This window comes from Paraburkholderia sp. 22098 (assembly GCF_052045935.1).
GTDB lineage: Bacteria > Pseudomonadota > Gammaproteobacteria > Burkholderiales > Burkholderiaceae > Paraburkholderia > Paraburkholderia caledonica.
In genome coordinates, this window is sequence record NZ_JBQEPV010000022.1 from 1 (window position 1) to 88,431 (window position 88,431).

At 62.7% G+C, this 88,431-nt stretch carries 81 protein-coding genes and 1 riboswitch; of the genes, 46 read left to right on the forward strand and 35 right to left on the reverse strand.

Annotated features, from left to right (window positions below):
* Positions 1-93 precede the first annotated feature (93 nt).
* Complete coding sequence (locus ACTJLB_RS30445) at positions 94-834, reverse strand: LrgB family protein (RefSeq protein WP_440785459.1); 741 nt, start codon at positions 832-834, stop codon at positions 94-96.
* Entirely contained in the window at positions 831-1,202 is a 372-nt protein-coding gene (locus tag ACTJLB_RS30450) for a CidA/LrgA family protein (protein ID WP_310351982.1), read from the reverse strand. The genes ACTJLB_RS30445 and ACTJLB_RS30450 overlap by 4 nt, the downstream gene beginning before the upstream one ends.
* Positions 1,203-1,336: 134 nt before the next feature.
* Here ACTJLB_RS30450 and ACTJLB_RS30455 point away from each other — a divergent pair, with 134 nt between their 5' ends.
* Positions 1,337-2,491 (forward strand): epoxide hydrolase family protein, encoded by a 1,155-nt coding sequence (locus tag ACTJLB_RS30455; protein WP_310350568.1) that lies wholly within the window; start codon positions 1,337-1,339, stop codon positions 2,489-2,491.
* 195 nt (positions 2,492-2,686) lie between these two features.
* On the opposite strand, the gene ACTJLB_RS30460 is transcribed toward ACTJLB_RS30455, so the two are convergent.
* Positions 2,687-3,460, reverse strand: coding sequence for a YkgJ family cysteine cluster protein (locus ACTJLB_RS30460; RefSeq protein ID WP_440785461.1), 774 nt, complete (start codon positions 3,458-3,460; stop codon positions 2,687-2,689).
* Between the two features lie 129 nt (positions 3,461-3,589).
* Here ACTJLB_RS30460 and ACTJLB_RS30465 point away from each other — a divergent pair, with 129 nt between their 5' ends.
* From ACTJLB_RS30465 to ACTJLB_RS30490, 6 genes are all read left to right on the forward strand, one after another.
* Positions 3,590-3,922: an ArsR/SmtB family transcription factor gene (locus tag ACTJLB_RS30465; protein ID WP_020067880.1), complete on the forward strand. Its 333-nt coding sequence runs from the start codon at positions 3,590-3,592 to the stop codon at positions 3,920-3,922.
* A gap of 3 nt (positions 3,923-3,925) precedes the next feature.
* The gene (locus ACTJLB_RS30470; protein WP_440785462.1) at positions 3,926-4,372 is read left to right on the forward strand and encodes an SRPBCC family protein; all 447 of its coding nucleotides are present in this window, start codon (positions 3,926-3,928) and stop codon (positions 4,370-4,372) included.
* Between the two features lie 42 nt (positions 4,373-4,414).
* Positions 4,415-5,050 carry a glutathione S-transferase family protein gene (locus ACTJLB_RS30475; protein ID WP_440785463.1) on the forward strand — a complete coding sequence of 212 codons (636 nt, stop codon included), beginning with the start codon at positions 4,415-4,417 and terminating at the stop codon, positions 5,048-5,050.
* 665 nt (positions 5,051-5,715) lie between these two features.
* Complete coding sequence (locus ACTJLB_RS30480) at positions 5,716-7,884, forward strand: M1 family metallopeptidase (protein WP_110403414.1); 2,169 nt, start codon at positions 5,716-5,718, stop codon at positions 7,882-7,884.
* 727 nt (positions 7,885-8,611) lie between these two features.
* Positions 8,612-9,466: a hypothetical protein gene (locus tag ACTJLB_RS30485; protein ID WP_440785464.1), complete on the forward strand. Its 855-nt coding sequence runs from the start codon at positions 8,612-8,614 to the stop codon at positions 9,464-9,466.
* On the forward strand, positions 9,426-10,586 hold the full coding sequence (locus ACTJLB_RS30490; protein WP_020067875.1) for a GGDEF domain-containing protein: 1,161 nt from the start codon (positions 9,426-9,428) through the stop codon (positions 10,584-10,586). Before ACTJLB_RS30485 ends, ACTJLB_RS30490 begins: the two co-directional genes overlap by 41 nt.
* Positions 10,587-10,696: 110 nt before the next feature.
* Here the strand turns inward: ACTJLB_RS30490 and glgA are convergent, their stop codons facing one another.
* The 3 genes from glgA to ACTJLB_RS30505 form a co-directional block, all read right to left on the reverse strand.
* Positions 10,697-12,298 carry a glycogen synthase GlgA gene (gene glgA / locus ACTJLB_RS30495; protein WP_440785466.1) on the reverse strand — a complete coding sequence of 534 codons (1,602 nt, stop codon included), beginning with the start codon at positions 12,296-12,298 and terminating at the stop codon, positions 10,697-10,699.
* A gap of 274 nt (positions 12,299-12,572) precedes the next feature.
* Positions 12,573-14,045, reverse strand: a complete 1,473-nt coding sequence (locus tag ACTJLB_RS30500) for a sodium:solute symporter family protein (protein WP_440785467.1) — start codon at positions 14,043-14,045, stop codon at positions 12,573-12,575.
* On the reverse strand, positions 14,042-14,257 hold the full coding sequence (locus ACTJLB_RS30505) for a DUF3311 domain-containing protein (protein ID WP_020067872.1): 216 nt from the start codon (positions 14,255-14,257) through the stop codon (positions 14,042-14,044). The genes ACTJLB_RS30500 and ACTJLB_RS30505 overlap by 4 nt, the downstream gene beginning before the upstream one ends.
* 384 nt (positions 14,258-14,641) lie before the next feature.
* Between ACTJLB_RS30505 and ACTJLB_RS30510 the strand changes: the two genes are divergently transcribed.
* From ACTJLB_RS30510 to ACTJLB_RS30530, 5 genes are all read left to right on the forward strand, one after another.
* Complete coding sequence (locus tag ACTJLB_RS30510) at positions 14,642-15,322, forward strand: MarC family protein (RefSeq protein WP_440785468.1); 681 nt, start codon at positions 14,642-14,644, stop codon at positions 15,320-15,322.
* Positions 15,323-15,597: 275 nt separating this feature from the next.
* Positions 15,598-16,704 carry a porin gene (locus ACTJLB_RS30515; RefSeq protein ID WP_440785469.1) on the forward strand — a complete coding sequence of 369 codons (1,107 nt, stop codon included), beginning with the start codon at positions 15,598-15,600 and terminating at the stop codon, positions 16,702-16,704.
* Positions 16,705-16,877: 173 nt separating this feature from the next.
* Positions 16,878-17,327: a sugar dehydrogenase complex small subunit gene (locus tag ACTJLB_RS30520; RefSeq protein WP_440785502.1), complete on the forward strand. Its 450-nt coding sequence runs from the start codon at positions 16,878-16,880 to the stop codon at positions 17,325-17,327.
* Positions 17,328-17,330: 3 nt separating this feature from the next.
* Entirely contained in the window at positions 17,331-18,953 is a 1,623-nt protein-coding gene (locus tag ACTJLB_RS30525; RefSeq protein ID WP_020067867.1) for a GMC family oxidoreductase, read from the forward strand.
* Positions 18,954-18,955: 2 nt separating this feature from the next.
* The gene (locus ACTJLB_RS30530) at positions 18,956-20,272 is read left to right on the forward strand and encodes a c-type cytochrome (protein ID WP_440785470.1); all 1,317 of its coding nucleotides are present in this window, start codon (positions 18,956-18,958) and stop codon (positions 20,270-20,272) included.
* Between the two features lie 22 nt (positions 20,273-20,294).
* On the opposite strand, the gene ACTJLB_RS30535 is transcribed toward ACTJLB_RS30530, so the two are convergent.
* Positions 20,295-20,507: a hypothetical protein gene (locus ACTJLB_RS30535; RefSeq protein WP_214880448.1), complete on the reverse strand. Its 213-nt coding sequence runs from the start codon at positions 20,505-20,507 to the stop codon at positions 20,295-20,297.
* A gap of 188 nt (positions 20,508-20,695) precedes the next feature.
* On the opposite strand from ACTJLB_RS30535, the gene ACTJLB_RS30540 reads away from it, so the two are divergent.
* Positions 20,696-20,941: a DUF6723 family protein gene (locus tag ACTJLB_RS30540; protein ID WP_020067864.1), complete on the forward strand. Its 246-nt coding sequence runs from the start codon at positions 20,696-20,698 to the stop codon at positions 20,939-20,941.
* 20 nt (positions 20,942-20,961) lie between these two features.
* Here the strand turns inward: ACTJLB_RS30540 and ACTJLB_RS30545 are convergent, their stop codons facing one another.
* Positions 20,962-21,198 carry a hypothetical protein gene (locus ACTJLB_RS30545; protein WP_020067863.1) on the reverse strand — a complete coding sequence of 79 codons (237 nt, stop codon included), beginning with the start codon at positions 21,196-21,198 and terminating at the stop codon, positions 20,962-20,964.
* 187 nt (positions 21,199-21,385) lie between these two features.
* Here ACTJLB_RS30545 and ACTJLB_RS30550 point away from each other — a divergent pair, with 187 nt between their 5' ends.
* The 4 genes from ACTJLB_RS30550 to tkt all read left to right on the forward strand — a co-directional run bounded on the left by ACTJLB_RS30550 (position 21,386) and on the right by tkt (position 24,883).
* Positions 21,386-21,646 carry a hypothetical protein gene (locus ACTJLB_RS30550; protein ID WP_020067862.1) on the forward strand — a complete coding sequence of 87 codons (261 nt, stop codon included), beginning with the start codon at positions 21,386-21,388 and terminating at the stop codon, positions 21,644-21,646.
* 27 nt (positions 21,647-21,673) lie between these two features.
* Positions 21,674-21,844: a hypothetical protein gene (locus ACTJLB_RS30555; protein ID WP_288824273.1), complete on the forward strand. Its 171-nt coding sequence runs from the start codon at positions 21,674-21,676 to the stop codon at positions 21,842-21,844.
* Between the two features lie 211 nt (positions 21,845-22,055).
* A complete protein-coding gene (locus tag ACTJLB_RS30560; protein WP_020067860.1) occupies positions 22,056-22,601 on the forward strand; it encodes a cupin domain-containing protein in 546 nt (181 codons plus the stop codon).
* A gap of 197 nt (positions 22,602-22,798) precedes the next feature.
* Positions 22,799-24,883, forward strand: a complete 2,085-nt coding sequence (tkt, locus tag ACTJLB_RS30565) for a transketolase (RefSeq protein ID WP_440785471.1) — start codon at positions 22,799-22,801, stop codon at positions 24,881-24,883.
* 138 nt (positions 24,884-25,021) lie between these two features.
* Here the strand turns inward: tkt and ACTJLB_RS30570 are convergent, their stop codons facing one another.
* The 5 genes from ACTJLB_RS30570 to ACTJLB_RS30590 all read right to left on the reverse strand — a co-directional run bounded on the left by ACTJLB_RS30570 (position 25,022) and on the right by ACTJLB_RS30590 (position 31,612).
* Positions 25,022-26,107, reverse strand: a complete 1,086-nt coding sequence (locus tag ACTJLB_RS30570) for a hypothetical protein (protein WP_088173996.1) — start codon at positions 26,105-26,107, stop codon at positions 25,022-25,024.
* Between the two features lie 239 nt (positions 26,108-26,346).
* Positions 26,347-27,423 (reverse strand): cell division protein ZapE, encoded by a 1,077-nt coding sequence (gene zapE / locus ACTJLB_RS30575; protein WP_440785503.1) that lies wholly within the window; start codon positions 27,421-27,423, stop codon positions 26,347-26,349.
* A gap of 8 nt (positions 27,424-27,431) precedes the next feature.
* On the reverse strand, positions 27,432-29,765 hold the full coding sequence (locus tag ACTJLB_RS30580) for a PAS domain S-box protein (protein ID WP_440785472.1): 2,334 nt from the start codon (positions 29,763-29,765) through the stop codon (positions 27,432-27,434).
* Positions 29,766-29,769: 4 nt separating this feature from the next.
* Positions 29,770-30,573, reverse strand: a complete 804-nt coding sequence (locus ACTJLB_RS30585; RefSeq protein WP_088173696.1) for an alpha/beta fold hydrolase — start codon at positions 30,571-30,573, stop codon at positions 29,770-29,772.
* A 136-nt stretch (positions 30,574-30,709) separates the two neighbouring features.
* Positions 30,710-31,612: a YihY/virulence factor BrkB family protein gene (locus ACTJLB_RS30590; RefSeq protein ID WP_020067854.1), complete on the reverse strand. Its 903-nt coding sequence runs from the start codon at positions 31,610-31,612 to the stop codon at positions 30,710-30,712.
* 141 nt (positions 31,613-31,753) lie between these two features.
* On the opposite strand from ACTJLB_RS30590, the gene ACTJLB_RS30595 reads away from it, so the two are divergent.
* The 7 genes from ACTJLB_RS30595 (at position 31,754) to ACTJLB_RS30625 (ending at position 40,445) form a co-directional block, all read left to right on the forward strand.
* Complete coding sequence (locus ACTJLB_RS30595; RefSeq protein ID WP_440785473.1) at positions 31,754-32,917, forward strand: ligase-associated DNA damage response exonuclease; 1,164 nt, start codon at positions 31,754-31,756, stop codon at positions 32,915-32,917.
* Positions 32,914-34,599 (forward strand): ATP-dependent DNA ligase, encoded by a 1,686-nt coding sequence (locus ACTJLB_RS30600; RefSeq protein WP_020067852.1) that lies wholly within the window; start codon positions 32,914-32,916, stop codon positions 34,597-34,599. The genes ACTJLB_RS30595 and ACTJLB_RS30600 overlap by 4 nt, the downstream gene beginning before the upstream one ends.
* A gap of 220 nt (positions 34,600-34,819) precedes the next feature.
* Positions 34,820-35,299, forward strand: a complete 480-nt coding sequence (locus ACTJLB_RS30605; RefSeq protein ID WP_204521492.1) for a response regulator — start codon at positions 34,820-34,822, stop codon at positions 35,297-35,299.
* 283 nt (positions 35,300-35,582) lie between these two features.
* The gene (locus ACTJLB_RS30610) at positions 35,583-36,449 is read left to right on the forward strand and encodes an SDR family oxidoreductase (RefSeq protein WP_087754821.1); all 867 of its coding nucleotides are present in this window, start codon (positions 35,583-35,585) and stop codon (positions 36,447-36,449) included.
* 206 nt (positions 36,450-36,655) lie between these two features.
* Positions 36,656-37,198: a (2Fe-2S)-binding protein gene (locus tag ACTJLB_RS30615; RefSeq protein WP_440785474.1), complete on the forward strand. Its 543-nt coding sequence runs from the start codon at positions 36,656-36,658 to the stop codon at positions 37,196-37,198.
* The gene (locus tag ACTJLB_RS30620) at positions 37,195-38,199 is read left to right on the forward strand and encodes an FAD binding domain-containing protein (protein ID WP_408486845.1); all 1,005 of its coding nucleotides are present in this window, start codon (positions 37,195-37,197) and stop codon (positions 38,197-38,199) included. Before ACTJLB_RS30615 ends, ACTJLB_RS30620 begins: the two co-directional genes overlap by 4 nt.
* Positions 38,196-40,445, forward strand: coding sequence for a xanthine dehydrogenase family protein molybdopterin-binding subunit (locus ACTJLB_RS30625; RefSeq protein WP_440785475.1), 2,250 nt, complete (start codon positions 38,196-38,198; stop codon positions 40,443-40,445). Before ACTJLB_RS30620 ends, ACTJLB_RS30625 begins: the two co-directional genes overlap by 4 nt.
* Before the next feature lie 193 nt (positions 40,446-40,638).
* Here ACTJLB_RS30625 and ACTJLB_RS30630 read toward each other — a convergent pair whose 3' ends face one another.
* Positions 40,639-41,040, reverse strand: coding sequence for a PRC-barrel domain-containing protein (locus ACTJLB_RS30630; RefSeq protein WP_440785476.1), 402 nt, complete (start codon positions 41,038-41,040; stop codon positions 40,639-40,641).
* A gap of 196 nt (positions 41,041-41,236) precedes the next feature.
* On the opposite strand from ACTJLB_RS30630, the gene glgX reads away from it, so the two are divergent.
* From glgX to ACTJLB_RS30645, 3 genes are all read left to right on the forward strand, one after another.
* Complete coding sequence (gene glgX / locus ACTJLB_RS30635; protein WP_020067844.1) at positions 41,237-43,453, forward strand: glycogen debranching protein GlgX; 2,217 nt, start codon at positions 41,237-41,239, stop codon at positions 43,451-43,453.
* Between the two features lie 123 nt (positions 43,454-43,576).
* Complete coding sequence (locus ACTJLB_RS30640) at positions 43,577-43,756, forward strand: DUF2934 domain-containing protein (RefSeq protein WP_440785477.1); 180 nt, start codon at positions 43,577-43,579, stop codon at positions 43,754-43,756.
* A gap of 51 nt (positions 43,757-43,807) precedes the next feature.
* The gene (locus ACTJLB_RS30645; protein WP_440785478.1) at positions 43,808-45,856 is read left to right on the forward strand and encodes an AI-2E family transporter; all 2,049 of its coding nucleotides are present in this window, start codon (positions 43,808-43,810) and stop codon (positions 45,854-45,856) included.
* Between the two features lie 71 nt (positions 45,857-45,927).
* On the opposite strand, the gene ACTJLB_RS30650 is transcribed toward ACTJLB_RS30645, so the two are convergent.
* The gene (locus ACTJLB_RS30650; protein WP_020067841.1) at positions 45,928-46,098 is read right to left on the reverse strand and encodes a hypothetical protein; all 171 of its coding nucleotides are present in this window, start codon (positions 46,096-46,098) and stop codon (positions 45,928-45,930) included.
* Between the two features lie 136 nt (positions 46,099-46,234).
* Positions 46,235-47,845 (reverse strand): FAD-dependent oxidoreductase, encoded by a 1,611-nt coding sequence (locus ACTJLB_RS30655; protein WP_440785479.1) that lies wholly within the window; start codon positions 47,843-47,845, stop codon positions 46,235-46,237.
* A 282-nt stretch (positions 47,846-48,127) separates the two neighbouring features.
* On the opposite strand from ACTJLB_RS30655, the gene ACTJLB_RS30660 reads away from it, so the two are divergent.
* Together ACTJLB_RS30660 and ACTJLB_RS30665 are read left to right on the forward strand one after the other, a co-directional pair.
* Positions 48,128-50,281, forward strand: coding sequence for a hybrid sensor histidine kinase/response regulator (locus ACTJLB_RS30660; protein WP_408473337.1), 2,154 nt, complete (start codon positions 48,128-48,130; stop codon positions 50,279-50,281).
* Between the two features lie 116 nt (positions 50,282-50,397).
* Positions 50,398-50,691 (forward strand): hypothetical protein, encoded by a 294-nt coding sequence (locus ACTJLB_RS30665; protein ID WP_020067838.1) that lies wholly within the window; start codon positions 50,398-50,400, stop codon positions 50,689-50,691.
* 87 nt (positions 50,692-50,778) lie between these two features.
* Here the strand turns inward: ACTJLB_RS30665 and ACTJLB_RS30670 are convergent, their stop codons facing one another.
* The 3 genes from ACTJLB_RS30670 to ACTJLB_RS30680 all read right to left on the reverse strand — a co-directional run bounded on the left by ACTJLB_RS30670 (position 50,779) and on the right by ACTJLB_RS30680 (position 52,638).
* Complete coding sequence (locus tag ACTJLB_RS30670; RefSeq protein WP_440785480.1) at positions 50,779-51,798, reverse strand: class I fructose-bisphosphate aldolase; 1,020 nt, start codon at positions 51,796-51,798, stop codon at positions 50,779-50,781.
* Between the two features lie 77 nt (positions 51,799-51,875).
* Positions 51,876-52,295 carry a secondary thiamine-phosphate synthase enzyme YjbQ gene (locus tag ACTJLB_RS30675; RefSeq protein WP_440785481.1) on the reverse strand — a complete coding sequence of 140 codons (420 nt, stop codon included), beginning with the start codon at positions 52,293-52,295 and terminating at the stop codon, positions 51,876-51,878.
* A gap of 22 nt (positions 52,296-52,317) precedes the next feature.
* The gene (locus ACTJLB_RS30680) at positions 52,318-52,638 is read right to left on the reverse strand and encodes a thioredoxin family protein (RefSeq protein ID WP_020067835.1); all 321 of its coding nucleotides are present in this window, start codon (positions 52,636-52,638) and stop codon (positions 52,318-52,320) included.
* Positions 52,639-52,947: 309 nt separating this feature from the next.
* On the opposite strand from ACTJLB_RS30680, the gene ACTJLB_RS30685 reads away from it, so the two are divergent.
* The 4 genes from ACTJLB_RS30685 (at position 52,948) to ACTJLB_RS30700 (ending at position 56,997) form a co-directional block, all read left to right on the forward strand.
* Entirely contained in the window at positions 52,948-53,448 is a 501-nt protein-coding gene (locus tag ACTJLB_RS30685; protein ID WP_310350520.1) for a hypothetical protein, read from the forward strand.
* Between the two features lie 183 nt (positions 53,449-53,631).
* Complete coding sequence (locus ACTJLB_RS30690; RefSeq protein WP_440785482.1) at positions 53,632-54,975, forward strand: sugar efflux transporter; 1,344 nt, start codon at positions 53,632-53,634, stop codon at positions 54,973-54,975.
* Between the two features lie 233 nt (positions 54,976-55,208).
* Positions 55,209-56,246: a phosphogluconate dehydrogenase (NAD(+)-dependent, decarboxylating) gene (gene gnd, locus ACTJLB_RS30695; RefSeq protein ID WP_087754809.1), complete on the forward strand. Its 1,038-nt coding sequence runs from the start codon at positions 55,209-55,211 to the stop codon at positions 56,244-56,246.
* A gap of 49 nt (positions 56,247-56,295) precedes the next feature.
* Entirely contained in the window at positions 56,296-56,997 is a 702-nt protein-coding gene (locus ACTJLB_RS30700) for an HAD family hydrolase (RefSeq protein ID WP_440785483.1), read from the forward strand.
* A 92-nt stretch (positions 56,998-57,089) separates the two neighbouring features.
* Here the strand turns inward: ACTJLB_RS30700 and ACTJLB_RS30705 are convergent, their stop codons facing one another.
* On the reverse strand, positions 57,090-57,626 hold the full coding sequence (locus tag ACTJLB_RS30705) for an ankyrin repeat domain-containing protein (protein ID WP_027804599.1): 537 nt from the start codon (positions 57,624-57,626) through the stop codon (positions 57,090-57,092).
* Positions 57,627-58,202: 576 nt separating this feature from the next.
* On the opposite strand from ACTJLB_RS30705, the gene ACTJLB_RS30710 reads away from it, so the two are divergent.
* Both ACTJLB_RS30710 and ACTJLB_RS30715 read left to right on the forward strand, forming a co-directional pair.
* Positions 58,203-60,596, forward strand: a complete 2,394-nt coding sequence (locus ACTJLB_RS30710) for a phosphoketolase family protein (RefSeq protein WP_440785484.1) — start codon at positions 58,203-58,205, stop codon at positions 60,594-60,596.
* Positions 60,597-60,608: 12 nt separating this feature from the next.
* Entirely contained in the window at positions 60,609-61,766 is a 1,158-nt protein-coding gene (locus tag ACTJLB_RS30715) for an acetate/propionate family kinase (protein ID WP_440785485.1), read from the forward strand.
* A 21-nt stretch (positions 61,767-61,787) separates the two neighbouring features.
* On the opposite strand, the gene ACTJLB_RS30720 is transcribed toward ACTJLB_RS30715, so the two are convergent.
* The 3 genes from ACTJLB_RS30720 to ACTJLB_RS30730 form a co-directional block, all read right to left on the reverse strand.
* Positions 61,788-62,066: a BON domain-containing protein gene (locus ACTJLB_RS30720; protein WP_408165971.1), complete on the reverse strand. Its 279-nt coding sequence runs from the start codon at positions 62,064-62,066 to the stop codon at positions 61,788-61,790.
* Positions 62,067-62,130: 64 nt separating this feature from the next.
* Positions 62,131-63,342 carry a D-amino acid dehydrogenase gene (locus ACTJLB_RS30725; RefSeq protein WP_204521479.1) on the reverse strand — a complete coding sequence of 404 codons (1,212 nt, stop codon included), beginning with the start codon at positions 63,340-63,342 and terminating at the stop codon, positions 62,131-62,133.
* 168 nt (positions 63,343-63,510) lie between these two features.
* Positions 63,511-63,603: riboswitch (glycine riboswitch) on the reverse strand.
* 56 nt (positions 63,604-63,659) lie between these two features.
* Positions 63,660-64,232, reverse strand: coding sequence for a lipocalin family protein (locus tag ACTJLB_RS30730; protein ID WP_310066837.1), 573 nt, complete (start codon positions 64,230-64,232; stop codon positions 63,660-63,662).
* 204 nt (positions 64,233-64,436) lie between these two features.
* Here ACTJLB_RS30730 and ACTJLB_RS30735 point away from each other — a divergent pair, with 204 nt between their 5' ends.
* A complete protein-coding gene (locus tag ACTJLB_RS30735; RefSeq protein ID WP_440785486.1) occupies positions 64,437-65,138 on the forward strand; it encodes a YceH family protein in 702 nt (233 codons plus the stop codon).
* 10 nt (positions 65,139-65,148) lie between these two features.
* Here the strand turns inward: ACTJLB_RS30735 and ACTJLB_RS30740 are convergent, their stop codons facing one another.
* Positions 65,149-65,667, reverse strand: coding sequence for an SLATT domain-containing protein (locus tag ACTJLB_RS30740; protein WP_440785487.1), 519 nt, complete (start codon positions 65,665-65,667; stop codon positions 65,149-65,151).
* Between the two features lie 90 nt (positions 65,668-65,757).
* Positions 65,758-67,023: an acyl-CoA dehydrogenase family protein gene (locus ACTJLB_RS30745; RefSeq protein WP_440785488.1), complete on the reverse strand. Its 1,266-nt coding sequence runs from the start codon at positions 67,021-67,023 to the stop codon at positions 65,758-65,760.
* Positions 67,024-67,405: 382 nt separating this feature from the next.
* Here ACTJLB_RS30745 and ACTJLB_RS30750 point away from each other — a divergent pair, with 382 nt between their 5' ends.
* Positions 67,406-68,560 (forward strand): GNAT family N-acetyltransferase, encoded by a 1,155-nt coding sequence (locus ACTJLB_RS30750; protein ID WP_440785489.1) that lies wholly within the window; start codon positions 67,406-67,408, stop codon positions 68,558-68,560.
* Here the strand turns inward: ACTJLB_RS30750 and ACTJLB_RS30755 are convergent.
* Entirely contained in the window at positions 68,520-68,690 is a 171-nt protein-coding gene (locus ACTJLB_RS30755) for a hypothetical protein (protein WP_193610918.1), read from the reverse strand. The two genes, ACTJLB_RS30750 and ACTJLB_RS30755, sit on opposite strands and share 41 nt — an antisense overlap.
* 265 nt (positions 68,691-68,955) lie before the next feature.
* Here ACTJLB_RS30755 and ACTJLB_RS30760 point away from each other — a divergent pair, with 265 nt between their 5' ends.
* Positions 68,956-69,618: a UdgX family uracil-DNA binding protein gene (locus tag ACTJLB_RS30760; protein ID WP_088173673.1), complete on the forward strand. Its 663-nt coding sequence runs from the start codon at positions 68,956-68,958 to the stop codon at positions 69,616-69,618.
* A 52-nt stretch (positions 69,619-69,670) separates the two neighbouring features.
* Here ACTJLB_RS30760 and ACTJLB_RS30765 read toward each other — a convergent pair whose 3' ends face one another.
* Positions 69,671-70,591, reverse strand: a complete 921-nt coding sequence (locus tag ACTJLB_RS30765; RefSeq protein ID WP_440785490.1) for a DUF72 domain-containing protein — start codon at positions 70,589-70,591, stop codon at positions 69,671-69,673.
* Positions 70,592-70,757: 166 nt separating this feature from the next.
* Here ACTJLB_RS30765 and ACTJLB_RS30770 point away from each other — a divergent pair, with 166 nt between their 5' ends.
* On the forward strand, positions 70,758-71,066 hold the full coding sequence (locus ACTJLB_RS30770) for a DUF6566 family protein (protein ID WP_088173672.1): 309 nt from the start codon (positions 70,758-70,760) through the stop codon (positions 71,064-71,066).
* Complete coding sequence (locus ACTJLB_RS30775; RefSeq protein ID WP_440785491.1) at positions 71,066-71,551, forward strand: hypothetical protein; 486 nt, start codon at positions 71,066-71,068, stop codon at positions 71,549-71,551. The genes ACTJLB_RS30770 and ACTJLB_RS30775 overlap by 1 nt, the downstream gene beginning before the upstream one ends.
* Positions 71,552-71,587: 36 nt before the next feature.
* On the opposite strand, the gene ACTJLB_RS30780 is transcribed toward ACTJLB_RS30775, so the two are convergent.
* From ACTJLB_RS30780 to ACTJLB_RS30800, 5 genes are all read right to left on the reverse strand, one after another.
* A complete protein-coding gene (locus ACTJLB_RS30780; RefSeq protein ID WP_440785492.1) occupies positions 71,588-72,979 on the reverse strand; it encodes an HD domain-containing phosphohydrolase in 1,392 nt (463 codons plus the stop codon).
* A gap of 56 nt (positions 72,980-73,035) precedes the next feature.
* Entirely contained in the window at positions 73,036-73,638 is a 603-nt protein-coding gene (locus ACTJLB_RS30785) for a chemotaxis protein CheC (RefSeq protein ID WP_440785493.1), read from the reverse strand.
* Entirely contained in the window at positions 73,631-73,999 is a 369-nt protein-coding gene (locus ACTJLB_RS30790; RefSeq protein WP_020067811.1) for a response regulator, read from the reverse strand. Before ACTJLB_RS30790 ends, ACTJLB_RS30785 begins: the two co-directional genes overlap by 8 nt.
* Positions 74,000-74,008: 9 nt before the next feature.
* Entirely contained in the window at positions 74,009-75,427 is a 1,419-nt protein-coding gene (locus ACTJLB_RS30795; protein ID WP_440785494.1) for an ATP-binding protein, read from the reverse strand.
* Positions 75,428-75,690: 263 nt separating this feature from the next.
* On the reverse strand, positions 75,691-77,265 hold the full coding sequence (locus ACTJLB_RS30800) for an alpha-amylase family glycosyl hydrolase (protein WP_440785495.1): 1,575 nt from the start codon (positions 77,263-77,265) through the stop codon (positions 75,691-75,693).
* A gap of 48 nt (positions 77,266-77,313) precedes the next feature.
* On the opposite strand from ACTJLB_RS30800, the gene ACTJLB_RS30805 reads away from it, so the two are divergent.
* The 3 genes from ACTJLB_RS30805 (at position 77,314) to ACTJLB_RS30815 (ending at position 82,750) form a co-directional block, all read left to right on the forward strand.
* Complete coding sequence (locus tag ACTJLB_RS30805) at positions 77,314-78,978, forward strand: alpha-amylase family protein (RefSeq protein WP_020067808.1); 1,665 nt, start codon at positions 77,314-77,316, stop codon at positions 78,976-78,978.
* 38 nt (positions 78,979-79,016) lie between these two features.
* Positions 79,017-80,387: a PQQ-dependent sugar dehydrogenase gene (locus tag ACTJLB_RS30810; RefSeq protein ID WP_440785496.1), complete on the forward strand. Its 1,371-nt coding sequence runs from the start codon at positions 79,017-79,019 to the stop codon at positions 80,385-80,387.
* Between the two features lie 131 nt (positions 80,388-80,518).
* Positions 80,519-82,750 (forward strand): DNA-binding protein, encoded by a 2,232-nt coding sequence (locus ACTJLB_RS30815; RefSeq protein WP_440785497.1) that lies wholly within the window; start codon positions 80,519-80,521, stop codon positions 82,748-82,750.
* 54 nt (positions 82,751-82,804) lie between these two features.
* Here ACTJLB_RS30815 and ACTJLB_RS30820 read toward each other — a convergent pair whose 3' ends face one another.
* The 3 genes from ACTJLB_RS30820 to ACTJLB_RS30830 all read right to left on the reverse strand — a co-directional run bounded on the left by ACTJLB_RS30820 (position 82,805) and on the right by ACTJLB_RS30830 (position 86,227).
* On the reverse strand, positions 82,805-83,113 hold the full coding sequence (locus ACTJLB_RS30820) for a hypothetical protein (protein WP_204521469.1): 309 nt from the start codon (positions 83,111-83,113) through the stop codon (positions 82,805-82,807).
* A 130-nt stretch (positions 83,114-83,243) separates the two neighbouring features.
* The gene (locus ACTJLB_RS30825; protein WP_020067804.1) at positions 83,244-84,020 is read right to left on the reverse strand and encodes an endonuclease/exonuclease/phosphatase family protein; all 777 of its coding nucleotides are present in this window, start codon (positions 84,018-84,020) and stop codon (positions 83,244-83,246) included.
* On the reverse strand, positions 84,017-86,227 hold the full coding sequence (locus ACTJLB_RS30830; RefSeq protein WP_440785498.1) for a VTT domain-containing protein: 2,211 nt from the start codon (positions 86,225-86,227) through the stop codon (positions 84,017-84,019). Before ACTJLB_RS30830 ends, ACTJLB_RS30825 begins: the two co-directional genes overlap by 4 nt.
* Positions 86,228-86,918: 691 nt before the next feature.
* On the opposite strand from ACTJLB_RS30830, the gene ACTJLB_RS30835 reads away from it, so the two are divergent.
* From ACTJLB_RS30835 to ACTJLB_RS30845, 3 genes are read left to right on the forward strand one after another with little or no spacing between them, the layout of a single operon-like run.
* Positions 86,919-87,326, forward strand: coding sequence for a hypothetical protein (locus tag ACTJLB_RS30835; RefSeq protein ID WP_440785499.1), 408 nt, complete (start codon positions 86,919-86,921; stop codon positions 87,324-87,326).
* A complete protein-coding gene (locus ACTJLB_RS30840; protein ID WP_440785500.1) occupies positions 87,301-87,597 on the forward strand; it encodes a lysozyme in 297 nt (98 codons plus the stop codon). Before ACTJLB_RS30835 ends, ACTJLB_RS30840 begins: the two co-directional genes overlap by 26 nt.
* A gap of 22 nt (positions 87,598-87,619) precedes the next feature.
* Entirely contained in the window at positions 87,620-88,342 is a 723-nt protein-coding gene (locus ACTJLB_RS30845; protein ID WP_440785501.1) for a lysozyme inhibitor LprI family protein, read from the forward strand.
* The last annotated feature ends 89 nt before the right edge of the window (positions 88,343-88,431 follow it).

Sequence of the window (88,431 nt, forward strand, 5' to 3'; positions counted from 1 at the left end):
CAGTGGCGTCGAGTGCCGCATTAGCGGCACTTTGAAAAAAAGCCCGCAATTTGCGGGCTTTTCTGCGTCGTCGAGACAATGAACATCTTGCGGTCAGCCGCCGATCCAGCGCGCAATGAGCGGCATCAGCACGGGAACCACGAACGCGGTGAACACACCATTGAGACCCATGCCGAGCCCCGCGAACGCACCCATTTGCTCGCTGACCTGAAAAGCGCGCGCCGTGCCGATGCCATGCGAAGCAACGCCGAGTGCGAACCCGCGCACTTCAGGCTCGGCGATTTTCAGCGCGTTGAGAATAGCCCGGGCGAACACTGCACCGAATACTCCCGTCGAGATAACGAGTACAGCCGTCAACGAAGGAATCCCGCCGATTTCGGAAGCGACGGCCATTGCAATCGGCGTTGTCGCGGATTTCGGCGCGAGCGACGCAACCGTCTGATGCGAGGCGCCGAAGAGCGCAGCCACGGCGACCGCGGACAGTATCGCCGTCAACGAGCCGGCGACGAGTCCGCCGATCAGCGGAAACGCAAAGCGGCGCAGCTTCGGCCATTGACGATAAAGCGGCAACGCAAGCGCGACCGTCGCGGGGCCGAGCAGGAAGTGCACGAACTGCGCGCCCTCGAAGTAGGTGGCGTACGGAGTGCCCGTGATTTCGAGCAGCGCGACCAGCAACGCGACCGCAATCAACACCGGATTAGCCAGCGGATTGAAGCGCGCCTTCGCATACAGCGTCTGGGCGATCAGGTACGCGATCAGCGTGATGGTCAGGCCGAGCAATGGGCTCGCTGCGAGATAGACCCAGAGTGCGCCGAGCTTCGGTAAGGCGGTCATTGTGCGGCCTCGCGGTTGGCGTCATTGTGCAACTGCCGGCGCATCAACGCGCGCGTGACGAGCGCGGCCACCGCAATCGCGAGAGTCGTGCTGACGGCAATCGACACGATCACCGCAATGGCGTCGCCGCGAATGCGGCTTGCCGAGACCATGATGCCGACGCCTGCCGGCACGAACAGCAGCGACAGGTGCCGCAACAGTTCGAGCGCGGTGGGTTCGATCGCATCGGCTGTCTGCGGACGCATCATGACAAAGCCGAACAGCAGCAGCATGCCGATCACGGGACCCGGCACCGGCAAATGAAACACGTAAGACACACCTTCTCCGAGGCATTGAAAAGTAAGCAGGGCAGCCAGCGCGGCAAGCATGTAGATCTCCAGCAGGAAACGGAAATGCGGCCATTGTGTACCATGCAGATAGTTCCGTGGACCCCGCGAGCAGATTGCGGCGAGCCTTGCGTACAGAAAGTTCTCCATCAATGACTTGTTGCAGGACGACAGCCATGCAAATCGAGCCGTTTCAAATCGCCGTACCGGACGAGGACATCGACGATCTGCGTCGACGCATTCGCGCGACACGTTGGGCGCCCGCTACGCCGTCTGCCGCGTGGCAGCAGGGTGTCGATTCAAACTGGTTGCGTGAGCTCGCCGACTATTGGGCCGGTCAGTTCGACTGGCGCGCGTCGGAACAGCGCCTGAACCGGCAGCCGCAATTCGTGGCCGACGTTCAGGGGCAGCGCGTGCACTTCCTGCATCGGCGCGGTACGGGACCGGCACCTTATCCGCTCGTCGTTACACATGGCTGGCCGGGCTCGTTCGTGGAGTTCGAGGCGTTGATCGAGCGGCTCTGCGAACCGGCGGCGTTCGGCGGCGATCCCGCTGATTCGTTCGATGTGGTCGTGCCTTCTCTGCCGGGCTTTGCTTTTTCGCCGCCGCCCGCGCAGTCCGGCATGTCCGCGTTTCAGGTCGCGGATCTCTGGACATCGCTGATGCGCGGCCTCGGTTATCAGCACTTCGGCGCGCAAGGGGGCGACCTCGGCGCCGGTGTGTCGGTTGCGCTCGCGGCACGGCATCCGCAGATGGTCGACGGTATTCACCTCAATTTTCTGCCTGGGTCGTACGAGCCCGCAATCGGGGCGGCCCAACAACCGTTGACGCCGGAAGAAGAGCGCTTTCTGCGTGAGAGAAACGAGTGGGTAGCGCTCGAAGGCGGCTACGCGCACATGCATGCAACGAAGCCATTGACGGTCGCAGCTTCGCTGAACGATTCGCCGGTAGGGCTCGCCGCTTGGATCGGCGAAAAATTCCGCGCATGGAGCGATTGCGAAGGCGACGTCGAACGGGTGTTTTCAAAAGACGATTTGCTGACCAACATATCGCTCTACTGGTACACGCAAAGCATTGGCCCGGCGATGCAGATGTATTGGGAGAACCGCCTCGCGCCGATGCGATTTGCCGATGGGCAACGTGTCGTGCCGCCCGTCGGCTTCGCGCGTTTCCCGAAGGAGATCAGTCGTCCGCCGCGCAGTTGGCTCGAACGAACCTTCAACGTGGTGCAATGGACCGACATGCCGAGCGGCGGGCATTTCGCAGCCATGGAGAAGCCGGACCTGCTCGCCGCCGAAATCCGCGCATTCTTCCGGCCGCTGCGGACGTAACGCATTGAATGATGCGCGAAGAGCCGCGCGTGGCTGTCGTGGCAGTTCATCGGATGGCCGCGCTGAATGTTCGACGAAGCATGCGTCGCGTGCTTGTGGATAAACATTGTGCGAGGTTCGGCAAAGCGATGAAACCGCCGGAGGCCTGCGGGCGGCGTCTAGACGCCGAACCGGTGCGAGCAGACATGCACGGTCCTACGCAGACGATGCCTCATGAAAGCCGTGATAGCGGAAGTCGCGCGCGTCCACCGGTTCGTCAAGGCGGACGGCGGCGCCCACCGACAGCAGCGTCTCCACCGTAACACTGCGGTTCGATACAAACGTCCATTCCGCCGATGCGGGTGGCACATCCGGAGTCGCGCGCACTCGTTCGAGAGCCGCAAGTAGTTCGCTGCTTCGCGGCGCATGAATAACAAAGCCTTCGTTTGCAAGCGACGCATGAGTAATCGCCAACTCGTGACATAAACGCATACGAAGCGGCGCTTCATTTTCCGCTGTGCGGCGCGATAGTTCGATCAGCCGCCGCGTCGTCTCGTCCACCAACACACCGTGCCGCTGCAACGGTTTCGTATTCCATGCCTCGGGCGGACACGCCTTGTTTGCAGGCGTCAGCGAGACGAAAGGATTGATCTCCGCCGGATAGATGCGGCACACGAGTGGCCGCTCTTCATAGATGCCACACAGCATGTCGGCGCGAAGATTCGGACATGGACCCGCGAACGCGGCCGCGAGAATGATCGACACGCGCACGGGCAGCGAACCGCTCGCCGCGGGTGTCGAGCGCGCTTTTCTATAGTCCGCTTGCGCATTGGGCGGCTCGGGATCGGCCGGCCACGGAATCGCCTCGCAAATCAATTCCATCTGTCCGCCTCGCGCGAGCCAGTCGCTCGCCTCGGTCAATGTCAGCGGCAAGCGCAAGTCGTGGCAGCACTTGCCGCACGCGGTGCATTCGAAGTCGATGTCGTCCACGCGAAAGTCCTTTTTTAATTCGACGTTCGGCTTGGTCGCGCGAACGGCGAACTTCTGACAGCAGACTGCAGAAAAAAGTATCGCGCAAAAATCCTTGACACTGCCCGCCGAATCTCTATAGTTCACCACATGGTGAAGTGTCCAGTCAGTCAACTCGATCGTACTTTTTCCGCGCTGGTAGATCCGACCCGGCGGGCCATCCTCGCTCGTCTGGAGCGAGAGCCGGGCCTTTCCGTCACGGAAATCGCGCGCCCGTTGCCGCTCAAGCTGCCGGCCGTCATGAAGCATCTCGACGTGCTGAGCGACGCCGGCCTCATCACGCGCGCCAAGCATGGCCGCACCGTGTCAGTCGATCTGGTTGCCGGCCCAATGGAAGAGGCCATGGCGTGGCTTAAACGCTATGAACGCTTCTGGTCCGCGAGCCTCGACCGGCTTGCCGATTTTGTCGAAGGAGGAGAGTGAGCGATGCAGAAGCCCAGTTTAACTATCGTGCGCCGCCTCAAGGCGCCGCCGCAAAAAGTGTACGCAGCGTGGACGAGGCCGGAGTTGATGGCGCGCTGGTGGGGACCTGACGCCGGCCCGGTGTTGAGCGCCGAAGCCGATCCGCGTGTGGGTGGCCGGTTTCGCGTGGTATTCCAGACGCTCGACGGCGAAACGCATGACTGCCGCGGCGAATATCAGGAAGTCGAGCCGGACCGTAAGCTCGTCTTTACGTGGGAATGGGTAACGTTGCCCGAGCGGCGCTCACTTGTCAGCATTACGTTCCGGCCGATCGACGATGGCACGGAAATGAACTTCACCCACTCGCAGTTCTTCGACGAAGCCGCACGCGACGGTCACGATGCCGGGTGGAAGGGCGCGTTTGAGAAACTGGATGCATTGATTGCGGAACTCGGCAATACGGAACGTTGAAGGGGCAGCATCGAATGAAGTGAACCATCACGGAGACGTAAAATGAAGCTTTACTATGCGGAGTCGCTAGCGCCGCGCAAGGCATGCGCAGTGGCTAAATATTTAGGGTTGCCAATTGAATACGTCTATGTCGATCTGGGCAAAGGCGAGCACACTGCGCCCGCTTATCTGGCGCTCAATCCGAACGGGAAGGTGCCGTGCCTTGTCGATGGGCAAAGAAGCATCTGGGAAGCGGACGCGATCATTTGCCATCTCGCGCAACGAGAGCAATCGCCATTGTGGCCGCAGAACGCCGAGCAGCAGACCGACGTGCTGCGTTGGCTAAGCTGGAATAGCCAGCACTTTTACCGCCACGGCGGTTTGCTTTACTTCGAACACCTGATAAAACCGGCAATTGGTCTGGGCGCGCCTGACAGTGCGAAAGTCGCGGAAGCACAAGGGTGGTTCCGCAAACATGCGGGCGTTCTCGACCGGCATCTGAAAGGGCGTAAATGGTTGCTTGGCGATCAGATGAGCATCGCTGACTTCTCGGTCGGCGTCACGCTGCCTTATGCGGCAAGCGCGAACATGCCGCTAGACGAGTTTCCCGAGGTAATGCGCTGGCACGATCGGCTGAGCGAGCTTGAGGCGTGGCGCGATCCGTTTCCTTTGAGGCAGGCCCAGGCGGTTGCGGCCTGAGACGTTCAGCTGCGGTGCGATCGTTGCATCGACGGTGACGTGCACCACGTCACCGGTCTTAGCGCGGGTCGGCAATGCGCCGACTCGCGGCCATGTGCCCCACGACCCATTCACACACCGGTCTTTTTGTGCGCTGCGCTGAACTCAATAGCTAGTACAAAAATCGATTCGCAATTCGTTATTTGCGTCCTGCTCGCCTTAGCACATCCGGCATTGAAAAATAAAAGAGTTTTTCGTAGTCCAATCCGGAAAAACCGCTATTTAGAGTATTAACTCGGATCGATTACGCCCGGCAACCAACTCGCATACATCGCGTGGCAATTCAGGAAAGATTGTGAAAGGAAGTTGACACGATAACGTTTGCCAAACTAGGCTACGCACTGTCGTCGAAAACTGATCCTGGTTTCCGGTTCTGCCTGTAAGGTCCGGTGGGCGGCGCTTTGCCCGGCGATCATCAGAGCGTAGCCATTACGTTTCTGAAAGCTTTGTAATAAACAAGCATTTCAATCTTAAAATCAGCCAATTAGTGCTGAGGACGTAACACGTCCATATTCTGGCTAGCAATTCGGTGCTAGTGCGGGAGACCTTTGTCGCTGAAAAACAGAAACACGGCTCAAGTGGCTCAACGCACTTCTTTATACCGATATTGTCAGTCGAGGATTAAAATGCGTATAAATTTCCGATCGCAGGTGCAGTGCCTGGCGTTAGCCGGAATAATGGTAACGGCCGGGTGCGGTGGAGGAGACGGCTCTTCGTCATTGACGAGTAAATCCGCACAGGGGCCGGCGGGCGCGTCCGAAGTCGCTCAGGTGCCGCCCGCAAGTGCAGTGCTCGCGGATACGTCGATCGACAAGACCGTGCAGCCGGTCGAATTGCCGAACACTGTCATGCCGGTCAACTACAAACTGTGGTTCCGGCCCAACCCGGCGCTGTCGTCGTTCGACGGTCGCGCAGACGTGCAGATCAAGGTGCTTAAAGCCGTCAATGCGATCACGATCGCAGGCCATCGCGTCAAGTTCACCAACGGCACCATTACGCTTCAACCGGGCAACATCGCGTTGATCGCCACGCCGCAAGACGACGGCGACTTCTATCAGCTTCGGCCCGTGAGCGGTCAGATCGCCGCCGGCAACTACTCGCTCCACATGGAGTGGAGCGGCATCATCAACTTCAAGAGTTATGACGATCCGGTCGCGAAGACGGGCGGCAGTTGCGGCGACGATCATTACCCCGGCTGCTCTGCAGCGGAGGGCGTATTCCGCGTCGATCTGAAGGCGACCGACGGCACCACGAGCGGCGCGATCCTCACGCAAGGCGAGTCGAATCTGGCCCGGCAATGGTTCCCGGGCTGGGACGAGCCGGCTTTCCGGCCCACCTATGAGGTGAGTGCGGAGGTGCCGCAGAACTGGAACGTCGTGTCGAACGCGGCGGAAAAACCCGCGGTGAATGTGGATAGCGGCTACAAGCTGGTGTCGTTCGAAAAGACGCCGCCGATGCCTTCGTATCTGCTCTTCTTCGGCGGCGGACAGTTCGACATTCTCGAAGACGACTTCACGAGTCCGCTGCCTGACGGCAAGGGGCTGCATCTGCGCATTTTCACGCCGCCGGGCATGCGGGACTGGGCCAAGCCCGCGATGCAGCAGACCAAGCAGGCGCTGGATTACTACTATCGCTACACCGGCATCCCGTTGCCGCTCACGAAGTTCGACACGGTGGCCGCCAATGACGCGTTCAAGGAAGAGAAGGACCTGAACTTCGGCGGTATGGAGAACTGGGGCGCCATTCTCGAATTCGCCGACGACATCCTGCCCGCGCCGGGCACGACCATGTCCGACTATGGCGTAACTGTGCTCACGCACGAAGCGGCGCACCAATGGTTCGGCGATCTGGTCACGCTCGACTGGTGGGACGATGTGTGGCTGAACGAATCGTTCGCAACGTTCTTCGAAAACAAGACGAAGGTGCGTTTCTTCCCGGACCGGTTCAGCTGGGTCGACGACGTGAAGAACAAGTATGCGGTGATCAACGCGGACCTGAAGTCGACCTCGTTCCCGGTGCAGCCGAACTTCAACGGCTGGGCGTCCAACGACTTCGTGCTGAGCGCGAGCGCGTTCACGTACGACAAGGGCGGCCATGTGCTGAAGATGATCGAAAACTATCTCGGCGAGGAAACCATGCGCCGCGGTCTGCAGCAATATCTCGCCGACTATTCGCTTGGCAACGTCACGCCGAAGCGTCTGTGGGATGAGCTGGCAAAGGCGAGCGGCGAGCCGATGGTCGCGATCGGCGACAGCTTCGTGCGGCAAACCGGCGTGCCGTTGATTTCGCTCGACACGCAATGCGATCTGACGACGAACCAGACCATCGTGACGCTGAAACAGTCGCCGTTCCCGAATCAGAACCAGTATCCGGGGACGCAGTGGACCGTTCCGCTGACGCTCGCGTATGGCGACGGACTGACCTCGCGCAAAACGCTCGCGCTGAAGGACCCGCAAACGCAGGTGCGGCTCAACGGCTGCTCAGCGGTGCTCGCGGACCCGAGCGGTCTCGACTACTACGTGACGAACTACAGCAACAACGCGTGGAGTCAGTTGCTCGCACAGGGCAATGCGCTGAAGGATCCTGTCCTGCTGACGAGCTTGCAACTCGAAGCAAAACTGCTCGTGGCACACGGTCTTGCGGACCCGTCGCGTGAAACGAGCATCGGCTCGTTCAGTTCCGCTAACGCCATGGTTGCCCGTCAGTTGCTGAAGACGCCGGCGCCGACGACGCAGTCGCTGCGTCCGACGATCCGCTATCAAGGCAAATTGCGGCAAAAGGCGCAAGGGGAGTAACGCGCCAAGCCGGCGGCGAACACCAGTCTGTTAGCCGCCAACAGTACAGTGGCCCGCATCGTTCACGCGATGCGGGCCACTGCGCTTTTGCAAGCGAGGTCAGCGTTACCGCATTACCGGGCAAATCCGCTTAACGTATGGGCAAGCGGCCCCACTAAGCGATAGCACAATGGCGCCGAAATCTCGTCGATGTACGCCACTCGCGCCTGCGCGTGTCAGCAAAAGGCGCGCAGCCGCGCCCGAGCGCTCCGGTGAGAATGTGTGACTCCTGTGCGCGCCGGACGTGGCGTTAAACATTCCTCGTTTAGTGGATGGCGCAACCATTTCTGGCGCCGCTCGGCGCAGCTATTCGGCGCGAGGCGTAAACGGCAAGCGCGGCAAGCGCGCCGCGCATTCAGTTAACCGGCCTGCAGGCGCGAAATTTGCATAGTACTGAGCCCCTGGCGCATTCTGCCGACCGATCATCAAGGCTGGCGGCGCTTTGCGCCCGCTCCTACGTCAGTTGAAAGGCCACTGCGTTGTTGTATATGCATGGGCGTTGAACGTTTTACCCGGGTTTCAGACGCGAATGCGCGCTGCCGAACAGACGTCGGCAGCCGCGCCGCGTGTTGTTGTCGCTACCGGACGAGCGAGTTACATTCTTCCAGCAGCGTTTGCATCGACCGTGCGAAATAGTGAGACCCAGCCTGATGGAGCGTCAGACGGAAGAATTCCGGAGCGTATTGCGATGTATAACGATCCCGACTTGCCTCCAGTCCGCGGACATGGAGACGATGCGCGCTTCGATAGCGGCGATGTGGAAGACCCAGGCGTGACGCCCCGCTTCGGACGCCTCGCGCTATGCGTAGCGGCGGCGAGCGCGCTCGCGTTCGGCGTGGTGGGCACCGTAGCCTACGGCGTCTGGTTCAATAGCGACCAGCAGACGTATGCCGAGGCCATCGCCCGCGCGCGCCAGGCGTTGCGCATGCCCACGCCCAACAACATGGCGTCGGCGCTCGCGAAAGCGTCCGCGCAGGCAGACACTGCGCTCGCGACCAGCGCGCAGGCTGCACCGCCTGCAGCCGCTATCGTGGGAGCACCGCTCGTGACATCCGCGATCAGCGCCCCGGCACCGGCACCGGCACCGATGCAGGCACCGACACAGAGTCCCGGGCCCGTCACCAGCACGCCCGCAGACGCGATTGCACTGCTCGACCTGCCGGCGGTTCCCGCGAAGTCGCCGGTGTCTAGCACGGAGAGCCGGAAGCCGTCGGTGTGGTCCGGACAGATCAGCCGTCCGGAGGACGAAGAGGAAGTGCTCGCGGATAATGCCGAGGCTATGCCGTCGGGCACGGAAACCGGCGCGGCCGTTTCGCCTCGCTCAATGCAACGTACTGCCGCCGCGGCAGATCCGGCCTCGCCGCAGCTGGCATCAACACGTCCCTCGCGAGCGGCGAAATACGCGCAGCAGGAGCGCCGCGCTTCAGGGACCAGCGCACGACGTAAGCCCAATCTGTTTGCAAGAATGAGCTCCTTCTTTCGACGCGTAAGCTACCGACAACATGGCAGCGGAAGTCAGCAAGACCCCTACTCGCATCCCTGAAACGCTTTTTGCGTTGCCCCGGGAATCCGGCCGCGCCAACGGATGGCGTCTCACGCCCGGTCCCGCAACCGTCGCCGTGGCGTCGCTGCTGTGCCTGCTGATCGGCCTGCTGTATCTGGCGTTGCAGATCAGAACGGTATTCGCTGATCAGGTCAAACAGGAATATGCGGGTCTCGTGCTCGAAGCCGTCGAGCGAGCCGAGACCGCGCGTGCGCGCGTGGGCGTATGGGACCAGGTGCCGCACGCTCACGATGCCGCAGCGGAAGGCTACGGGCAGGCGCGCGCCGAATTGACGCGGCGTCTCGCGTCGCTAGCCGCGCTCGTGAACGCGAGTCCTGCGAATGCGCCGCGTATTCCGTCGTCGGTGTTATTGCCCGACGCGACGTTCGGCGAAATGGACAGGTTGCTCGGCGACGCGTCGTCCTACTGGCACACACAACGCGATACCTATAGCGCGGACATGCGCAAGCGAATCACGGGGATCGCGCACATGCTCATCGCGGTGGCGGCGCTGCTTTTCTGCCTGCTGATTACGGCGCTGGGCATGTATGCCAAACGCAACCGGCAGTTGGCCGGCCAGTCGCACGAATTCAAGCACGCAGCGCTGCACGATCCGATGACCGGGCTCGCGAACCGGCGCAAGCTTTTCGCCGCGCTGGAAGAGGCCGCTGCCCAGGCGTCGATGTCGGTCAGCCCGCGCAAGATGGCCGTGCTGTATGTGGATCTCGACGGCTTCAAGAAGGTCAACGATTCACGCGGTCACCGTGTGGGCGACGAGTTTCTGGTCGCAGTGTCGCGGCGTTTTCGCGAATCGGTGCGCAAAGAAGACGTTGTCGCGCGCATTGGCGGAGACGAATTCGCGGTGCTGGTTCAGGAGTTCGCCGAGCAGGAGGAGTTGCGGCAGATCGCGCAGCGTCTGATCGCCTGCGTGGCCCGCACCGACGAACAAATGGGCATGGGCATGGTTCGCGCGAGCATCGGTATAGCGAGCTACCCCGATCTCGTCGACGACTATTGCCGCCTCGTCGCTGCCGCCGACGAAGCAATGTATCGTGTCAAGCGAAGCGGCAAGAACGGCTTCGCGTTTGCCTCGCGCGCATCTGAGGCGCGCGTCGGGTAGCTCGGGCGTTGCGCCTTTAAGCGAAGCGGCTGCACTTTTAATGAACCGTCTGCGCCTTCGCGGCGCAGGCCATTCATTACCGCCATTCCAGCCATCACGCCGTCAATCCATCACGCGGTTCGCGCCAACTCGCCCACACCCGCATTGAACGTATCTTCGCTGCGAACTCGCCGTGAGTTCGCCGGGGCTGCAGTTCTTGCGCGGACAGGCGCCTTGCGAACACGCGTATCGGGCACCGCAAGGTGAGCGTCGACGAGACCCGCATATAACGCAAGATAGTTCGCTGTCGACACGTCCCAGCCCGAGTCGCGGTTCATCGCATTGCGCTGCAACGCATGCCACGACGCGGGCCGCACGAACGCGGCCAACGCACGGCCGAGCGCATGCACGACGTCGTGCGGATGCTCGCCATCGAACAGGAAGCCGGTCGCGCAATCTTCGTCTCGCGCTTCGTGCGGCGCGTAATCGACGATCGTATCCGCGAGGCCGCCCACGCGCGAGGCCACCGGGATCGTGCCGTAACGCATCGCATAGAGTTGCGTGAGTCCGCACGGCTCGAAGCGGCTGCCGTGCAGCAGAATGTCCGCGCCCGCGTGCAGCATGTGCGCGCGCGGCTCGTCATAACCGATCTGCACACCCACACGCGCCGGCCACGCGGCGGCGAGTTCCTGCATCGCATGTTCGAGTCCGCGTTCGCCTTGTCCGAGAATTGCGAACTGCAGACGCGGATGCTCTTCGAGCAGTCGGGGCAGCGCGTGCACCACCACGTCGGCCAGTTTCTGTTCGGTGAGACGGCTGCCTATCGCAACGAGCGGGGCGAACGGGTCGCGCGTCAGACCAAATGCCTGTTGCAATTCGCGCTTGCATGCCTGCTTGCCGGCGGTGTCGTCGACGGAATAGGGGCGGGCGATGTATTCGTCAGTGGCCGGATTCCACACGGACATGTCGATGCCATTCACGATGCCGCTCAGTTTTCCTATCTGTGCCTGCAGCACGCCTTCCATTCCGTGGCCGAAGTGCGGTGTGAGAATTTCGCGTGCATAGCGCTGACTGACGGTCGTCACGCGATCCGCATGGACGATCCCCGCCTTCATCATGCTGAGCGAACCGTAGAACTCGATGCTGCGCTCGTCGCTCAGTGCAGGCGCGAGCAACTCCGGCGGCACACCGATCCAGCCGCCCATCGCGAGCGGATGATTGCCCTGGAACGCGAGGTTGTGAATCGTATAGACGCTTTTCGCGGCGACGCCTGCGAGCCGCATGTAAAGCGGCGTGAGCCCTGCATGCCAATCGTGCGCGTGCACGATGTGAGGGCGTTTCAGGTTGCGAACGCCGCGCGCGACACGCGTGGCCGCCGCCGCCAGCGACGCAAATCGCGTGAGGTTGTCGAGATAATCGTGCCCTTGCGGGTCACGGTACAAGCCTTCGCGCGCAAAGAGGTGATCCATTTGAAGCAGCAGCACCGTTACGCCGCTATCGGGCATGCGGGCGCGCAGCAAACGCGCGTCGCCGCCCGGCAGACCGGTCATCCGCGCAACGTAAGTGACATCGATGGCACGCTCGAGGGCGTCCGGATAAGCAGGCATCAGAATCGAGACGTCGACGCCGGCATCGCGCAAAGCTGCGGCATAGGCGCTGACCATGTCGCCGAGTCCACCCGACTTGGCGAGCGGTAGGGCTTCGGAAGCGACAAGTAGTACGTTAAGCGGCAAGGTGGCCCCCAGAGGACGCGTTTTTGCACTTGTGCAGTGCGGCGGATTCACAGGGCCAACTAACAGCAAGCCGTGTGCCCGGCGCCTGCATTGGGTTTGCGGCTGGCTCACGGCCATGCTGCAGTGCGTGGCGTTCGCTCTCCGACGCACCCGGTCCGTTCGGGCCAGGCTTTTCTTCATGCAAATGTAGTTTTGACCTCCTGAATTGCCTGTCGAAAACAAAAAAGCCGTCGCGTGAGGCGACGGCTTTCAGTAGGCGCAAGGTGCGCTCGATTCAATGCGCCGATGCGTGCGTATGCTCGACGCGTCCGCTCTGCGTCATCGCACTGACAATGATGAATACGACGATGTTGACCGCCAGCGCCCCGAAGCCGATGTTCACGTCTTTCAGCGCGTCGGGCAGGAACGGCATTAATTGCCCGATCGTCAGATGCATGGTCGTGGTAATCGCCACCACGGCGACGCCCGCAACGATGCCGCAAAACGCGCCCTGTTTGGTCGCGCGATTGCGCGGGAAAAGGCTGCAGATAACCGCTGGGAAAAGCTGCGTGACGAAGCTGTAGCCCATCAGCAGCAAGGCGACGATGGTTTCGCCGCCGTGCAGCGTGAAGGCGACCGCCACGAGCGCGACGACCGGCACCAGGATTCGCGCGAGATTGGCAACCGTGGCGTCCGTCGCGTTGCGGTTCACCATGCCGCGATAGACGTCGTTGGCGAGCAGCGTGGATGCCGAGGTGAGGATCATCGAGCCCGGCACGAGCGCCGTCAGAATGCCGGCCGCGCCGATCACGCCGACGAACCAGGGGTCGAAGGTCTGCAGCGACAGGCGGAACAGCGACAGGTCGATGTCGCCGCCCTTCAGACCCGGCACCTTCAGCGTCGCGGCAAAGCCCACGAAGAACACGAACAGCAGGATCAGCTGGTAGAGCGGCAGCACCATCGCATTGCGGCGGAAAATGCGCTCGTCCCTGGCGGTGAATATCGAGCCAAAGGTGTGAGGCCACATGAAGAAGCCAAGCGCCGTCAGCAGCACGGTGGACTGGAACCAGGTGACGCTCGAACCCTTGGCGGGGAAGGTCAGAAAGCCGGGACGGGCGGCGTCGATTGCATGGAACATTTCGCCGAGGCCGCCGTAGTAGTGCAGCGGCAGATAAATGCCGAGGAACAGCACGATTGCCAGAATCAGCAGATCCTTCACGACCGAGTTCCATGCGGAGCCGCGCACGCCGGACACGATCACATACACCGTGACCACCGCCGCGCCGATCCAGATCGCAGCGGTCGACGAGATCGCGCCATAGGAAGCGGTTGCGACGATGATGCCCAAGCCCTTTAACTGCAGCACGAGGTAGGGGATCAACGCGGCCACGCCGACCAGCGCGACGAGTGTGCCGAGCGCGGGGCTATCGTATTTGCGGCTGAAAAAGTGCGGCTGCGAAACGAGATGGTGCTGTTTTGCGTAGCGCCAGATCGGCGGCAGCATCCAGTAGGAAAGGATGTACGCGAGCGTGCCGTAGGCGAGAATGTAATAGACAGGCGCGCCCTTGCCATAGGCAAAACCGCTGCCGCCGAGGAACGTGAAGGTCGTATAGATTTCGCCGGCCATCAGCAGGAACACGAAGGCGGTGCCGAAGCTGCGGCCGCCCACAGTCCACTGTTCGAGGCTCATGTCATGGCCATGCTTCGCACGCACGCCGAGAAAGAGCGCAAAGAGCGTAATGGCTGCAATGATAACGAGTGCGCTCATGGCCGGACCTCCTCGCCGTCAGCGGCGACGTGCCGGTTCGAAGCGTCGAGCCGGTACACGATCGCCATGATGATCGAACTCAACACCACCCACGCGACGATCCAGCCCAGCACGAACGGCATGCCGAGCACGAGCGGCTCGACCCGGTTCACAAACGGGACACCGAGCAAAATGCCGATGAACGGCAGCGCGGCGAGTACACGAAGCAACATGGGGCAACTCCTCGAACTGTAAGTACGTCTCGTTGAAAGTGCGGCTTCGCTGGCGACTGTATGCCGGATGCTTCGGTCCCGTAAAGTAAGTCAAAAAAGTGTAGGCTTTTCGAAAGTTGCGGACGCATCGATCGGCGCATCGAATGTGAGCTCGTGTTGCGCCGCAATGTGCGACGCGCGCGAGTGGAAGTCGGGATGCATCCAGAACATTCACGCCTTTCTATATAGGTTCGCGTTCTACCGGGTTCATATCGCGCCGCGCTATGATCTCGCCACGCAACGCGCGCAGGTCTGAGGCTTCGGCGCTTCAGTTCAACTACACGGCGCGGCGCACCAGTGTGCAGCAGTCGCAGTGCCTGGGCCGCCGCTCGACACGGATCGCATATGGTCGAAAGTCTGATCTCGGACATTCTGTTCGGCTTTACCGGGCTGATCAGCATCATCAACCCGATCGGCATTGCATTTGTCTTTCTCGACCGGACCGCCTCACTGACCACCGAGGAACGCACCGCACTCGCAAGAAAGATCGCGATCAATGTCGTGTGCGTGCTACTGGTGGCGTTTTTTATCGGCACACCCATTCTGCATTTCTTCGGAATTTCGATGCAGGCGCTGCGGATTGGCGGCGGACTTGCTGTGGCGGTGGGCGGCTGGCAAATGCTGAATGCGCCCGATACACAGCCCGCCGAACAGCCGACCGTCAAGCGCGTGGATGCCGAGAACGCGAAGGCGAGAGCGTTCTTCCCGCTGACCATTCCATTGACCACCGGACCGGGCTCGATTGCCACGGCCGTCGCGCTGACCGCGAACCGCACACATAAGCTGTCGGAGTTCGTGCTGTCGAGCATCGCGTCGGTTGTGATCTCACTCGCGGTCGCGCTCACGGTCTATCTGATCTACAGCCGTGCCGTCATCTTCGCGCGGTACCTAGGCGTTGAAGGTACCAAGGTAGCGATGCGCGTTTCGTCCTTTCTGTTGCTGTGCATCGGCGTGCAGATCATGCTGACCGGTTTCTCGGAGTTCCTCATTCCGATCGCGACGATGCAGTCGGCGGCGAACCGGTAATCGATGCGGTACTCAGACGGCAGCCCCGGAGTCGAGTCCATGCGTCGCAAAAGTCTATTGCGCGAAACGGGTAGTTCGCCGAGCGCGCATCGCCTATAGTTCGGCGGCACTGCGTGTAGTTTTACAACATCGCGCGTGCCATCTCCTCTGGCAGCACCTGGCGTCGAGCCGCATTACTTCGAGCCGCATTACTTCGAGCCGTCCGCAGTTCGCATTGCGTCATGCAGTGCTCATGCTTTGCCCCATACCGCGTCACACGAACTCACGCCAATACAATGAGACTACACACAAAACTGGTGGCCGCTCTTGCGGTGGCAAGTCCGCTTGCATATGGTCAAACAAGCGTAACGCTATATGGCCGTCTGGATGCCGGCGTCGAATATCTGAATCACATTAACAACGGCACGGGCGGAAGCTCGAACCGCTGGCGCGCCGAAGGCGGCGATTGGGGCACCAGCATGCTGGGTCTCAAGGGCAATGAAGAACTGGGCGGCGGACTGAAAGCGATCTTCACACTGGAGACCGGTCTGCAGGTGATGGACGGCACGACGAGCGGCGGACGGCTCTGGTCGCGGCGCGCCTTCGCCGGACTCAGCAGCCAGCAATGGGGCACGTTGCAAGCGGGTCGTAATCTTTTCATCGACAGCGACGGCGTTTGGGAATTCGATCCGTTCGTGCAGCAGGCGTTTTCGTCGGCGTCGCTCGTGCGGGGTCGCAACTGGCAGCAGACCAGCAATAACGTCGAGTACCACAGCCCGGTGTTCTGGGGCTTCGACGTGCAGGCGCAGTACGCGTTCGGCAATCAGCCGGGTGCCTTCAACAGCGGCGCGAGCGGCGAGTTCGGCCGCTCGGACGGCATCATGCTGACCTACCATTCGCAGCTCTTCGACGTGCGCGGCATCTACGACGAACTGCGCGACAGCAACGGCCGCTTTTCGAACATTTTCCAGAGTTCGCGCGAGTACTTCGTGGGCGCGAACGTGCATTTCGACGCGGTCAAGATTCAGGGCGCCTATACGCATTACTCGGCGCCGGACTCGCCGGCGGGCGTCGCCGATACCGCCGACCACTACTGGCTTGGCGCGACATACAACTTTCAGCCGCGCTGGGCCGTCACCGCGGGCGGCTATTACGTGAAGGTCGGCGACGGCGGCGGCGACGCCGCGCATGATCCCTCGGGCCACGCGATGATGTACGTACTCGGCACCACGTACAACCTCTCGAAGCGAACATTCCTTTACGGCACGGTGGGTTACGTGCGCAACAGCAGCAACGCGAACTTCTCGCTCGAAGCCTCGCCGCGCGATTCGACCAGCAACACGAGTCCGCTCGTCGGCGAATCGCAGACAGGCGCCTATGTCGGCATGCTGCATCAGTTCTGACGCGCGGCCTGATTGTCAGGCAGGGGCGTTTCGTTTAATCGCATATCACACGCTTCATTTCATTACCGGCATTACCGCATCAACAAGTTTTGAACCACGCCTCACAAGGGATAAGAACATTGACTCCACAAGACTCTCTCGGCGAGCGCGCCGCGAGCGGTGAGCCGTCGACCATGACGCGCCGCCGCTGGCTGCAGGGCGCGCTCGCGTTGACGGCTGCGGGCCTGACCGGCTCGCTCACGCTCAAGGCACTGGCCGACGACTCGTCGTCCGCTCCCATCGACACCTTCATGACGTTGTCGCAATCGCTGACCGAAAAGTCCGCGCTCGATCGCGACGTCGGCACCCGGCTCTTTGCCGCGCTGCAGAAGTCCACGCCCGAACTCGCGCAGCAATTGCCGAAGCTCGCGGGCGCGCTCGCCGCCGGTTCCGCCGATGCCGCTGAACAGGCGCTTGCGCTGAAGATCATGGAAGCGTGGTATCTCGGCACCGTCGATGACGTCGTCATTACCTATGAGCAGGCGCTCATGTTCGGCGTGGTATCCGACACGCTGATCATCCGCTCGTATTGCCCGAACAAGCCCGGCTTCTGGGCCGCAAAACCCGTCGAGAGGCAAGCATAAGCCATGGCCGATAAACAACAGAGCACTGAGCAAGCCGATATCGTCGTGGTCGGGTCGGGCGTCGCCGGCGCGATCGTCGCGCATCAGCTGGCGCAGGCCGGCAAGTCCGTGATCCTGCTCGAAGCCGGGCCGCGCATGCCGCGCTGGGAGATCGTCGAGCGCTTTCGCAATCAGGCGGACAAGATGGATTTCATGGCGCCGTATCCGCCGAGCAAATGGGCGCCGCATCCTGAGTACTACCCGCCCAACAACTATCTGATCCTCAAGGGCGAGCACAAATTCAACTCGCAGTACATTCGCGCGGTCGGCGGCACGACATGGCACTGGGCCGCATCGGCATGGCGCTTCATGCCGAACGACTTCAGGATGAAGACCGTCTATGGCGTGGGCCGCGACTGGCCGATGCAATACGAGGAACTGGAGCCGTATTACCAGCGTGCCGAAGAAGAACTCGGCGTGTGGGGCCCGACTGACGAAGAACTCGGCTCGCCGCGCAGCCAGCCTTATCCGATGGCGCCGCTGCCGCTGTCGTACAACGAGCAGACCATCAAAAGCAAGCTCAATGCTTTCGACTCGCGCTATCACGTCGTGACGGAACCGGTCGCGCGCAACAGCCGTCCGTACGATGGCCGCCCGACCTGCTGCGGCAATAACAACTGCATGCCGATCTGCCCGATCGGTGCGATGTACAACGGCATCGTGCACGTTGAAAAAGCGGAGCAGGCCGGGGCCAGGCTGATCGCCAATGCGGTGGTTTACAAACTCGAAGTCGGCACGGACAAGCGCATCACGGCGGCCCTGTACAAAGACGCGCAGGGCAACGAGCATCGCGTGGAAGGCAAGTATTTCGTGCTCGCCGCGAACGGCATCGAGACGCCGAAGATCATGCTGATGTCGCAGAGCCACGACTTTCCGAACGGCGTTGGCAACAGCTCCGACATGGTAGGTCGTAACCTGATGGACCATCCGGGCACGGGCGTCACGTTCTACGCTGACGAAAAACTGTGGCCGGGGCGCGGCCCGCAGGAAATGACCTCGCTGATCGGCTTTCGCGACGGCGCGTTCCGCGCGACGGAAGCGGCCAAGAAGATCCACCTGTCGAACATGTCGCGAGTCGATCAGGAAACCCAAAAAATCTTCAAGCAAGGCAAGCTCATCAAGCCCGCCGAGCTCGATGCGCAGATTCGCGACCGCTCGGCGCGCTTCGTCGAGTTCGACTGCTTCCACGAAATTCTGCCGCAACCGGAAAACCGCATCGTGCCGAGCCGCACCGAGACCGACGCGATCGGCATTGCGCGGCCCGAGATCACTTATCGCATCGACGATTATGTGAAGCGCGGCGCCGCGCACACCCGCGAAGTCTATGCGAACGCGGCGAAGGTACTGGGCGGCAGCGACATCCGGTTTGACGACGAATTCGCGCCGAACAACCACATCACGGGCGCGACGATCATGGGCAGCGATCCGCGCGATTCCGTGGTCGACAAGCATTGCCGCACGTTCGACCACCCGAATCTGTTCATTTCGAGCAGCGCGACGATGCCGACCGTCGGCACCGTCAACGTGACGCTGACCATTGCCGCGCTGGCACTGCGCATGGCCGACCAGTTGAAGAAGGAAGTGTGAACGTGTTGAAGAAGACTTTTTTCTGGATGCTGGCCGGCGCCTTCGCGCTGTCTTCGGCGCTGCCCGTTTGCGCATTCGCGCAGGACGCCAAAGCGGTGGACGGCAACGACGCGGCGTTGATCAAACGCGGCGAATATCTCGCCACCGCCGGCGATTGCATGGCGTGTCACACCACCGCGAAAGGCAAGCCGTTCGCGGGCGGCCTGCCGCTCAAGGTGCCGATGCTCGGCACGATCTATTCGAGCAACATCACGCCCGACCCGCAAACGGGTATCGGCACGTGGTCGCTCGGAGACTTCGACCGCGCACTGCGCAAGGGTGTGTCGAAGGACGGCCATAACCTGTACCCGGCGATGCCGTATATCTCCTACGCGAAGGTCAGCGACGGCGACGTGAAGGCGCTATACGCGTATTTCCGCTACGGCGTGGCGCCGGTGCAGCAGGCTACGCGCGCGAGCGACATTGCATGGCCGCTCAACATGCGCTGGCCGCTCACCGTATGGAACTGGGTATTCCTGAAGAGTGGCCCATATCAGGCGAAACCTCAACAGAGCGCCGAGTGGAACCGCGGTGCGTATCTTGTGCAGGGGCTTGCGCATTGCAGCACATGCCACACGCCGCGCGGCTTTGCGATGCAGGAACAGGCGCTCGATGAAACCGGCAGCGGCTTCCTCGGCGGCTCGGTGCTCGCGGATTGGGACGGCTACAACATCACGTCGTCGCCCGATAGCGGCATTGGCGGATGGAGTCATACGCAGCTCGTGCAGTATCTGCAAACGGGCAGCGTGCCCGGACTCGCACAGGCAGCGGGGCCGATGGCCGAGGCGGTCGAGCACAGCTTCTCGAAGATGAGCGACGCCGACATCGGCGCCATCGCGACGTATGTGCGCACGGTGCCGCCGGTCAACGACGGCGGCGCTCAGAGCGGTTCGCGCTCGCGCAGCGCGTGGGGCAAACCGTCGACGGACGTGGCGCGCCTGCGAGGCGTTGCGATGAACGACGGCACGCTCGATCCCGCGCGGCTCTATCTGGGCAACTGCGCGACGTGTCACCAGGCGAGCGGCAAGGGCACACCGGACGGCTACTATCCGCCGTTGCTGCATAACTCGACGGTGGGTGCGTCGAATCCTGGCAACCTGATGCAGGTCATTCTGCACGGCGTGCATCGCAAAGCTGCAGGCAACGACGTCGGCATGCCGGCCTTCGCCGCACAACTGAACGACGCGCAGATTGCCGCGCTCACGAACTACGTGACGACGCAGTTCGGCAACCCCGCAGCCCGGCGCGTGAGCGAGAAGGACGTCGCCCGGCTACGCTGAGCACCGCTCAATGACCGCCTCGTCACGCGAGCCGTGACGAGGCACGCATTGGCGGCGGCTTCGCAGGCGGGTCGCCTTCCGGCGCGGCCGGCGGCAGCCCGCCTGGGTCGTCGTCGGGCGTCGCGGGTGGATCGGGATCGATGTTCGGAGGCGGCGGCGCCTCCGGGTCGACCTCGGGCGGCATCGGCGTGTGCATGACGAACGCCGCCCCATCGTGCGAGTTTGAACCGGCCATCGTTACCTCCAACTTATCTCTCTGATCATGCGTGCAACGCGCATGTCCCTTTGTTCCCAATCGCCCTTTGCGTAGTGCCTTTCGCGCGTGGAACGGCCATTGCTGTGTTTCATCGTGCAATGCACCAGGCATTGCGCAGTTAAGCGTGGGGTGCTCATCGAGCATCGACAGGGATAGGGAATACACAAATGGCGCGACATAAGGCCGACGTTGCTGACGACGAATTCGAGATTTTCGCCAGCTATCACGGAACAGGCGACGGCCGTTACGTAGGTGGACTGAAGGTCGTCCGCAGAGCGGATCGAAGGATACTTTTTCCGTTCGACGGTGCGCCGGAAATCGGACCGTACGAGACGGCCGACCAGGCGCGCCGTGCCGCCATCGAGTATGGCAAGCAGATCGTCGCGGCCGACCGCAAATCGCCGGAACGTTGACTGCGACTCGTGTGCGCTCGTCAAGGCATGCCACCGAGCGACGGCGAGATCGTGCTGCCGCGATTCGGATCGTCCGGATGTTCGTCGGGGACGGTGGGCCGCGCCGACAGCGGCGGATGACTGCGATAGCAGGTGTCGATCGAATCGTTCACTACGCACTGCGCGAACGCGTCGGCATCGCTCTTTTGCGCGAACGTATATAGCGTTCGCTCGACCTGAACTTCGGTGTCGGAGATACGAATTGTCGTCACTGTCATGAAGTGCTCCTTTTTACAAAGATGAATCCGAAGCTTCAGTTCTGACGACGCAATGCACGTGCCCACTTTGCCGATGTCCGCGGCGCTTGCGAGCCGTAACGGGACGCCCTCGGCGTACGGTCCGATGCAGTCCGGCAGGGTCCGTATGTTGCTGCACTCACGAGGTAGCCGATGAAAGGAGAGCGATATGCAGCCTGACACACCCAGCGAGAATTCCGGCGCTCCCGAGGTTTCGCCGGAAGTGAAAGAACGCAACAAGCCGAGCGGCGCGCAGTACGTGGAGCCGAGTCCCCTCGGCATCGAACCGGTCGTGCAGACCGGAGTCGACAAGCAAACCAATCCACCGCGCTCGAACGAACGTCCGGAGCAGACCGCCGAGGTGCCGCTCGGCACCGGCACGCACGGCGAGCCTGCGGGCGGCGGCGGCCGCGCGTCGCACAAGAACTGATGCGGTCAACAGCGAACGGAGAGACATATGCAACAGGACAACCAACCCCTGAACCCCGGCGATGAAGCGCCCCCCGACGCGCCCGGCGTCGGCGAAGATATCTGCCCGGCATGCAAGGGAACCGGCAAGGTAGAGGACGTACAGTGCACCGTGTGTGGCGGCACCGGCAAAGTGCTGCAGGGCATTGGCGGCGGTTGAGCGGTTTGCTTGAGCGTCGCTCGCATGGTGTGATCGCCGGGCCAAGGCGTGGCTGCCGCCCGTCGCGGCAGCTTCGTGCGAGTTGAATACGTCGTGGGCCGACTTGGGCAGCGCTATGCCCCCGGAGCGGGCGCGCTTTATGCGGCGCTGCAATATCGCGCCCTCCGGCACACGCACGCCGGACGCGCCCCGCTACCCACAGGAGCCAACAATGCAGGAACATTCGAAGCACGGATTCGACGCAGCGCAGACCGAGTACGAAGCCTTCATGCTCGAACCCCACGACTGGGTACCGAATAACAGCAAGCTGCCGGTCGTGATCTACAGGCAGGCAGTGGACCCCGCGATCGGCGACCTCGCCAAGGCGTTCGAACTGCTGTTCGCACGCAACGAATGGCCGCCGCAGTGGCGCGACGGCATCTTCGACTACCACCACTTTCACTCGACCGCGCACGAAGTGCTCGGCGTGTCGGACGGCTCCGCGGATGTGATAGTCGGCGGTCCGGGCGGCAAGGTGGTCAGTGTGTCCGCGGGCGACGTCCTGCTGCTGCCCGCCGGCACCGGCCATTGCCTGCAATCGTTCGAAGGCCGCTTCCGCGTGGTGGGGGCCTATCCCGCAGGCCAGCAGTGGGATATCCGCCGCGAAGCGCTGACCCCGCAGGAGCTTGCCGCAATGCATGCGCTGCCGTTCCCGAAGATGGATCCTGTGGACGGCAAGCATGGCCCCCTTTGCGAGCATTGGCTGAACGCGGCCTAGCCGCGCCCGTCGGCCCGTCCGCCAGAGTTCCAGCAACGAGCCCGATGTCACGCAGCGTGCAGATTTGCGCGCATCGGCGCATCATCCATGAGGCTTGCTGAGCTCTTCATGCGTTGTTTCCCCTGAACACCGCTTGCCGGCGACGTCGCGGCAGCGCGCGCCGGCAATGTTTCCAACGGCCGAACAAGGAGTGTCCCATGCAAAACGATCCCGCCCTCGATCAGTTGTGCATCAATACGATCCGCACGCTGTCGATGGACGCTGTCCAGAAGGCCAATTCAGGCCACCCCGGCACGCCAATGGCGCTCGCGCCGGTCGCCTACCATTTGTGGCAGAACCATTTGCGCTACGACCCGGACGAGCCGTTGTGGCCCAACCGCGACCGCTTCGTGCTGTCGGTCGGGCATGCGTCGATGCTGCTGTATTCGCTGCTGCATCTGGCGAACGTGAAGGCAGTGGACGAAGAGGGCAAGCCGACCGGCAAGCCCGCCGTTTCGCTGGAAGACATCGAGCATTTCCGCCAGATCGACAGCAAGACGCCGGGCCACCCTGAATACCGGATGACGACGGGCGTCGAAACCACGACAGGTCCGCTCGGCCAGGGCCTCGGCAATAGCGTCGGCATGGCGATGGCGGCCCGCTGGTACGAGAACCGCTTCAACAAGCCGGACGCGCCGCTTTTCGACTACCGCGTCTACGCGCTATGCGGCGACGGCGACATGATGGAAGGCATCTCGCACGAAGCGGCCTCGCTCGCGGGCCATCTGAAGCTGTCCAATCTGATCTGGATCTATGACAGCAATCGCGTGACGATCGAAGGACATACCGATCTCGCCTATAGCGACGATGTCGAAAGCCGCTTTCGCGGTTACAACTGGCATACGCTGCATGTGAACGATGCGAACGACGCCGCTGCGCTGGAAGCCGCATTCGTCGAAGCAAAAAGCATCACCGACCGGCCGACGCTGATCGTGGTGAACAGCATCATCGGCTGGGGCGCACCCAACAAGCAGGACACGTCAGCGGCGCACGGCGAGGCGCTCGGCGTGGAGGAAGTCGCGCTCACTAAAAAGTTTTACGGTTGGCCGGAAGACAAATTTTTCTACGTGCCCGAAGGTGTGCACGAACGTTTCGCCGCGGGCATCGGCGCGCGCGGCAAGGCGGCGCGCGCCGAATGGCAGGCGAAGTACGACGCCTACAGCAAGCAATATCCGGAACTGTCGCGCGAATTCGCGCTGATCGAGGCGCATGATTTGCCGGTTGGCTGGGACAGCGACATTCCGACTTTCGACGCGGACGCCAAAGGCATGGCGTCACGCGAGTCGTCGGGCCAGGTGCTCAACGCGATTGCCGCGCGCGTTCCGTGGATGCTCGGCGGCGCAGCCGACCTCGCGCCGTCCACGAAAACCAATCTGAAATTCGAGGGCGCGGGCAGCTTCGAGTATGACAATTATGGCGGCAGGAATCTGCATTTCGGCATTCGCGAGCATGGAATGGGCGCGGTGGTCAACGGCCTCGCGTTGTCGAATTTGAGGCCGTTCGGCTCGACATTCCTGATTTTCAGCGACTACATGAAGCCGCCGATCCGCCTGTCGGCGATCATGGAAGTGGAGTCGATCTATGTGTTCACGCACGATTCGATCGGCGTCGGCGAAGATGGTCCGACGCATCAGCCTATCGAGCAATTGGCGTCGCTGCGCGGCGTTCCCGGCCTCACGGTGCTGCGTCCGGGCGATGCAAACGAAGTAGCCGAAGCGTGGCGCGTCGCAGTCACGCAGAAGCGGCGTCCTTCGTGCATCGTCGTGTCGCGGCAGGCGCTGCCGACTCTCGACCGCAGCCGTTATGCCTCGGCTGAGGGCGTGAAGAAGGGCGCCTATGTGCTAGCCGACGCGCCCGACGGACAGAAGCCGCAAGTCATTCTGCTCGCGACGGGCAGCGAGTTGTCGATCTGCGTCGACGCGTACGAGAAACTGAAGAGCGAGGGCATTGCCGCGCGCGTGGTGTCGATGCCGTCATGGGATCTGTTCGAGCGGCAGGACGAAGCCTATCAGGACGCGGTGCTGCCGCCCGACATCGATGCGCGCGTGGCCGTCGAGCAGGCCGCCTCGCTGGGCTGGGACCGATACGTCGGCCGGCTTGGCGCGCAAGTGGTGATGCACACGTTCGGCGCATCCGCGCCGCTTTCTGATCTGAAGAAGAAATTCGGCTTCACGCCCGAGCATGTTTATGAAGCGGCGAAGCAGCAGATTGCGCGGGTACAGGGAAAGCGCAGCCAGGAGTAGTGCGTAAGCGATAACGCAGGCAATAAGCTGAGCAGTAGCGAAAAAGCCGGCGGTATGAAAACCGCCGGCTTTTTATCGAGCGTCAGCGCTGACTGTGAGACGGCGCAAACCGCCGCGTCCAACCCGCTTCAGTTAAATTCAATTCGCCGGAATCGTCACAACGGGCGCTTTGCTGCTCGTATCCGCCTCCGCGAGCGCCATCAGGTTTTGCACGACCGTGAATGCGTATTTCGAGTCGAAGTCGTTGCGATCGACCCAGTATGATGACGTCCCGTACGGAATCATCACGTACGCATTGTCGGGCGCGCTCTCGCCCGAGTGAATGATGATCGTCGGTCTCGTCTCTCCGCCGATCAGGCCCACGGTCGGCTTCGTCGAGCCGTCGGTTATGCGCTCGACGGGCACCTGCACCTGTGCACCGAGATCGGTCAGGATGCCGAGCACCGAGCGCGTCACCATCGGAATCTTGTCCGCTTTCTGCCATGCGGAAGAAGGCCCGTAGACGATTTCATAGCTGCGCGTTTTCGACGACAGATGCAGCAACTTGCGCACGCGGGCCAGATCGGCCGCCGTTTGCGGCGACTCGCCGCTCGTGGTTGCTCCCATCACCAGAAACACGCTCATCTGCTCATTCTTCGTGCCCACGTTGCGCGATTCGACGTTCAACTCGCCGGCGAGTTGCAGGCGGCGCAGCGAACGCAGCAACTCAAAAAAGCCGGGTGCGCCCGCGCTGTTTTCTCCGCCAAGCGCATTGCCGTTCTGCAAGCCTCCGACCGATTGCGCGGTGATGCGCAACAGCAGGTCGATAGGAATGCCGCCTTCGGCGAGCGGCAGCACGAGTGCGGGCGCTAGCGGCCGGATGTAAGCGGACGCGAACGCTTCGCCGGTCGTCGGCGTGAACGTGAAGGTAGGGTGATTCGAATACGACACGCTGCCGGTGGCGAGTGCGTAGTTCGGCTGGCTGCCGGAGCCCGCGTTAGCGGTTGCGCCGCCGCTCGCGTCGAACGTATAGGCGGCAATGATGCTGCTGACGGTCAGAAACGCAGGCGCGTCGCCATAACGAAGACCGACCACGGCCGCAAGAATCTCGCGTTTCTTCGCGTCGCCGAGTGCACGCGCATAGTCGACCTGATCGGCTTTCAGGCGCGAGGGTCCGATATGCACGCAGGCGGAGGAAAGACATGCCGCGCAAAGCGCGGCGGCGACCGAAGCGGTTCTGATCATGTCGGCAAAAGGGCGGAGTGCATATCCGCTGAAGAATGAGTGCGCAACGGCGGTAGCAGGTCGCATTCCCGGACGCGTAGCTTGCGTGCGTGAAGAAGGGTGTCATCAAGGCTGCACGGCGCGATTTGCGGCACTATGCGGTGGAGAACGCTTCGCGAATCGGTCAGGCGAATGACGCGAACGAGCACAGTCTTTGCAAGATTTGCAGCCGCGCTTTGCGCTTAGCCACACCCGCTGATTTAGCGCTCGGGCGCAGTTGCGGCGGACGCGTCCGTCGCTTCTTCGAGCGTGCTGCGATAAGCGCGCGATTGCATCTCCGCGAGCCGGCTCAGCGTTCTCGATAGATCATGTGCGCCTTCGAGTCCTCGCAAGGCCTCATGAATCGGTTCGTCCGATGCGATGAAAAGCGCACGCTTGCGGTCGTAAAGAATGTCGACCAGCCACACGAGCCGCTGCAACGTGTGCGCTTTCGTGAGCCATTCAGTATGTAAATTATCGACTATGAGTCCTTGCCATCGCTCGGCGAGGTCCAGATAGTCGAGATGCGAACGGCTTGCCACACATAGTGATTCGAAGTCGGCCCACAAGAGAGCCGCGCCCACCGCGTGTGCCGCGAGCGGACGTCCCGCGGCACTGATCTTCGTCGATTCGAATGCGCCGCTGCTGTCGTAACGCAGGAAGATTTCACGCAGCGCGTTGTGAGCGGCTGCATCGAGCGGGGCGAAGAAGTGCGGCGTGTCATGCTGTTCGCCGCCGAAGCGATAGTCGCGCGCGCCGTCGAAATGGATCACGCGGAAATGCCGCTTGATCTGCTCGATGGTGGGCAGGAAACGCTCGTGGAACTCGGGGTCGGATAAAAGGCCGTCCGGCGCATAGTTCGACGTCAGCATGATGCGCGTGCCGAGCTTGATCGCCGTGTCGAGAAAGCGGCCCATCAGAAACGCGTCCGCGATATCGTGCACGTGGAATTCGTCGAAGCATAGCAACTCAATGCCGTCGAGCCATTGCATCGATACGGAGCCGAGCCTGTCGTCGCCACGCGGTTCGTTCACGAGGCGTTGATTCATCTCGCGGAGAAACTCGTGAAAATGCAGGCGCCGCTTGCGGCAATCCGCGAGTTCGAACGCGGTATCCACCACGAGACTTTTGCCGCGCCCAGGCAGTCCATGGCAATACACGCCTTGATAACGCGATTCGACGCGGCTGGCTGTGGACCCAGCCAATGCAGAGAGCGCCGCGATTGCATCGCGCTGCCTCGCATCCGGCACGATGCCGCGCGCGGCGAGACTGCTGGTAATGTCCGCTTCCTCGAACATGCGCGCGCTCATTTGACCTGATGTCCGCTGAGCACGCGCTGCAGTTCACTCGGGTCCACCGGCTTCGTAAAGTGATGATCGAAGCCGGCCTCCACCGCCGTCTGCTTGTCCTGTTGCTGGCCCCAGCCCGTTACCGCAATCAGTCGGATGCCGGCGTCCGGATAGTCGTTGCGAACCCGTCGAGCGACTTCATAGCCGTTCAGGAGCGGCAGACCGATGTCGAGAATGACCGCCTGTGGGGCGAATTCGGCGATCACCGCGAGTCCCGCGACTCCGTCGCTTGCCGTGCGCACCTGGTGACCCTCCAGTTCGAGCACCATTGCGAGGCTGTCGGCGGCGTCCGCATTGTCGTCGACAATCACTATCCGCAGTCCGGCGGCCGGCGGCTTGTCGGGTTCCGTGCTGTCAGCGGGTGCATCGGCGGAACTGGACAGCGGCAGCCGGATCACGAATTCGCTGCCGGCGCCGGGCCCGTTGCTGAATGCCGCGACCGTGCCGCCGTGCAATTCCGCAAGACCGCGCACGAGGGCGAGCCCAATGCCGAGTCCGCCTTGGGAGCGATCGAGCGCGGGTGCGAGTTGCGAGAACATTTCGAAGACGCTGTTCAGATGTTCGCGAGGAATGCCGATGCCCGAATCGCGCACCGCAATCACGGCCTGGTTGCCTTCGCGATGTGCGGTGAGCGAAATGCTGCCGCCTGGCGGCGTGTATTTCGCTGCGTTGTTCAGCAGATTGAGGATCATCTGCGAAAGGCGGGTCGGGTCCGCATCGAGAAAAAGCGGCTCGGGAGATAGCGTCACGCTCAGACGATGGTCGGACGCCTGCACGATTGCACGCGCGGCTTCCACCGCGGATTGCATCGCGCGCGCGAGTTCGAGCCGCTGCTTGCGCAGTTCCAGTTTGCCTTGGGTAATACGCGAGACCTCGAGCAGATCGTCGACAAGATGGGTCATGTGCTGCAATTGACGGGAGAACACGTCGCGCGACCAGTTCAGTTGCGGATCGCTGAATTCTTTCGCACGCAGAATTTCGAGGACGTTGCGCATCGGCGCAAGCGGATTGCGTAGCTCATGCGCAAGCGTCGCGAGGAATTCGTCCTTGCGGCGATCCGCGTTGGAAAGCTCCGCGTTAAGCCGCGTGAGTTGCTGCTCGGCATGCCGCCGCTCGGTAATGTCGCGATTGATGCTCACCGCGCCGTAGATGTCGCCGCGCTCGTTCGCGAGCGGTTTGACCACGGTTTCGCAAACGCCGCGCGAACCGTCGCGCCGCACGAACGGCAACTCGCCGCGCCACGTGCCGTACGCGCCGAGACTCGCGAAAACTTCGCGTCGGATGCGCAGCGCATCTTCTGGCGGATGAAAGATAGAGACGTGCTTGCCGAGAATTTCGCGCAGCCGGTAACCGAGCATGCGTTCGCCGCCGACATTGAAGTCGGTGATGTTGCCGCGCAGATCGGTGATCACGATTGCATCGCTCAAGTGCTCGAAGATCGCGGCCTGGCGTAGCAGCACCGTCTGCGCCTGCTTGCGTTCGGTAATGTCGATGCCGAGCCCGTAGACCGTCAGCGGCTCGCCACGCTCGTCGTAAGTGGCGCGGCCGCGGCCTTCCATCCAGCACCAGTCGCCGCTTGCATGCAGGAAGCGGAACTCGGCGACGTAGTCGTCGCGAGTTCGCACCGCATGATCGACGGCTTCGTTGAGCGCGAGCAGATCGCCCGGATGAATCAGTTCGAAAAAACCGCGCGTCGTAATGGCGAGGCGTCCTTCGGCGTAACCCGCGAGCGCTTCCAGTTCGCGGCTCCACCAGAACTTGCCGGTCTTCGGTTCGTGCGACCACGCGCCCATGCGCGCGCCGCGCATGGCCAGACTCAATACGTCGCGGCTTTCCTGCAATTCCCGTTGTGCCCGCTGATGCGCGGCCACCGAAGCCTCCGCATTTCGCCGCGCGAGCACGAGTTCCTGCTCGTACTTATGACGATCGGCGACGATGAGCACTGCGACTTCGATGTAGCTCTGGTCGCCGTGCACGCGGCGCACTGCATTGAGCAATGTCGGCACCGTGTGGCCGTCGCGATGCAGCATGCTCAGCTTGACCTCGGCGACAAAGCCCTGCATTTGCAGCAGCGGCGCCCAATGCGTCTGATAAAAGACCTTGCCGCCCGTTGTGAGCAGGTCCTGAAGGCTGATGCCGCTCGTAAGCCCTGCGGCGCCATAGCCGATCCATTCGCAAAACGTTGCGTTGGCGCGCACGATGCGCCCGTCGGTATCGGTCACGACGAGGCCGCAGGCGGCGTGCTCGAACAACGCATCGGCGAGCGGCAAGTGGCGGTCGGTACTTTGCATTGCGTTAAGTTGGGGTCGTCCGCAGGAAAGCGCTGATGGCCTCCGCAGTGGCGATAGGCGCGCTTACGTGCGGACAGTGTCCATTATTCTCGACGACGCGAAGCGTGCTGTTACGCATCGTGCGATGCATGTACTCGCCGACCGCGCGCGGCGCGACGACGTCTTCGCTTGCTTGCAAAATGAGCGTAGGCGTGACGTTCAAAGGCAGCACACCGCGATGATCGGAGAGAAACGTGACACGTGCAAACTGGGCGGCGATCCGCGGATCGGTCCGGCAAAAGCTGTTAATTAATTCAGCGCCGAGTTCCGGCTGATCTGGCACGCCCATGATAGCGGGTGCCATTGCGCTGGACCAGCCGAGGTAGTTGTGCTCGAGCGTGAGCAGCAGGTCGTCGATGTCCTCGCGCGTGAAGCCGCCGATGTAATCGCCGTCGTTCACATAGCAGGGCGAGGGAGTCACCATCGCCTGAGCGGAAAAAAGCTGCGGTGCTTCGAGCGCGGCGAGCAGGCCGATCATGCAACTCACCGAATGGCCGACGAACACGACCGGCCCGTCGGACACTTCGCGGACGATCTCGATCAGGTCGCGCGCATAGCCGTGCAGCGAATCGTATTTGTCGACGTCGTACGCGGCGAGGTCCGACGAGCCGCTGCCCACGTGATCGAACAGCACGATGCGGTAGTCGTCATGGAATGACGGTGCGAGGCGGCGCCACATGCTCTGGTCGCAGCCGAAGCCGTGCGCGAACACCATGGTGCTCGCGCCGCGCCCGGAAATATTCACGTTGTTGCGCTGGATGATGCTCATTGTCGAGTCCTGGAGCGTGCCGGGATAGAAGCGGCGGATGCGCTCGGTCCGGCCTCCGACAGAATGTTACCGCAGTCTCGCGGCGCCGCCGCCACTGCACGTCTGCACCGATTCGCCGCGCTGCGGCTTGAAGGTTTCATCCGGTCTTTATCGGCTGCTTTGGCGCGTTCTGCGGCTCGATGCCGAAGCGCTCGTATTGTGCAATCACCTGTGCGCCGAAAAGCAGCAACGTGGCGAGCCATTCCAGACTGAAGAGAATGACGATTGCCATGGTGAGCGAACCATACACCACGCTGACCTGTGAAAGCGTCGCGAAGTACCAGACCAGCACATGCCGTGTGATCTCCCACAACAGCGCAGCGACGATGCCGCCGAACAGCGCATGCTTGAGCGATGGCCGTCCAACCGGCATGACCATATAGATCGACGTCAGCAGAAAGACTTCGCCGGCCAGACCCAGCAGATACAGCAGAACGCGCGAAGCGCCCTGCAGCGACACATGCAGCCCGAACAGGTCGATGCCTTCGGCGCCCACGGCCTCCAACCCGCTCGACACGAGCGTGACGATCAACGCGCCGACGCCGAGGAACAGGATGTAACAGTAGGGCAGCAGCGCCGAGAGTAGGAAATGCCGCCGCCGTATGACCACACGGTGTACGAAGATCAGCGACATCGCGTTTTCGAGTACCGTGAATGCGAGCGAACTGAAGAACAGCATCGTCACGAACAGCACCCAACCGATCACCGCACGGTGAGCGAGAAAGTTGGCAAGCTCACGTACGAGTGCTGCGGACTGGCCCGGTACGAGCCATTGCAGCAAGTGTCCGAGCGCCGGAAGCAGAATGTGTTGCGGCACGATGCGGGACAGCGCGATGACAATGAGTATCATCAGCGGCACGATGGAAAGCAACGCGTAGTACGCGACCGCGCCGGCGAGCAGCAAACCCTGATTGGCCCGGAACGCCTTCATCGTTTCGAGGAGGAATCTGCCCGGATGCTTCGCGACATTGAGTGTGCGTTGATCGATGATGGAGTACATGGGGCCTCGCCATGCGCGTGGCGGGCCGCCGACGGACGGCGCATGCCGGTGCGCTTCTGCATAGGTTAAGCAAGAAAGCCGCCACGCACCGCCACCGCGCAGAAAAGTGTGCAGGAATACGCCTTGCTCTCGAGGTGCAACATGGCATCCGAATCGACATCGAACACATCCAATGCATCGAACATCGCAGCGGAAAGTGCAGACTCCGGGGATCTCGTCGTCGCGCGGCCCGAGGGACTGTATTGTCCGCCCGGCGACTTCCATATCGATCCCTGGCGGCCCGTCGAGCGCGCGGTGATCACGCATGCGCACTCCGATCACGCCCGCTTCGGGCATCGGCGTTATCTTGCGTCGCATGCGGGCGCGAACGTGCTGCTTTCGCGCCTGCCTGACATTTCGCTGCAAACGCTTGCGTACGGCGAACGGCTCGATATCAACGGAGTGACCGTGTCCCTGCATCCCGCCGGACATGTGCTGGGGTCCGCGCAATTGCGTATCGAGCACCGCGGGCGCGTGTGGGTCGCATCCGGCGATTACAAACTCGACCCCGATCCGACCTGCGACGCATTCGAGCCCGTGCGCTGCGACACATTCATCACCGAGTCGACTTTCGGTCTGCCGATCTACCGCTGGGACGCACCGCAAACCATATTTGACGGCGTCGATTCATGGTGGCGTCATAACGCGGCGCAAGGGCGCGCGTCCGTGCTGTTCTGTTATTCGTTCGGCAAGGCGCAACGCGTTCTGGCAAGCGTCGACGCGGGCATCGGCCCGATCTTCTGTCATGGCGCGGTCGAACCGCTCAATCGCGCTTATCGCGAGGCGGGCGTGCGGTTGCCGCCGGTACGTCTCGTCAGCGAAATTGCACCAAAGGACAAGGCAGCATTCAGTCAGGCGCTGATCGTTGCGCCGCCGTCCGCGCAAGGCAGCGCATGGCTCAAGCGTTTCGGCGACTATAGCGACGCGTTCGCGTCGGGCTGGATGCGCTTGCGCGGCGCGCGTCGCAGGCGCGGCGTCGATCGCGGGTTCGTGCTGTCGGATCATGCGGACTGGCCGGCGCTGCAAACGGCGATTGGCGCGACCGGCGCGGGCCGCGTGATCGTCACACACGGCTCGGTCGAACCGATGGTGCGCTGGCTGCGCGAGCAGGGACTGGATGCAGGCGCCTTCGTGACCCAATACGGCGACGATACGGTCGAAGCGGATGCATTGGGCGGCGACGAGGCCGTGCCGGGCAATGCGCCGCTCCCGCCGCGTGATTCCGCGCCCGTGCATGAGTTCGACGATGCCGCGAGCCGTTCATGAAGCGCTTCGCTGCTCTTTACACCGCGCTCGACGCGACGACTTCCACGCACGACAAGCTCGAAGCGCTGACGAGTTACTTTGCCGTAGCGGAACCCGAAGACGCCGCGTGGGCGTCGTACTTCCTGGCCGGCGGCAAGCCGCGTCAGTCGGTGCCCACGCGTCTTTTGACCGAATTCGCCCGCGAACGCGCGGGATTGCCCGCTTGGCTTTTCGAAGAGTCGTATCACGCAGTCGGCGATCTCGCGGAGACCATCGCGCACATTCTGCCGCCCGCGCAGCGCAGCTCCGAGCTGGGCCTCACGCAATGGATCGAGCAGCGTGTGCTGACGTTGCGCGGTCTTGCGCCTGAGGAGTTGCGCACGCGTTTGTTCAGCTATTGGGACGAGCTGGACTGGGGCGAGCGCTTTCTTCTCACGAAGCTGATTGGTGGGGGCTTTCGCGTCGGCGTGGCGCGGCAGTTGGTGGTGCGTGCGCTCGCACAGGTCGCCGGAGTCGATCATAAGCGGATTGCGCAACGCATGGTCGGATGGACCGATTCCCGGCAGAAGCCGGACGCCGCGCGTTATCTGCGTCTCATCGCACCCGACGCGCCCGACGCCGGCAACGCTGGCGAGCAGCAATCGGCGGATCGGCACGACAGCGACTTGGGCCTGCCTTATCCGTTCTTTCTCGCGCATCCGTTGCAGACCGATCCCGAGACGCTTGGCGATCCGTCGCGCTGGCTGATCGAATGGAAGTGGGACGGCATACGCGCGCAACTCGTCAAACGCGGCGGCCGTGTGTGGTTGTGGTCCCGCGGCGAGGATCTGATCACCGACCGGTTTCCGGAAGTGGCCGCGCTGGGCGAGGCCTTGCCCGACGGTTTTGTGATAGACGGCGAAATCCTTGCCTGGGAGCCGGGCGCCGCCGCGCCATTGCCGTTCGCGCGCCTTCAACCGCGCATCGCACGAAAGACCCTGACGAAGAAGATCCTCGCCGATTCACCCGCCGCGCTGCTTGCTTACGATCTGCTGGAAGCGCACGGCGAAGACTTGCGAATGACGCCGCTGGCCGAACGGCGCGCGCGTCTTGATGCGTTGGCTGCATCGCTCGACGGCACGCTTTCGGGCGACTTGCTTCGTGTATCGCCGCAGGTGTCCGGAGCCGACTGGCGCGCGTTGGCAGCGCTACGCGAAGAGAGCCGCGCGCGGGGTGTCGAGGGCTTCATGGTGAAGGAGCGCGAGTCGATGTACGGTGTTGGCCGCACGAAAGCTTCGGGCACATGGTGGAAGTGGAAGATCGATCCGTATGCAATCGACGCCGTACTGGTTTACGCGCAGCGCGGACACGGCAGACGTGCGAGCCTATACACTGATTTCACGTTCGCGGTGTGGGACGAAGCCAATGGCGTGCGCACTTTGGTGCCGTTCGCCAAGGCGTATTCGGGTCTTACCGATGAGGAAATGCGCCAGGTTGACGCCATCGTACGCAAGACTACGATCGAGAAGTTCGGGCCGGTGCGCAGCGTGACGCCGACGCTCGTATTCGAAATCGGCTTCGAGGGCATTCAGGCGAGCACGCGTCACAAGTCCGGCGTGGCCGTGCGATTCCCTCGCATGCTGCGCTGGCGCACCGACAAGCATATCGACGACGCGGATACGCTCGCGATGCTCAAGGGTTTCATCGACGATCGCGCGGCCTGACTGCCGCGGTGGCGCATAAGCAACAGACACGCAACGAATCCGTAAGACGCATCGACAACGATGCATTCAAGACACATCGACGGCAAACATCGCCGCTGCGAGATCGCGGCTCATTCAGAAAGCATGTCATCAGTGATGCAGTGCAGCGCGGGAGCGAATCTTGCAACCGGGCGGCGGGTGCCGTGATGCGGCGCGCGCATGCACCAGGGAGAACGTAGTGATGCTCGACAACCAGTTCGACAACCAGCTCGACAACCACTTCGACGACAGCGAAGACGTGGTCGTGTGGCGGCCAATCCAGTACGCAATGGCGTCGCACAGGCGCGTACTCGTCGTGGACGACTATCGAGAGGCGGCGGACGCGCTGCAAATGTTGTTGAACGCGGACGGGTTCGAATGCCGTGCGCTCGAAGATCCGCACGCGGTCTGCGAAATGGCGTCGCAATGGCAACCGTTCGCCGTGGTGCTCGACATCAAGATGCCCGGCCTGGACGGCCTGGAACTGGCGCGGCGCCTGCGCGCGCATCCGTCCACCGCGCATATGCTGCTGATCGCCTGTACGGCGTTTGCATCACGCGACGACCGCGCTCGCGCGCGCGCCGTGGGCTTCGACGCGCACTGCGCGAAGCCGTTGACGCCGGAGCGTCTGCTGCGCGTGCTGGAGTCGGCTGCGGCGCTGCATGCGGTGGGGGCGCCGTAAAGCGTGCGCGCCGTTTGAAAAAACTGCGGTGTGCAAGACGCGGTTCCGACATGCGTTCCGCCGTGTTCTACGTGTTGCCGATCCCTTCCGTCCGCTCGAATTGCCGTCCGGCGCATCGCATTTCCTTACGCGTTTGCTTCGTCGATGCGCGACTCATGTCCCATTGTGCAGCGGCAATGCACCAGAAAACCGCGTCATGCGCGGGCCCGAGGGTTGCTGAATCTGTCGCACCGCCGTGCTTTTTGCACGCCGCGCAGGTTAAACAGCTTTCTGGAGGTTTTATATGAGCGACACAGAACGTCCCACGCCGCCGTTCAAAGGACAGCAGCAGGATCAGACGCCGGGCCGCACTGCGGAGATGAATCCGCAACCCGATCACGGCGAGAAATCGTATAAGGGCTCGGGACGCCTCGCTGGCAAGGCAGCCATCATCACTGGCGGCGACAGTGGCATTGGCCGCGCAGTCGCCATCGCATTCGCGCGTGAAGGCGCAGACGTTTTGATCTCCTATCTGAACGAAGACGACGACGCACGCGAGACCGCGCGCTGGGTCGAAGAGGCCGGCCGGAAAGCGGTGCTGGTGCCAGGCGACATCGCGAATCCGGCGCATTGCAACGCGATTGTCGACAAGGCGATCGAGGCGTTCGGCCGGCTCGACGTGCTCGTGAACAACGCGGCATACCAGATGACCTATCCGTCGCTGGACGAAATCACCGACGAGGAATGGGACAAGACGTTCGATACCAACATCGGCGCGATGTTCCGGATCACACGCGCTGCAGTCAGGCACATGAAGCCGGGCGGCGCCATTGTCAACACCACGTCGATTAATGCGGACCATCCGAATCCCGGGTTGATCGCGTACGCGACGACCAAGGGCGCGATCCAGAACTTCACGGGCGGCCTTGCGCAACTGCTGGCTGAAAAGGGCATTCGCGCGAATTGCGTCGCGCCGGGTCCGATCTGGACGCCGCTGATTCCGTCGACGATGCCGCCCGAAAAAGTCGAAAAATTCGGAGAGCAGGTACCGATGAAGCGTCCGGGCCAACCGGCCGAAGTCGCGCCGGCCTACGTGATGCTGGCGTCCGACGAAGCGAGTTACATCTCTGGCGCGACGATCGCCGTTACGGGCGGTTCGCCGATTATCTAGGTCTGTTCTGCGGGCGCCGACTGGCCGCTGCTTGCGCGACTAAGCGCAAGCAGCGGTTCTCAAAGTCGCGCCTCAAATCCTTATCGACGCAACGCTGCATGAGCGGCGCGCAGCATTGCAACGCTGTGCTGCCGGGCACGCCGCTTGCGCCCGTCATGGGTTCGTCTTGCGCTCGCCGTACGTACTCATCGTCAGGAGAAACCCCCATGAATTCACCCACAGCGGAAACGCTGCTGGACGTTGCACCGAGCGACGTCCAGCGCGTGCCGGTGAGCTTCGACATCAACGGAAAAAAGCACGAGTTGGAAGTGGAAGCCTGGACCTCACTGCTCGACTTGTTGCGCGAGCACTGCCATTTGAGCGGCACGAAGAAAGGCTGCGATCACGGGCAATGCGGCGCGTGCACCGCGATTGTGAACGGTCAGCGTATCAACACATGTCTCGCGCTCGCGGTGGTTCACGACGGCGCGTCGATTACGACAATCGAAGGACTCGCGAACGGCGAAACGCTGCATCCGGTTCAACAGGCGTTCATCGACCATGATGCATTTCAGTGCGGCTACTGCACGCCAGGACAGATCTGCTCGGCCGTGGCGATGCTGCAGGAAGGCCATGCAAAAACCGCGGACGACGTGCGTGAACTGATGAGTGGCAACCTGTGCCGCTGCGGCGCTTACACCAATATCGTCGCCGCGATTCTCGACGCAGCGGAGCTTGCGGATAAGGACCGCCAGGGAGTGAAGCCATGAACCGCTTCTCGTACACGCGCGCGAATGAAGTGTCGCAAGCGATCGAACAGCATCGTGCAAAAGGAGCGGCAGCGTTTATCGCGGGCGGTACCAATCTGGTTGATTTGTGGCGCGTGAACGTCGCGCATCCGCAGGTCGTGATCGACATCAACCGCTTGCCGCTTAAGCAGATCGAGCCGACTGCAGCGGGCGGACTGAAAATCGGCGCTCTCGTGACCAATAGCGCGGCCGCTTACGACCCGCAGATTGCCGCGCGCTATCCGTTGCTCTCCAAAGCGATTCTCGCGGGCGCTTCGCCGCAGATTCGCAATGTGGCGAGCGTGGGCGGCAACCTGCTGCAACGCACGCGTTGTGTCTATTTCTACGATGCGGGCACGCGCTGCAACAAGCGCGACCCCGGCACGGGTTGCCCAGCATTGGAAGGCGTGAACCGGATGCATGCGATTCTCGGCGCAAGCGAACACTGCATTGCGGTGCACCCGTCCGACATGTGCGTGGCATTGGCCGCGCTCGACGCAACGGTGCATCTGTCCGGGCCCGACGGTTCGCGCGTGTTGCCGTTCGCCGACTTTCACCGCTTGCCGGGCGACACGCCGCACATCGACACCAATATCCGCGACGACGAACTGATCACTGCGGTCGAGTTACCGAAGCAGGGCTTCGCGCAGCATCATGCGTACATCAAGGTGCGTGACAGGGCGTCCTATGCGTTTGCGCTTGTCTCCGTGGCATTGGGACTGGAACTCGACGGTGACGTGATCGTGAATGCGCGTTGCGCGCTCGGCGGCGTTGCGCACAAGCCGTGGCGCAATACGGACGCTGAAGCGTCGCTGCAGGGCAAGACGTTGAGCGCGGAGACTGTACGCAACTTCGCTACCGATCTGCTGCGCGACGCGCAGGGCCGCCGCGGCAATGCGTTCAAGGTCGAATTGACGGCGCGTGCGATCGAGCGCGCATTTCTGGGCGCGAGTCAACGTTCGTTCGAGGAGTCTGGGCTATGAACCGTGTTGAATCTTTGCCTGCTCTGCGCGCGAGCGGCGTGCCGCACAAGCGCGTCGACGGCAGACTGAAGGTGACCGGCGCCGCGCAGTACGCGGCCGACTTCACCGCCAATGGACTCACGTATGGCTTCGTCGTGTCGAGCACGATCGCGGCGGGGCGTATCGTGTCGATTGATTCGTCGGCCGCGCTTGCGTTGCCGGGCGTGCTGCATGTGCTGACGTATCAGAATCGCCCTGAGTTGCCTCGCGAGGACAAGCCCTACAAAGACATGGTGGCGCCCGGCGGCAGCCCGCTCAGGCCGCTGTGGGACGACCGTGTGTGGTACAGCGGTCAGCCCGTTGCGCTCGTGCTTGCGGAGTCGCTCGAACTCGCGCGTCATGCGGCGTCGCTCGTGAATGTGCGCTATGAGTCGGCGCCGCATCGAACGGATATGGGCGAGGCGCTCATGGACGCCGAGCCGCCTTCGACGGAGAAGGGCGGCTTCGACCCGCCGCCCCCGCCGCGCGGCGACGCCGACGCTGCGTTGGCCAGCGCCGTGGCGCGTGTCGATGCGTTCTACAGCACGCCGGCGGAATATCACAACCCGATGGAAATGCATGGCTGCACAGTCGTACCCGACGAGCACGGCCACTTGACCGTGTATGAAAAGACACAGGGCGTCGTCAACACGAAGTCGTATCTGACGGCAGTGTTCGGCTTGAGCGACGATCAGGTGCAGGTGGTGTCGCCTTTTGTCGGCGGCGCATTCGGCTCGGGCTTGCGGCCGCAATATCACCTCGCGCTTGCGGTCATGGCGGCGCTCGAATTGAAGCACCCCGTGCGAGTGACGTTGACGCGCCAGCAGATGTTCACGTTCGCGCATCGGCCGCAGTCGATTCAGCGCGTCGCCTTGGGCGCGGGCGCCGACGGCAGGCTGCAGGCGGTGATTCACGAAGCCGTCTCCGAGACATCCCAATACGAAGATTACTGCGACGTGGTGGTGAACTGGGCCGGCCAGCTATATCAATGCGAGAACGTGACGCTCGGCTACAAGGTCGTGAGGCTCGACGTGCCGACGCCCGCCGACATGCGCGCGCCGGGCGCCGCGCAAGGTCTTTTCCCACTCGAAGTGGCAATGGACGAACTGGCCGAATCGTTGCAGATGGACCCGCTCGAAGTGCGCCTCGTCAACTACGCCGAACGCGATGCGAACAAGAATCTGCCGTTCTCCAGCAAGGCGCTGCGCGAATGCTATCGCGAAGGCGCCGCCCGCTTCGGCTGGGACAAGCGGCCGCTTGCGCCGCGCGCGCGACGCGAGGGCACTGAGCTTGTCGGCTGGGGCATGGCGACGGGCGCATGGGACGCGATGCAAAACGAAGCGTCCGCGCGCGCGGTGCTCACGCGCGACGGCCAGGTGACTGTGTCGAGTTCGACTGCGGATATCGGCACCGGCACCTACACCGCAATGACGCAGATCGCGGCGGACGCGCTCGGTGTGCCGCTTCACGACGTGGTGTTCGAGCTCGGCGATACGCGCTTGCCAAAAGCGCCGCTCGAAGGCGGGTCGTGGACGGTGTCGTCGGTGGGAAGCGCGGTCGATGTCGCGTGCAAGCGGCTACACAACCGTCTCGTTGAACTTGCGCGGCAACATGGCGGCGCGCGTTTCGCGAGTGTCGCGCGCGAGGACATCAGGCGTGCGGGCAAGCAGATGGTGTGCGGATCAGGTACCGAAGACGCAATCGCAATCGACACCTTACTGGAGCGCGCCGGCCTGGAATCGCTCGAAGAGCAAGCCAGCGTGAAGCCGCACGAGAAGCAGCAGGCGTATTCGATGGGCACACACTCCGCGGTGTTTGTCGAAGCGCGCGTGGACGAGGCGCTGGGCACCGTGCGCGTGACCCGCGTGGTGAGTGCGGTGGCCGCGGGTCACATCGTCAATCCGAAGACTGCGGCGAACCAGGTGGCGGGCGGCGTGGTGTGGGGCATCAGCATGGCGCTGCACGAGGAAGGGCAGTTCGACCACGATATCGGCCGGCAGATGAACCACAACCTTGCCGACTATCACGTGCCGGTCAACGCGGACATTCATGACATCGACGTGCTGTTCGTCGAGGAGCACGACGATATCGTCAATCCGCTTGGCGTGAAGGGCGTAGGTGAAATCGGCGTGGTGGGTGTGGCGGCTGCGGTTTGCAATGCGATCTGGCATGCGACCGGCAAACGCGTGCGGGAATTGCCGATTACGTTGGACAAACTGTTCGCGTGAGTGCCGGTTGCCGCGCAAGTCCAAGCGGTCAATGCAGGTCAACGCGCAGGAAGTGTAGAAACGCCGGGAGAGGCAGAGCGGGGCTCGTTAGCGCGCTCTGCTTCGTCCTTTGCGCTGCGGATCAATCTTCGCGCTGTGCGTATTCGCGCAGCGCGAGGCACGCCGAAACGTGCCCAAACATCAAGACACAGTGTTAGTCGGCGTATTTGAATTCCGGCAGCGCTTCGAGCGACTTTTTGGTCGCCTCCGGCAGTACCACGCGACGATTGGTGATCAGCAGATCGTTGAACGGAACCGCCACGAGATGCTTGCCCAACCCTAGAAAACCGCCCACCGACAGAATGGCGTAGGTGCCGCGGTCGCCGCCTGGCGAGACGATCAGATCGTCGACAGTTCCAATGGTGTCCTTGTTCTTGTTGAAGACGTCGGCCCCGGCCAGCTTCGACGCGCGATAGCCGCTCGCAAGCTGAACCACGTCGGTGCGCCTTTCGGTAATGGATTGCGGAGCGCCCTGCGCATAAGCGTTGCCTTGCGACGCGAGTGTGCCGAGCAGCAGTGCTGCTGCAAGCAGCGGTCTGGCTTGCGTGCTTCCCATGATCGTTTCTCCTTGTTATGTATGGCGCCGTTCGTGGCGCGTCCAGTAGCTTTCAAACCCGTTACCGCAAATTGCGTGCCGCGTCTGGCGCTCCGCCCAGTCTCAGGCCCAAGGATTGCTACAGGAGCGAGCCTGCTATTCATATTGCCTACACAGGAACCGCGCGCAAGCGCTTTTGCTTCTCACAGGAATCCCTATGTCATCCCCGGCCAATTACTCCACGCGCATCGCGGAGGGCACCCCTTTTCCGCTCGGCGCGACATGGAATGGAAACGGTGTGAACTTTGCGCTGTTCTCAGCGCACGCGACCAAGGTCGAACTGTGTCTGTTCGATGAAACCGGTCAGCATGAAATCGAACGCATTGAACTGCCCGAATATACCGACGAGGTCTGGCACGTGTTCGTGCCGAACCTGAAACCCGGCGCCGTGTACGGTTATCGCGTGCATGGTCCGTATGAGCCCGAGAAGGGCCATCGTTTCAATCCGAACAAGCTGCTGCTCGACCCTTATGCGAAGGCGCACATCGGCGAGCTGAAATGGGCGCCTGAAATTTTTGGCTATACGCTTGGTTCGGAAGAGGGCGACCTGTCGTTCGACGAGCGCGACAGCGCGCCGTTCGTGCCGAAGTGCAAGGTGGTGGACGCAACCTTTTCGTGGTCGCACCCGGAGCGCAATCCGTTGCCGTGGGACCGCGTGATCTTCTACGAAACGCATGTTCGCGGCTTCACGAAGCGTCATCCGGAAGTGCCCGAGGAGTTGCGCGGCACCTTCGCGGGGCTCGGACAGAAACCGGTGATCGACTACATCAAGAGCCTCGGCGTGACGTCGGTCGAACTGATGCCAGTCCAGACATTCGTGAACGACAGCTATCTGCTGGAGAAGGGACTCACCAACTACTGGGGCTACAACACCATCGGCTTTTTTGCGGCCGACCCGCGTTTCTTCGCTTCGTCGACGGATTCCGTCAGCGAGTTCAAGGGAATGGTGGACAGCTTCCACAACGCAAACCTCGAAGTCATTCTCGACGTGGTGTACAACCACACCGCCGAAGGCAACGAACGCGGGCCGACGCTCTCGTTCAAGGGCATCGACAACGCGTCGTACTACCGACTGATGCCGGACGAGCCGCGTTATTACATCAACGATACGGGCACCGGCAACACGCTCAATCTGTCGCATCCTCGCGTATTGCAAATGGTGACCGACAGCCTGCGTTACTGGGTGACGGAAATGAAGGTCGACGGTTTCCGCTTCGACCTCGCGACGATTCTCGGCCGCGAGCCGCACGGCTTCGACGAGGGCGGCGGGTTTCTCGACAGTTGCCGGCAAGACCCGGTTCTCTCCAGCGTGCGGCTCGTCGCGGAACCGTGGGATTGCGGCCCCGGCGGCTACCAGGTGGGTGGCTTTCCGCCCGGCTGGGCCGAATGGAATGACCGCTTCCGCGATACCGTGCGCGCGTACTGGAAGGGAGACGAGGGCATGGTTGCCGATCTCGCTGCGCGTCTGACCGGCTCGGGGGACAAGTTCAACCATCGCGGCCGGCGCCCTTGGGCCAGCGTGAATTTCATTGCCGCTCACGACGGCTTTACGCTGAACGACCTGGTCTCGTACAACGACAAGCACAACGAGGCGAACGGCGAAGACAACAAGGACGGACACTCGGACAACAAGTCGTGGAACATGGGCGTGGAAGGTCCGACCGACGACATCGATATTCGTCAGCAGCGTGAGCGTCAAAAGCGCAATCTGCTGTCCACGTTGCTGCTTTCGCAAGGCACGCCGATGATTCTCGCGGGTGACGAGTTCGGTCGCACGCAGAAGGGCAACAACAACGCGTATTGCCAGGACAACGAGATCAGCTGGGTGGATTGGGAAGGTATCGACGAAGACGGCCGCGCGCTGACCGAGTTCGTGAGAAACCTCACGACGCTGCGTCACCGTTTGCCGGTGCTGCGTCGTAGCCGCTTTCTCACCGGCGAGTACAACGAGGCGCTCGACGTAACCGACGCGCGCTGGCTCTCGCCCGACGGCACCGATCTCACGCCTGAACAATGGGCCGATCCGCTGATGCGCTGCTTCGGTCTCGTGATCGACGGCCGCGCGCAGGCAAGCGGCATTCGCCGTCCCGCGTCGGACGCCACGCTGTTGCTGGTGCTGAACGCGCATCACGATGTCGTCAACTTCACCTTGCCTGAGGTGCCCGAAGGCGAACGCTGGACCTGCCTGCTCGACACGAACATGCCGGTGCGCGCGGAACTGCCTCAGTTCAGCGCTGGCGACGACTATCAGGTGACAGCGCGCTCACTCCTGCTGTTCGCGCTCGAGGCACCGAGTCGCGCGACGCAACGCGTGTTCGACCGGCTGGAAGAGCAGCTCACTTCCGATGAAAGCGAAGTCCCGCCTGCACCCTGATCGGGGATAGCACTTCGGGAATAGCACTTGCTGTTTGCTTCAAGGCCGCGCGTATTCACTCAGTGATTGCGCGCGGCCTTTCGCCATGCCGGCATCCGCTTGACCTTTACTGTAGGTGACCAAATGGAACAGGAGCAGACCTCTCAGGAGGAACAGATTCGCATGCGTGCTTATTACCTGTGGGAGCAGGCGTCGGAGCCGAAGTGCACACCCGACGAATACTGGGAGCAGGCCCGCAGCGAGATTGAGAAGGAAGCGCCGCCAGTGGAAAGCGGGCCGATTGCGGAAGATCCGAAAAAATAAGCACATGCAAGGGAGCACTACAACAGATAACCACAAGCGGCACGCATCGCCATGAAGGACTTTCCTGAACCGTCACGCGGCAGGCATCCCACGCGCATCGACGCGCCGCCTGCCGCGTTCGGTCTGGATGCGCTGATCGCGTTGGCTGTCGGCGCAGGTCTCGTAGCGTGCCTGTACTTCGCGCGAGCGGTCCTGATTCCGATGACGCTCGCAATTCTGTTGAGCTTTCTCGTCGCGCCGCTTGTGAAGTCGCTGGGCCGTTTGAAGCTCGGCCATGTCGCGTCGGTGTTTGCTGCTGTGGTGATCTCGGTGTCGGTGATCGGTGTGCTCGGCGCGGTGATCGCCATGCAACTGACCGACCTGGCGGCCGGCATGCCGCGCTATCAGGCAACCATCGAGCATAAGATGGAAGCCGCGCATACGCTGACCGTAGGCAAGCTCGATCGCTTCGCCAAAGCCGCGGGTCAGGCGCTGCAGCGTGCCACCGTTGAACCGACGCCGCCCGCGCCGCGGCGCGATGCGTCTTCTTCCGATGGCCGGGCGCCTGCCGCCGTTCCTGTCGAAGTGCGCGAGCCGGTACCGACGCCGCTGGAACTCGCGCGCCGCGTGTTGTCGCCGGCAATCAGTCCACTGGAGACGGCGTTCATCGTCTTCGTCGTAATGGTGGTGATCCTCTTGCAACGCGACGATCTTCGCGATCGCGCGATCAGGCTGTTCGGCTCGCGCGATCTGCATCGCACCACTACTGTGATGGACGAAGCAGCGCGGCGCCTGAGCCGCTACTTCGTTTCGCAGCTTGGATTGAATGCGGGGCTCGGCGTCGTGATCGGCGCGGGGCTTTTCCTGATTGGCGTACCGAGTCCGATCTTGTGGGGCATCCTCGCGGCGTTGCTTCGGCTCGTGCCGTATGTCGGTATCTGGATCGCGGGCGGCCTTGCTACCGCACTCGCCGCAGCGGTGAGCCCCGGGTGGGACATGGCGATCTGGTCCATAGCGCTTTTCGTGACGGTCGAACTGCTGGTGGGTCAGGTCGTGGAGCCGCTGCTATATGGACGCAGCACCGGACTCTCGCCGTTTTCGGTCGTCGTGGCGGCGATCTTCTGGAGCTGGATCTGGGGGCCAATCGGTCTGATCCTGTCGACGCCTTTGACGCTCTGCCTGCTCGTGCTCGGCCGGCATATCAGGCGTCTGGAATTTCTCGACGTGATGCTGGGCGACCAGCCCGCGCTCACGCCCGTCGAAAATTTTTATCAACGTGTGCTCGCAGGCGACCCCGACGAAGCGCTCGCGCAAGCGGAACTTCTGCTGCGCGAGCGTTCGCTGTCGGCATACTACGACGAGGTGACGATCCCAGGCCTGCAACTCGCCGCCAACGACGTCGTGCGCGGCAGCGTCACCTCGGTGCAGCTCGCGCGCATCGAGTCCACCACGAACGATCTGATCGATGGACTCGACGGTTATCCGGACGAGCAGCCGCCGCGGCTTTTGGGGGAGGACGCCGGCACCGATATCGGACCGGTGGCGCCGTCGCATATCGCGCCGGCTGCATCGGCGGGCATGCATGCGTTGTTTGCAAACCATATGTCGCGTGGTGCCGCGCAAGGGCCGCGCGACGATAGCGCTCAACAAGCCGCTGAAGATGCGCTGGAGGAAGCTGAAGATCCGCCGCGCGCAGCGAATCAACGTGTCTTGTGCATTCCCGGGCGGGGCCCGCTCGATCCTCTGGCGTCGACCATTCTGTTGCAACTGCTCGGCAAGCATGGTTTCACTGCACGCGCGCTACCGCATGAGGCCGCTTCACGTGCCTCGATCGAGCAGATGGATGCCGACGACGTGGGCGTCGTCTGCATCGTCTATTTGCGGATCGACGGTGTGCCCTCGCATTTGCGCTACATGGTGCGGCGCATTCGCGCACGCTTGCCGAACGCGTCGATTATCGTCGGACTGTGGGCGCGCGAGGATCTCGAGAAGTGGAGCGTCGATCTGCAAAACGCAATGGGCGCCGAATGCTATGTCACTTCATTGCAGGAGATGCTGGCGGCTTGCCGCATGTGCGCCAGCACGACAAGCGGTGAACCGCTCGCAGTCGCCGACGTCTAGAAAAGCACTGGAAAAGCAGGCAAAAAAACGCCCGGCGCTTGCGCGTCGGGCGTTTGTCGTTGGAGCAGTGCTTACTTGCCGGTGGCTCCGCCTTCTGAGGTCTTGCCTTCGTCGTCAGTCACGATTTTCGTCGTGCCGCCGGTAGAGGGCGGGTCGCTCGCCGGAAACGTGTCCTCGACTTCCTTGTCGATCTGCTTCTCGGTCTTGTCGGCATTCGGATGCTGTTCCTTGGGTTCTGCCATGACGCTCCTCCTTGAGCTGATGGATGTGATGGGTGGACGGCCATGCTGTTCGCACGGCCTGCTTGGGGTGCTTTTTACATCGGCATGTAGAGTTGAATGAAAGGTGAGCGCTCCATGAGCTAAACATCGGCTTGCGTCAGACTGTCCTGCACGACTCGCGCCCGACAATCCGCAATGCGTCGGCGCGCGTGAGCGGACCTCGGCGCATGGCGTCGATCAGGTGCGCGGTCTGCGCGTCGCGTTCACACGCGAGCACGGCGAGAACCTTGTCGTCCTTCACATAAAGCGCAGCGAACTCGTAACTATCCAGGTCGCCGTCGATCACCAGCTCGTCCCAGTCGCTTGCATGGCCGAGATATTCAAACGTCTTGCCGAAGTGGTAGGTCCAGAAAAACGGCACGCCGTCATAACGGTTGCGTGCACCGCACATGTTTTGCGCGGCGATGCGCGCGTGCTGTTGCGCTACTCGCCAGTGCTCGATCCGCAGCGGCTCTTCGTTCTCGCGCAGCGGGAACATCGCAATGTCGCCGGCGGCGTAAAGACCGGGCGCGGCCTGCATACCTGCATTCACGATCACGCCGCCGTCCTTTTGCAATGGCAATCCTTCGACAAAGCCGGTGGCCGGCGTCACGCTTGTGCCCAACAGCACGACATCGGCGGCGATATGCTCGCCGCTTTCCAGCATCACTTCATGCACGCTGCCTTCTTCCCCTTCGAGCGAGGCGACCTTCGCTTCCGGATAAAACTTCACGCCATGGCTTTCGTGCAGCGCGCGGAACATCGCGCCCATGCGTTCACCGAACTGCTTCGCAAAGGGCACCTTGTCCGGCGAAATAATGGCGACTTCGACGCCACGTTTGCGCAGCGATGCGGCGGTTTCGAGTCCGATGAAACCGCTGCCGATAATCGCTACCCGAGTGGAGGTGGTCGCGGCGGTAGACGGGGCGTCGGTCGCGAGTTCGTCGGTCGGCCCGTCCCCAAGCGCGTCGACGATCGCCGTGGCGTCGGCGAGACTGCGCAGCACATACACGCCGCCAAGCTCGCAGCCAGGAATAGACGGGACTTTCGGCACACCGCCGGTCGCGAGCAATGCGGTGTCGTAGGTCAATGCGCCACCGGGTTCCAGATGAACGGTACGGTTGGGAACATCGAGGCGCACCACCTTTGCGACGATCCGTTCCACGCCGTGCTGCTCGAACCACTCGTGAGCGAGAAGCGGCGGCACATCGGCGGGGGACATCTCCGCGGAAGGGACAAACTTGCTGAGCGACGTGCGATCGTAAGGCGCGTGCGGTTCGTCGCCGATCAGCGTGATGCGCCCGCTAAAGCCATACTCGCGCAGCGCCGCGCAAGCCGCGGCGCCGGCCGCGCCCGCGCCGATTACCGCGAAATGCGGCTGCTGTGTGCGGGCAAGCTCTGTTTCGTTCGGTAGCTTCCCCGGTGTCACCATCACGTCATCGCCGTCGACGATCACCGCATAGCGTTCGAGCGGCACGAGCGGCGGCGGCTCCAGCACCTGGCCGGTGGATGCGTCGAACGTGCCCTTATGCCACGGACAAATGATCCGGCCGCGGCACAACGCGCCTTTCTCGAGCGGCCCGCCTGCGTGCGGACAGTCGGCGGAATAGGCGCGCACGGTGTCGCCGTCGCGGACCAGCAGGATTTTTTCGTCACCCACTACGACGCGTTGTGCCCGGTCCTCGCGTAGCTGCGAAAGCTGGGCGACGTGTACTGCGGTCGTGGGCATGCGGGTTCCTTGAGGCGTTGTCTGATGCGGCCCGCAGCGGTAGGATCGCGCGCCGAGGCCACAGGACCAGAATAAGAAAAGTGCTACATGAACGAGCAATTGCCGTGCCCGACATCGGCTAAATCCAGTCCATGCAAAAACATTTCTCGTTTCTTCGCTTCTCGCTATGTGAATGGTCGGAAAGTACGCTAGATTCCTTTTAAGGAAATAGCGCACGATCAGAAGGCACGATACGTGCGACGAATCAGATGACTTCCCCAGACTTTTGTGGAGATGTTGGCCGTGCAGCGTGCGGAGCGAGTTGCAGTTGATGTCCCAATGCCGTCGCGCAATTTTGCGGCGACTCGGCGTGTGTTACTTGTTGTGCTTGCTGTTTCGATTCTCTTCCCGCTTGCATGCCTCGCCGGCTACGGTTATTTCGATTACCAGCGGCGCATAGCCGATTCGAACGACATGATCGACCGGCTTGTACGTGTGACCGAGGAGCAGGCGGTCAAGGTGCTCGACCTGAATCAGCAGATGGCTTCGCGCATCGTCGAGCTGATCGGCGACGAAGACGATAAGCAGCTTCGTGCGCATGACGCGCAGTTGCACAAAGCCCTGCGCGAAATCGGCGGGGACTTTCCGCAAGTGGCGTCCATCAACCTGATCGGTGTGAACGGCGATCTGCTCGTGTCGAGCCGTGCGTATCCGGCAACCGGCATCTCTATCGGTCATCGCGAAGACTTCGTCTCCGCGCGAGCGATGCGCCCGCATCCGTACTTTTCGTTGCCGATGTTCGGCCCGCTATCGCAAACGGACGTGTTCAACACTACCATCGCCCGCACGGATACCGACGGCAACTTCCTCGGTGTCGTGTCGGTCGCGTTGCGCAACGAGTACTTCTCGCGCTTTTATCGCGAACTCACTAACGGCGATTCATCGCTCGCGTTGGCGCTTTATCGTCAGGACGGCAATCTGCTCGTGCGCTATCCGCCGTTGCCGGCAGGCGTGGCGGATAGTGCGTCCGACGCATTTGCCTCCGCGTTGCGCGACAAGCAGTTGTCCGGCCACGTACGCGTCAAATCGGCGGAAGACGGCGGTGAGCGGCTCGTCGCGTTTCGCCGGGTCGGCGACTATCCGTTGTATGTGTCCAGCGCCTATGCAACAGGCGCGATCGTCGACGCGTGGCGCCAGCACTTCATGGTGATCGCCGCGCTGACGGCGGTGCCGTGTATCGCAATCTGGATACTCGTGCTTTACTCGCTGCGTCAACTCGACGGCGAGCGCGTCGCGTGGGAGCGCTGGCAGGGCGAGGTTGCGATGCGGCTTTCTGCGGAAGCTTCGAGCCGGCAATTGCAGCGCATGGGCGCGCTAGGCAATCTGGTCGCGAACGTCGCGCACGATTTCAACAATCTGCTAATGGTCGTCTCCGCGAATATCGAGCTTGCCCGTCTCAAGCGGTTCAACAACCTCGAAAAGGAAATGACGGCGGTTCAGCGCGCCACCGCGACTGCGGAATCGCTCACGCGCCGGCTTTTGAGCGTCGCAAAGAAGCAGCCGCTGAAGCAGGAGCCGATCCACCTGAAAAAGTGGATTCCTGGCGCGGCGCCGCTCATCGAGGCGGCGCTCGGCGATCAGATCGAACTGGCGCTCAGCATTGTCGACGACGTATGGGACGTGCTCGCGGATCCGACCGACCTCGAACTTGCGATCATGAACCTGGCGGTGAATGCACGCGACGCGATGCCGCGCGGCGGACGCTTCGTGATTCGTTGCCAGAACAACCGGCTGGTCGGCAGCGATACCTTGCTACCCGATGGCGAGTACGTGCTGATCGCGTGTTCCGACGACGGCGAAGGCATGCCCGAATCAGTCGCGCGGCGCGCGTTCGAGGCGCTGTTCACGACCAAACTCAGCGGCTCGGGCGCCGGCCTCGGTTTGGCGCAGGTTCTGTCTATGTGCGAACAGGCGGGCGGCACCGCGAAGATCGACAGCGTGCCCGGCAGCGGCACGACGGTGCGCATGTATCTGCCGCGCTATCGCGAACGCCGCCAGGCGCGCGCCGTGAAAGAAGAAGTGGTGGAACAGGCAGCGCTGCAGCACGCGGGCATGGTGCTCCTCGTGGAAGACAACGAAGACGTCGCAGCGGGCGTCGCGGCCGTGCTGGAAACGTTCGGCTGCGCAGTGCGTCACGAGCCCACCGCCGATCAGGCGTTCGACGTCCTGACCGGTGGCGAGCGCTTTGAACTCGTGTTGTCGGACATTCAGATGCCAGGCAAGCTGAACGGCATCGACCTGGCTGAAAAAGTGCGCAGTGCATGGCCCACGCAGAAGATCGCTTTAATGACGGGCTACGCGGACGAACTCGAACGCGCGCGCCGTCTCGGCGTAGCCATATTGGCGAAGCCATTCAACATCGAGGAACTGCACGCGCTGGTGGCTTGCGAACCGTAATGCGTTGCAATCTTGAGGCACACCCCTTGCTGAACTCCTGACGAGGCATGCGCGCCTGGCTCGCCTACGCGCGCAATCCGCTTCCATTTCGCGTCCATTCCGACAGGAGAACAGTCATGAAGATCAAGAAGGCACTGCTTATTTCCACATTGCTCACGGCTTCCACGCTTGCCATGGCGCAAGGTGCGGGCGGATCCGGCGGGGCTGGCGGCGGCCCGGCCGGCAACGACCCGGCCACGACCGGTGGCGCGAATGCTTCCACGCGCGAAGGCGGTGACGCTACGTCATCGGGCGCTATGTCGCATTCGAAGTCGAAGAAGCACTCGTCGAAGTCGAAGGCCACGAAGCCCGCGACCGACACGACCAACATGCCGGGCGCGAACGCAAGCAGCGACACGAAAGGGCAATAAAACGCCGCGTTCCAAGTGAGCGCCTGTAGCGCGAATGCGCTACAGGCGTCTCACGAATCGAATGCTTTACCGGCGCGGCCTGACTGACTAATTTTTTTCTTGCGACGCGTCGTACTTGCCGAGTGCCGCCGCGCTGTTCAGGCGCGCCCGCTTCAGTAATGCCTGCTGCGCTTCCTCGACGTTGCTTGCCGCGCCTTTCCAGGCTTGTAACGGCGGCTCCTGCAACGCACGTCCATACGAGAAGCTCAGATTCCACGGCAGCGGCCCGAGGCGATTCATTGCGCCGAGGTTCGCGGTCGCTTCTTCAGGCGACTGCCCGCCAGACAGAAACACGATGCCCGGCACGGCCGCGGGCACGGTGCGTTTCAGAATCCGCACCGTGTAAGCGGCGATATCCGCAGTGGACGATTGCCGCGCGCTCTCCGAACCGGCGATCACCATGCTCGGTTTCAGCAGCATATGTTCGAGCACGACGCGATGCCGTTGCAGCGCGACGAACACCTCGTGTAAAACCGCCTCGGTCACTTCGGCGCTGCGCTCGATCGTGTGGTCGCCGTCCATCAACACTTCCGGTTCGACGATCGGCACGATGCCCGCTTCCTGCGCGATCGCGGCGTAACGCGCGAGCGAGTCCGCATTCGCTTCTATCGCGAGACGGCTGGGCAGATTGGCCGTGATGTTGTAGACCGCGCGCCACTTTGCAAAGCGCGCGCCTTGTTTTTTGTAATCGACGAAGCGGCGCGCGAGGCCGTCGAGGCCTTCGGTGATTTCATCGCCTGGAGCATGAGCAAGCGCAACCTTGCCGAGGTCCACCTTGATGCCCGGCACGATCCCGTTCTTCGCAGCGACCTCGGGGAACGGCGTGCCGTTGTCCGCTTTCTGGCCGAGCGTTTCTTCGTAGAGAATCACCCCGCTCACAAATTCGCCGAGGCCCGGCGTGGTGAGCAGCAGATTGCGATACGCACGGCGGTTTTCCTCGGTGGAGTCGAGTCCGATCGTCTTGAAGCGTTTGGCGATGGTGGGGCCGCTTTCGTCGGCGGCGAGCAGGCCCTTGCCGGGCTGAACCATTGCGTCGACGGTGGCTTGCAGTTCGCTACGGGTGTCCATGAGATGTGCTCCCTTTGTTCCGGTTGCGGAAGGAAAACTGCGGCCGCGGCGCATTGGCGGCCGCTGCATGACCTGCGTTATTCGCCTATCAGATGCAGCACGATGTCGCGATGCTGCGTGTGACGCCGATGCTCGAACAGATACAGCCCTTGCCACGTGCCGAGCACCATCTGCCCATGCTCGACCGGTATGCTCAATTGAACCTGTGTCAATGCGGTGCGCAAATGCGCAGGCATGTCGTCGGGGCCCTCGGCGTCGTGCTCGTAGCGTTGCTTGTCTTCGGGCGCGAGGTTCGCGAAGTAGCGCTCGAGATCCCGCTGCACCGACGGGTCGGCATTCTCCTGAATCAGCAGCGATGCCGACGTATGACGGCAAAACAGCGTCAGCAGTCCGGTGTCGATGTCCTGCACCGCGACGAAGCGGCGGGCTTCATCGGTGAATTCGACGAGTCCGCGAGTGGGCGCCTTGACGCTCAGATGGTGGATGGCCTGTCGCATGATGAAAGTGCTCGACTCCGGTTCAGAGCGACGCGAACGCGTCGGCGATCTGTTCGACACTCCCTGGGCGAACGACGCGCGCTACTTCAGTGCCGTCGCGCATGAAAATCAGCGTGGGCCATAGCTTGACCTTGAACGAGCGGCCTAAGGGGCGGCCGGGACCGTCCTCGATCTTCAGGTGCCTGACGCCGGCATGCGCTTCGAAAGCCTTTGCAATGGACGGCTGCGCACCTTGGCAGTAGCCACACCAGTCCGTGCCGAACTCGATGACGGTGGCGCCTGGCAGCGCGTCGATTTCGGCTCTTGATGGGGCTTTGGTGGAATAAGGCGTCCGGATTGCCATGCGTGCTCCGCTGCGGGTTCAAATATGCGCTCGGGGGTTGGAAAGGCGCGTCCGCTGCCGCGGACACGCGCCGCACTCTGGTTTGATAAGAGTACCAGCTATTGGTTCGGGAGTCGGCGGGGCGGGCATTGACACAACCGTACAAGCTGGGCGGGCGCCCGAAAAGCTGGCTATGTCATGCTTCGAACCGGGTGAGGGGCGCCTGCGGGAGTAGATATTGCTAGCGTCTGGCCTCGACTACCACGCATGGGCCCGGTGAGCGGGAGCCAACGCGTGGACGCGCAGGTTCAACCGTCATGGAGGCATGTCATGCCATCAGCATTGATCGTCAAGCGGTCCGTTGGACTCCCTGCAAAGTTACGCCGCGGCGTGAAGTGCGCGATGCTCGCATGCTCGCTCGCGGCCGCGCTGCCAGGCTACGGCGCGGATGTAACGTCTGCGCCTTCGGCCGCGTCGCAGGAGACACCGGCTGCGGCGTCCGCCGCGCGCGCCGCCAACGCACCCGACGACACTTTTCTGCTGACGATCTTTTTGCGCCACGACGAATCCAGGCCGCTGCCCAAGATCAACGAGCAATTGCGCGCACAGGGTTTCTTCAAGACTTTCCCGCCGCCCGGCATAGAAGTGGTGTCGTGGTACGTGATGATGGGCATCGGTCAGGTGGTCACCCTGCGTGTGCCCGCGAGCCGCTTGCGCGAGGTCAATCGCGCGATTGAGACGACTGCGTGGGGCGGCTACCGCACCGAGTTCTATCCGACCTACGACTACAAGGCGCTCGCGCAGCAGATGCGCGCGAACGACGGCAAGTAACTTGGGCGGGCGGCCCGGTAAGCTCGCTATCCGGCATAACGGTCGCCGCCACAAATTTGGGATACATCCCCGCGCCTTTACGCGCCCTCACGCGCGGCCGATAATGCCCCGTCATTCCCGCCACGAAGCCTGTCGCGCGCGCCGCGCCTTGCAGGCTTGCTTGCTCTGAGCCCACAGCCGCCCGTGTTGAAAACCTCACGTTTTTTTGGTCTGCTGCACATTCCCGGCTTCAAGCCGCTCGCCGCCGCCACGCTGATGCTGGGCGTGGCCATGTCGTTCACCGCTCCGTATCTGTCGCTATTCGGTGTCGAGCGCGCCGGTATGACGCCGTTCCGGCTCGGCGTGTTCATGACGCTGATTGCGGCAAGCGGCGTGCTGGCGAGTACCTTTGCCGGCCGCTGGAGCGACGCGAGCGGCCGGCATCGGCCTTTGCTGCTGGCGGCATTGGTGCTCGCCGCCCTCGGTTACCTGTGTTTATGCGTGGTGCGCGACTACCGGCTGTTGCTCGTCGTCGGCATTGTCTTCATAGGCGCCGGCGGTTCGGCCATTTCAATGGTGTTCTCGTTCAGCCGTGCCGCGCTGCCCGTGCCCGACGCGGCCGAGCGCGTGTTCGCAAGTGCGACGCTGCGCACGATTCTCTCGGCGGCGTGGGTGTTCGGGCCGTCGGTGGGCGCGCTGGTGCTGGCGGCAACGAGTTTTTACGGGCTCTTCCTGTTCGCCGCAGCCAGCTTCGCCGCGTGCGCCGCCATTGTCTGGCGCATGCGCGAGCCGCAGGGCCATCTCGGCGATCACACGGTGCAGGACACTGCCTCGGAGCCGTCTTCGTCGATCACGGTACCGCCGCTGACCGAGCCGGGCGAAGACGCGCACGAAGACTTGCCGGGCGTAGCATCGGCGAACGATATCGGCCGCGCGGTCGCGGCGCTGACGTTGCTCGGGCTCGCCGCAAACGCCACGATGATCGTGTTGCCGCTTTACATCGTGCATGGTCTGAGCGGCACGCATCTGGACGTGTCGGTGATGCTCGGCCTCGGCGCATTGACCGAAATTCCGATGATGCTCGCGCTCGGCGCGAAGTCTTCCCGCTTGCACAAGCCGAACTGGCTGGCGGCATGCGCGGCGGTTCACGCTCTGTATTTCGTCGCGATGTCGCTCGCTGGAAACGTGCATGTGCTGATACCGATGCAGATTCTCAACGCGTTCGTGGTGGCCGTGACTTCTTGCCTCGGCATGACGTACGTGCAGGATCTGATGCCGCATTCGCCGGGGCGTGCCACGGCGCTTTTCTTCAACGCGGCGCGGGTAGGCTCGATTCTGTCGGGCGTGTTGTCCGGTTTGCTGGTGCAGGCTTTCAGCTATCGAGGAACCTTCCTTTTCTGCGGCTTGCTGGCGTTGTGCGCGCTCGTGCTGTTTGCCGTACCCGGTTATCGCTATCCGCTGATGTGGCGAGCGGTGCGGCGTTTCGCTCGTACGCAATACGGCAAGCTTCAACAGGGGCGCTCGCTGCGCGGCGGCCGTGAGCGTTGATCTGCGGTGCCACGCATCGCACTCGCAGCCGAAGCTTGCAACGAGCTGAACGCGAGGAACTTTACGCCGCACAAAACCTCTGCAATGAGGCGTATCGTTCTTGCGATGGACGCGGTTGCTGTCGTCAACGCAACCGGATCAGTCAATGCGGAATCGCCGGAACTTGCAGCAATCGCATCATGATCATCTAACTGAACCAGGCAGCGTCACGAAGCACTTTCGGGAGCGGTGAAATGCAGCTAGGCATGATTGGATTGGGACGTATGGGCGCCGACATGGTGCGGCGGCTGACCAAGGGCGGTCAACAATGCATCGCCTTCGACGTGCAGCCCGCTGCCGTCGAGCGGCTCGGGCAGGAAGGCGTAATGGGCGCATCGTCGCTCGAAGATCTCGTGGCGAAACTCGAGAAGCCGCGTGCGGTGTGGCTGATGGTGCCCGCCGCCGTAGTCGACGGCACGCTCGACAAGCTCCTGCCGTTGCTGGAACCGGGCGACATCGTGATCGACGGCGGCAATTCTTATTACCACGACGACATCCGCCGGGGCGCCCAGCTGGCCGAGCGCAAACTGCACTATGTGGACGTCGGCACCAGTGGCGGCGTCGCCGGACGCGAGCGCGGCTACTGCCTGATGATCGGCGGCGAAGCGGAGGTCGTTCAACGGCTGGAGCCGATTTTCTCGACGCTTGCGCCAGGCGCAGCGGCCGCGCCTGCCACGCCGGGACGCACCGAGGGCAGCAGCACGGCCGAGCAGGGGTTTCTGCATTGCGGCCCGATAGGCGCGGGGCACTTCGTCAAGATGGTTCATAACGGCATTGAATACGGCTTGATGGCCGCCTATGCCGAGGGCCTCAATATTCTGCGTCATGCCGACGCCGGTAAGCACGCTCGCGACGCAGATGCCGAGACTTCGCCGCTACGGCGTCCGGAGCTTTATCAGTACGATCTGAACCTGGCCGATATCGCCGAAGTGTGGCGGCGCGGCAGCGTGATCGGCTCGTGGCTGCTCGACCTGATCGCCGGTTCGCTGGTTGGCGACGCCGATCTGAAGAACTACGCAGGACGCGTATCCGATTCGGGCGAAGGACGCTGGACGATGGCGGCGGCCGTCGACGAGGGCGTGCCTGCGCCGGTGTTGAGCGCGGCGCTCTTCGGGCGTTTCAGTTCGCGCGGCGAAGCGGACTTTGCAAACCGCGTGTTGTCGGCCATGCGCCACGACTTCGGCGGTCATGCCGAAAAACCGCCTGCGCCGTCGGGCAGCCAGCAGGGCTGATCGTCCCGATCCTCCGGCTCGCAGCACAGCCGATCTCATGGAGCCGCACATGCAAGCCACACAACCCACTGAAAGCGCGCCGCACGACATCGTGTTCCTGTTCGACTGCGACAACACGTTGCTCGACAACGACCACGTGCTATCGGATTTGCGCGCCCACATGATGCGCGAGTTCGGCACTGAGAACAGTAGCCGCTATTGGGAGATTTTCGAGCAATTGCGCGGCGAGCTCGGCTACGCGGACTATCTTGGCGCGTTGCAGCGTTACCGCACCGAGCATCCAAGAGACACACGGCTCTTGCTGATGTCGTCGTTTCTGATCGACTATCCGTTCGCCAACCGGCTCTATCCAGGCGCGCTGGACGCGTTGCAGCACGTGGCGAAACGCGGGCCCACGGTGATTCTGTCGGATGGCGACGTTGTGTTCCAGCCGCGCAAGGTCGCACGTTCCGGCTTGTGGGAAGAGGTGGAGGGCCGCGTGCTGATCTACATCCACAAAGAGCTCATGCTCGATCAGGTGATGGAATGCTACCCGGCGCGCCACTACGTAATGGTCGACGACAAGTTGCGCATTCTCACGGCAATGAAGAAAGTCTGGGGCAACAGGCTGACCACGGTGTTCCCGCGCCAGGGGCATTACGCTTTTGACCCCAAGGAGATATCGAGCAATCCGCCCGCGGATGTGACTATCGAGCGGATCGGCGATCTCGCGCAACTCGATGTGGAATCGCTGCTGGCCGGGAAGACCTAAGCGTTGCGAATGCGCTGTCCGTTATCTGGACAGCGATCGCGCGCGGCGCACCGCGCATGCCGTAATGCGTCGCCGATCGAGCATCGCGTGCATCACGAGTCTTGCGCTTTCAACCTCGCTTGCGCATCCGCGGCGCCCATTCTGCCGGCCGCATCGAGTGCGCTCGTTCCGCTGGCGTCGCGTGCATTGGGGTTTGCTCCGTGCGCGATCAGCATGTCCATGATCGCCGTGCGGTTGAACATCGCGGCCACCATCAGTGCAGTGCGTCCGTCGGGCGATGCGCCTTCGACGTCGGCGCCGTGCGCGAGCAAGGTTTCGACCACAGCGTCGAAGCCCTTGAAGGCCGCGCCTGCAAGAGGCGTCTGCCCGTTATTGTTGCGCAGGTCGGGATCTGCGCCGCGTTCGAGCAGCGTGCGCACGGCATCGACATGTCCGTGATAGCTCGCGAGCATCAACAGACTGTCGCCTTTGTCATTGCGCAGATTCGGCGGCACGCCTTTTTCGATCACCGCTGCGAGCATCGCGGCGTCGCCGGCACGGGCAAGATCGAACACCTGCTGCGCGACTTCGAGCAACTGCGGGTCGATGGGTTGCGGGGAAGGAGGGGACGGGTCGGCTGGGTTAGTCAATGAAATCTCCTTGCAATAAAGCCGCGCGCCTCGGCGCATGAACATCGGCAGCATACACAGATTGTGCAGGCGCCGCGCGTTGCTAAACGGCGCCGAAAAGTTTCACCAGCAAGCCGAACACGCCAACCAGAACGGCCACGCCCGCGCACAGCAGCACAAGCGTCACAAGAAGAACGAGCGGCGCTTTAAAACGGTTGGGTGTCGGCATGATCAATGTGTATGGTTAAGAACGAATAAGCGAACAGACGACACTGCAATGTGACGGGAACAACGAGATGTGGTCGTCGCGGTCCACAGCTTAAGCGTTTCGCGCAATACCTGCAGCAAGGCTGGCGTAAGACTTGCAGCGCGATGCGCGGCGACGGCGAGTCTTGACCAGCATCAAGCTTTCGCAAAGAGTCCCGAACGATGATGCGTGCATGCGGTCACACCGCTGGCGACCGGCGCGCAACGGCAAACTATCTTCCAGTAGCGCTCTACGCACCACGCGGCTGTCATGTCAAACGCATGACGCTCATCCGCGAAGCTTCGCAACCTCCGTCAACCTGCCTGACAGTCCTTACGAGGAGTGACGCCATGGCTGAGACAACCTCCCGTCCCACCCCGCCGCAAACGCTAGACCCCGATACGCTGCGCAACATGGACCGCTACTGGCGGGCGTGCAACTATCTGTCCGCCGGCATGATCTATTTGCGCGACAACCCGTTGCTGCGCGAGCCGCTCAAGCCCGAGCACATCAAGAATCGTTTGCTCGGACACTGGGGCTCAGACCCTGGGCAGAGCTTTCTGCTCGTGCATCTGAACCGGTTGATCAAGAAGCTCGACCTGAATGTGATCTTCATTTCGGGTCCGGGCCATGGCGCGCCTGCGACGCTCGCCAACTGTTATCTGGAAGGACACTATTCGGAGATTTATCCGGACCGCAGTGAAGACGAAGCCGGAATGCGGCGCTTTTTTCGTCAGTTTTCGTTTCCCGGCGGCATCGGCTCGCATTGCACGCCCGAAACGCCCGGGTCCATCCATGAAGGCGGCGAACTGGGCTACAGCCTGTCGCACGGTTACGGCGCCGCATTCGATAACCCGGACCTGATCGTCGCGGTAATGGTCGGCGACGGCGAGGCCGAAACCGGTCCGCTCGCCACGTCGTGGCATTCGAACAAGTTCCTCAATCCGATTCGCGACGGCGCTGTGCTGCCGGTTCTGCATCTGAATGGCTACAAGATTGCGAACCCGACCGTGCTCGCGCGGATTCCACGCGAAGAACTCGAAGCGCTGCTTACCGGATACGGACACAAGCCGTATTTCGTCGAAGGCGACGATCCCGAGGTCATGCATCAGCAGATGGCGGCCACGCTCGAACAGTGCGTCGGCGAAATCCGCGCGATCCAGCAACATGCACGCGATAACAACGACCCGACGCGGCCGCGCTGGCCGATGATCGTGCTGCGCTCGCCGAAAGGTTGGACCGGTCCCAAGGAAGTCGACGGCCACAAGGTGGAAGGCTCATGGCGCGCGCATCAGGTGCCGATTGCCGATCCCGTGACGAACAGCAAGAGCGTCAAACTGGTAGAAGCCTGGCTGCGCAGTTATCAGCCTGAAGCGCTGTTCGACGCTTCCGGCCGCCTCGTCGAAGAATTGCGCGAACTCGCGCCGAAGGGCGCGCGCCGCATCAGCGCCAATCCGCATGCGAACGGCGGCGCGCTATGCAAGACGCTCGACATGCCCGCGTTTCGCGACTATGCGGTCGACGTGAAAAAGCCCGCGTCCGCATACACGTCGCCGACTCAGGTGCTTGGCGAGTTTCTGCGCGATGTCATGCGCAACAACATGACGAACTTCCGCGTGTTCGGGCCGGATGAAACCGCAAGCAACAAGCTGACTGCCATCTACGAAGCATCGGGCAAGACGTGGCTCGCGGCGGGCGACCCCGGCGACGCGGACGGCGGCGCACTGTCGGCGGACGGCCGCGTGATGGAGATGCTCAGCGAACACACGCTGGAAGGCTGGTTCGAAGGTTACGTGCTGACAGGGCGGCATGGACTCTTCGCCACTTATGAAGCCTTCGTGCACGTGATCGATTCGATGTTCAACCAGCACGCGAAGTGGCTGGAAAAAGCGAAGCGCGAGTTGGCTTGGCGTCAGCCGGTGCCGTCGATCAACCTGCTGATCACGTCGCTCGTATGGCGCCAGGATCACAACGGTTTTACGCATCAGGACCCCGGTTTTCTCGACGTGGTGACGAACAAGAGCCCGGACGTGGTGCGAATCTACCTGCCGCCCGACGCGAACTGCCTGCTCAGTGTGGCCGATCACTGCCTGCGTTCGCGCGACTACGTGAACGTGATCGTCGCCGACAAGCAGCCGCACCTGCAGTATCTCGACATGGATGCAGCCGTTACGCATTGCACGAAGGGCATCGGCATCTGGGACTGGGCGTCGACCGATCAGGGTGCCGAGCCGGATGTGGTGATCGGCTGCGCGGGCGACATCGCAACGATGGAAGCGCTCGCCGCCGTCGAGATCCTCAAGGAGCGTTTCCCGGATCTGAAAATCCGTTTCGTCAACGTGGTCGATCTGTTCCGGCTGATGCCCGAGCATGCGCATCCGCATGGGCTGACGAACCGCGACTTCGATTCGCTGTTCACGACGAGCAAGCCGGTGATCTTCAATTTCCATTCGTATGCGTCGCTGGTTCACAAGCTGACCTACAACCGGACGAACCACGAGAACCTGCATGTGCACGGTTATCACGAGAAGGGCAACATCAACACGCCGCTCGAACTCGCGATCATCAATCAGGTGGACCGTTTTTCGCTGGCTATCGACGTGATCGACCGCGTGCCGAAGCTGCGCGGTGTCGGCGACCATGCGAAGGACTGGCTGCGCGGCCAGATTATCGAGCATCTGAATTACGCGCATGCCGAGGGCATCGACAAGGAAGAAATCCGCAACTGGACGTGGAAAAGCTGAGCGAGGCCCGTTATGACCACTCAGGACGGCGCTTCGCCGCATACCATTCTCGTGCTGAACAGCGGATCGTCGTCGCTGAAGTTCGGGTTGTTCGAGCATTCCGGCCACGACGAATCGCTGCTGCTCGAAGGCAGCGCACAAGGCATCGGCCGCCGCGACGGCCGCTTGCGGATCGCGGCTCCCGACGGGCGCGTGCTCGTCCAGGAGGAGCATGTGCTGGAGTCGCAAACCGACGCATTGCAAAAGCTTTCCACCGTGCTCGCCCAGCAACATCATGAGCAACCGACGGCGGTGGGCCACCGTGTGGTGCACGGCGGCCCGCACTTACGCTCGCATCAGCGGCTGACGCCCGAGGTCCGCCGCCGCTTGCAGGATGCAGTGCATTTCGCTCCTCTGCATATTCCGCCCGCGCTCGATCTGATCGACGAAGCGCAGAAGATTTTCGGCGGCGCGCAGCACTTCGCCTGCTTCGACACCGCTTTTCATGCGACGCTGCCTCCGCGTGCCGCGCAACTCGCGTTACCGCGGCGCTATTTGGACGCCGGCGTGATTCGCTACGGATTTCACGGGCTGTCGTATGAATCGCTCGTCGCCCAGCTTGGCGCCGCGTTGCCGGCGCGGGTGGTGTGCGCGCATCTCGGGAACGGTTCGAGCGTGTGCGCATTGCGCGACGGCCGCTCGGTCGATACGTCGATGGGCATGACGCCCACCGGCGGCGTGCCAATGGGAACGCGTTGCGGCGACCTCGACCCGGGCGTGCTGTTATATCTGATGCGAGTCGAGAAACTGGACGCAAACGGGCTGGAAACGCTGCTGAACCGGCACAGCGGCCTGGCCGGTTACGCCGATGGCGAGAGCGACATGCAGGCGCTCGAACAACGCGCGGCGGCGGGCGACCCGCATGCGTCACTGGCGCTCGACGCGTTCGCGACCGCGGTGCGCAAAACCATTGGCGGATATGCGGCTTTGCTGGGCGGCATCGATCTGCTGGTGTTCACCGGCGGCATCGGCGAACACAGCGTGCAGATGCGCAAACGGATCTGCGAAGGGCTGTCGTTTCTCGGCCTTCATGAAGGCGACGTCTCGGGCAAGGTGAGGGTGCTTCATACCGAAGAAGAGAAGCAGATCGCGAGGCATTGCCGCGCGTTGCTGCGTGCCGATCGAGGTTGAGCCGGTTGGATCTTGGTCTGCTCACGGGTGCTTCACGACCAGTCGATCGCATACACCCGCGACGCCGAACAGGCGCGTCACGTCTTCGAGCGCCGCGATTCGCTGGGCGTCGTGTTCGAGTTCGCCGTTGAGCACGATGCGCCCGTTGCTGACTTCCACCGTGATCGTACGTTCAGGAACCGCGGCGTCCCACGCGAGCCGCCGCGTCGCCTCTGCGCCAATCTGCTCGTCGCTCAGACGCGCGCCGTCCGCGCCGTCGGGGACGGCGCTGTCCGGATTGGGAAAGCCCGAATGAGCCATGGTTTTCAAGGTCAAGACGCGGATTGCACAACACTAGCAGATGCCGCGTCTTCGTGGCGGCACGCTACTCAATCGCGCGCGCCACCGCCTGTGCCGTTGCGGCCGACAGCGTCCAGCCCAGATGGCCGTGCCCCGTGTTGTAGAACACGCCGCGCCGTTTTCCGCGCCCGACCTTGGGCAGCATGCTCGGCAGCATCGGCCGCAAGCCAGCCCACGGAATGACGCGCGCGGTCGATACCTCGGGGAAATGCCGCCGCGTCCAGTCTACTAGCGGAGCAATCCGGGCGGAGCGGATATCGCGATTGAAGCCGTTGATCTCCGCCGTGCCCGCGACGCGAAAACGGTCGGCGCCGAGCCGGCTCGTCACGATCTTCGCGCTGTCGTCGAGCAGGCTAACCCACGGTGCACGCTGCCTGCTCGTTGCATCGTCGAGACACACGGTGATCGAATAGCCTTTGACCGGATACACGTTCACGTGATCGCCGAGCATCGCCGCAAAATCACGGCTTTTTACGCCGGCGCACACGACGATCCGCTCGAACCCGAAGCGCTGCGTCTCGCCTTCGAGGTGGGCAGTGAGCGAGAAGCGACCTTCGGCGGGTTGCTCGATCGACATGATTTCCGCATCGTAATGAAACTGCACGCCGTGGCGAACGCATGCATCGGCGAGACCGCGCGTGAATTTGTGGATGTCGCCAGTCGAATCGGACGGCGTGAAAAAGCCGCCGTAAAAATCGCCGTGCAGCGTGGGCTCGATGCGCTGCACTTCGCTCGCCGTCACCGCGCTGCGCTCGAGTCCGCCTTCGCGCAGCAGGTCATTCACCTTGGCCGCCGCGTCGAACTCCTTGCGCGTCTTGTAGACGTGCAGAATGCCGCGCCGTTCGAGATCGAAGTCGATGCCTTCCTGTTCGGCGATCGAAAACAGATGCTCGCGCGCGGCGATGGCAAGCCGCACCGTTTCGACGGTATTAGCGCGGTAGTGGGGAATCTGCCGCAGGAATTCGCCCATCCACGAATACTTGTGCCACGTGGGCACGGGATTGAGCAGCAGCGGGGCGTCGCGCGTGAACATCCAGCGCAGGCCTTTCAGAACAGTGGCCATGCTGTTCCACACTTCTGCATTGCTGGCGGACAGCTGGCCTCCGTTGGCGAACGAGGTTTCCATCGCTGCATAGCGGTGACGTTCGAACACGGTGACGTGGTGGCCGCATTGGGCGAGGGCGTGTGCGGTCGTGACGCCGGTAATGCCGGCGCCGATAATGGCGATTCGTGACATGACATGGTCCAGAGTAGTTGAGCATCACCGGGTCCGATTTCGTACGAAACCGGTGCCGATGCCCCATCTGTCCATGTACCTGAGAGTTTCTTCCCGCGCTGCGCGAAAGCGCTGTATGTGCGCGGGAATCCCCTTCGGTGGGCGCGCGCGGCGCCGCTCTCCAGATGTTCCTGCTGCGCGGTCCTTTTGCCTGAGAGTTTCCGGGGCGGTTGCTCCGTCGGCGTCGCCCTGGCTTCGGACGATCTCTCCCGCGCTGCTTTGCAGAACGCCACGACGATACCGGGCAAAATTTCTTCCGGCAAGTGTTTTCTGGCGCGTTACGTATGCTGCGTGATGCGCAACATCGACGTGTCGTAGCCAAGCGCACGCACTCGCTCGATCAACATGTCTTTCACACTGGCGACCGGTTTCGCTTCACGCGTCAGAATCCACAGATAGCGTCCGCTCGGTTCGCCGACGATCGACCAGCTGTAGTCGTCGGCGTGGTCCAGCACCCAGTAATTGCCGACGAAGAATGGGCCGAAGAACGACACCTTCAACTTCGCGTTGTTCGATCCGGCTATCACCTTGGCGCGCCCCTTCGAGGCGTCGAGCGGGCCTTCAACGCCACCCTTGCGGCAACTGTTGGTCACGTCGATCAGGCCGTCTTCACGCGCGGCGTAGTCGGCGGTCACCGCCTCGCAGCCTTTTTCGAAGCGGTTTTCGTAGCGCGCCAGTTCGTACCAGCGGCCCAGATAGCGCCCGAGGTCGACCGGCTTGGCGGGCTCGGGCACGCTCGCATTGCCGCTCTTGCCGCCTGGGTTTAGCGCACAGGCGCCGAGCAGGCACACGGCGCCCACCGCGAGCGAGATGGCGCTCACGCGCAGGACCGACTGTGAACGCATTGGCATTAAACACTCCGTGTCGAGAAAGACGATGAGAAAGCAGACCTCGTGCCCAGCGCCGGTTCACGCGTCGCAGTCCGTCGCGGCGATTCATACGTCGTCAAGGCGCGGGCCGTTTATCATAGTGCCCACCAGGAGAAAAGTGCCGCCTCGCAGAGCGATGGTAAGGCGTGTTATCCACGACCACACCGGCACATGCCGCTACATCAAATGAACTCGACTCCCGACGCTCCGTCCCGTCCCGCCATCCGCGCATTGACCCTGCTCGAGGGGCGCGTGCTTGGCGTGCTCGTCGAAAAGCAGCACACGGTGCCCGACAGTTATCCGCTCTCGCTCAATGCGCTGACATTGGGCTGCAATCAGAAGACCGGCCGCTCGCCTGTCATGAACGCGACCGAGGCAGAAGTACTAACGGCGCTCGACGGTCTGAAACGGCTAAGCCCCGTGATGGAAGGCAGTAGCAGCCGTGTGCCGCGCTTCGAGCACAACATGAATCGCGTGCTCGGTCTGCCGAGCCAGTCCGCGGCGTTGCTGACCACATTGTTGCTTCGCGGCCCGCAGACGGCGGCGGAGTTGCGCCTGAACAGCGCGCGCTTGCATGGCTTTGCCGATATCTCGTCGGTCGAGGCGTTTCTCGACGAGCTCGCCGCGAACGATCCGCCGCGTGTCGTCAAACTGCCTCGCACGCCGGGCGAGCGCGAAAACAGATGGATGCATCTGCTATGCGGCGAAGTGAACCTGAGCGAGTTCGCGCAGCCGGGCGGCGGCGAGGAAGATACCGTGCCGCTGTCCGCGTTCGAAGCGGTGAAGGCCGAGCAGAAACGGCTTGCCGATCAGGTCAACCGTCTTCAGGGAGTGGTACGGCGCATGGCAGCCGAGCTAGGCATCGACGCGAACGATCTGGATGCCTGACGCCGGCCGCTCAGCTTTCGGTGCCGCGCCGCGGATCTGCGGATAACGCTCGCTGAGTACGGTAGAAGTTGCGCGGCGGCACATTGGGCGAGTCTTGTGCAAGCCGGTCGAGTTCGTCGCGAATCGCGGTCAGATAGTGGCCGTCGCGCGCGTCGGCGTCGCCCGCAAAAACCGATTCGAGCCGCCGCCGCACCGCGCCATAACGCGCCCCTGCGGCGCGATGTTTTTCTGCGCGCTCCGCATAACGCATATACGTCTGCAACGCCGACGACACCGCGACGATCACGCTCACGAGGCCGACCAGAATCCTGATCTCCAGCGAGACCGCGTTCGTGTTCAGCGATGCAAACACCGCCGTGCCCACGAACGCGGCCAGCACGGTAACGAGCCAGCCCAGCTTACGATCACGTGCGGACAACAGATCGGCCATGTCGTAGTGGCTCATTTGCGATTCGCGCGCTCGCCGGATCCATTTCAGCAACAGTTGCTGTTCATCGACTGGCGGCTCATAGGCTGGCAGATTCTTCATGGGGCTCGTCAGGGCAGTTGCGTGCCGCGCGCCGCGCGCATGCACTGACGCTACTGTGCCACATGAAAGCGCGGCCTGGCGCGCTGCCGGTCATGCGGCCACGGCTGCCGGCCGGGCAACGGCGAAGCGCTCGTTGTGCGCGTTGCCATTCAGGTAGAAGTCGCCGATGGCGGCCTCGCGAATGATCGCCGGGTTGTGCGACGCGAGCACTCGCGCATTGCGCCAGTAGCGGTCGAAGCGCCGCGTTTCACTGGTCGCCGATGCGCCGCCCACTTCGAACAGCAGCGTGGCGGCCTGCAAGGTCTGCTCGATCGCGATCTGCTGCGCCTGAAAGGTCTGAATGTCGAGGCGAATGTAGGTGTCTTCGGTGGTGCGTCCTTCCTGTCGCGCAACCAATACTTCGTCGATGGCGCGCGCGAGCGACGCACTAACGCTTTGCGTCGAATAGGCGAGACTCGCAAGCCGGCCGACGACGCGATGCACGAGTGGATTGTCGCGCGGACTCGATTCGCCTGGGATACCGAAGGTTCTCGTCTTAGCCTGCGTAAAGGCCACTGCATCGCGCAGCGCGGCACGGCTGATGCCAGCCAGATTCGCGACGTGCAGGGCCTGGTAGTACGAGGTGAGCACACTGTTGCGGCGCGGCGCCGACGCGTCGTAGCGCCGGTACACGTTTTCTCGCGCGACAGGTACATGATTGAAGCGCGCGGTGCCGCTGCCCGTCAGACGCTGGCCAAAACCGTCCCAGTCGTCGATACGCTCGAGGCCCGGCGTGTCGGCGGCGACCAGCACGCGCACGTCGCTTTGTCCGTCGTACGCGGTTACGTCCACCCAATCCGCGTATAGCGTGCCCGTGGTGTAGTACTTCTCTCCGTCCAGATGCCACGCGCCGGCGGATTGCGTCAGCCGTACGCTGTTGTTCGTGCCGGCCGTGCGCTCGGCCACTGCGCCGCCGATTATCTGCCCTTGCGCGACGCGGGTGAGCCAGCGGTCGCGTAGCGCGTCGTCGCCATATTCCAGCAGCGATTCGATGAAGCCGCCGTGCACGCGCAAAATCTGCGGCAGGTTCGAGTCGGCTTCGCCAAGGCGTGTGACGAGCGCGAGGAATTCGCTCAACGACACGCCTTCGCCGCCATATTGTTTGGGCACGCGCAGCTTCGTATAGCCGGCTTCACGCAGCCATTGCACGGGTTCGTAGGCTAGCTCGCGATGGCGTTCGCGATGCACCGCGCCTTGCGCGATGCGTGCGAAGACCGGCGCGAAACGGCGGGTCAGCGCGTTGTCGTCGAAAAGCTGGGCGGCGTCGGCAATGCCGGCCGCAGAGGCCGGCTCGGCATGCGATGTGGGCGCGGACATGGATTCTCCGTAGTGAGGCGCGCAATGCGCAATCCGTCAACGGTACGGCATGACATGCGCTGCGAGCAACGAAGCATTTGGCCGATTCTTAGCAGCGGGAGAGAAATGGCTCGGTCGCATTCCTGCTGCATGGCCCGTATGGTCCGTACTTGTCCTGATGGTCCGCGTAGTCCCCACGCTCGCGGCGCACTCACGACCCGCGCAGCGTGCGGCCCCGCACACACGCTGCGAGGCGTGCGGTGCATGCTCGCAATACCAGCGCGATACCCGCCATAACCGCCATACCTGCTTGAGCCCGGGCGGCCGCTTGCGCCCGCTCCGTACAGCGCTCAGCAGAACGGGTGCAAAAGCGCCAACCGTATCGGGCACTCTGTGAGACCGCATGAACGAGACCACGCATCGCACGCGGCGCTACGACATCATCACCGACGAAGCGCAATTCCGCGCGCTGCAGCCAGAATGGGACGCGCTGTGGACGCGTGCGCAAGGCTACTACTATCAATCGTTCAGTTACTGCTGGCTCGCATGGCAGCATGTGTCGAAGCCGCACGGACGCATGCTCAAATGCATCGTCTGCCGCGAAGACGGGCAGCTTGTCATGATCTGGCCGCTCGAAACAGTCAAGCGTGCGTTATGGACGTACCTCGTGCCGCTCGGACCCGAGGGCGGCGACTACACGAGCGTGCTGGTTGCGGATGACGCATCGGCCCCGGCGTTGATCGAAGGCGCATGGAACATGGCGCGCCGACGCTGTGGCGCGGACTTCATTCACATGCCGTATGTTCGCGAGACGCTCGATCTTCACAAGCTCGTGTCGCGCGAACGCCGGGTGCTGTTCTCCGACCCTCACCAGGCGTCCGCTGCGCGATTGCGCGGGCAGGGCACGTGGGACGAGTATTGCCGGTCGCTTGGCACGCTATTCGGCAAACGGCCGGGCGGCTTCGTCAGGCGTCTGTCGAAAGAAGGCACCGTGGCCGTGCGCGTCGTCGATCCGGCCGACGAGGGCGAGACCGCATCAATCATCGAATGGATGTTCAACTGCAAGCGCAGCTGGAGCGACCGCGTCGGCAAACGCAGCGTGTGGCTCGACTCGCCGGAATTCGAGCGCTTTCTAGGCAAGCTGATTTATTCGCCCGACGTGCCTTCGATGGCGCGCCTGATCGTCGTCACGCTGAACGAGTCACCGGTGGCGGGCATTATCGTGAGTCTCGGCAATCCTTGGGCAAGCGCGATTTTTGCCGGCTACGATCCCTACTATGGCAAATGCTGTCCCGGTCTGATCGCGGTCGAAGAATGCGTGAAGTGGGCGTTCAACAACGGCTTCGATCTTGACTTCGGCGTCGGCGCGGAGCGCTTCAAGGCCTATTGGGCGCGCGGCGAAGCGTCGACGGCATGGACCACGCAGATCGTCAACTCGCACTGGGGATGGCTGGCGATTCGGGCGCGCCGGTTCGCCCGCGCACTCGCGGCCCGCGCGAGCGGGCCGGCTCAAACCGCTACGACCGGTCCCGATTCCGCGCTCGCGTCGCGCCGGTGATCACGGCGATACCGAAGAGAATCACGGCCACGATCGCGATCACGTGCTGCGCGACATGTAGCGCCGTCAATCCCCATGCGACGCCGCCAATGAAAATGATCCATCCGGCGAGGTAGATAAGCAGAGTCATCGTTTCTCCTTGTAATTTTCGGCCGATGGCGCCGGTCGTCTGCGTTGCAGAATTTACCGTGCGCGCCGATGAGCCGCTGGCATCGCCCTGAAACGGCGGGCGCGTGTGCAGAAAGGCTACCGCCGCCATATGCGATCAGCGGGACTAACTCCAAGCACATTGCGCGCCTGCCCTCGGCGCAGTGCTCCCGCAGTGCTCCACTACGACCGGAATGCGGTTTGCTTCGCCACGGTGTCAGCAGCACAAAAACGCGATGCAGTGAACCATGGTGACGACCAAGCGAACAACCCGACGCACGCCGGCAGCCGAGGACGAAACATCGGCGCAGCCCGAAGTCGATCCCGACCAGCAGCCGGCGACGCTCGACGAATGCCGCCGCTGTCCGCTTTGGGCCAACGCCACGCAAGGCGTGCCCGGCGCCGGCCCGCGCCGCGCGCCGATCATGATGGTCGGCGAACAGCCCGGCGATAAGGAAGATCTGCAAGGCTTGCCCTTCGTCGGACCCGCCGGAGCATTACTCGACGACGCGCTCGTTGAAGCCGGCGTCGGCAGGAAAGAAGTCTATGTCACCAACGCGGTCAAGCATTTCAAGTGGACGCCTCGCGGCAAGCGCCGCATGCACAAAACGCCGGCGCAACGCGAAGTGGATGCATGCCATTACTGGCTCGATCGGGAACTGGAGAGCGTGGGCGCTCACGTGATTGTCGCGTTGGGCGCGACCGCGTTGAGGGCCGTGCTCGAAGATCCCAAATCGCGCTTGCAGGATGCGATCGGCAAAGTGATCGAACATGGCGGCCGTTTGGTGATCGCAACGTATCACCCGTCGTTTGCACTGCGTGCGCCCGATCCCGAGACGCGACACCGCGCCTATGCGGCGATTGTCGCCGCGCTACAGGACGCGAGGAAACTCTCGCAACGGCACAGGTAAACGCGCGCCGGCAGGGTCTGGCCGCGCCATGTCGCCTTGGCGCCGCCGCCCGTCACGCGGCCTTCATGCAGTCGCCCTGGTGCGCGTGCAGGTCCAAACGCTCCATCAACCGTTGTGCGTCGAAAGGCGCATTCGTCTTCGCGTCGTTGTCGAAATAGCAGTACACGTCGCGCGTTGCCGCGCGTGGCGGCTGCAGATCCGGTGCGGCGAGGCGGGCATCGGCGGGCTGAGTGCCGCGGCTCCACGACTCGATTCTCCGCGCCCACCGTTCAAGCGATGCATCCGAGTATTCGCCCGAATATTTGGTTTCGGTGCCATGCAGCCGGATATAGACGAAACCCGCGCTCAGGTCTTCGAACTGCGGCCATGCTTCGGTCGAATCCGACACGACGAGCGCGACCTTATGGCGGCGAAGCAGCTTGATGAACGCAGGGTCGACGAAGCTCTCATGACGCACTTCCACCGCATGACGCAGTTTGCGCTTGCGGTCGATTTCCAGGTACGGCGTCTTGACACGCTGATCGTGCTGCTGCGCGAGCGACAGCGCCGCTTCCGTGTCGCGAGGCAGCAGCGTCAGGAAACGTTCCATGTGCTGCGGATCGAAACGCAACGAGGGCGGAAATTGCCACAGTATCGGGCCGAGCTTGTCTTTCAGCGCGAGCAGTCCTTGCGCGAAAAAATTCGCGCACGCGACGGTTGCCGTTTCGTCGCGAAACCGCAAAAGATGAGTCAGATAGCGCGCGCCTTTCACGCTAAAAACAAAACCCGGCGGTGTTTCGTCGTACCAGTGCTGCCAACTGTCGAGCGATTGCAGGCTGTAGTGCGTGCCATTGATCTCGATCGTCTGCATCAGTCCCGACGCGTGCCGCAATTCGGTGGCCTGTTTCAGCCCTTCGGGATAGAAGGTGCCGCGCCATCCTTTATAGCGCCAGCCGGAAATGCCTATGAGAACCTCGCCTGTGGTGCTTTTCACGTCAATACTCGAAGGGTCTTGGGTCTGGACTTGAGTCTGCCGAATACGGGCGAGCAACGGTCGTGCCATCGCGCGGCACATGCGTTGCTGCATAGACATACTGAGCAGCACATTTGGCGATACCGTGTAGCTCGAACAAGGCTGGCACACACACTCGGAGGCACGCATGGATGGCACCGGTTCCCGCAGCACGGACATCGAGACGCAAAGCGACGGCACCCTGCGCGTGACGCATCGCGGCGTGCAGATCGTCGTCAGTGCGAAGCAGAACGATCGCGGCGCGTGGGTCGCGCAAATCGGCGCGTCCGTCGACGGAAAGCCGTTTGCGTTACCCGATGTCGAACCGGTCACACCAGAATGGACGACACAAGCCGAGGCACTGCGCGACGGGGTCGAGCGCGGCTGCTACCTCGTCGATCGAAGCAGCGCCGGTCGCGGCCTTGAAGACTCCGCGCACGGATCGGGAGAAAGCTGATGAACCGCCTTGCCAATCTCGTATGCCGCGCGACGGTGTCGGGCACCGCGGCGGGCAGCGCCGCCGCCATCACGGCAGCCGCACGCGCCACCAACGACGGCAGCACGCCGTACGCGCCGCTGAACGCGGTCACTCATTGCTTGTGGCCGCGCCGCGCGTTCACTGAAACCGGCTTGAGTGCGAGGTTCACGCTTACGGGTCTGACGATTCATCAGGCGTCGGCTATCTTCTGGGGCGTGCTGTTCGAAGGACTGCTCGATCGTTGGCAATGCCACGTCAATCGCAAACCTCGCGTCGTGGAAGTCGCCGCTACTGCTGCGACCACGGCGGCCATTGCCTATGCCGTCGACTACCACGCGGTGCCGAGCCGATTCACGCCCGGATTCGAAGCGCATCTGTCAAAACGCTCGATGTTTTACGTGTACGCCGCGCTCGCTGCGGGCTTTGCCGCCGCCGCGCTGTGCCGCGGAAGTCGCGACGAATGAGTTGATATTCGCTGCACCGCGCGACGGGGCGAAAGTTCACGCGGCTTGCGCCTTGCGGGCATCCGTCGCGCGTTCGACGAGAATCACGAAAGGCTCGCCCTCGTGTATTTCAAAGCGCCGGATTTGCGCGACCTGCTCGGCGGAAAGTACTTTGCCTTTTGTCATCAGCAGCGTGCCGCGCGACGTGCGCAAATCGTCGGCGAGTTTCATCCCTTCTTTCAGATTCGAGGCATCCACGCGGTCGGGCACGCCTTCGGGCGTCAATTCGGCATGCTGCATCAGCAACTCGATGTACTTCTCCGCAATCGCGGGGTCGTAGCGAATACCCGTCTGCGCGCGCACTGTGGAAATGATCTGCGCGTCGCTCATCTTTTGCGGTGCAATTACGCCGATGCGCAAGTCTTCGGCGTCGCGCGCCAAAGCAAGCACGCGCGCGCCCAACGGAATCAATCCGCCGACGAGGCCATCGGGCGTACCGCGTCCATCGTAACGCTCGTACTGGTGGCGGATCATGGTTTCCACCGCGCTCAATTGCGAAACGGGCGTGAGCGCCATCTGGCCATGCAGCGGATGAAGCTGGTACAGCTTCGCTTCCTGCGGTTGCAGCTTCGCGATCGGCGTTTTCAGCAAAGCGTCGGGCAGAAATAGCTTGCCGATGCCGTGCAGCAATCCCGCCATGAGCAGTTCGTTGCACGCGTAGTCGCTCAGGCCGAGCGCGGCGCCGATCTGCCTTGCTGTCTCTCCGATCCGTGCTGAATGGCCGGGCAGGCCGCAGCGCATTTCGACCATGTTCGCGCAGACCTTCACCATCGTCAGGAAGTTGCTTTTCAGGTCGTGCTCGGCACCTTCGAGAAACATCACGGTCTGGCGGATCTCTTCAGTGCGCGCGTGAACCTCGCGTTCGAGTTCCATGTTGAACGACGACAGCTTGTCGTTCTGCTCCTGCAACAGCAACGTTAACCGCTCGGCCTTGCGTTGCAAAGCGAGTTGTTCCAGCGCGCGCTGAACCGTCAACAGCAGATCCTGATCGTCCCAGGGCTTGTGCAGATAGTGATAGACATGACCTTCGTTGACGGCGCGCACGACCGCCTCGACCTCTGAATAGCCGGTAAGCAGGATGCGGATCGTATCTGGCGCAACGGCTCGCGAGCGCGACAGGAATTCGGCGCCGTCCATGTTCGGCATGCGCATGTCGGAGATGATCACGTCGACATGCGCGGATTCGAGCAGGGTAAGCGCTTCCGCGCCGCTGCTGGCGCTGAGCACCTCGTATTTGAGTGGCCGCAGCAAGCGTTTGAGTGACGAAATCACGCCGGGCTCGTCGTCCACCAGCAACAGCGTGGGCACGGGCGAGGTATCGGCCTTGAGAGCTTGAATGCAAGGGTCGGCGGGGATCGTCGAATTGCCGGTTGCCTGTAGGTCAGACATGGTCATCCTCATCGATTATTTTCGCGTCGCAGCGCGCGTTGCATCATTAGCCCGAACTACAGCGCTTCGAGAAAGTGGTCGAGCGCTTCCATCATTCCGCGAATGGCCGCATCCGGCAGCAGCAGCACCATGCGCGCGCCGAAGCCGCCTTCCTCCATCGTGAAGTGAATCTCCAGCAACAGCGCCATCTGCCACCGCCCACCGGGCACCAGGCCACCTTGCTTGTTCCCGGAAGGCGGCAACAACGTGGGTTGCGAGAAGCAGATATGCCACCCCAACTGCTCGAAAACGCTTCGCACACATGCGCCGACCAGCAGGTTCGTGATGTCGCACAACACTTCAACCTGCGTGTCCGGGTCGCCGGCGTCATGTCCCATCAGTTGTCGCAGTTCGCGCTGACCGTCTTTGCCGACGAGCACGATCGCTTCGCCGGATATGTCGGACTGGAACGCCTGGCGCACGGGCGGCAATTCGCCGTCGCCCTGTGGGCTCAGCAAGACCCGCAACTGCTCGACGCCGACGAGCCGGATATCAGGCACCGCAAGCGTAACGAACGCGCCGAGCAGTTGGGCCAGCGCAGCGGCGGCCTTGCCCATGCCGACGTTGCAGATTTCCTGCAACGCGTCGCGCTGGTCTTCGTTTAGAGTCTGTTCATTCATGGAGACCGTACTCCGCGAGAATCGGCCGGATCGCCTCGGGCGATACCGGCTTGGCAACAAAGCCGATCGCGCCGAGCGCCTTTGCGCGCTCGACAGCGCCGGACTGCACGTCCGCCGACACGACGATCACGAAAGTGTCGAGTCCTTCGTGCTGGATCGCTTCGAGCACCTGGAAGCCGTTCATTACCGGCATGGTCAGATCGAGAAACATCACCGCGGCCTTGCCCGCGCGATAAAGGTCGAGTGCGGCCGCTCCATCGGATGCCTGAGTAATTTCGATGTCCCAGCCCTCGGGCAGCGAGCGGATCAAAAGCTTGCGGGCGAGCGTCGAATCGTCGACTACGAGGACGGGCAATGGCATGGAATCACCTCACGTGGCTGCCGGTAACTGCGCTGTCGGCGCGATTTGCTTCACCGGACCGGTTTGCGCAAGCACATCGGGATTGGCGGCGTCTTCGCGCAAGGCGCCGTCGACCGGCAGCGTCACGCGAAACGTCGTGCCCCAGCCTAAGTTGCTGGCCACCGAAATCGTGCCGCGATGCGCGTTGACGATTCCATAGGTCACCGATAAACCGAGGCCGGTCCCCTGACCAACGGGCTTCGTCGTAAAGAACGGGTCGAAGATTCGTTTCAGGTGCTCGGGCGGAATTCCGCATCCCGCGTCGGCGACTTCGAACCACACGCGTGACGCATCGGCTGGATCGACGCCGGTGCGTACCGTGATCGTGCCGAGCGGCGCGCCGTGCTGCTCGTGATTGCTGCCGTATGCCTGCGCGGCGTTCACCACGAGATTGAGCACCACCTGGCTGATCTGCGAGGGGATGCAGTGCACGAGCGGAATCTGCGCATAGTCGCGGACGAGATGCGCGCAGTACTTCACTTCGTTATGGACGATGTTGAGCGTCGATTCGATGCAGCGGTGAATGTCGGCGCGTTCCCACACGTGCGTGCTGTCGATGCGCGAGAAGTCGCGCAGATCGACCACTATCGTGCGCACGCGTGCGAGTCCTTCTCTCGACTCCTGTACGAGCGTCGGCGCATCGCCGAGCAAATAGTCGAGGTCCGCCTGTTCCGCGAGTGCGCGCATGTCGTTCTTCAGTGCGGGCGCGGTCTCACTTACCATGCGCTCGATATCCGCTGCATAGCGGATCAGCGTCTTCACATAACCGTCGAGCGTGTTCAGATTCGACAGCACGAACCCGACCGGATTGTTGATCTCATGCGCGACGCCCGCCGCAAGTTGACCAATCGCGGCGAGTTTTTCCGATTGCAGCAATTGCTGGTGCGCGTGCTCCAGTTCCCCGTTGAGCGAGGTGAGCTGTTCGTTGCGCTCGGTCAGTTCGGCGAGTGCGCTGGTGACCGCCTTCTCGCGATCCTGAAGCTCGCCGTACGCGATGCAGACATCGGTCGTATCGACAATCGCGACGCCGACCGCGACCACTTCGCCGTGCTCATCCTCGATTGGGATGAAGCTGCAGTTCTGGCGCATTGCGTCGATCGTGCCGGTGATCGGGCGCGAGTGCTCGAAGCGGAACAGATACGGCCGATGCTCCCACGACGAATAAGCGGGCGTACCTAATACGAACACGCCCTCGATCTTTCTTTGAAGCCACTGCCGCGGCAATTCCGGGAAAGTGTCGAGCAGGTTTTCGCCGACCACGGACTGCGCTGAACGTCCGCTGTGCGATTGCATGAAGCGATTCCATGTCAGGATACGCAACTCGCGGTCGACCGAGAAAACACCGCTATTGATCCGCTCGACAATGGCTTCCGACAGATTCGTTTTCACCGAGAAGGCCCGTGAATGACAACGCCGGCAACGTGTGATCGCGAGCCCTTCAAGCGCTCATGCCCTGAAGACAGGCGTCGCTGCCATGAGTGAATTAACGGAGCGTACGGCGCCGGGACTAAGCGGTATTTACCCTGAGTCAAAGCGCATGGCGGGCGGTGCGGGGCAGCAGCGCGGGGATGGATGAAGCCTTAACGACGCTTCGGCCTGCAGCGAAAGAGGGTGCGCGCGGGCGAGTCAACGTGAAGGAGTCAACGTGAAGCTCAGATAGCGGCAATGATCGCCTCCGAACCGGCCAGACGATAACCGCTTTCAGGGAGTGCCTGCCCCTCGCGGCCCGCGAGCGTCGATAACAGCACCACACCTGAACGCGGCTGCATTACCGCATCCGCTGCACCCATATTCAGCGCGATAAATAACCGCTGACCGCGATAGTGACGCTCAAAAGTGAGCACATCGCCCGAAGCGGCGACGTTTTCGATCGCGCCCTGCACGAGCGCCGCATTGCTGCGCCGCAACTCGAGTAGCCGGCGATAGAGCGACAGCATGCTCAATGGGTCGCCGTCCTGCGCGCGCACGCTGGTGTCCGTCGAGATCGGTAACCATGACCTGCCGTTTGTAAAACCGGCACCCGGCAGCGCGGCATCCCACTGCATCGGCGTGCGCTCCGGATCGCGTCCCTGGCCGATACCGGGTTGCCGGATCTCGGCCGGGTCCTGCACCTGATCGGGCGGAATCTCGCCGTCTGTCATGCCGATTTCATCGCCGTAGTAGAGCGTCGGCGTGCCGCGCAGTGTCAGCAGCAGCACAGCCGCCACGCGTGCCTGTGCCGCTCCTACGCGCGACGCCACGCGCGGATTGTCATGGTTGCCCAGCACCCAGTTGGGCCAGGCATGTTCGGGCAATGCGCTGTCGTAATCGCGGATCATGCGTGCGATTTCGCCCGCATTCCACGCCGCATTCAGCAACTGGAAGTTGAACGGCATGTCCGCGCCATCGCCGTTTGCGCCGTAATACCTGACGAGTTGTGGAACGGGCAGATAGATTTCGCCGATCAATACGCGCTCTCCGTACTCGTCGAGCGTCGCGCGCATGGAACGCACGATCTCATGCACTTCGGGGTGGTCTTCGGTGTAGGTCTGCAATTGCCGGTGATGCTCCGGCTGGCCCGGCTCATACGCGGGATTTGGCGGGTTGTCGCGAAACTGCGAGTCTTTGATCAGCAGCCACAGCACGTCGACGCGAAAACCGTCCACGCCGCGATCGAGCCAGAACCGCAACACGTCGTCCATGGCCCGGCGCACCTGCGGGTTGCGCCAGTTCAGATCCGGCTGCTCGCGCAGAAACGCGTGGTAGTAGTACTGGCCGGTGCGCTCGTCCCACTCCCACGCGGAGCCGCCCATGCGGCTTAGCCAGTTGTTCGGCGGGCCGCCATCGGGCGCGGGATCGCGCCACAAATACCAGTCGCGCTTGGGGTTCTCGCGTGACGAGCGGCTTTCCTCGAACCATGGGTGCCGGTCCGACGAATGGTTCGGCACGAAGTCGAGCAGCACCTTCAGGCCCAGTTCGTGAGCCCGGTCCGCGAATTGCTTGAAGTCGCCGAGGGTGCCGAACATCGGGTCGATATCGCAGTAGTCGGCGACGTCGTAGCCGAAGTCGGCCATGGGCGACGGGTAAATCGGCGAAAGCCAGACTGCGTCGATGCCCAGCCCGGCGAGATACGGAAGACGCGAAGTGATGCCGGCGAGATCGCCGATGCCGTCGCCGTTGCTGTCCTGAAACGAGCGCGGATAGACCTGATAGATCGCCCCGCGTTGCCACCATGCCAGTTCCGACATTGCAATTCCCCTCAACGATCGATTGTTTTGGTGCCACTCAAAGACCGCATGCTCAACGATCTCTGGTACAAGAACGCCATCGTCTATTGCCTTTCGGTGGGCACGTTCATGGACGCGAACGGCGACGGCGTCGGCGATTTCCAGGGCCTTCTGCGCCGGCTCGACTACCTGCAAGGGCTTGGAGTCACGACGATCTGGCTGATGCCTTTCCAGCCTTCGCCGGGCCGCGACAATGGCTACGACATCTCCGACTATTACAACGTCGATCCGAAGTACGGCACGCTTGGCGACTTTTCCGAGTTCACGCATGCGTGCCGCGAGCGCGGCTTGCGCGTGATGATCGACCTCGTGGTCAATCACACGTCCGATCAGCACCCCTGGTTCCGGGAAGCACGCAGCGATCCCGATTCGCAGTATCGCGACTGGTATGTCTGGTCCGACAAGCAGCCGCCGAATGCGAAAGACGGCGTAGTGTTTCCCGGCGTGCAGAAATCGACGTGGACTTTCGACAAGCAGGCGAAGCGCTGGTATTTCCATCGCTTCTACGAATTCCAGCCTGACCTGAACACCGCGAATCCGTATGTGCGAGCCGAATTGCTGAAGATCATGGGCTTCTGGATTCAGCTCGGCGTGTCGGGATTCCGCATGGACGCCGTGCCTTTCGTCATCGCCACGAAAGGCCCGAAGGTGCGCGAGCCCGTCGAGCAATACGACATGTTGCGTGAGTTTCGCGAGTTCCTGCAATGGCGTCAGGGCGATGCGATCATCCTCGCGGAAGCCAACGTGCTGCCGGATACCGATCTTGAGTATTTCGGCGACGAAGGCGAACGCCTGCAGATGATGTTCAACTTCCAGCTCAATCAGAACACGTTCTACGCGCTTGCGACCGGCGACACTGCACCGTTGAAAAAGGCGCTCACGGCGACCAGACCACGCCCGGCGACCGCGCAGTGGGGCGTGTTCCTGCGCAATCACGACGAGCTCGATCTCGGCCGTCTCACGCCCGAACAACGCGAAGCCGTGTTCGCGGCGTTCGCGCCCGAGCCCGACATGCAACTGTACGAGCGCGGCATCCGCCGCAGGCTCGCGCCGATGCTCGCGGGCGACAGGCGGCGGCTCGAGCTTGCCTACAGCCTGATGCTGACCTTGCCCGGCACGCCCGTTTTCCGTTACGGCGACGAGATCGGCATGGGCGACGACCTGCGGCTACCCGAGCGCGAATGCGCGCGCACGCCAATGCAATGGTCGACGGAACCGGAAGGCGGTTTCACCAAGCATGCGAAGCCGCCTTGCCGCGTGATAACCGGCGGCGCTTACGGCTTTGAGCGTGTGAATGTGGCGAGCCAGCGGCGCGATCCGAACTCGTTTCTGAACTGGATGGAACGCATGATCCGCATGCGCCGCGAAGTGCCCGAAATCAGTTGGGGCGACTTCGACGTGCTGCGCACGTCGCGAAGCGACGTACTTGCGCTTCGTTTCGACTGGCGCAACAACTCGGTTCTGTGCCTGCACAACTTCGGCGCGGAGGCATGCACGGTGAAATTCCGCTCCGGCTGCAACGAGCCGGGCCAGAACCGGCTCATCAACCTTCTCTCCGACGAGCACAGCGAGGAGCAGGACGACGGCCGTCACGCGGTCGTACTCGAACCGTATGGCTACCGATGGTATCGGGTCGGCGGGCTCGATTATCTGTTGAGGCGCAGCGAGATCTAGACACAGTTACGGAGTCCGCAACATGCAAGGCGAATGCAATGAATAATCACGACGCCGGATGTAGCAAAGCGCGCCTGGGCCGGTCTGCCGGGATGCTCGCACTGGGTCTCTCGCTGACTCTCACTTTAAGTCTCGCGGCCTGTGCGTCCGGTACGGTCGATATCGGCGACACCGGGCTGGGCCCGCATCCGCCACTGCCCACACCGCAAACGTCGCTGTTCCCGACAGTGAACATCGCGCCCGTTCAGGCGCGCGACAGCCAAAGCGTGCCCGTTGCGCCGCAAGGTTTCAAGGTGACGGCGTTCGCGAGCGGGCTCGACCATCCGCGCTGGGTGTATCCGCTGCCGAACGGCGATCTGCTGGTCGCCGAGAGCAATGCACCGGCTCAGCACGACGAGGATCAGGGCATTGTCGGCTGGATCCGCAAACAGGTGATGAAGCAGGTGATGAAGCGCGCGGGCGCGGGCGTGCCGAGCCCCGATCGGATCGTGCTGCTGCACGGCGAGGGCGACAGCGCACAAAGCCGCAGTGTGTTTCTCTCGGGGCTTCACTCGCCGTTCGGCATGGCGCTCGTCGGCGACTACCTTTACGTCGCCGACACCGACGCGCTACTGCGCTTTCCGTATCACGCCGGCGACACGCACATCACTGCGGCGCCCGAGAAGATAGCCGACCTGCCGGCGGGGCCGATCAATCATCACTGGACCAAGAATGTCGTGGCGAGCCGCGACGGACAGCGCCTGTATGTCACGGTCGGCTCGAACAGCAACGTCGCGGAGAACGGCATTCAGGCCGAAGAGGGTCGAGCGCTCATCCTGGAACTGACGCTTGCGAGCGGGCAGTCGCGCGTATTCGCGTCAGGCCTTCGCAATCCGAACGGAATGGACTGGCAACCCGATAGCGGCGCGCTGTGGGCCGCGGTCAACGAGCGCGACGAACTGGGCGACGACCTCGTGCCCGACTACATGACCGCTGTGAAAGACGGCGGCTTCTACGGATTTCCCTATAGCTACTATGGGCAACATGTCGATACGCGCGTGAAGGAGCAGCGCCCCGACAAGGTGGCGAGCGCGCTCACGCCGGACTATGCGCTTGGCAACCACACCGCGTCGCTCGGACTGGCGTTCTATACCGGCAGAAGTTTTCCACGGCACTACTGGGGCGGCGCATTTGTCGGCCAGCATGGGTCATGGAATCGCAAGCAGCACAGCGGCTATAAGGTCATTTTCGTGCCGTTCGCCGACGGGCGGCCAGCAGGGATGCCAGAGACGTTTCTCAGCGGCTTCCTGAGCGCGGACGGGCATGCGTTGGGGCGGCCGGTCGGTGTGGCCGTCGACAAGGCGGGCGCGTTGTATGTCGCCGACGACGTCGGTAACGTCGTTTGGAAAGTCGTTTACAGCGGCAACTGACGATGAAGCGCGAACGCAACACGGCGGCGCCGCATTCGGGGCCTGCCGGAATTGCCCGGTAAAATACCGCCCACTACCGACGGCGCGGAAGGCCTGATCTCCGCCTGCTTACTTTGAATTTCGAGGCGTTCATGTCCATGGAAACAGACACCGTCACCGATGAACGGGTGGCTCACATTGCAGACCGCATGGTTGGCGAAGGCAAGAAAGTTTCGGCGCTGGCGGTCTGGACAGAGGTGCGCAGCGGCTCGATCGTCGCCGTGTCCGCGGCTCTGGAGCGCTGGCGCGCAGCGAGGCAACCCGCGCCGGAGGCTGCGCCTGTCGCGGCCGGCTTGCCGGAAGACGTTGCCCAAACCATGCTGAACGCCGCGGGCAACGTGTGGGCGAGCGCCCGCGAGGAAGCCGAGCGCGTCGTCAATCAGCGTCTTGCCGTGGCAAGTGAGCACGCCGGTGCGATTGCCGCGGAGCGTGACGAGGCGCTGGTCGAATATCAGAACACGCTGGCCGAAGCCGAGTTGGCGCGCGAGCGCGTCGCGACGCTCACGAACGCGCTGAGCATTTCGGAAGACGCGGTGAATCGCCTCGCGACGGAACTGTCGGGGTTGAGGGACCGGGCGAAAGCTGCTGAGGAGCGCGTCGCCGAACTCGAGGACCGCACCGCGGAGGCGGAAGTGCGCGTGGCCCAGACCGAGGAGCGCGAAGCGGCGGCCGAGGCGCGCATCGCAGAGGCCGAGCAGCGTGCGGCGGCTGCGGAGGCGCATGTCGTGGAGGCCGAGGAGCGGGCTTCGACCGCGGAGGCGCATGTGGCACAGGCCGAGGAACGGGCCTTGACTGCGGAGGCGCGTATTGCACAGGCTGAGGAGCGTGCTTCGACTGCGGAATTGCGGGTTGTAGAGGCCGAGGAGCGGTCTTCGAATGCAGAGGCGCAGGTCGTCCAGGCCGAAGAGCGGGCAGCGGACGCCGGACGGCGCATCAGGGAAGTGGAAGAACGTGCGGCGGCAGCAGAGGCGCGTGTTGCACAGGCAGACGAGCTGGCAGCCACGGCAGAGACGCGTGTCGCGCAAGCCGAAGAGCGCGCAACGACCGCGCAAGCGCGCGTGGCAGAGGCTGACGAACGCGCATTAGCGGCGCAAGCGGGCATCGCGCAGGCCGACGAACGCGCCTCGGCAGCAGAGGCGCGCATTGCAGAGGCAGAGGAGCGTGCAGCCGGTGCGGCGGCGCGAGCCGCAGAAGCCGAAGAGAGCGCGTCGACAGCGCAAGCGCGCATTGCCCACGCTGAAGAAAGCGCCGAGGAACACGCTTCGGCGGCGCAAGCACGCATTGCAGAGGCGGAAGAACGCGCGTCGGCAGCACAAGCCAGGCTGCAAGCCGTCGAAACATCCCTGAACGAAGAACGTCAGGCGCGCGAAGCGTTGAGCAACGCCACTGTCGCCAAGGACGAGGAGATCGCGCGTCTTATTGAAGAGCGCGATGCCGCGCGCCACGAGGCGGCCACGCTCGGTGAAGCCGGTCAGACACACGCACGCGAAGTGCAGAAATGGGCGGACGAATCCAGCGCGGCGTCGTCGCGTGCGCAGGACGCCGCGTTACAGGCAAGCGAAAGCCTCGCGCAGCTTGCGGCGTTGCAGACCGAACTGGATCAGGCCCGCGCCGAACTGGCGGCACACCGCGAGGCGAACTCGGCTCACGGCGACGAAGCAGCCGCCCAGCGCGCCGAGGTCGAACGTGTGCAGCAGGAACTCGATGCTGCCCGCGAACAGCTCGTCGCCCTGAGCGAAGCCAATGCGACCGCGACGGCGGAGACCAGCCGGCTCGCAGAGCAGGCATCGTCGGCGGCGAGCCGCGCAGAGGCGGCCGAACAGCGCGCCGCAGATCTCGAGCGCCAGCTTGCCGAACTCGAAACAGCACATGCGCAGCGACTGGAACAGGCCCAGCAACAGCCCCTGTCGCCGGATAGCCCGTCGCCGGATAGCCTGTCGCCGGTCTCCGAATCGAAGGAAGCGGTGATGGCCGACGAAATCGCGTCGCTGCGCCGTCAGATGTCCACTCAGGCGAAGGCCCACGAGAAGGCGTACAGCGAACTTCGTACGCTGGCCGAGCAGTGGGTCGCGCACGCCAAGGAACTCAAGCAGCGGCTCAGCGCAACGAATCAGAAGGTGACCTTCCTCGACGCGCGCAGCGCGGCGGAGGTCGCGCTTCTACGGCGGCTGTCGTCCGAGCTTGAACGGCTGAAGCCGGACCACGATCTGGTGTCGCGCGACGCGCAGCAAAAGCTCATCAGCGCGACGCTCGCCGAGCGCCTCGAACAGAAGGGCTATCGGTACGATCCGGCAACCGCGGTCATATCGAAGATCGAAGCCTGACGCGTCGGGGCGTCGGGGCGTCGGGGCGTCGGCGCGTCAGGCAGGGCCGCGTGCTTATAACGGCTTGGGCGGCGAGCCTTCGTCGTCGACGCTGTGACTGCCCGCGCCCGGCGGCGAGGTCGTGTCGCGCAGTTGCGTCTCTTCTGGATTTTTTGGCACGACCTTGTCGGCGTCGGCTTCGTCGATTGCGTTGAGCCGATTGCCGCCCGGCGTGCGCGGCGTGCCCGGCGCGGGCGTCGGCACCGCTCGTGGCTGAGCCGGCCCCGGCCCCGACAACCCCTCTTGCGAAGGCGTGTTCGGCGAGGGCGGCGTGGCGGGGTCGTTGTTCGAAGAAGAGGAAGAAGCGTCCTGGTGGTCGGTCATGGGGTCATCTCCTTGGCTGGAGTCGTTCGAAACGGCGCACGAACGACATTTGCGTGCAATGCGTACCGCAGACGCAGCACGCGCCGTTCCATCAGGCCTCGCCTGCAACCGTTGCGAACGGCGGACCGGCTCAGCGCAACACGCGCGCGACGAGCGGCAGATGATCCGACGCGATTCGCGCGGGCTTGCTCCGATCCACCTCGATATCGACGAGACGCGCGGCCGGATGCACCCACACGCGGTCCAGTGCAAAAGTCGGAAAGCGCGAAGGAAACGTGCGCGGCGCGGCCACCCGCCCGAAACGCGTGAGAAGGGCGCGCAGCGGCCATCCCCAAACGAACCATTCATTCAGATCGCCGAGCAGGATGACGGGGAGATCGGGCGTATCGAACGCTTCCAGCAGCAGCCGCACCTGCGCGCGGCGTTCGCGCGCCGACAGGCCCAGATGCGTCGCGACAATGCGCATCACGCCACGGCCCGTTTCTATGTCGACGTCGAGCGCGCCGCGCGCTTCCCGGCTGCCGAACGACAGGTCAAGCGTGCGCACGGCTCGTACCGGGAGATTCGTCAGCACCGCGTTGCCGAAGCGCCGGTCGGGACCGTCGAGCGTCGGCCCCGGCACCGCGTGCATGCCGGTCAGATCCTGCAATTCACGGAGCACGTCGATGCTCGCCGCGCCGCCGAGCGGCACTTCCTGCAACGCGACCACATCCGCCTTAAGAGCCGTGATCACTTGCGCGATACGGGCCGCCGAGCGTTTGCCGTCCGTGCCCACAGCCCCGTGAATGTTGTACGTGGCGATGCGCAGCGGCTCGCCCGCATCGCTCGAATGTGCCGGCATCGTTCGCACACGCGGCGCCGGCTGCGCTTCGTCGAGCGTCACTGTATCGTTCGCGCGGCCGGTCATTGGCGCCTCATCAGCACGCGCCGCAGGACAAGCGACATCGAGACGAGTGCGACGCCGATCGCGGCGACGAGCAGCAAGGAAAGCGGCGTCGGATGCGTGAGCGCCGTCACCAGTTGACGGGCGAACGACGTCGCGAGCACCACGCCTGGCGCCATGCCGATCGCAGTGCCCGCCATGAAGTCCCAAAAGCGGATATGCGATGCGCCCGCCGCGAGATTCACGATCGAAAACGGCGCAACCGGCACGAGCCGCAGCAGGATCATTGCGACCAGCCCTTTGCTGCGCAGCCGTTCGCTGAGCTGATTCAGGCGTTCGCCAGCCAGTTCGCGCACGGCGTCGCGACCGAGCCAGGCGCCTGCGGCCCAGCCCGCCGCCGCGGCGATCAGCGTCCCGGCGAGCGCGTAGGCGGCCCCGGCTATCGCGCCGAACACCAGGCCGGTTACGGCGATCAGCAAGGTGACCGGCACCGACAGCAGAGCGGCCACTGCGTACATCGCGACTACGGCAATCGGACCGAAATGCGTTGCGGCGAGCCGTTGTGCGTCGGCGGTCAGTTTGGCGAAGCTCAATTCATGACCGAACGGCGTGAAGCGCCAGGCAATGGTCAGCGCGACGACGCCGAGCGCGAGCGCGCCGAGCACCAGCAGTTTCGCGATGACGGGACGACGCGTGGGCTCGGGCAGGAATTGCGCGAGCAGTTCATTGGCCTCGATCGGCGCTTCGGGATCGAGAACGTGAACCCGATCGGCGATGTCGCGCAGCTCGGGCGGCACCTCCGGCGTCAACGGTACAAGCGTGCGCGCCGAATGTCCTTTCAGGCTCGCGATGGCCGCGTTGAGACGCCCATGGCGCGCGAGCGCCTGCTCCACGTCTGCCTCGCTCGAATCGAGATGTTCGGCGAGCAACCGGTTGCGAATGCGTGCAATCGCTGCTTGCCTGAGCGGATTGTCGCGCGCGTCGATCACGATGCAGCACTCGGAGTCGAGCACCATCGAGCGGTTGTTCAGATTCGCACTGCCGATCACGAGCAAACGGTCGTCGGCGATCATGATCTTGCTGTGCACGTTGATGAACCGGCCGTTCGGCGCATCGACGGCCGGCGCATACATGGCATAGCGGCCGTTGCTATCCGCGGCCTCAAGCAGCTTGTGCAGACGCGCACGCAGAACCCCCATTGTCGCTTCCTGGAGCCAGCCGCTTTGCCGGTAAGGGCAGACTACGGCAAGGTCGGGGCCGTTTTCTTCAGCGATGCGTTTTTGCAGCGCCGAGCCGACCGAATTCGCCGTGAAATACTGATTCTCGACATAGATATTGCGGCGCGCGGCGGCCACGGTAGCCAGATGCAACGCCTTCACCTGCTGGATCGCGGGCCTGCCGTCGTACGCAGGCTCAGTGAGAGAAATGCCCAGGTCGATATCGGCGAAATCGGGTTCGATGCGCGACGGCCACAAATCGGTTCGCGGCGGCGGCTTGCCGTTGAACGGGCGGCCGGCCTTGCTGCTGCGGCGCGAGCGGCGCCAGCGTTCGCGGGCCAGATGCGCGATGGCGGCGGCAGCGGGGCCGTCGAACATCAGTTGCGCGTCGTGCATCGGCTCGTAACTCGTCTTGCCGAGGTTTTTGCGCAGCGGATCGTCCGGCCGATGTTCGGGCGTGTCCCAACGCGAACCGGTGAGGTCGATGCCGCCGGTGAACGCGAGGCTGTCGTCGATCACGACGATTTTCTGGTGATGCGACGCACCCAGCGGATGACGCCCGTCCAGCCGGAACCAGAGGCGCCGATGCGCGTGCCACGCGGGCTTGTAGGACGGCAGCCATTCGCGCTCGAATGCGTACAGCATCGCGAAATCCCAGCCGAGCAGATAGATGCGCAACTGCGGATTCGCGTCGAGCACGGCGCACAGGAACTCGGAGAGTTTAGGCGGAAAGCCGTCGTCGACGCCGCCGGGGACGAGTTCGATGCGGCTGTCGATATCCCATCCCAGGATGAAAATCGAATGACGTGCGCGCGGAATCATCTCGCGCAACACCGCATAGTAGGAGGCGGCGTCGATCAACACGCTCGCGCGGTGCGCCTTCAGAATCCATTCGCAGGTCGAGCGGGTGTCCATCACCTCGCCGTTCGGGACGGCGGGCGGCGCGTCGGCGGTGTCTCGCGACGGCGACGGCGCATCGAGCAGATCGGATTCTATCGGGTCAGGTTCACTCATGGTGGTCCGTGCGACTGTCAGTGGGTATATGCGGATGCAAGTGGCATTCCATGGCGCGGGGGGCGCTGCTGTCAGCCGTTTTCGGTTGTCAGCTGGGGCGCGGCTTGTAGTTGCGCTTTGTAAGGTTTGAAATTTTGGCGGCGGTGGGCGCTGTTTTTTCAGTCGCGAGGATTTCGGCGTTTTGCGCTGGAGTGGCGCGCGATGTTGCGCGAGTCGTTGTGTATCGGAGGTTGATGGCGATCAGTCTTGTATGGCGTCAGATTTTCGGACGATGCCGTGGGGAATTTTCTGAATTTGCAGGGGTGGGTGGCTTCAGCGTGCGGATGGGATTGGATCTGTTCTAGAGTGATTCGGGCGCGAATAGGTGAGCGGCCGCGTCCACGGGTCGTTTTTTGTGGGCGAGCGTTTGGGTTGATGTTCCTTTTGGTGGTTGCTGCTAAGCGGTAAAGGCCGGGGTCGATTCAAACATGCAGAGGCGAGCCAACACTGGAAAGGGGGGCGTCGTAGAGACATTTAGTAGGATTCCAAAATGTCTGGGCAGCCAGAGGCATATGAAACATAACTTTTGGAGGGGGCTGACAATGTCGTGGCTTATCCAGCCGCGTACGCCGGGCACGACCGGCGATGCGCAGACGCAGTGGACGGGCAAGCCGCTTCCCACGGTTCCCCGACCCGCTGAAGCGAGGCACGCATGACCCGGTGGACGACGCAAACGCGCACCCTCACGTTCAGCGGGGCCGCGCTTCCCGAAATCGTCGGCGTCGATTACCGCAGCCGGCAGCGCATCGAAACCCGGGAGCCGATGCTGACGGTCCGCAGTCTGCGAGGACGCGAGGCGGTGGGCGAGCTGTTCGAATACATCGTGGAAACCGAGGTTGAAAACCCGGACTTCCTGCAGGACCCGGCGAGTGCCGCGCAGCTCGACCTGGCGCAGATCGTCGGCACATCGGGCACCGTCGCGATCCAGGTTGCGGGCATCGGCACTTTCCGCGCCGGCGCAACAGGCGATACCGGGCGCGTGAACGTCGGTGCCGATACCCGCCATATGTTGCGCCGCAAATGGACACGTCGCGATGTCGAGCACGATAACCATCGCTGAAGCACAGACGTTGTTCAACAATGACGTCGCAGTGATCGAGGGACGTGTCAAGAATGCAATCAGCGTACCGCTTTATCAGCATGAATACGATGCGCTTGTTTCGCTCGCCTTTAACATGGGCAGCCTCAGCAAGGCCCCCAGTCTATGTCGAAAACTCAATAGCGGAGACTATACCGGTGCCCCCGTCGAGTTTCTGGACATCGAAAACAGGACGCGGCGAGAACGAGAGCACGACATGTTCTGCTTGGGCACTTACAATTCGAACCACTAAACGAACGATGTTTATATAAGCCATGAAGAAACTTAAGCTGTGTCTGCTTCTCGTGATGTCGGCACTTCTGTCGCCGATTCACGCGGTAGCGCAAGACATATATCGAATGACAGGGGCTGCGCAATTCGAGCACGGACACGACTCACACAGTCTCCCATTTCCAGTCAATCCGCTGACAGCGGGTTTTCTGACATTCGACGGCAGCGCGTTCGTGTTTCACTATACCGGCCACGATTGCAGCGTGAAAGTCAACAAGAGGGTGAACTTCTACGTCGACCCGGTCATCTCCCACTCATTCGGCTCGCGAAATAAATTCAATGCTTTTCTGAGCACCAAGTTTCGTGCGAAAGGTGATGTGCTAACCGATACTCATATTCTCGGCGAGGCTGACGCGCCGCTCTGCTCAGCATTACGTTCGGCAATGATCTACAGTTCGCCGGATGAAATGGTACTGCTGGATGGCTCCTGGGCCTATGTGTTCGAGCGTCAGACGCACACGCCCACGAATGCCGAGCAAAGTTTCGATTGCACGAAAGCCAACACGAATGTCGAGCATCTCATCTGCAAGAATCCGGACCTGGTCAAGCTGGACGCGACGGTTAATCGTGGTTACATCGCGATGCTACTGACTGACTCAAAGGAGATTTCGTATCAGGATCCTGTTCGGCTGGACCAAATCAACTGGATCAGGAAGGTGCGGAACGTATGCAACGACTGGGCCGGCCCCGGCGAAAACCGGACATGAGGTAACGCTTAAACTTTGAGGTAGTCTTACGCCTATGTTTAAGCCCAGCTCTAACGTGGAACCCATTGAAGTTCTGACCCAGCCCGAAC

What these genes read in the sequence shown, in the direction of transcription:
- ACTJLB_RS30445 (WP_440785459.1), bottom strand. Translation starts at nt 834, where the DNA reads ATGACCGCCTTACCGAAGCTCGGCGCACTCTGGGTCTATCTCGCAGCG.
- ACTJLB_RS30450 (WP_310351982.1), bottom strand. Translation starts at nt 1,202, where the DNA reads ATGCTTGCCGCGCTGGCTGCCCTGCTTACTTTTCAATGCCTCGGAGAA.
- ACTJLB_RS30455 (WP_310350568.1), top strand. Translation starts at nt 1,337, where the DNA reads ATGCAAATCGAGCCGTTTCAAATCGCCGTACCGGACGAGGACATCGAC.
- ACTJLB_RS30465 (WP_020067880.1), top strand. Translation starts at nt 3,590, where the DNA reads ATGGTGAAGTGTCCAGTCAGTCAACTCGATCGTACTTTTTCCGCGCTG.
- ACTJLB_RS30470 (WP_440785462.1), top strand. Translation starts at nt 3,926, where the DNA reads ATGCAGAAGCCCAGTTTAACTATCGTGCGCCGCCTCAAGGCGCCGCCG.
- ACTJLB_RS30475 (WP_440785463.1), top strand. Translation starts at nt 4,415, where the DNA reads ATGAAGCTTTACTATGCGGAGTCGCTAGCGCCGCGCAAGGCATGCGCA.
- ACTJLB_RS30480 (WP_110403414.1), top strand. Translation starts at nt 5,716, where the DNA reads ATGCGTATAAATTTCCGATCGCAGGTGCAGTGCCTGGCGTTAGCCGGA.
- ACTJLB_RS30485 (WP_440785464.1), top strand. Translation starts at nt 8,612, where the DNA reads ATGTATAACGATCCCGACTTGCCTCCAGTCCGCGGACATGGAGACGAT.
- ACTJLB_RS30490 (WP_020067875.1), top strand. Translation starts at nt 9,426, where the DNA reads ATGGCAGCGGAAGTCAGCAAGACCCCTACTCGCATCCCTGAAACGCTT.
- ACTJLB_RS30500 (WP_440785467.1), bottom strand. Translation starts at nt 14,045, where the DNA reads ATGAGCGCACTCGTTATCATTGCAGCCATTACGCTCTTTGCGCTCTTT.
- ACTJLB_RS30505 (WP_020067872.1), bottom strand. Translation starts at nt 14,257, where the DNA reads ATGTTGCTTCGTGTACTCGCCGCGCTGCCGTTCATCGGCATTTTGCTC.
- ACTJLB_RS30510 (WP_440785468.1), top strand. Translation starts at nt 14,642, where the DNA reads ATGGTCGAAAGTCTGATCTCGGACATTCTGTTCGGCTTTACCGGGCTG.
- ACTJLB_RS30515 (WP_440785469.1), top strand. Translation starts at nt 15,598, where the DNA reads ATGAGACTACACACAAAACTGGTGGCCGCTCTTGCGGTGGCAAGTCCG.
- ACTJLB_RS30520 (WP_440785502.1), top strand. Translation starts at nt 16,878, where the DNA reads ATGACGCGCCGCCGCTGGCTGCAGGGCGCGCTCGCGTTGACGGCTGCG.
- ACTJLB_RS30525 (WP_020067867.1), top strand. Translation starts at nt 17,331, where the DNA reads ATGGCCGATAAACAACAGAGCACTGAGCAAGCCGATATCGTCGTGGTC.
- ACTJLB_RS30535 (WP_214880448.1), bottom strand. Translation starts at nt 20,507, where the DNA reads ATGGCCGGTTCAAACTCGCACGATGGGGCGGCGTTCGTCATGCACACG.
- ACTJLB_RS30540 (WP_020067864.1), top strand. Translation starts at nt 20,696, where the DNA reads ATGGCGCGACATAAGGCCGACGTTGCTGACGACGAATTCGAGATTTTC.
- ACTJLB_RS30545 (WP_020067863.1), bottom strand. Translation starts at nt 21,198, where the DNA reads ATGACAGTGACGACAATTCGTATCTCCGACACCGAAGTTCAGGTCGAG.
- ACTJLB_RS30550 (WP_020067862.1), top strand. Translation starts at nt 21,386, where the DNA reads ATGCAGCCTGACACACCCAGCGAGAATTCCGGCGCTCCCGAGGTTTCG.
- ACTJLB_RS30555 (WP_288824273.1), top strand. Translation starts at nt 21,674, where the DNA reads ATGCAACAGGACAACCAACCCCTGAACCCCGGCGATGAAGCGCCCCCC.
- ACTJLB_RS30560 (WP_020067860.1), top strand. Translation starts at nt 22,056, where the DNA reads ATGCAGGAACATTCGAAGCACGGATTCGACGCAGCGCAGACCGAGTAC.
- tkt (WP_440785471.1), top strand. Translation starts at nt 22,799, where the DNA reads ATGCAAAACGATCCCGCCCTCGATCAGTTGTGCATCAATACGATCCGC.
- ACTJLB_RS30570 (WP_088173996.1), bottom strand. Translation starts at nt 26,107, where the DNA reads ATGATCAGAACCGCTTCGGTCGCCGCCGCGCTTTGCGCGGCATGTCTT.
- zapE (WP_440785503.1), bottom strand. Translation starts at nt 27,423, where the DNA reads ATGTTCGAGGAAGCGGACATTACCAGCAGTCTCGCCGCGCGCGGCATC.
- ACTJLB_RS30580 (WP_440785472.1), bottom strand. Translation starts at nt 29,765, where the DNA reads ATGCAAAGTACCGACCGCCACTTGCCGCTCGCCGATGCGTTGTTCGAG.
- ACTJLB_RS30585 (WP_088173696.1), bottom strand. Translation starts at nt 30,573, where the DNA reads ATGAGCATCATCCAGCGCAACAACGTGAATATTTCCGGGCGCGGCGCG.
- ACTJLB_RS30590 (WP_020067854.1), bottom strand. Translation starts at nt 31,612, where the DNA reads ATGTACTCCATCATCGATCAACGCACACTCAATGTCGCGAAGCATCCG.
- ACTJLB_RS30595 (WP_440785473.1), top strand. Translation starts at nt 31,754, where the DNA reads ATGGCATCCGAATCGACATCGAACACATCCAATGCATCGAACATCGCA.
- ACTJLB_RS30600 (WP_020067852.1), top strand. Translation starts at nt 32,914, where the DNA reads ATGAAGCGCTTCGCTGCTCTTTACACCGCGCTCGACGCGACGACTTCC.
- ACTJLB_RS30605 (WP_204521492.1), top strand. Translation starts at nt 34,820, where the DNA reads ATGCTCGACAACCAGTTCGACAACCAGCTCGACAACCACTTCGACGAC.
- ACTJLB_RS30610 (WP_087754821.1), top strand. Translation starts at nt 35,583, where the DNA reads ATGAGCGACACAGAACGTCCCACGCCGCCGTTCAAAGGACAGCAGCAG.
- ACTJLB_RS30615 (WP_440785474.1), top strand. Translation starts at nt 36,656, where the DNA reads ATGAATTCACCCACAGCGGAAACGCTGCTGGACGTTGCACCGAGCGAC.
- ACTJLB_RS30620 (WP_408486845.1), top strand. Translation starts at nt 37,195, where the DNA reads ATGAACCGCTTCTCGTACACGCGCGCGAATGAAGTGTCGCAAGCGATC.
- ACTJLB_RS30625 (WP_440785475.1), top strand. Translation starts at nt 38,196, where the DNA reads ATGAACCGTGTTGAATCTTTGCCTGCTCTGCGCGCGAGCGGCGTGCCG.
- ACTJLB_RS30630 (WP_440785476.1), bottom strand. Translation starts at nt 41,040, where the DNA reads ATGGGAAGCACGCAAGCCAGACCGCTGCTTGCAGCAGCACTGCTGCTC.
- glgX (WP_020067844.1), top strand. Translation starts at nt 41,237, where the DNA reads ATGTCATCCCCGGCCAATTACTCCACGCGCATCGCGGAGGGCACCCCT.
- ACTJLB_RS30640 (WP_440785477.1), top strand. Translation starts at nt 43,577, where the DNA reads ATGGAACAGGAGCAGACCTCTCAGGAGGAACAGATTCGCATGCGTGCT.
- ACTJLB_RS30645 (WP_440785478.1), top strand. Translation starts at nt 43,808, where the DNA reads ATGAAGGACTTTCCTGAACCGTCACGCGGCAGGCATCCCACGCGCATC.
- ACTJLB_RS30650 (WP_020067841.1), bottom strand. Translation starts at nt 46,098, where the DNA reads ATGGCAGAACCCAAGGAACAGCATCCGAATGCCGACAAGACCGAGAAG.
- ACTJLB_RS30655 (WP_440785479.1), bottom strand. Translation starts at nt 47,845, where the DNA reads ATGCCCACGACCGCAGTACACGTCGCCCAGCTTTCGCAGCTACGCGAG.
- ACTJLB_RS30665 (WP_020067838.1), top strand. Translation starts at nt 50,398, where the DNA reads ATGAAGATCAAGAAGGCACTGCTTATTTCCACATTGCTCACGGCTTCC.
- ACTJLB_RS30670 (WP_440785480.1), bottom strand. Translation starts at nt 51,798, where the DNA reads ATGGACACCCGTAGCGAACTGCAAGCCACCGTCGACGCAATGGTTCAG.
- ACTJLB_RS30675 (WP_440785481.1), bottom strand. Translation starts at nt 52,295, where the DNA reads ATGCGACAGGCCATCCACCATCTGAGCGTCAAGGCGCCCACTCGCGGA.
- ACTJLB_RS30680 (WP_020067835.1), bottom strand. Translation starts at nt 52,638, where the DNA reads ATGGCAATCCGGACGCCTTATTCCACCAAAGCCCCATCAAGAGCCGAA.
- ACTJLB_RS30685 (WP_310350520.1), top strand. Translation starts at nt 52,948, where the DNA reads ATGCCATCAGCATTGATCGTCAAGCGGTCCGTTGGACTCCCTGCAAAG.
- gnd (WP_087754809.1), top strand. Translation starts at nt 55,209, where the DNA reads ATGCAGCTAGGCATGATTGGATTGGGACGTATGGGCGCCGACATGGTG.
- ACTJLB_RS30700 (WP_440785483.1), top strand. Translation starts at nt 56,296, where the DNA reads ATGCAAGCCACACAACCCACTGAAAGCGCGCCGCACGACATCGTGTTC.
- ACTJLB_RS30710 (WP_440785484.1), top strand. Translation starts at nt 58,203, where the DNA reads ATGGCTGAGACAACCTCCCGTCCCACCCCGCCGCAAACGCTAGACCCC.
- ACTJLB_RS30715 (WP_440785485.1), top strand. Translation starts at nt 60,609, where the DNA reads ATGACCACTCAGGACGGCGCTTCGCCGCATACCATTCTCGTGCTGAAC.
- ACTJLB_RS30720 (WP_408165971.1), bottom strand. Translation starts at nt 62,066, where the DNA reads ATGGCTCATTCGGGCTTTCCCAATCCGGACAGCGCCGTCCCCGACGGC.
- ACTJLB_RS30725 (WP_204521479.1), bottom strand. Translation starts at nt 63,342, where the DNA reads ATGTCACGAATCGCCATTATCGGCGCCGGCATTACCGGCGTCACGACC.
- ACTJLB_RS30730 (WP_310066837.1), bottom strand. Translation starts at nt 64,232, where the DNA reads ATGCCAATGCGTTCACAGTCGGTCCTGCGCGTGAGCGCCATCTCGCTC.
- ACTJLB_RS30735 (WP_440785486.1), top strand. Translation starts at nt 64,437, where the DNA reads ATGAACTCGACTCCCGACGCTCCGTCCCGTCCCGCCATCCGCGCATTG.
- ACTJLB_RS30740 (WP_440785487.1), bottom strand. Translation starts at nt 65,667, where the DNA reads ATGAAGAATCTGCCAGCCTATGAGCCGCCAGTCGATGAACAGCAACTG.
- ACTJLB_RS30745 (WP_440785488.1), bottom strand. Translation starts at nt 67,023, where the DNA reads ATGTCCGCGCCCACATCGCATGCCGAGCCGGCCTCTGCGGCCGGCATT.
- ACTJLB_RS30750 (WP_440785489.1), top strand. Translation starts at nt 67,406, where the DNA reads ATGAACGAGACCACGCATCGCACGCGGCGCTACGACATCATCACCGAC.
- ACTJLB_RS30755 (WP_193610918.1), bottom strand. Translation starts at nt 68,690, where the DNA reads ATGACTCTGCTTATCTACCTCGCCGGATGGATCATTTTCATTGGCGGC.
- ACTJLB_RS30760 (WP_088173673.1), top strand. Translation starts at nt 68,956, where the DNA reads ATGGTGACGACCAAGCGAACAACCCGACGCACGCCGGCAGCCGAGGAC.
- ACTJLB_RS30770 (WP_088173672.1), top strand. Translation starts at nt 70,758, where the DNA reads ATGGATGGCACCGGTTCCCGCAGCACGGACATCGAGACGCAAAGCGAC.
- ACTJLB_RS30775 (WP_440785491.1), top strand. Translation starts at nt 71,066, where the DNA reads ATGAACCGCCTTGCCAATCTCGTATGCCGCGCGACGGTGTCGGGCACC.
- ACTJLB_RS30780 (WP_440785492.1), bottom strand. Translation starts at nt 72,979, where the DNA reads ATGTCTGACCTACAGGCAACCGGCAATTCGACGATCCCCGCCGACCCT.
- ACTJLB_RS30785 (WP_440785493.1), bottom strand. Translation starts at nt 73,638, where the DNA reads ATGAATGAACAGACTCTAAACGAAGACCAGCGCGACGCGTTGCAGGAA.
- ACTJLB_RS30790 (WP_020067811.1), bottom strand. Translation starts at nt 73,999, where the DNA reads ATGCCATTGCCCGTCCTCGTAGTCGACGATTCGACGCTCGCCCGCAAG.
- ACTJLB_RS30800 (WP_440785495.1), bottom strand. Translation starts at nt 77,265, where the DNA reads ATGTCGGAACTGGCATGGTGGCAACGCGGGGCGATCTATCAGGTCTAT.
- ACTJLB_RS30805 (WP_020067808.1), top strand. Translation starts at nt 77,314, where the DNA reads ATGCTCAACGATCTCTGGTACAAGAACGCCATCGTCTATTGCCTTTCG.
- ACTJLB_RS30810 (WP_440785496.1), top strand. Translation starts at nt 79,017, where the DNA reads ATGAATAATCACGACGCCGGATGTAGCAAAGCGCGCCTGGGCCGGTCT.
- ACTJLB_RS30815 (WP_440785497.1), top strand. Translation starts at nt 80,519, where the DNA reads ATGTCCATGGAAACAGACACCGTCACCGATGAACGGGTGGCTCACATT.
- ACTJLB_RS30820 (WP_204521469.1), bottom strand. Translation starts at nt 83,113, where the DNA reads ATGACCGACCACCAGGACGCTTCTTCCTCTTCTTCGAACAACGACCCC.
- ACTJLB_RS30825 (WP_020067804.1), bottom strand. Translation starts at nt 84,020, where the DNA reads ATGACCGGCCGCGCGAACGATACAGTGACGCTCGACGAAGCGCAGCCG.
- ACTJLB_RS30830 (WP_440785498.1), bottom strand. Translation starts at nt 86,227, where the DNA reads ATGAGTGAACCTGACCCGATAGAATCCGATCTGCTCGATGCGCCGTCG.
- ACTJLB_RS30835 (WP_440785499.1), top strand. Translation starts at nt 86,919, where the DNA reads ATGACCCGGTGGACGACGCAAACGCGCACCCTCACGTTCAGCGGGGCC.
- ACTJLB_RS30840 (WP_440785500.1), top strand. Translation starts at nt 87,301, where the DNA reads ATGTCGAGCACGATAACCATCGCTGAAGCACAGACGTTGTTCAACAAT.
- ACTJLB_RS30845 (WP_440785501.1), top strand. Translation starts at nt 87,620, where the DNA reads ATGAAGAAACTTAAGCTGTGTCTGCTTCTCGTGATGTCGGCACTTCTG.